Below are 115,343 nucleotides of genomic sequence, written 5' to 3' on the forward strand. Positions count from 1 at the left end.
GCCGAGGAGGTGCTGCGGGAGGTCTACGCGGGTCCGGTGGGCGCGGGTACGCCGTTCGTGGTCGCGGACTATCCGACCGCGGAGCTGGTGAAGACGTCCGCGAACGCGTTCCTGGCCACGAAGATCTCGTTCATCAACGCGATGGCGGAGGTCTGTGAGGCGGCCGGCGGTGATGTGGTGAAGCTGGCCGAGGCCATCGGCTATGACGACCGGATCGGCAGGAAGTTCCTGCGTGCCGGTATCGGCTTCGGAGGTGGCTGTCTGCCCAAGGACATCCGTGCGTTCATGGCCCGTGCCGGGGAGCTGGGCGTGGACCAGGCTTTGACGTTCCTGCGTGAGGTTGACTCGATCAACATGCGCCGCCGCGTGCACATGGTGGAGCTGGCCCGTGAGGCGTGCGGGGACACCTTCCTGGGCCGGCGCATCGGCGTCCTGGGCGCCGCGTTCAAGCCCGACTCCGACGACGTACGCGACTCCCCCGCCCTCAACGTCGCCGGACAGATCCACCTCCAGGGCGGCCAGGTCACCGTCTACGACCCCAAAGGCATGGACAACGCCCGCCGCGTCTTCCCCACCCTGCGCTACGCCGACGACGCCGAGGACGCGGTCCGCGGCGCGGACGTCGTCCTGCATCTCACCGAGTGGAGCGAGTTCCGCGACCTCGACCCACGGCGGCTCGCCCGGGCCGCCGCCACCGCCCACCTCATCGACGGCCGGAACACCCTGGACCCGGCGCCCTGGCGCGCCGCGGGCTGGACCTTCCGCGCCATCGGCCGTCCCGCGCTCTGATCGACTCCACAGGACAGGAATCGCCCCCACCATGAAGAACATCCTCATCCGCTCCGGCAAGAGCCCCTTCCACGTCGCGACGCGGACAGAGGTCGTGCAGCAGGACCTCATCGGCACCAACTCCGGGAACCTGCTGTTCAGCGACGCAGCCCACAAGCTGCTCCTGACCCCGGACACCGAGGTCACGTCCAACGGCATCAGGACGGACTCCTCCAAGGAGCGCGCGGCACAGATAAACGACCAGTACGACGCCTTCGTCGTCCCCCTCGCCAACGCCTTCCGGCCGTCGTTCGAAGCCTCGCTGGCCAGGCTCACCAGGCTCATCGAGCAGCTGTCCATCCCCGTCGTCGTCATGGGTGTCGGCGCCCAGGTCGCCGCGGACTACGACACCGAGCGGCTGAAGTCCATCGAGACGTCGGTCAAGCAGTTCATGAAGGCCGTGCTCAAGCGGTCCGCGTCGGTGGGCGTACGCGGCGAGCTGACCGCCGGCTTCCTGAACGAACTCGGCTTCAAGGACGTCGACATCATCGGCTGCCCGTCGATGTTCCTCTACGGCGACACCTTCCCCGAGATCCGCAAGACCGGCGCTGGCATCACCGACGCCTCCCGGATCGCGATCAACGTCTCGCCGGACGCCTCCCGCGTCGGCCCCATCGCGGCCATCGCACAGCGCGCGTACGAGCGCTTCGACGACCTCGCGTACTACGCGCAGAACCTCACCGACGCCGAGCTGCTGCTCTGGGGCGACACCTCCGCCGAGAAGGGCCTGGCCCCCGAGCTGCCGACCGCCGCCGCACACGGCCTGCTGCGCGACGACAAGACCCGGGTGCCCACCGACCCGTACGGCTGGATGGCCGAGCTGCGCGAGCGCGACTTCGCCTTCGGCACCCGCATCCACGGCAACATCGCCGCGCTGCTCGCCGGCACCCCCGCCGTCGTGCTCGTCCACGACTCGCGCACGCTCGAACTCTGCCGCTACTTCGGCATCCCGCACGAGATGCTGGCCGAGCTGCCGGCCGACGTCGACCCGGCGAAGCTGTACGAGCGGGCCGACTTCACCGGGCTGCACGACGGCCACCAGGAGCGCTGGGACCGCTTCGCCCGCTTCCTCGACCGCAACGGCCTGCAGAACACCTACACCCACGGCGACCGGGGCGCCGCCTTCGAGGAGCGCATGGCCGGCCTCGACCTGCCGCCCTCGATCCGGATGTGGGACGGTTCCGACGACGGCGCGTACGGCTACCGCTTCGCCTGGCTGCACGAGCGGGCCGACATCGCCCGCAAGCGGCTGGACGCCGCGGTGCGCCGCGCCACGGAGCTGAAGGAGCGCAACGAGGAGCTGGCCGGGCAGGTCGAGCGGCTGGAGAAGCGGCTCGCGACGCTGGAGCGGCGCGTCACCGCCATGGACAAGCGGCCGATGGCCCGCCTCGGCGCGGCCCTCAAGGGCCGGGGCGGGCGGGACTGATGCCGCAGCGGCAGGGCGCGCTCCCGCCGGGCACCCGGCTGGTGCACATCGGGCCGCACAAGACCGGCACCACGACGCTGCAGGGGGCGTTCCACCGGGGGCGGCGCGCGCTCGCCGCCCACGGCGTACGGTACGCCGGCCGCTCGCGGCAGCCCGCGCACGCGGCCGCCGCGATCGCCGGCGGCACGCCCGTGCACAGCCTGGAGGCGCCGAGCATGGCGCACTGGGAACAGCTGTGCGCGGAGGTCGCCCGCGCGGGGCGGCGGCGCCGGGTCGTCGTCAGCAGCGAGCGCTTCGCCAACGCCGACGACGACACGGCGCGGGCGGTGGTCGACGGGCTCGGCGGGGAGCGGGTGCACGTCGTCGTCACGCTGCGTCCGCTGCTGAAGATCCTGCCGTCGCAGTGGCAGGAGTACATCAAGACCGGCGCCCACCACGCGTACGACGACTTCCTCGACGGCGTGCTGCGCAGGCCGCCGTACGACAAGCCGACGCCCTCGTTCTGGCGGCGGCACCGGCACGACGCGCTCGTGGCCCGCTGGGTGAAGGCGGCCGGCGCGGAGAACCTGACGGTGGTCGTCGTCGAGCAGGCCGATCCGCTGTGGCAACTGCGGGCCTTCGAGGGCCTGCTGGGGCTGCCGGAGGGGCTGCTGGAGCCCGAGCGGGACGGGTTGACCAACCGGTCGCTCACGGCCGCGGAGGTGGAGGTGCTCCGGCTGGTCAACAAGGAGCTGGCCCGGGGCCGGCGGCCGGCGGTGGAGCGCAAGCTGGTGCGCGAGGCGCTGGTGCGCGAGCTGCGCGGGGCGTACGTGCCGGAGGCGGACGAGGCGCGGATCGCCACGCCGGCGTGGGCGCGGCGGGCGGCGGGCGAGGTGAGCGCCGAGATGGTCGCGGGGATCCGCGAGTCGGGGGTACGGGTGGTGGGGGACCTGGATTCGCTGGTGCCGGCGGCGGGTGCGGAGGAGCCGGGTGCGGAGGAGCCGGTCGGGGGTGCCGCCGCCGAGCCGCGGCTGCCGGTGTCCGCGGCGCACGCGGCGGTGGCGGGGGCGCTGTCCGCGGCGGCCGAGGCTCCGTAGGGCCGGGGCCGTCGGAGCGCACTTCGGTGTCTCGGCGCGCGGAAGGGGCCGGCCGTCGTCAGGCCGGCCCCCTTCCGTCGCGTGCCGTCCCCGCCCGGGTTACCGGGTGTTGTTCGCCAGCGCCAGCAGCCGGGAGCGGCTGCCGTTGAACTTGTCGCGGTCGACGTTGCCGGAGATGCCACTCACCCGGCCTTTGCTCGTGTACTGCCACACGGTCCAGAACGGGAAGCCGCGCGGGATGCTCGGGCGGTTGGCGGACGTCCAGTGCGCGGCCCACAGCGGGCTGCGCGACGACATCCCGCTCCAGTTGCCCGTGCAGGTGTTCCACCAGCTCGGGCTGGTGTAGATGACGACGTCGCGCTTCGTCCTCGACTTGTACGTCTTGTAGAAGTCGAGGATCCAGTTGCGCATCGCGGTCCGCGAGAGCCCGTAGCACGTTGCGCCGGACGGGTTGGACTCGATGTCCAGCACGCCGGGCAGCGTCAGGTTGTCACGGGACCAGGCGCCGCCGTTGGAGGCGAAGAACCTGGCCTGGGCCGCACCGCTGGAGTTGCCCGGCCGGGCGAAGTGGTACGCGCCGCGGATGACGCCGGCACGGTACGCCGCCGGGTAGTTGCGGTTGAACGACGGATCCTTGTAGGTCGTACCCTCCGTCGCCTTCATCCAGGCGAACTGGATGCCGGCGCGGCGCACCGACGACCAGTTGATGCGGCCCTGCCAGTGCGAGACGTCGATTCCCTGCACGCCGCTGGTGTGGCCCCGCGGGCTGTACTCGGGGGACGACTGCTCCTCGTCGACTCCCATGCCCATGTACGCGTAGCCCAGTGGCACGGGGTTCTTCTTCTTGGCGTCGTTGCCGTCCGCCGGTGGGGAGGCGGCCGACGGCGCGGTGAGCCCCGCGACCAGGGCGAGGGATGCGCCGAGGACGACGGCGGCGCCGGCGCGGGTGCGGCCGGCGCGGGCCGAGAAGGGGCGGTGGGTCGGTGATCTGTGCAAGTGCATCGCGGCCTCCTGGCACTCGTGTGCTCTGTGGGGGTGGGGAGAGGCGGTGCTGGGTGATGCTCATACGAACAGACCGGCATTCTGATGCGAACACGACAAATGTGACTGCGTGGGAACGCCTGTCTGAGAAGGGGGGACCGCCACCCTTTATGGCCCAGTCCAGTGACGCGTGCGGTGAGCTGCGGTTACCGGAGAGGGAATCGTCAACTTTCATGGGGTGAAAGCCGCAACGAAGAATAGCATTCCGGTCACGGACAGTGCGGGATCGGACACGCTGTGCATCTAGTCGGTCATCTCCACCCGACCCGACCCCCGACACGGCCGAACACCGGCGGCCGGACTCCTGGGCAGGGCCGGCCGCGCGGGTACGGACGTCAGCCCGTGCTGTCCTCAGCCCGTGCTGTCCTGCCACGCCTGGTGCAGCGCCGCGAATCGGCCGCGGTCGGCGATCAGCGTGGCCGGGGGGCCGTCCTCGACGACGCGGCCCCGCGCCATCACCAGCACCCGGTCCGCTATCTCCACCGTGGACAGGCGGTGCGCGATGACCACCGCCGTACGTCCGCGCAGGACCGTGTGCATCGCCTGCTGCACCGCCTGTTCGCCCGGGATGTCCAGCGACGACGTGGCCTCGTCGAGGATCACCACCGCCGGGTCCGCCAGCAGCGCGCGGGCGAACGCGACCAGCTGGCGCTGGCCCGCCGAGATACGCCCGCCGCGCTTGCGCACGTCGGTGTCGTAGCCGTCCGGGAGCGCCGTGATGAACGCGTGGGCGCCCAGCGCCTTCGCCGCCGCCTCGATCTCCGCGCGGGTCGCGTCCGGGCGGCCGATCGCGATGTTCTCCGCCACCGTGCCCGAGAACAGGAACGCCTCCTGCGTGACCATCACCACCCCGCGCCGCAGCTCCGCGTTCGCGATCTCCCGCAGGTCCACGCCGTCCAGCAGCACCCGGCCCGCGCTCGGGTCGTAGAACCGCGCCAGCAGCTTGGCCAGCGTCGACTTCCCCGCGCCCGTCGAACCGACGACCGCGACCGTCTGCCCGGCCGGGACGGTCAGGTCGAAGCGGGGCAGCACCTCCCCGCCCGTACGGTACGAGAAGCCGACGGCCTCGAAGCGCACCTCACGGCCCGGCAGCCCCTCCGCGCGCGCTGGCAGCGGGGTCGGCTCCGCGGGCTCGGCCACGCCCGGCCGCTGCGCCAGCAGCCCGGCGATCTTCTGCAGCGACGCCGCCGCCGACTGGTAGGAGTTGAGGAACATCCCGAGCCGGTCGATGGGGTCGTACAGCCGCCGCAGATACAGCACCGCCGCGGCCAGCACGCCGAGCGCGAGCCCGCCCTCCGCCACCCGGTACGCGCCCCACAGCACGATCGCCGCCACCACGACGTTCGCCGTCAGCCGGGAGGAGACGACGTAACGGGCCATCTCCAGGATGGAGTCGCCGTTGACGCGCTCGTGCTCCCCGTTGAGCCGGTCGAAGTCCGCGTCGTTCGTGCGCTCCCGGCGGAACGCCTGCACCGGCCGGATGCCGTTCATCGTCTCGACGAACTTCACGATCACCTGAGCGATCGCCGTGGACCGCTTCGTGTAGATCCTGATCGAACGCCGCTGGAAGTTGCGGATCAGCGCGTACAGCGGCACGAACGACAGCAGCGCCGCGCCGCCCAGCCCCAGGTCCAGCCAGAGCAGCAGCGCGGAGATGTACACGACCTGGAGGATGACGACGATCAACTCCTGCAGCCCCTCGCTCAGCAGCTCGCGCAGCGACTCCACGTCGCTGGTGGAGCGGGAGATGAGCCGGCCGGAGGTGTAGCGGTCGTGGAAGTCGACGTCGAGCGCCTGCGCGTGGCGGAAGATACGGCCGCGCAGGTCCAGCAGCACGTCCTGGTTGATCCGCGCGGCGGCGCGCACGAAGGTGTGCTGCAGCAGCCCGGAGGCCAGCGCGCAGACCGCGTACGCGATGCCGACCGCGATCAGCGGGCCGTGGTCGTCGCGGCGCAGCGCGGGCACGGCGTGGTCGATGGCGTACGCGACGAGCAGCGGACCGGCCTGCACCGCGGCCTGCTGCAGCAGGATCAGCGCCGCCGCGGCGGCGACGCGACGGCGGTGCGCGGCGAGCAGCGAGCCCAGCAGCGTGCGGGACGCGCCGTCGGGCGCGGGCAGCAGGTCCTGGTCGAACGGGTCGCCCTGCGGGCGCGGGCGGTCCTCGTCCGGCTCCTCGCCGCCGGGTCTCTCGGTGACCGTCGCCGTCATCGCCGCTCCCCCTCCTCGTCGTTCGCGGTCGCCGCCGCGTCCTCGTCGTCCTCGTCCCACCGCGCGGTCTTCTCCTCCGCCACGCCCGCCATCAGCGCGCGGTACTCCGCGCTGCCGTGCAGCAGTTCGTCGTGCGTACCCACGGCCGCGATCCGGCCGCCGGACAGCAGCGCCACCCGGTCGGCCAGCAGCACCGTCGACGGCCGGTGGGCCACCACCAGCGCGGTGGTCGTCGCCAGCACCCGCCGCAGCGCGGCCTCGACCAGCGCCTCGGTGTGCACGTCGAGCGCCGACAGCGGGTCGTCCAGCACCAGGAACCGCGGCCGGCCCACGATCGCCCGGGCCAGCGCCAGCCGCTGGCGCTGGCCGCCGGAGAGGCTGAGTCCCTGCTCGCCGACCTCCGTGCGGTGGCCGTCCGGCAGCCGGTGGACGAAGTCGGCCTGGGCGATGTCCAGCGCCCGCAGCAGGTCGTGCTCCTCGGCGTCGTACGAGCCCATGAGCACGTTCTCGCCGGCGGTGGCGGAGAAGAGCGTCGGCTCCTCGAACGCCACGGCGACCAGCTCGCGCAGCTCGTCGCGGGGCAGGGCGGTGATGTCCCGGCCGTCGAGGCTGATGCGGCCGGCGGTCGGTTCGTACAGCCGCGGGACGAGCGCGGTGAGCGTGGTCTTGCCGCTGCCGGTGGCGCCGACGAGGGCGAGGGTCTCGCCGGAGCGCACGTGCAGGTCGACGCCGTCGAGTACGGGCGTGGCGGCCCGCCCGGCGTCGGGGTGGCGGAAGACGACCCCGGCGAAGCGGATGCCGTCGGCGGCCCGGGGCGGGGGCCCGGCCTCGGGCCGCGGTTCGGGAGCGGGCCCGGTGCGCTGCGCGGGAACCGGGGCGACGGGGGCGACGGGGGCGACTTCGGCGACCGCGGCGGCCTTGCGGTCCGCCGCGTCGGCCTCCGGTTCGTCCATCACCTCGAAGTAGCGGTCCGCCGCGGTCGCCGCCTCGTTGCACATCGCCAGCAGGAACCCGATCGACTCCACCGGCCAGCGCAGCGCCATCGCCGTGGACAGGAACGCCACCAGCGTCCCCGCCGACAGGTCGCCGTCCGCGACCTGCACCGTCCCCAGCACCAGCGCCGCGCCGATCGCCAGCTCCGGCAGCGTCATGATCAGCGCCCAGATCCCGGCCAGCAGCCGCGCCTTGTGCAGCTCGGTGGCGCGCAGTTCACGGGTCAGCCGGCGGAACGCGTGCGCCTGGCTGCGGTGCCGGCCGAAGCCCTTGACGATACGGATGCCGAGCACCGCCTCCTCGACCACCGTCGTCAGGTCGCCGACCTGGTCCTGCGCCCGGCGCGCGGCGCCGAAGAAGCGCCGCTCGAACGCCGAGCAGAGCGCCACCAGCGGGATCACGGGCGCCAGCAGCACCAGCCCGAGCGTCCACTCCTGGGCGAGCAGGACGGCGCAGCCGACCGCGATGGTCGTGCCGTTGACGACCAGGAACGTCATCGGGAAGGCCAGGAACATCCGGATGAGCTGCAGGTCCGTCGTGCCACGGGAGAGCAGCTGGCCGGAGGCCCAGCGGTCGTGGAAGGACACCGGCAGCCGCTGCAGCCGCCGGTACAGGCTCGCCCGCATCGACGCCTCCACCCCGGCCAGCGGGCGCGCCACCAGCCAGCGGCGGAAGCCGAACAGCGCCGCCTCCGCGACGCCCAGGGCGAGGATCAGCAGCCCGCCGAGCCACACGCCCGCCGGGTCGGAGTCGGCCACCGGGCCGTCCACGAGCCACTTGAGCACGAGCGGGATGACCAGCCCGATACAGGACGCGAGGATCGCCACGCCGGCCGCGGAGAACAGCCGTACCCGCACCGGCCGGACGTACGGCCACAGGCGCAGCAGCGAACGGACCGCGGAGCGGTCCTGGCCGCCGTCCGCCGCCGGCGGTCTTTCGGGGTCGTCGGCGGTGGTGTCGGCGGTGGTCGGGGAGTCGGCGGGGTCGGGCTCTTCGGTGCGTGGGGCGGCGGCAGGCATCGCCTTCGAGCCTACGTAAGGGCAGGCCGGGCGCTCACCCCGATTTCTCGTTTTCCCTTCTCCTGACCGTAGGTCAGGACGGCACCCGTCCGTGGCGGTACGGACAGCGGCCCCGGCAGCGCGGCGGCCGGGGCGCGGGAGAAGCGGAAGTGGAGGTCATCGGGTTGCAGTTGCACCCGGCGCACCCCGGGATGGCACCGGATTATCGTGCCGCGGGCGCCTTTTGCGTGGACGTATCGGGGAAGGATCAGTTGGGACCGAACGGTGACAATCGCGTGGCCTTACTTCCGGGTGGCTGGGGATACCTTGAACGCAAGGGCGCGGTTACCCGCGCGGGGGAATCTGGCTCGGTGCGGCCGAGGGGAGAAAGCGGCGTTGAAGGTGGAGCGGATACGAAGGGGACGTACCCGGAACAGCCTGTCGGCGCTGCTGACCGGCGTCGTGCTCGTCCTGGTGACGGCGTGTGGGGGATCCGACGGCGGGGACGACGACAAGCGCAAGGGCGGCTCGGGTGGTTCGGGCGGCGCGGGCGCCGGTGAGCAGAAGTCGTCGCAGGCGGTCGTCGAGATCACGCCGAAGGACGGTGCCGACGCCGTCGGTACCCAGGGCGAGCTGAAGGTGACCGCGGCCAAGGGCAAGCTCGTCTCGGTGAAGGTGGCGGACGAGAAGGGCGCCGAGGTCGAGGGCGAGATCTCGAAGGACGGCGCCGAGTGGAAGCCGGCCGGGCACCTGCGTACTCAGACCCAGTACAAGGTGCACGCCGTCGCCCAGGACTCCGACGGCCTGGAGGCCGTCAAGGACGCCTCGTTCACCACCGTCGTGCCGGAGAACTCCTTCATCGGCTACTTCACGCCGGAGGACGGCAGCACCGTCGGCGTCGGCATGCCGGTGTCGATCAACTTCAACCAGCCGATCGCGAACATGGCGGAGGTCGAGGAGGCCATCGAGGTCACCGCCGAGCCCGGCGTCGAGATCGAGGGCCACTGGTTCGGCGACCAGCGCCTGGACTTCCGTCCCGAGCAGTACTGGGAGCCCGGCACCGACGTGACGCTCAGCCTGCGCCTCGACGGCGTCGAGGGCGCGGACGGCGTCTACGGCAAGCAGCACAAGGACGTCAGCTTCGAGATCGGCCGGCGCCAGGTGAGCACGGTCGACGCCGACAGCAAGAAGATGAAGGTCGAGCGGGACGGCAGCGTCGTCAAGACCATCCCGGTGACCACCGGCGCGCCGTCCACGCCGACGTGGAACGGCAAGATGGTGATCACCGAGCAGTTCGAGGTCACCAGGATGGACGGCGAGACCGTCGGCTTCGGCGGCGAGTACGACATCAAGGACGTACCGCACGCGCAGCGGCTGTCCACCTCCGGCACGTTCATCCACGGCAACTACTGGGCCGGCCAGTCCACCTTCGGCTCGGCCAACGCCAGCCACGGCTGCATCGGCCTGTACGACGCCCGCGGCGGCGGCGACAAGTCGACACCCGGCTCCTGGTTCTTCCGCAACTCCCTGATCGGCGACGTGGTCGAGGTGAAGAACGCCAAGGACGAGGTCATCGCCCCGGACAACGGCCTCAACGGCTGGAATATGTCCTGGGACGAGTGGATCGCGCCGCAGTAGTCCCGGGCCGCGGTGTGCCGCGGCCCGATCCGGCGAGGTCGTCCCCGCGGGGCCCGGTGTGTGAGCAAGCGCACCGGGCCCCGCGGCGCGGGGGCCTGTGTCGGAAGTCCCGCCTGCGCCGCGACCCCTGGCACGGCACCTCGCTGCGTTGTCGCATCGTCCGAATACGACCCGGTATGCGGACGACGCTCCGCCTTGCGATGCACCGCACCAGACGCCGCGGCGCCCGCCCTCCGGGCGGACGACGGGACTCCCGACACAGGCCCCTGCGAGCGCTAACGTGTGGTGCCATGACTGCATATCTGGAGGTCGCCGAGGGCGTCGGTACGCTGCGCCTGGACCGCCCGCCCATGAACGCCCTGGACATCGCCACCCAGGACCGTGTCCGCGAACTCGCCACCGAGGCCGCCGGCCGTGCCGACGTGCGCGCCCTGGTGGTGTGGGGCGGCGAGAAGGTCTTCGCCGCCGGTGCCGACATCAAGGAGATGCAGGCCATGGACCACGCGGCCATGGTCGCGCGGAGCCGGGGGCTGCAGGAGTCCTTCACGGCGCTGGCGCGGGTGCCCAAGCCCGTCGTCGCCGCGGTCAACGGGTACGCCCTGGGCGGCGGTTGCGAGCTGGCGCTCTGCGCCGACATCCGGATCGCCGGCGAGGGCGCGAAGCTGGGGCAGCCGGAGATCCTGCTCGGGCTGATCCCGGGCGCGGGCGGCACGCAGCGGCTCGCCCGGCTGGTGGGGCCCGCGCGGGCCAAGGACCTGATCTTCACGGGCCGGATGGTCAAGGCCGACGAGGCGCTGACGCTCGGCCTCGTGGACCGGGTGGTGCCGGACGCGGAGGTGTACGAGCAGGCGCACGCCTGGGCCGCGCGGCTGGCCAGGGGGCCCGCGATGGCGCTGCGGGCGGCGAAGGAGTCGGTGGACCACGGGCTGGAGGCGGACCTGGAGACGGGGCTCGCGCTGGAGCGGAGCTGGTTCGCGGGGCTGTTCGCCACCGAGGACCGGGAGATCGGGATGCGCAGCTTCGTGGAGAAGGGGCCGGGCAAGGCGGAGTTCCGCTGAGCCCGCCCGGGCGGGTGTGCGGGGGCGGCCCGGCCGTCCGGCCGCCCGGCCGCGCCCGCGACGCTCCGTGACACTACCCCCGCGCGGGGGTGGTGACCGCCTTAAGCAAGACTTAAGCGTTTCGGGCGATTTGGTGGCGTGTGGGCAGCGATCGGCGGGATGTTCGTGCAGCTCAGGCGGGCGTGGCTACGTCCACGTAGCCCTGGCATATGCCCGTGGACCCTTACGGAACGTAGGCTTCCGCAGGATTTGTTGGCGCGGAAATGCTCCCAAAGCCGTCCGCCCGCGCCATCATGTGGCCATGGCGGGCCTTGAGGAATTCCAGCAACTCCACCGGGATCAGGCGGCGCGTCCGGCCGCCGTCGTACGACGGCCCGGCGGGCCCCTGCCGCTGCCGTCGCCCGCCTACCGGAGCTTCCCCACCACCGCGCCGGCCGGCGGGCCCGCCGGGGACGCGGCCCCCATCGAGCGGTGGGGCAACCCGGCCGTCGACGAGGTGCGGCTGCCCTCCAGGCCCGAGTCCGCCGCGGTCGCCCGCCGGCTCGCCGATGCGGTCGTCGTCGGCCACTGGAGGATGTCGCCGCGGTGCGCCGAGCTGGCCGTGCTGCTGGTCTCGGAGCTGGTCGGCAACGCCGTACGGCACACCGGGGCACGCACGTTCGCGCTGCGCATGTCGTGCCGGCGCCGGCGGATCCGGATCGAGGTGCGCGACCCCTCGCGCGCGCTGCCGTGCCTGATGCCGGTGCGCGAGATGGACACCAGCGGGCGCGGGCTGTTCCTGATCGACCAGGTCGCCGACCGCTGGGGGGTGGACCTGCTGCCGCGCGGCAAGTGCACCTGGGCCGAGCTGCAGCTGCCCGAGAGACCCTAGGAGCGCGGCCCACCAGACATTACCGTTGGGTCACATGACGGACCTCGGGATCGACTTCGCCCAGAAGGTGCTCGACGAGCAGGCGTTCAGCCGGCTGCTCGGCGCCCGGATCACCGCGTTCGCGGACGGCGCCGCGACGCTGGAGGTGGACATCCGCGACGACCTGCGGCAGCAGTCCGGCTACGCGCACGGCGGGCTGCTCGCCTACGCCGCCGACAACGCGCTGACGTTCGCCGCCGGGACGGTCCTGGGCCCGGCCGTCATCACCGGCGGCTTCTCCGTCCAGTACCTGCGGCCGGCGCGGGACGGCACGCTGCGGGCCGAGGCGTACGTGATGCACGCGGGCCGGCGCCAGGCGGTCTGCCGCTGCGACATCTACGTGGTGAACGGAACCGGCGGCGCGGGCGGCGGAGACGGCGGGCGCGCCGGGGACGGTGCGGGCCGCGGTGAGCTGTGCGCGGTGGCGCAGGGCACGATCCTCACGGCCCCGCAGCGCGCCGGCACGTAGACCCGGAGAAGCAACGGGCGCCGGACCGCGGCGCCCCGCCGCTTCAGGCGCGGCGGCCCGTCAGGCCCAGCAGCCGCGTCTGCGCGTCGGCGTTCGCCGGCACCGGCACCGGGTCGGCGAAGAGCCCGCTCGCCGCCAGCATCGAGGTCTGCGGCTCCACCTGCTGCAGCGCGAACTCCGCCAGCTCCGCGGGCAGTACGTCGTCCGCGCCGATGCCCCGGGCCAGGTCCCAGGAGTGCACGACGGCGTCCACGGCCATCTCCGTGCAGTACGCCTCGGCGGGGCTGTCCCCGTAGCTCAGGTGCACCGTACGGGAGAGGGCCACCGGCCCTGAAAAGGCGGCGCGGGCCTCGGCCGCGGCGTCGTCCCAGACGGCCACCGGGTCGTCGCCGAGCTGGTCGCCGTCGAACCGGTCGCCCAGCTCCTCGACCGTGTCCCCGGCGAGCAGCGGCGGCACCCACAGCTGCTCCACGGTCAGGTGGTTGACGAGATCCCGCACGCTCCAGTCCGTGCACGGCGTGGGCCGCGACCACTGGTCGGGCCGTATCCGGTGGACGTACCCGGCGAACAGGTCGAGCGCGGCGGCGTGCAGGGCCAGGGTCTCGTTCTCTGCCATGCGCCCACCGTAAGGCCGGGCACCGACAGTCCGCTCGCCGAGCGGAACCCCGCCCCGTCCCGCGTTCCCGGCCGCTAGCGGTCCGAGGCATCCTCGGGCTCGTCCTCGTCGTCATGCGGGTCGCGCCCGCGCGCCGCGCGCCGCTCCGCGCGCTTGCCGCCCTCCTCGCCCGCCTCGCGCTCCTCGTGCACGTCCGGCAGCAGTACCCCGCCGTGGCCCTCCCGGCCCAGGCCCAGGCCCCGGTCCGGGCCGCCGGCCGGCCTCCCGGGCGCCGCCCGGCCGCGCGGCGCCCGGCGGGCGCTGTTCCTCTCCTCGTCGCGGGCTCGCTCATCGCTCATGGCGTCCACAGTGCGTGAGGCTTTCCGCAGCCTCTCGCCGCGTCGTGCATTCGGGTGACCGGGAACGGCTCCCGGAGCGTGACGACCTGGCTACGGTGGTGCAGGGGGGTGCTGTCTGACCACCCGGGGTCCTGTGGGGGATGCGATGGCGACAAGCGGACACGGAGGCGGGCAGCTGCCCCGGCTCCAGCTCGACCAGCTCCTCGACGAGCTGCAACTGCGCATCGACGAGGTGCGCGGCACCCAGGACCGCGTGCACAGCCTGCTGGAGGCGGTGCTCACGGTCGGCAGGGAGCTGGATCTGGGCCAGGTTCTGCGGCGGATCGTGGAGGCCGCGGTGGTGCTCGTCGACGCCGAGTACGGGGCGCTCGGCGTGATCGAACGCGGCGAGCGGCTGGCGCAGTTCATCCAGGTCGGTATCTCGGTCGAGCAGTACAAGGAGATCGGCCCGCTGCCGCGCGGCCACGGTGTGCTCGGCGAGCTGATCCGGCACCCGGAGGCGCTGCGCATACAGGAACTGCAGGACCACCCGTCCTCGTACGGCTTTCCGGACAACCACCCGCCGATGCACTCCTTCCTGGGCGTGCCCATCCGGGTCCGCGACGAGGTCTTCGGCAACCTCTATCTGACGGAGAAGCGCGGCGCCAAGGAGTTCGACCGCGAGGACGAGGCGGTCCTGCAGACGCTCGCGGTGGCCGCGGGCGTGGCGATCGAGAACGCCCGGCTGTACGAGGAGGCCCGCCGCCGGCAGCGCTGGATAGAGGCCGGCGGCGAGGTGACCAACACCCTGCTCTCCGGCGCTCACGAGGAAGAGGTGCTGGGCCTGATGCTGGACCGGGCCCGCAGCATTCTCAAGGCCCGCCTCGGCACCGTCGCGCTGCCCGCCGAGGGCGCCGACGAGCTGCGTATCGTGCTCGCCCAGGGCACCGCCGCGGACGAGTTGGAAGGGCGCACGCTGCCCATGAAGGGCACGCTGTCCGGCGCGGCGTTCACCAGGGTGGAGCTGGCGATCAGCGACGACCTGACGCAGGACCCGCGGGTACGCGACAGCGTGCTGCCGATGAGCGGCCTCGGCCCGGCGGTCGCCGTGCCGCTCGGCACCAGCGACGGGCTGCGCGGCGTGCTGCTCGTCGCCCGCGAGGCGGGCGGCGAGCGCTTCGGCCCGGAGGAGACCGACGCCCTCGTGGGCTTCGCCGGGCAGGCGGCGGTGGCCATGGAGCTGGCCCAGCGGCGCCGGGACGCCGAGCAGCTCGCGCTCTACGAGGAGCGCGACCGCATCGCCCGGGACCTGCACGACCTGGCCATCCAGCGGCTGTTCGCCACCGGCATGACGCTGCAGAGCGCGGTGCGCTTCGTGACGCATGCGGAGGGCGCGGAGCGGCTGCTGCGCGCCGTGGACGACCTGGACGACACCATCAAGATCATCCGTACCACGATCTTCGGCCTGCGCCGGCACGACGGGCCGAGCGCCCAGGGGCTGCGGCTGCGCGTGCTCAGGCAGGTCAAGGACTCCGTCGCCACCCTGGGCTTCACGCCCGCGTTACGCACCGAGGGGCTGCTCGACACGGACGTGCCGGCGCCGGTCGCCGACCACCTCGTCGCGGTGCTGGGTGAGGCGCTGTCCAACGCCGCCCGGCACGCGGGCGCGTCGGCCGTCGACGTCACGGTGATCGCCGGGCAGGGGCTGGTCGCGCTGACGGTGACCGACGACGGGCGCGGGCTGCCGCGCGGCGGGCGGCGCAGCGGGCTGGCCAACATCGCGGAGCGGGCCCGGGAACTCGGCGGCGAGCTGACCCTGGACCCGCCGGCGGGCGGCGGTACGCGCCTGGTGTGGCGGGTGCCGCTGGACCGCCGGGCAGCGCAGGACCGGGGCGGTGCGGCGGCGGAGCGGGACGGGCGGGAGGACGGAGCGGACGATGCGGACGGGAGCGCTCCGGACCGTGACCGGGGGTGAGCGGCGCCGTACGGAAGCGCCCGCGGGGCGCCACCGGCGGCGCGGCGTCCGGGCGCCGGCCGGTCACGCGTCCGGGGGCCGGCGGGTCTTGCTGGCCAGCACCGCCGCCTGGATGCGGCGTTCGACGCCCAGCTTGGAGAGCAGCCGCGAGATGTGGTTCTTCACGGTCTTCTCCGACAGATAGAGCCGCAGGCCGATCTGCCGGTTGGTCAGACCCTCGCCGATCAGCTCCAGTACGTCGAGCTCACGCGGCGACAGCGCGGCGAGCACGTCGTTCTCCGGCGTCGACGGGGCGTCGTCGCGGCGCAGGCTGGTCATCAGCCGGGCCGTGGTGGCGGGGTCGAGCATGGACTGCCCGGAGGCCACGGTCCGTACCGCGGAGACGAGGTCGCCGCCCTTGATCTGCTTGAGCACGTACCCCGAGGCGCCCGCCATGATGGCGTCCAGCAGCGCGTCGTCGTCGTCGAACGACGTCAGCATCAGGCACGCCAGCTCGGGCATCCGCGAGCGCAGCTCGCGGCAGACCCCGATCCCGTCGCCGTCCGGCAGCCGCACGTCCAGCACGGCGACGTCGGGCCGCAGCGCCGGGCCGCGGGCGAGTGCCTGCTCGAACGTGCCGGCCTCGCCCGCCACTTCGATGCCGGGCTCGGCGTCCAGCAGGTCGCGCAGGCCGCGGCGGACGACTTCGTGGTCGTCGACGAGGAAGACCCTGATGGGGCGGGCCGCAGAGAACTGCCTTTCCACTGACACGTCGGGCACCTTTCAGCTGCTGTGCGGCTGGCTCGATCGTCCTCGGCCGCCGTGGCCGGGGGTAGGGCCGAACGGGCCCATGGTCGGCGCGGCCCGGGCACCCGGATGCTACGGCCGTGGGACCGTCCCCGCCGCGTTCTCGCCGGAACCGGGCCGAAGGTGCGACAGTCGGTAAGAGACCCTTTACTCGGGCGTAAGGGAAGCGGGATTGGGGGTGCCGATGGCCGCGGACGCGGGCATGGGGCGCGAGGGGTACCGCCCGGTGCGCAGGGTGTGGAGTCGCCGCAACCCCTTCAGGCGGCGTACGGACGTGCTGGAGGGCTGGGCCACGTTCGGTGCCTTCGCGGTGTTCGCCATCGGCGGCACCGCGGCCGGCTGGGCCGGGGCGTCCGCCGTACACGAGGAGTTGAGCAGCCGGAGCGCGGAGCGGGAGCGTACGACGGCGGTGCTGCTGCAGGACGCGCCGGCGCCCTCGATGCTGCGGGCCGACGCGTGGTCGGGCGGCAAGACGCTCGCCAAGGTGCGCTGGCGGGACGCGGACGGCCTGCCGCAGACCGGCCGTACCCGGGTGACCGGCGGGCTGCCCAAGGGCGCGCACGCGGAGATCTGGACGGACTCGACGGGTCGGCGCGCCGTGGACCCGCCCCCGCCGCGAGTGGACACCGGCGTGCAGAGCGCCATGGCGGCGGGCGCCGTGGCCGGGGCGGTGGGGTGCCTGGCGTTCGGCTGCCGGACCGTGGTGCGCGTACGGCTGGACCGCAGGCGCGCGGAGGAGTGGGAGCGGGACTGGGCGCGGGTGGAGCCGTACTGGCGGCAGGGGAGCGCGGGGCCGTCCGAGCGGTAGCGGGCGGGCCGTCCGCCTGTGCGTACACGCGCGCGCGTACGTGTACGGGGCGTAGGGGCGGCGCGTACGGGACGGATCGCGGGGCGCGGCGGACGAAGGTGAGCCGGTACGGAGCCGCCGTCGGCACCGTACCGGCCCTCACCCCCCACGCCACGGCTCGCCGAGGCGGAACCAGCATGCCCCGCGGGCCGCGTACCCCCATAGGGCCGAACGGCTCTTCTGTACGGGGCGGTCGGCCCTGCGCGACAATGCGCTCGCCGACCCCACGACGGGAGGATCCGTGAACCCACGTCGCGCTCCGCTCACCCCGCACCCCGCCGCTCCGCGGCTCTACGCGCCGGCGGCGGTGCTCGCCGCCCTGCTCCTCGCCGTGCTCACCGCCCTCGCCCCGCCCGCCGCCGGGGCGCAGGAACAGGCCGTCCGCGGCGGCGACACGCTCTACAGCAGCACCGGCCTGTCCTGCCCGGTCGGCTTCAACGCCGGGCGCGGCACGGAGCGTTACGCCCTCATGCAGGGCCACTGCGTCCGCGACGCGGGCACCGTCTGGTACGCGGACGCGGCCCGGACGGTGGAGGTCGGCCGGACCGACGACGTGCACTTCCCCGGCAGCGACTTCGCCCTGATCCACTACACGAACCCCGACTTCACCTACCCCGGGGAGATCTCCTCCGGATCCGGCCAGGCGATCGGGATCACCGGCGCCGCGGAACCCGGCGTGGGGCAGAAGGTGTGCCACGCCGGCCGCAGCACCGGTCTGCACTGCGGCACGGTCACCTCGATGGACATCACCATCAGCTACCCCGAGGGCACGGTGACGGGCCTGTTCCAGTCCAACGTCTGCGTCGAGCCCGGCGACGGCGGCGGGCCCGCGTTCTCCGGCGGGACGGCGCTCGGCATCATCGTCAGCGCGAACGGCACGTGCAGCGTCGGCGGTGAGACGTTCTACCAGCCGGTGGTCCCCGCGCTTGAGGAGTACGGGCTCACCCTGCCCTGATCCGAACGGCCGCCGGGCTCGGGGGCGTTGTCAGTGGGCTCGGATAGAACTGATGTATGAATGCTTCGGATGCTCGACGACAGCACTACGCCTTCGCCCACGCCGTGCTCCGCGATGTCGCCCTGACCGCACCGGAGCGCCTGCTCGCCGCCGCGCTCGACGGCTCGCTGGACGCCGGGTTGCGCGCGCTGTGGCGGCGGGCGGGGGCGGGCCTGCCCGCCGCGGAGCGGCTCGCCGGCGAGTGGCCGGCGGGCCGGCTCGTCGGCCACGACTCCGTCCTCGTCACGCTGCCGCCCGCGGTGGCGCCGCCCGAGGCGCACTTCGTGCTGGTCACGGCGCCGCTGGGGGCGCCGGTGCGGTATGCCACGCTGGAGGCGTCGCCCGACCCCGCCGGGCGGCCGGCGGCGATGCTGTGCCTGTGGGCGATGACGGCGGACGGCCCGGCCCACGCGAGCACGCTGCAGTTCCTGCCGCCGCGCGAGGACCGGTTCCTGGACGCCGCGATGGAGCTGCCCAGCGTGCCGCCGACGTTCGCCCTGTCCTGACCGCCTCCACCGGTCCGACCGGCTCCGGCGACTCCGACCGGCCCCGGCCAGCCGCCGCACCGGCGGGATTCAGCCGTCCTGCGCCGCCGGGTCGAGCCCGTTCTCGACCACCTCGCGGGCCACGTCGGTCAGCGGCCGGCGGGTGTTGCGGGCGTGCCCGCGCAGCAAGCGGAACGCCTCGTCGACGGCGATGCTCCGGCGCTGGGAGAGCGCGCCCTTGGCCTGCTCGATGACGACGCGCGAGTCGAGGGCGTTCTGCAGCTGTGCCGCGACGGCGGTCTGCTCGGCGACCGCGCGCTGCTGCAGGATGCCCATCGTCGCGACGTCGGCGAGCGCCTGGACCAGGCGCAGCTGTGCGGCGTGCAGGGTGCCGGGCCGGTCGTGGAAGAGGGTGAGCGCGCCGACCGCCGTGCCCCGTACCCGCAGCGGGGCGGCGGAGACGAGGGCGAAGCCCAGCTCCAGCGCCCGGCCGGTGAAGCGGGGCCAGTCGGCCCGCGCCCGCGGGTGCGCGAGCGGGGTGGCCGGCAGCGGCCCGGCGGTGCGGCAGCAGTCGACCGCGGGGCCCTCGCCCCACTTCACGCCCGCTAACTCCAGGGCGCGCGTGCGCTCGTCGGAGGCCGAGGCCGTCGGCGCGGCACCGCCGCCGGCGGCCAGGACGACTCCCGCGGCCGTGACGTCGACGAGCCGGGCGCAGTGCCGCGCAAGCCTGCGCGCGTGCTGCTCGACGTCGAAATCGCTGACGAGGGTGTCGGCCAGCTCGACGAACGCGGCGGCCAGACCTTCCTCTCGCGACTCCTCGGACATGGGTCGTCACCTCGTTTCGCGGCTCCTGTGCCGGCCGGATGTGCGGCCGTACGTGCCGCCGGAGAGCACACGCGACCCGCTGCCCGCAAGCGGGTACGGGGGCTGAACTCGGGAGTGGTTCCCGGTCGAGCGTGAGCGCGCGGCGGGACGTGCTCCCAGCGATGGGCGCTCGCTCGTGCTCCGGCGACGGCCCACCGGGGTCCGGGGTGGTCGTGGCAGACAACCTTAGACGGCTGCGGATCGGGCGGCGAAGCAGCCCCGCGGAGGCGAGCGTTCAGGCGGCGTTCAGGTGGCGTTCGGCGGTCGAACGGATCGCGTCGCGCCACGCGGTGAAGCTGGTCCGTGCTGCGACTCCGCAGGCCGAAGCATTCATCTGTGGAGCGTGCGCCCGCCGGGGGCGCGATTCCCCGCGGGCGGCGGCTTCCTCGCCGCGCCGGCACGGGGGACGGCGTCCGGGCGCGGGACGGCCGCACCGCGGACGCGCGTCCCCCCACCACACCGTGGGACACGACCCTCGCACGCGGCCGGACGCCGGCAGGCGCCAAGGCCGTACGGGTACGACGGCGGCGGACCGGCGCGGAAATCGGTCGCCCGGCGCGGGGGCGCGGTGCGAGTATCGCCGCCATGGTCGACATGTCCCTCCTCGCCGCCTTCATCGGGGCGATCTTCGTGCTCTCCATCACCCCGGGCCCCGACATGATGTTCATCGTGGCGATGGGCGGCCGGGGCGGCTCCGGCATGGGCGTCATGGCCGCGGCGGGCGTGGCCTGCGGCATGCTCGTGCACGCGTGCGCCGCCGCCCTCGGGCTGTCCGCGCTCTTCGGCGCGCTGCCGGTGCTCTACCACGTGCTCCGCTGGCTCGGCGCCGCCTACCTCCTCTACCTCGCGGTCCGCGCCTTCCGGGACCGCTCCGTGCCCGGCGGCGAGGACGACGCGGCCGAGGGCGCCGACGCCCGGCGGACCGGGCCACGGCCGCGGCGGGCGTTCTGGCAGGGCATGATCACCAACCTGCTCAACCCCAAGGTCATCATGTTCAACATCGCGTTCCTGCCGCAGTTCGTGGACCCGGACCGCGGCCATCTGCCGCTGCAGCTGCTCGTCCTCGGCGTCACCGGCGTGGTGGTCGGCTTCTGCGTCGACGGCTCCGTCGGCCTGCTCTCCGGCCGGCTGTCGCGGGCGCTGCGCCGCAGCCGCCGGCTGGCGCGCGGGCTCAACATCTTCAGCGGCACCGTCTTCGCGGGCCTGGCCGTACGGCTGGCGGCCACCCCGCGCTGAGCCGACCGGCACCCGGGCCACGGCCTTCCGGGGACCCGGTCGTCCGGAACCGGCTAGTCCGGGACCGGCTAGTCCGGGGCCCGTTCGTCCGGGGCCCGTTCGCCGGCGGACCGCCGTCACGCCGAGGTGAGCCCCGCCCGCCGGCCGGACTCCGGGGCGAGCAGCGCCCAGGTGCGCTCGTCGCCCCACGCCGAGGCCGGGTCGACGTACGGGCGCAGCAGCTCGTCCAGTTCGGGGTCCGCGAGCCCCGCCAGCGCGTCGGAGGCCCGCTTGCGCGCGATCCCGGCGAGGAAGTCGGCGAGCTGCACCCGCGGATCGGTCTCCGCGTCGATGAAGCGCAGCGTACGCAGCCGCGCGCCGGGCGGCCGGCACACCTCGTACAGCCGCGCCACCCGCTCCTCCGTCAGCGCCGTCTGCCGGTCGTGCACGACGGTCACCGCCGCGCCGTCCCGCCCCCAGTACGCGACCGCCGCGGCGAGCGCCGGCAGCAGCGAGTCCAGCGTGGGCACCGTCCGCGGGTCTTCCAGGAGCGCGGTCCGCAGCTCCGCCACCCGCGCCCCGGCCTGCCCTACGAACCGCAGGATGCGCCCGGCCTCGCCCGGCGCCCCGTCGCGGTGCAGCGCGTCGGCCAGCTGGAAGAAACCGTCGGCCGAAGTATCCGCGCCGCGGCGGGTGTTGACCCACATCAGCTCGTTGAACGAGGCGAGGAACGCCTGCCAGCGCTCCGGGCCGTAGACGAGCGGGCCCTCGCGGTACAGCGCGCCCGCCGGCCCGCGCGCGTGCACGCCGCGCAGCATCGCCGCGGCGTCCGCCGGGTCGGTCCGGGCGACCAGCAGGTCGACGATGCGGGCGACGGCGAAGAACGCCTTCTCGGTCAGGTGCACGCGGGCGCGGCCGGGGAGGGGGCCGGCGGGGCCGAGGAACCACAGCATCGTGCCGCGGTGCTTCTCGCGCTGCAGGTGGTTCGCCTTGTACACGGTCGCGGGGGAGCGGATGCGGTCCCGTAGCTCCCGGATGCACTCGGCCGCGTCCGCGGCCGGGACCGTCACGCCGGCGTGGGCGAAGACGTCGGTGATGCCGCCGACGAGGTTCTCGCCCTCGTAGCCGGACTCGTCACAGAACAGCTCCAGACCGGGGCCGGGGGACGCCGCGGCGGCGGCGCCCGCGGGCACGCCGGGGTGCCGACCGTGCATGAGCCGCCTCCCGCCGTCGCCGAGAGCGCGACCGTACCGCGGCCGGTCCCCGCACACGAGGGGTTTTCCCACGCGCCGCCGCCCACCGGCCGTCCCCTCCGCCAGGGTCTGTCGTTGGATCTCGCTGGGTCGCGTGTCACGCCGCGGCCGGTGCGGGGCCTACTAGCTCCGACAGGACGTCCTCCATGGTGACGAAGCCCAGCACCCGCCCCTGGTCGCCGGTGACGGCGGCCAGGTGGCTGCCGGCGGCGCGCAGCGCGGTGAGTGTGTCGTCGAGCGGGGTGTCGCTGGCCACCCGGGTCATCGGGTGCAGCGCCGTATGCGGGAACGGCGCGTCCCGCTCCGTCACGCCGAGGGTGTCCTTGATGTGCAGGTAGCCCAGCAGCGCCCCGCCGGCGTCGGTGACCGGGAAGCGGGAGAAACCCGCCTCGGCGGCCACCCGCTCCAGCCGGGCCGGGGTGATCGTCTCGTCGACGGCGGTCATGGTGCCCGCGGGCACCAGGATCTCGCCGACCGGCCGGGTGCCCAGCTCCAGCGCGTCCCGCAGCCGCTCGCCGTCGGCCGGCTGCAGCAGCCCGGCCTGGCTGGCGTCGGTGACCATCCGGGCGAGCTGGTCGTCCGTGAAGACGGCGGCCACCTCGTCCTTCGGCTCCACCCGCAGCAGCTTCAGCAGCCCGTTCGCGAAGGCGTTGATGCCGAAGACCACCGGCCGCAGCGTGCGGGTCGCCGCGACCAGCGGCGGGCCGAGGAGCAGCACCGTGGGCACGGGCGCGGCCAGCGCGATGTTCTTCGGGATCATCTCGCCGACCAGCATGTGCAGGTACGTCGCCACCGTCAGCGCGATGACGAACGCGATCGGGTGCACGGCGGCGTGCGGCACGTGCGCCGCCGCGAAGGCGGGCTCCAGCAGGTGAGCGATGGCCGGCTCCGCGACCGCGCCCAGCACCAGCGAGGAGACGGTGATGCCGAGCTGGGCGGTGGCCATCATCGCCGAGAGGTGCTCCAGGCCGTAGAGCGTGATGCGGGCGCGCTTGTGCCCGCGCCGGGCCTGCGGCTCGATCTGGCTGCGCCGTACGGAGATCATCGCGAACTCCGCGCCGACGAAGAAGGCGTTCGTGACCAGCGTCAGGGCGCCGATCCACAGCTGCAGCGCGGTCACCGGCGGACCTCCTCGGCGGCCCGGCGGGGCCCGGGCGCGTTGACCGTGCCCGCCGCGTTGCCTGTGCCGCCTGTGCCGCCTGTGCCGCCTGCGCCGGCTGTGTCGCCGGCGGGAGCCGTGATGCGTACCCGGTCCGCGCGGTGGTGCTCGACGGCCAGGACCTCCAGCCGCCAGCCGCCGTGGTGCACCGCGTCGCCCTTGGCGGGGATGCGGGCCAGCTGCGTGGCGATCAGCCCGGCGACCGTCTCGTACGGCCCCTCCGGGGCGTCCAGGCCCAGCTCCGCGAGCTGGTCCAGGCGGACGCTGCCGTCCGCCTCCCAGCCGGGCCGGCCGTCCGCGCCGACGCCCGCCGGCTGCAGGTCGGGCAGCTCTACCGGGTCGTGCTCGTCGCGTACCTCGCCGACGACCTCCTCCACGATGTCCTCCATCGTGGCCACACCCGCGGTGCCGCCGTACTCGTCGATGACGACGGCCATCGTGCGCCGCTCCCGCAGCCGCTCCAGCAGCCGGTCGGCGGGCAGCGTCTCGGGCACCAGCAGCGGCTCCGTGGCCAGCTCGGTGACGCCCGTCGCGGCCCGGGCGCGGGGTTCGAGGGCGAGCACGTCGCGGATGTGTACCGTGCCGACGACCTCGTCCAGGCTGTGCGCGTAGACGGGGAAGCGGGACAGTCCGGTGGCGTGGGCGAGGTTGGCGGCGTCGGCGGCGGTGGCGCCGGACTCCAGCGCCTTGACGTCGACGCGGGGCGTCATGACGTTCTCCGCGGTCAGCTCGTGCAGGTGCAGCGTACGGACGAACAGCTCGGCGGAGTCCGCCTCCAGCGTGCCGCCCGCGGCGGAGTGCCGGGCCAGCGAGACCAGCTCGTCGGGCGTGCGGGCCGAGGCCAGCTCCTCGGCGGGCTCCAGTCCGGCGCGGCGCACGACGCGGTTCGCGGTGCTGTTCAGATGGCGGATGAACGGGCCGAAGGCGGCGGTGAAGCCGCGCTGCGGGCCGGCCACCGCCTTCGCCACGGCCAGCGGCCGGGCGATCGCCCAGTTCTTCGGCACCAGCTCGCCGATCACCATCAGCACCACCGTGGACAGCGCCACGCCCAGCACGGTCGCCACCGGCGAGGCCGCGCCGCCCAGGCCGAGGGCGGCCAGCGGGCCGCGCAGCAGGGTGGCGAGCGAGGGCTCGGCGAGCATGCCGATGACCAGCGAGGTCACGGTGATGCCGAGCTGGGCGCCGGAGAGCTGGAAGGTGAGCCGGCGGACGGCCTTCAGGGCGCCCTCGGCGCCCCGCGCACCGGCGGCGGCGGCGCGTTCCAGGTCCCCGCGCTCCACGGTGGTCAGGGAGAACTCGGCCGCCACGAAGATCGCGCAGGCCAGGGTCAGCGCCAGGGCGGCGAGCAGCAGGAGGATCTCGGTCACCGTGCCACCCCCGCCCCGTCACTCGGTTTCCGGCGGGCTGTGGCACGGCTGGTACTGGGAGGTTCGCCCATTGCGGGACGCTGCTCCTTCGCGATCGTCGGTGGGGTGTCGGGAGTGTCTCGTATCGAGTGTCTCCGACACCAGGGTAAAGGGATGCTAAACCGGCGTGCACGCCCGCGACCAGGCGCGGGCCGCGGCGTCCCGGCGCGTGGGCGCGCGGGCGGGCGGTCGGCGTCAGGTGAGCGGCAGCGGGTTGTCGTTGCGGTGCAGCCAGCGCAGGTACGTCTCCGTGGACCTGGCCGCCTCGCGGTACGCGTCCTCCAGCGCGGTGTAGACGGCGTGGAACTCGCCGTCGGTGGTCGACGCGGCCCGGGCGGCCGGCAGGCAGCCGAAACCCATCGCGCTAGCGACGAGTAGTCGACAGGCCGGCGATCCGCCCGTTGCGGAAGAGGTCGACGAAGATCTGGTGGTCGACGCGCGCCCGTACGCCGTAGTCGTGCGCGAAGTCCACCAGCATCTCCGTGAACCCGTCGGCGTCCGCCGAGATCGCCCCGTCGATCGCCCGCTCGGTGGAGAACGGCACCAGCGAGTGCCCGCTCTCCGCCACGTCCGCCGCCGCGTGCATGGTGGCGGTGGCCCGGCCCAGGTCGCCCACGACGGCCCTGGCCTGCTCCGGGTCGTCGATGTCCGACCAGTCCAGGTCCACCGCGTACGGCGACACCTCCGCGACCAGCTGCCCCGCCCCGTCCAGCTCGGTCCAGCCCAGCCACGGGTCGGACGCGGCCTGCAGCGCGCGCTGCGAGATCACCGTGCGGTGCCCCTCGTGGCGGAAGTAGCCGCTGATCGCCGGGTCGGTGATGTGCCGTGCGACCGCCGGGGTCTGGCCGCGCTTCATGTAGATGACGATGTCGTTCTCCAGGGCGTCGCTGTGCCCTTCGAGGAGGATGTTGTACGACGGCAGCCCCGCGCTGCCGATGCCGATGCCCCGGCGGCCGACGACGTCCTTCACGCGGTACGCGTCCGGGCGCCGTTCCCGGCCGCCGGCGGGCAGCGTCTCCAGGTACCCCTCGAAGGCGTCGAGCACCCGGGCGCGGGTGGCCGCGTCCAGCTCGATGGACCCGCCGCCGGAGGTGAAGCGCCGCTCGTAGTCCCGTACCTCCGTCATCGACTCCAGCAGGGCGACGCGGGTGTGCGCGCGGGCGGCGCGCAGCGCGCCGAGGAGCGGGCCGGTGGCGGTGTCGAGGGTGAAGGGCGGCACCTCGTCGTCCTTGGCGCCGGAGGCGAGGGCGCGGATGCGCTCGCGGTAGGCGCCGGCGTAGGCGCGGACGAGGCCGGAGATCTGCTCGTCGCTGAGCGCCTTGGTGTAGCCGATGAGCGCGAGGGAGCCGGCCAGCCGCTTGACGTCCCAGGTGAACGGGCCGACGAACGCCTCGTCGAAGTCGTTGACGTTGAAGACGAGCCGGCCGTTGGCGTCCATGTACGTGCCGAAGTTCTCGGCGTGCAGATCGCCGTGGATCCAGACCCGGGCGGTCTGCTCGGTCAGGAACGGGTCGCCGCGCTCACCCGCCGCGTTGGTCTCCAGGTCGTGGTAGTAGAGGCAGGCGGTCCCGCGGTAGAAGGCGAACGCCGAGGCGGCCATCTTGCGGAACTTCAGCCGGAAGGCGGCGGGGTCCGCGGCGAGCAGCTCGCCGAATGCGGAGTCGAAGACGGCGAGTACCTCCTCGCCGCGCTGAGCGTCCTTGGTGTCCGTGACCATGCGGCTCACGATACCGGCGCGGGTAGCGCGTGAGCGGGCGCCGCTACGGGGCCGGGCGGCGCCCGGGGCGCACGACCGTGCCCCGCCGGAGCCCGGCGGGGCATGGACCGTACGGCCGGCGGGCGCGCCTCGGCAGCGCGCCCGCCGGGTGCCTCGGGTGCCTCAGGGGCGCTCGCGGGGGCCGACCGCCAGCGGGACGCCGGTGCGGTTCGACTGGGCCACCGCCGCCGGCGAGTCCTCGCTGCGCGCCGCGTCCTTCGGGATCTCCGGCTCCGCCGGCTCCGTGGGCCGGTCCGGCGGCGGGGTGTAGCCCTCCAGCGCGGCGTTGCCCCAGACGTACGGGTCGGCCTGGGCGCTGCCGTACGGGGACCACGCCAGCCGGGTCTGGCCCGTCTTGTCGTCGGTGTCCGAGTCGTACACGAGGACGTTGAGCGCGAACTTCGCCGGGTCCGCGGCGGCGGGCAGGTCGGCCAGCGCGATCTTCGCCTCGATCGTGTAGCCGTCGTACGGGTCCGAGACCACGGAGACGACCCGCATCCCGGGCGCCGTGGTGGCCGCCGGGCCCTGCCGGTTGTCGCCGTCGCGCTCGGCCGCCGCGCCGCCGCCGTCCGCGGTGAACGGGAAGATGCCCGTCTTGAAGGTGGTCGAGGTGTCGTCGGCCGTGCCGCGCGGGTCGAGGGTGATCTCGACGGAGTCGGTACGCCAGTGGCGCTTGGCGTCGCTCTCCTCCAGCGCCGTGCCTTTGCGCTCGTCGGTGACCTTGACGAACACGTACAGGTCGTCCCCGTGCCGCGACAGCTTCGCCGTCCCCGAGACGTCCGCCGCGCCGGTCTCCTCGCCCTGCCAGAACACCAGCGGCAGTTCGGGGCCCGGGTACTCGCCGGCGCGCTCCACGCCGTCGAGCACAGGGGCGGTGGCGACCTCGGGGATCGTCGTGGCCGGGGCCGCGGGGTAGTCCGGCTGCGCGTCGTTGGCCAGCCACGGCAGGCCGACGCGCCGCGTCCAGTCGCGCCACTCCGCGTACAGCGGGCGCAGCCCGCTCTGCGGGCGCACCTTCGACTTCACCGCCCTGCCGTTCGCCGCCAGCACCGTGTACCAGTCGGAGCCCAGCTCCTCGGGGTCGGTCGGCACCTGCGGCGGCCGCGCGGCCCAGCCCTGCGTGACGTACTTGCGGCCGGCGTCCCGCTCCACCTGCGCCCAGCTCGTGCCGTGCTCCTCGCTGCGCACGCCGGAGAAGACGCCGAAGACCGGCAGCCCGCTGGCGCGGTCCGTCCGCCGCTGCTTCGGGGCGTCCGGGCCGAGGAGGCTGCCGAAGCCGTAGTTCTGCGCGAGCAGCAGCCGCGGCCGGTGCGGTCGGTAGCCCTCCTCGGTGATCTGCGAGCGGAACGCGCGCGAGTCGCCGGCGAGGAAGAACGCCTCGATCGCCAGCCGCGCGGACAGCTGGTGGCCGCCGTGCTGGTTGAAGGGGCGCGGGTCCATGGTCACGACCGTGTCGGGCGTGGTGGCGCGGATCAGCCGGACGATGCGCTCCAGCGTGTCGTCCGTGTCCCAGATCGCGGCCGTCAGCGGGCCGGAGAGCGTGTACCAGAAGTCCGGTTTGTCGAGGTAGTAGATGTTGTCGATGCCGGCGAGGCCGACCGCCTCGCGCTCCTCGTCCTCCCGGATCAGCCCGAGCGGCGGACCCTCCTCCGGGCCGACCGCGTTGCCGCCGCCCTCGCCGCGGGTGACGGTGAGCACGCCGGTGCTCAGCCCGTACTGCTCGCGCCACTGCCCGAAGGTCGAGAGGTTGCCGGCCTCGTCGTCCGGGTGCGCGCCGACGAAGAGCACGTCGTTGTGGGCGGGCCCCTGCTCGCCCGGCGCCCGGCGCGGGCGCGGCACGCTCCACTCCTCCGACCATGCCGACGGCGCCATCGCGCCGAGCGCCGTACCGACGACGCCGGACACCAGCGCCGCCGACACGAACCGCCGGCTCGGCCCTGATCTCTCCGCTTCCCGCGCCGCCGCGGGTTGCGCTCTGCCGCCCCGCGTGCTGTCCCCCTGCGCCGAGTTCGTCACCGCTGGCCTCCCCTTGACATACGTGGTGAGCCCGCTCGATGAGGCTCACGACCTCACCGTTCTATGCCAGACCGGAGGCCGGTGCAAGAGGTTTGTCAGGACATCTTGTCAACTGGACGGGCCGGCCGGTCCGCCGGCCCGGCCGCGATTCGGTCAACTCTCCCGTGGGGGAGGGGTGTACGAGACGCCACCGCACCGCGTATGGCAAGGTCGTTTCATCTGACGGCGTACAGGAGTACATGTGACCACCGAGAACGGCGAGGCGGCCTGGCTGAGCACCGCTGTCGGGACCTCCTGGATCCCGCCCGAGATCGACTTCACGAAGCCGCAGACGGCGCGCATGTACGACTACTACCTCGGCGGCAAGGACCACTACGCGCCGGACCGGCAGACCGCCGAGAAGGTCGTCGGGGCCTGGCCGGGCGTACGCAAGGCCGCCCGCGCCAACCGGCGCTTCATGCACCTGGCCGTCGAGCGCCTGGCCACCCTCGGCGTCCACCAGTTCCTCGACATCGGCACCGGCATCCCCACCTCGCCGAACGTCCACCAGATCGCCCAGGCCGTCCTGCCCGAGGCACGCATCCTCTACACCGACCATGATCCCGTGGTGCTCGCGCACGCCCGTGCGCTGATGAACTCCACCGCCGAGGGCCGCATCGACTACATCCAGGGCGACCTGCGCCGGCCCGAGGGCATCCTCGGCCACCCCTGCATGACCGGCCCCGAACCGGCCCTCGACCTCTCCCGGCCGGTGGCGGTGAACCTCCTGGCGATCATGCACTTCATCACCACCGAGGACGACCCGGAGCGCATCATCTCCGCCCTGATGGCCCCGCTGCCCGCCGGCAGCCACCTCGTCCTCAGCCACGTCACCGCCGAGTTCGCCCCCGCGGAGGTCGAGGCCGCCGTCCAGCTCTACCGCAGCCAGGGCCTGCCCGCGCAGGCCCGCGACGCGCGGGCGCTGCAGGAGCTGGTCGACGCCCTCGGCCTGGAGCTGCTGCCGCCGGGCATCCTGCCGGTCAACCGCTGGTCGCCGGACACCGCCGAGGAACCGGCCGTCCCCCTCTACACCGATGCCGAGGCGTCGTGCCTGGGCCTCATCGCCAGGAAGGCGTGACCCCCTTGCCCGATCGGGTCAGATCGGGAGCCACTGCTTGACGAGGGGTTCGTTGCCGCCGATCCAGCTCTCCACCGCGGCGGATTTGTGCTCCGCGCCGCCGGCGTCCTGGATCGCGGCCTCCAGGCCCTGTAGCTGATCCGGCGTCACCCGGAAGTTCCGCAGCCACTCCAGGGCTTCGTTGTCGCGTCGGCCGTGGAACTCTCGGGAGACGATCGTGTGGAGCTTGTCGGGGTCGCCAAAGGCGTCGGCGGGGTCATCGAGGTAGCGGATGTCGTACTTGGAGAACGCCCAGTGGGGGCGCCACATGCCCACCAGGACGGGGCGCTTCGCGGCGTAGGCGGTGTCCAGGGCCTGCAGCATGGTGCCGGTGTCCTTGGCCTGCTGGCGGTACGTATCGGTCAGTCCATACTCCGGGATCACCGACTTGTCGATGGTCCTGGTCAGACCAGCGGTCGGCTCGATGCCGACGATCGTCCCGTCGAAGAGGTCGGCGTACTCCGGCAGATCGACCAGGGATTCGACCTCGTCCACGTAGTCGGGCACGGCCAGGCCCAGATCGCCGGGCTCGTACCAGGGGCCGAGGTCCACCGTCGAGCCGCCGTACCGCGCCCATTCCTCGGTGTGGACGCTCGGCAGCCAGGCGTCCATGAAGACGTCGAACTGGCCCTCGGCCACCCCGCGGAACAGGTCGGGAACGGCGTCCTTCTGTACGGCCTCGACCCGGTAGCCCTTGGATTCAAGCAGCTGCTTCCACAGCTCGGTGACCGCGATGGCCTCGTCCCAGGCCACATAGCCGATGGTGATGGTCCCCCGGTCCTTCGCCGCGGCCGTCGCCAGGCCCGGTTCCCCGTCGGCACCGCAGGCGGCCAGGGCGGCGGGTGTCAGCGTGCCCGCGGCCAGGGCTCCCAGGAACCTGCGTCGATCCCATGCGTGTGTACGGTCTCCCCCGGTGGACATTCCGTCAGCGTAGTGCCCCGCCGGGATGGAAGCACTAGTGTTCCCAACAGCGGTACTGGGCGGGGAATTTGACGGCAACTGCCGGGCGGCAAGTCGGGCGGCGAGGGGGAGGGCCGGTGTGGTGACACCGACGGGAGCGGGGGCGCGTCCGGACCGGATGCATCCGTGCACGTGTCCGCGCCGATGACGGCGGCCTCGCAGGCTGTTCCGGAACGGCGGCGCGGGAGGATGCGGGTGGCGGCCTCCGCGGTGTGGGGGATCGTCGGTACGGGTTCCCCACCGGCCCGGTTGCGGCTGGCGGGGCTGATCGTGACGCTGGTGACGGTGCTCTTCGGAGCCCTGTTGGCCACGGCGGTGCACGAGCGCCAGACGGCGGCCGGGGACCTGGCCGAGCAGTCCGCGCCGCTGAGCGCGGACGTGGGGGAGATCTACCGCTCGCTGGCGGACGCGGACGCCACGGCGGCGGCGGGCTTCCTGCGGGGCAGCGAGGAGACCCATGCGGACCGCGTCGAGTATCAGGCGAATATCCGCACCGCCTCCCGGCTGCTCTCCAAGGCGGCCCGCACCGGGGACTCCTTCGCCGCGCAGCGGCAGATCGCCATCCTCAACAAGGAACTGCCCGGCTACACCGGCCTGGTGGAGGCGGCACGCTCCGCCAACCGCGAGAACAAGCCGGTCGGCAACTCCTATCTGCGGTACGCCTCGGAGCAGATGCACTCCACCATGCTCCCGGCGGCCGAGGACATGTACCACGCGGAGACCCGGCGGATGGCCGCGATCCGCGCCGACGCCACCGAGCCGCCCTGGGCCGCCTACGGCGCCGGCCTGCTCGTCCTGGCGGTGATCGGCTTCTACTCCTACCGGCTCTACCTGGCCACCAACCGGCGGCTCAACCTGGGTCTGGTGGCGGCGGCCGGGACGGTGCTGGTCTCCCTGGTCTGGCTGACGGCGGGTCATACCATGGCCCGCTCCTCGCTGGCGGACTCCGACACCCACGGCTCGGCCTCGGTGCAGCTGCTGACCCAGTCCCGGATCGCCGGCCTGAAGGCCCGCGCGAACGAGAACATGGCCCTGGTGGCGCGCGGGGAGGGTGCCGCCTATTCCCGGGAGTTCGACTTCTGGGCGAGTGCGATGGACGACACGGACAAGGGGCAGCGGCTGATGCAGCGCTCCGAGCGGCAGGCCGAGGACGAGGTCGGGCAGGACCTGGTGGCGGATGCCTGGGCGGAGCTGAAGGACTGGAAGAAGCTGCACAGCCAGGCCCGGAAGCAGGACGACCTGGGCGACTACGAGGCCGCCCTGGCCCGCACCATCGGCGGGGAGGCCGACGGCAAGGGCGTCGAGGACACCACCGAGCGCAGCTTCGCCGCCACGGACCGCAAGCTGGCCGCGGCGGTGGACCACGAGCAGAAGCAGTTCCAGGAGCAGGTCGAGAGCGGGCGCGGCGCGCTCACCGGACTGCCCGTCGGCGGCTCGGCGCTCTGCCTGCTCGGCGTGGCGGGCGCGGTCCTGGGCGTCGGCCAGCGGCTGGCGGAGTACCGGTGACCGCCGGGTTCCGCCGCGGGATGAGGGAGGAGACGGCAGTGAGGAACGTAGGCGCAGGGTCCGGCGGTCCGGCACGGGGCGCCGCGTCTCCACGCAACCGGCGCCGCGCGGCCGGGGGGCGGGCCGCGGTGTGGCTGGCCGCCGCCGCGCTGGTGGCGGTGCCCACGGTCAGCGGCGCCGCACCGCAGCAGGCGCCGACGGCGGGAGCGCAGTCCGCGGCGCAGACGAGGGTGCCGGAACAGACCCCGCGGCAGGGAACGTCCGCCGAGGAGGACTGCGACACCACCGTGAGCCCGGACCCGGAGAGCGGCAGCCAGAACGGAGCGGCCGTCGAGAAGATCAAGGAGCGGGGCACACTGATCGCCGGGGTGGCGCAGAACAGCTACCTGTGGAGCCACCGCGACGACGAGGGGGAGCTGGCGGGCTTCGACATCGACCTCGTCAAGCAGCTGGCCGATTCCCTGCTCGGCGACCGCGAGGCGGTGGAGTTCCGCACCGTCCCGATCGACCGCCGCCAACAGGCCCTGGCAGACGGCGAGGTGGACGTGCTGGTGCAGGCCATGCCGATCACCTGTCGGGCGCTTCAGGGCACCCCGGAGGAACCGGCCGTGGACTTCTCCAGCCCCTACTTCGAGACCGGGCAGCGAGTGCTGGTCCCCGAGCACTCCGACATCACCGGCTTCAACCGCACCCTGAAGGGCAAGACGGTGTGCACCGCCTACGGCTCCAGCGGCTACGAGCTGCTGAGCGGCGAGGGCCAGGACGAGTACGGCGCATGGATGCGGGCGCGGTCCAACGCCCTGGACTGCCTGATGCTGCTGCAGCTCTCCCGCGTGGACGCGGTCCTGACCGACAGCGGCCTCGCCGCGGGCCTGGCCGCCCAGGAGGACGGCACCCGGCTGGTCGGGCCGCAGGTCGGCGAGGTCTCCTACGGCGTCGCGGTCAAGCACGGGGCGGACGACCTGCTGCGGGTGGTCAACGACACCCTGGAGCAGGCCAGCGAGAGTGCCTGGCAGCAGAGCTACGACGCGTGGCTGAAGGACTGGCTGGGCCCGGCTGAGCCCCCGGCCCCGCAGTACGGCTAGCCGCTGCCTGTCCACGCCGGAGTACGGGTGGCCGGGCGGCCGGAGGTCAGCGCAGGGCCGGTACGCCGTCCGGCTCCGCCCGGGCGACGCCGACGCCGCGCAGGCCCCTGCGCCACTCTTCGGCGATCGCCGCGAGCCGGACGGCGTCGGGCGGGGTGCGGCCGAGGCCGATCGCGTACCGCGCGAACGCCGGCCCGGTCTCGAACGGGCGGGGCCAGGCGTGCGCGTCCGCCGCCCCGGCGTCCGCCAGCGCGGTGAGCAGCGCGCGCAGGCGCCCGCGGACCCGCCCCAGGGTCTCCTCGAACTCCCCGGCACGGTCCGGGTCCACGGTCACGACCGCCCAGGCCGCGTGCCGTCGGTGCAGGGACGGCGGCGACACCAGCTCGGGCCAGGGGTCCGCGCCGGTCTCGGCCGCCCGCTCCAGGATGCTCCAGGCGCGGTACAGCTCGTCGGTCAGCAGGTCCCGGTAGCCGGTGGTGACGTGTCCGGTGCAGTTGCGGACGGGGTCGGTGGAGGTGAGGAGGACCACCGGCGCCTGCGGCCCCGCGGCGGCGGGCGTGAGGCCGACCGGCTGGCGCCAGTCCCAGGCGGCCCAGGTGCCGAAGAAGTGGCGGAGCGGATCCGGATCGGCCGCGTCTCCGGCTTCGGCTACGTCTCCGGCATCGGCCCCGGCTACGTCTCCGGCCTCGGTCTCGGCTGCGTCAGCCTCGCGTACGGTACGGGCCGCGAGCACCGACCAGGCCAGGCCCGGCAACCCGCCGAACGGGGCCGAGTCGAGGCCCCGGGCCCCGGCCCACGCCTTCACCCGGGTCGCGAGCCGGGCGAAGGCGGTGTGACGGTCGCCGACCGCGGCCCGTACGGCCTCCGCGTCACTCACCGCGCTCAGCGCGATCGCCGCGGCCTCGCCCAGCTCGGTGCGCCGGGCCACCGCTTCGCCGGGATCGAGCGTTCCGGTGGCGACGACCACCAGGTCGACGTCCAGACCACCGGTGCGCAGCCGCAGGCCTGGTACGCGAGCGCCGGTCACCTGCCGCATCCGGGTGGCGTCCGGCAGCGCGGCGGCCACCCGTGCCCGGACGCCGGCCGGGTCGACGGTGCCGGGCAGCGCCGCGATCAGGTCCACGTCCGCGCCGGCCGGGGCGCAGCCCATACGCCTCGATCCGGCGAGGTGGACGACTCCGTCCGCGAGTGCCCCGGAGACGCGCCGCACGATCTCCAGCGTGCGGGCGTTCTGCGCCTCGCGCTCCGCGGCGGGCCCGCCGGGCTCGCCTGGCCCGCCTAGGACGCCGGGAGCCGGCGCGGTGCGGGCGGCGGGCGAGGCGCCGTGGCCGTTCCCGGCGGGCTCGGCGGCGCCCGGCCGCAGGTCCGCCGCCACCCCGTAGTGGTCCGAGACGTAGAGCCCGTCCGCCGTCGGCGAGTCGCCCCGCAGGAAGGCCCCGGCCGCGTACAACCGCCCCGGGCGCAGCAGGATCCGGTCCAGCCGGGAGGCCCGGCCGGACCGGGAGGACAGCGCGGCCAGCGGGTTGACGCCCGGGTCGAACGTGGGCGTCCCGTCGCCGGGGCCGTGGACCTCCGTCCAGACGTCCCGCAGCCCGAGCGCGGTGGCGGGCGCGGCACCGCCGTCGTTGAAGTCACCGACCAGCACGAGGTCGCCGTCCACGCCGCCGAGTCCCTCGGCGAGCCGGGCGAGTTGGGCCTGCCGCAGGCCGGCGCCGTTGTCGGAGTGGTCGCTGCTCAGGTGGGTCGCGGCCACCACGAGGGGACCGCTGCCGGTGTCCACGGTGACGGCGGTGACGGCCTTGTGCCGTCCGAGCACGTGCCACCCCGCCTCCCGTACGGGCAGCCGGCTGAGCAGCAGCAGCCCGCTGTCGTCGACGTCCTTTCCGCCCGGATCCGTGCCCAGGGTGTAGCCGGCGCGGACCCAGGGGGCCCGCATGAGCATGGTGAGGAGCCCGGCTTCGACCTCCTGCAGCGCGATGACGTCCGCGTCGGCGTCCTCCAGGGCGGCGAGCAGCAGCGGGCGGCGCCTGGCGGTGTCGATGCGGTCGCCGTCGTACCGGTCCCACAGCGTGTTCCAGGTGAGGACGCGCACATCCGCCGTCGCCGTGCCGGGCACCGGCGCGGGCGGCACAGCGCCCGCGGGGCGCCAGCCGGCGTCCGGTTCCCACCGGAAGGGCGTCCTCGCCGTGAAGAAGGGCGCCCGCAGCAGGCGTGGACTGCGTACCCGGCCGGCGTCCGTCGCGTCGATGCGGTCGACACCGGTGGCGCGGTCCCAGAGCACCTCGCCGTCCGCCTCGACGAACACGATCCGGTGCCACGGGATGTCGCCGCCGGGGACGAAGGAGGACAGCGGGACCCGCTTGGGCGCGGCCCCGCGCTGGTTGATCCCCAGCACGAACCGGGCCGGATCGAACCGCGGGTCCCAGCGGACCCGGTGGTAGACCTCGTCGCTCGTACGCATCACGCCTCCCCGCCGGCCGCGGCCTCGTCCAGGGCGCCGCTCGCGTCGGCGACCGTTCCGCCCGTCCCGACGTACCACGTACGGTGCCCCTCGCCCGGGTAGGGCGGGGCGAACCGGTGCAGCTGCGCGGTGAGCACCCCGGGCGGCACCGGGTGCGACCGCCCCCGGTTGCGCCGCACCAGCTCGTCCTCGCCGACCAGCGCGACCACGTGCGTGACCAGGGCGTCGCGGCGCCGTGCCACCCTGTGCACCGCGGCCCGCTGGTGCCGGCTCAGGGACGTGGCGTCCCACACCACGGTCCCGCCGCCCGCCAGCGCCGCGTCGAGCCGTGCCAGCCCCTCGCGCAGGACCTCGCCGTTGGCCCCCTGGTCGGCCCGCGCGCCCCGGGCCTCGCGCAGGTCGTCCAGGCAGACGTACGCGTCGGTCCCGGCGAGGCCACCGGCGAACGTGCTCTTGCCGCTGCCGGACGGCCCGACGAGATGGACCAGCCGCGGGAACGCCCCGGAGCGCCACCGCCAGCTCACCGCCACCGCCTCCGCGACGGAGGCGATCCGCCCGTCGGCGTACGCCTCCCGCGCCTCGGCCCAGCACCGGTCGGCGGCGTCGGAACCCAGGCCGTCGAGTGCCTCCCGCAGCCCGGCGCGCAGCGGCTCCAGCGGCGACTCGCCGAGCAGCCCGGCGTCCTCGGCGTGCAGCATCGACCACTCCACATGCTCGCGCGCCCCGGCATCCCGCGCGAGCGCCCCCGCGACCGCGTGCAGCACCGCCAGGTCGGCGGCGAGCGAGAGGCGTACGAGACCGGCCCGGCGCTCTCCGTCCGGATAGGGACGCCGCAGGCCGGCGGACAGCCCCACCAGGTCGGCCACGTGACGTGCGCCCCGCATGCCCAGCGGCCCCGCGAGCCGGGGCGCGAGCCACGCCCGGCGCGCCTCGTGCAGCATCGCGGCCAGGACCCCCGCCAGCCGGGCGTCCCCGTACCGGCCGAGCGCGTCCAGCCGGGCGGACACGTCGGCGACGGCGGCCTCGGCGGCGGGCGGATCCTCCGGGGCGACGCCCACCGCGGCCGACAGGGCCGCCACGTCGGCGGCCCCGCCCGAACGCACCGCCCACAGCGCGGCTTTCGGACCCAGACCGTTCGCCACGACGGCGGCGTGCATCCAGTGCGTATCGGTCTGTACGTGTCCGCCGCGCACCCACTTGGCCACCCGCCGCCCGAACTCCCCCGGGCCGAACCCCTCGACGGTGCGCACCACGTACCCCTCCTGGCGCACGGTGTCCAGCGGCAACGCCCGCAGCACCCGCTCGTCGAACACCCCCCGCCACAGCACCGGCGGCACCGGAACGCCCCGCCGCCGCAGGAACCGGACCGTGCGGTCCCAGTCCAGGCAGCGCTCCCCGTCCCAGACGGAGAAGCCGTAGAACCAGCTCTCCAGGTCCTCGTACGCGATCGAGTGCCGCGCGAAGACGTTCTCCCCGCACACCCGCCAACCCGGCGGTATCCCCCCGCCGATCCGCCCCTGCAGGCCCTTCACCCACGCCCGCGAGGGGTGGTGCGCCGAATCCAGCGACCGGGCGTGGAGCCCGTCGGCGTAGAGGGTGGTGTTCTCCCCGTCGAGCTTCTCGGTGACCACGACCTCGCGGCCCAGCAGCCCGGACAGGTCACCGGCCCGTACGTCGTCGGAGGCGGCCCCGGGGGACCACGGGAGATGCGGTGTACGGGGGTAGTGCACGCGCATGAGCCGGCTCCGTGACGATGGTCGGGGTCCGCCACTGTAGAAGCGCCCGCGAGGGCGGTTCCAGCGAATAACGCGCGACCGGACCTCCGCGAACCGGCTCACCGCCGCGGCGGCGGGCCGGCGCCCGCCGCCGCGCCGCCCAAGGTCAGCCGGAGGTGACGTCGAAGTCGTTCGTGGTGAACTCCAGCCCGCCGGCCGCGGAGGTGATCTCGTAGCCGAACTGGACGTCGCCGATGGTCACGTCGCCCCACCAGCCCTCGTCGCTCAGCCAGCGGAGCACGGCCAGGAGGTCCACCTGGCCGGCGGTCGAGTCGCCGTGTCGGAGGAAGGAGAAGACCTCGTTGTTGCCGTTGTTCCCGCGGTAAACGTCCCAGGTGTGGCCGCCGAGCGCGACGGTGGTCTGGAGCTGGCCGAGCGGTCCCACGGGTCCGATCCAGTTCATCCAGAGCATGACCTCGTAGTCGTAGTTGACGTCCCACACGTCGTACGTGGTGTTGTACGCGCCGTTGCTCGGCACGGTGACGTCGTACGAGCTGCTGAGGCTGTCGATCTGGCCGACCGGTTCGTTCACGATCCACTTGGCGTTGGGGTACGACTTGATGCCGCCGGTGTCCGGGTGGTCGGCGTCGACCGTCCAGGTGTGGGCCGACTCCGCGGAGATGCACTGGCTGCCGGCGCCGGAGCCCCAGATGTTGTTGTAGAGGATGTAGCCGTCGGGCGACTCCCAGTTGCCCCACTGCTCGCAGGACTGCCAGGCCTGTGCCAGCGCGGCCTGCGCGGGCACCGCGAGATGGCCGAGGAACCCGAGCGCCGCCAGCAGCGGGGCGGCGATCAGGGTGCGAACGGCTCTGCTCCGGCGGCGGGGGTGTCCGGTGGGGGTGCGCTTGCTGCGGCTCATCGCGCCACTCTCCTTGCTTCGTGTTGTGGGGGGATGCGCGCAGGAGGGGTTGGTTTCCCCCGCGCGCACGAAGTCAGTGGCCGCTGGGCCGTCGAATGGTTGCCGTCGAACCGGCCCGGGCCCGGCGTCCGCCCGGCCGACCGGGCTCAGTGGGCATAGGGCCAGCCGTCGCCGTCCCAGCCGAGCCAGTTGATGCCCAGCAGGGCCGCGCCGTTGTCGGCGTAGTAGTGGTAGACGAGGATGTCGTGGTCGGTGTCGGCGAAGACGTCCTGGTGGCCGGGGCCGTGGATGTTGTCGTGGCCGGCCATGATCTCGGTGCCGCCGCCGGAGGTCATCGCGGTGCCGTTGCGGTCGCGGTAAGGGCCGGCGATGTCCGTGGACCGGCCGACCATGACCCGGTACGTGCTGTCCGCGCCGCGGCAGCACAGGTCGAACGAGACGAAGAGGTAGTAGTAGCCGCCCCGCCGGTAGATCGTGGGCGCCTCGATGGCGCCGCCGCCGCGGCCGGCGATCGAGACCATGCTGTCGTCCAGCCGCCTGCCGGTCGCCGGGTCGATCCGGATGAGCTTGATGCCGGACCAGAACGAGCCGAAGGCCAGCCACCAGCGGCCCTCGGCGTCCACGGCGAGGTGCGGGTCGATGGCGTTGTAGTCGTTCGAGCCGCTGGACTCGATGACCAGGCCCTGGTTCGTCCAACTACCCGAGTCGCCGCTGGAGCTGGTCGCCAGGAAGATCGCCGAACGGTTGGAGCCGAAGGTGGAGGCCGAGTAGTAGAGGTGGTACCGGCCGCCCACGTGGCTCAGGTGCGGAGCCCACAGGTTGCGGCTGCCGCCGGTGTACGAGGTGGTCCACGGCGCGCCGCCGGGGAAGACGCTGCCGGCGTTGCGGAAGTCCGTGCGGTCGGCGGACGTCTTGAGGGCGATGTCGTCGCCGGTGTGGGCGACGAGGTAGCCGCCGGAGGGCCGCTTGACGAACGACGGGTCGTGCACGCCGGTGTCCCCGGTCACGGCGCCGGGGAAGGGGTACGCGGCCGGGGCGGCGCCGGCCGGCGTGGGGCGTAGCCCGGACGCGCCGGCGACGGAGGCGGTCGCCAGGGCGCCGGTCGCCAGCGCGGCGCGGAGCAGCCGGCGCCGGGACGCGCCGGGCGGCGGGACGGCCGGCGGGACGGCCGGCGCGCTCGGCGGCGTGGTGGCGGCGGAGTCGCGGTGGGGGGTTCGGGTCACGGTCGTCTCCTTGGCGTCTGGTGTGGATCGGTCCCGCTCGGTCCGCCGCCGTTCATTCGCCCGAGGGTGCGGGGAGCGCGACTCCGGTTCTGACCGGCGTGCCGAAGTCCGGGGTGCCGTCGGCGTTCCAGGTGAACTTCTGGGCGCGGGTGGAGCGGTTCATGTCGCAGCCGCCGGAGGCCGAGTCGTTGGCGTGGTAGACGATCCAGTCCTCGCTGCCGTCGGGTGATGTGAAGAACCCGTTGTGGCCGGGGGCGTAGACGCCGTGGGAGTCGTTGCGCTGGAAGACGGGGTCGGGCGACTTGGTCCAGTGCGCGCGGTTGAGCGGGTCGCTGCCGGTGAGGGTGAGCAGGCCCAGCTTGTAGTCGGGGCCCCAGCAGGCGCTGGCCGAGTAGACGATCATGGTCCGGCCGTCGTGGTAGAGCGCCTCGGCGCCTTCGTTGACGGCGCCGGTCTGACGCTCCCAGGAGAGCGTCGGCTGGCTGATGGTGCGCCGGGAGCCGCTGGGGGTCCACGGGTTGCTCAGCGGGGTGATGGTCAGGCTCTGCTCGCCGTCGATCGCGCTGCCCAGCAGGTAGATGCGGCCGTTGTGGCGCAGGATGCTCGGGTCGAGTTCCCAGGTGTTCCCCAGGTCGGCCTTGAAGTGGTACGGGCCCATCGGGTCGGTGCCCTCGCTCTCCAGCACGTGCAGGCGCTGGGTGGGGTTGTAGTCGGGCACGTCCTGGCCGGCGACGTAGTACAGGTACCAGCGCGGGCCGTTGGGGCCGTCGATGAAGTGGAACTCCGGTGCCCACATGTTGCAGCAGCCGTCGGGCCGCCCGGCGAGGTCGAACACCGTCGTCTCCGGTGCGCCCGAAAGCCCGGCCAGGGTCGTGGAACGGCGCATGGTGATCGTCGAGTTCCACGTCGTCGTGGCCAGGTAGTAGTACCCGTCGTGGTACTGCAGCCAGGGGTCGGGGCCGTTGCGTTTGACGGGGTTGGTGAACGTGTCGGAGCCCAGCTTGACCAGCTGCCACTGCTGGTTGGCGCCGTCGAGGTCCGGCCACTGGACCACCCGGGCCCCGTCGGCCGTCGAGAAGTCCAGCACGTCGAGGGCCTTGCCGCTGTTCCGGTTGACCAGGACGTACGACGCGTCGGTGTCGATGGCCGGCACGGCCGACGCCTGCTGCGGCGCGAGCGTGGTGCCGCCGCCGAGGAGCAGGGCGAGTACGGCCAGGAGGAGGCCGACGCGCAGTCGCCGGTGGCGTGACGCGGCTGGGGGAGTCATGCCCATGACATCTCCGGTATGGGGGAGCGCTCCCGAGCGCGCAGGCGCGCCACCGTCGAAGGAACCTGTTCAGAATATCGAACTACGTTCACAATGCTGAGCGGAGCGTAGGATCGGCACCCCCCACCGTCAAGCCCGCCGCCGCCACGGGGGGTTGCTCGGTCTCGGGGGCCGACGCGTTGACGTGGTCACTGTTCCGCCAGCCTGTCATCCTCGTGTCATGGCCTGCCGAACTCCTGCCCCCCACCCGTCGCGACACGTCACGGCGTTAGCGGCGACGTGTCCCGTGCACAGGCCGCGACAGGCCACCAGACACGTCCTGAGCTGCGCTGACACGCCGGACAGGGCAAAACCGCGCCCCAGGGTCGGCGACACCCACCTGCGCGTATATCAGGGTGCGCGCCGCCCGCGCGGCGCGCACACCGCGGCGGCGACGACGAGGGGGACGTGATGTTCCGGCAGCAGGACGACCCGTGCGAGGCGATCGCGGGCCCGATGCGCGATCAGTGCGCCAACGGCGGCGGGGGTGGAGGAGGGGGCGGGGGCGGCGACTTGCCCGCCGAGGCCGATCCGCTCGCCCGGTTCGCTCAGTCCGTCGCGGACTCGGCCGCGTGGGTCGCCCGGAAGGTCGGCGACGTCCTCGACGAAGGGCAGCAGACCGTCGACTTCACGAACATGGGGTTCCTGCGGCAGTACGCGGTCGTGTTCGCCGCCTCCGTCATCCTCGTGACCCTGCTGTGGCTCCTGGCCGTCGCCAAGCGCGCGGTGCGCGGTGTGCCGATGACGGAGGCGCTCGGGGAGGCGATCGGGCTGCTGTGGCTGGCCGTGCTCGTCACCGCCTTCAGCCCGCTCATGCTGTACGTCGTCGTCCAAGCCACCGCCGGCGTCTCCCGCGCACTCAGCAAGGGCCTGGGCGCGGACGGCTCGGTCTACACCGAGCTGGCGCGCGTCCTGGAGAAGGGGGAGATGGACGGCGGCCCCATCATCCTCATGCTCGTGTCCCTCGTGACCATCGTCCTGTGCGGCGCCGTGTTGATGCTGATGGTGCTGAGTACCCTCGCCCTCTACGTCGGCGCGCTCTTCGGGATTCCGATCCACGCCGGCCTGGTCGACAAGGACCTGTGGGGCCACACCCGGCGGTGGGCCGCCGTCATGGTCGGACTCATCCTGATCGAACCGCTCTTGGTCGTGGTGATCGGCATGGCGGCGATCGCGCAGGAAGAAGGCGACATCGTGACCGCGCTCGCCACCACCGTGATCGCCCTCGGACTTACCGTCATGGTCATCACGCGCCTGCCCGGATGGGGCGACAGCGTGCGTGTCCTCCAGCAGACCGGCCGCGGCGCCCGTACCGCCGCCGGCGTCGCCGCCGCCCCCGTCACCGCGGCGGCCGGCGTCATCGGGGGCATGGCCGCCCACGACCGCCGAGACCACCGCCCGAACACCGTCAGCGGCCCGTCGAAGAGCACCGGCGGCGACGTCTCCGGAGGCATGGCCGCCCACAGCACCCGTCGCAACAACACCCAGCGCAACGACACGAAGCCGAAGCCCCGGCGCGACGACACCAAGTAAGAACAAGCCCCCCGACATGCCGACGCGCCGCTACACACCAGACCACCTCTACGCGATCGGCGCGATCCTCTCCGCCGACCCAGACACCTCCGGAACCTGCTGGCTCCACGACGACCCGGTGGAGGAACGGGACGACGGCTGGGTGCCGGTGCCGTCCTGAGCGCCGTCACTCCGATCTACCTCACTATTCACCCGCCGAGCCGGATCAGGATGGGTGAGGACCGCTGCCCGTCCGGCGCGGTCACGGAGACGACGGCGTGCCCCCCGGGCACCTCCGTCGCCAAGTCGTCGGCCGGCCACCGCTGCCGCCGCTCCCGACGGGTGCTCACCGCCTGGACCGTGACGTGCTTGCCGGTCGCGAGCCGCCGCAACCCGTACATCATTTTCTGTGTCGGCTCGTCGGCGTGGATCTGCCGGTCGGTCGTCGTCACCTCGTCGACCACCTCAGTGCCCCATGCCTCTGCGAAGTGCGCCGCGTCCCACGGCGCGATGCCGGCGCACACGATCCGGCACCCGGCCACGCTCACCAGCGGCTGACGTAGCGGCTCGGGGACGTCAGACAACGCCCGCAACGTCACCACGACACCGCAGCCTGCCGAGCGGGCACGCTGCAGTGACTCCAGAGACTGCGGGGTGATCGCCCCGGTCGCGTCGTCCAGCACCAGACACGGCCACGGGGCGCCGGTCCTCCGCCGCGCCGTGTCGGCCGCGAACTTCGCGATGATCAGCCGGGTGAGGACCCGGCCCGCTTGGGCGTGCACCCCCTCCGGCAGATCGACCCGCACCCGCACCGGCAGATCGAGCCGGTCCAGCGCCGTGCCGCCCGCCTCCGGCGTGACGATCCCGGCCAGCGCCGGCCGGTCCAGCACCGTCAGCCGGTCGGCCAGCAGCGCCACCACGCCCCCGCCGGCCGCGATCTGCCGCCGCACCGCGGCCAGTTCGCGAAGCTCGGCAGCTTTCCCCTTCTCCTCCAGGACGGCCCACAACTCCTCGAAGTGACCGGCCCCCTCAAGGAGGTCCCGCAAGTCACCCACCCCCGGCCAACGCCCGTACTCGGCGCTGTACGGCCCGATCAGCTGAGCGACGACCGTTGCCGCCGCCCGCAGTTCCCCGCCCGGCAGAGACCCGCTCAGATCCCCCACGAGCGCCTCAGCGGCGAGCGCCCCCGCCTCGTCCGCGTCCGTACGCCCACCGAAGAGATCAAGCATTCCGGCACGGCCTCCCGACGGGCCGGCCGTCGCGTCGATCACCACATCGAACCACGATGCCGGCGCGCACTGATCCCCGCGGTCCGTCACGACCACCACCGCGGCCTGCCTCGTCAACGCCTGCAGACACAACGACTCGATGATCGGCCGCACCACCCGCGCGGTCTTCCCCGAGCCGGTCGGCCCGACCACCAGTAAGCCCGTCGACAGCAGCCCGGGATCCAGCGCCACCCCGGCCGTGCGGTACGGGTACGGGTTCCGCGGCACGTCAGCCGCCGTACCCAACCGCACCTGCCGCACCGTCAGGTCGTGCCGCCCCGTACGCGCCGGCAACTCCCGAGCCCCCGACCCGTGCACGCACGCGCCGGCCCCACGCCGCTGGATCTCCGCAGCCACCGCCGCCCGACGGGCGAGATCAGACCGAGCCTGCCGCCACGCATACACGATCCGCACGTGATCCACGTCCGTGACCGCCCCGGACCGGAGTTCGGTCGTGAGCTGATCCGCCTCCTGCACCGCACCATCCCGCCGGAGATCCCGCCACGACGCCGGATCATCCTCGGGCGCAGGCACGTGGACTCGCGGACGCAAAGTCTCACTAGCCTGCCTCTGCGTATTCGTCCATGCCCGAATACGCCGAATGCACTCACCCCAATTTCCGATTCGACCAAAAAAGCCAAGCAGAACGGCAAGGGCAATCGCGTAATAAAGGTACGAGATAATGACGAATGGCACACCGCTCTGCAGCTCGTCCGGAGTGAGCGCCAAGACCGGCCACAACCAGTAAGTGCCCAGGTACCCATTCCACAACAAGGCTCCGAGCACCCAAGCCGCCACCGCCGACAGCCCCGCCCCTACAGCGAGTTGTGTTGTCGGGATCCGCACCGGCTCTTCCTCCGGGCGGGGCTCGTAGTTGGCCTTCCACACCCCCAGCGGGGCACTCTCCGGCCGCGGTGCGCGCAACCAGTCCACGAGCGGCACCCGTCCCGCATCCGGCGACTCTGCCGGCATCGGCGGCATTGGCGGCGTCGTCGGCGCCGGCGGCTCCCACTCCCCGCGGTCCATCACATCTCCCCTCGTGGGCCTCCCAATCCTCCCATCATCCCCCGTGGTTGAGAGCATGCCCCCATCCGGACCAGCCCCGGCAAGCTGCACCGATGGGTGTGCAGACCGATGCAACGACAGGCGCACGGACCAGGGCGCCGATGGGTGCGCAGACCGGTGCACCCCCTTCCGAAGCGACAGCGAGTTCCCGCAGGTCAACACCCTAATGAAAGCGTGGCGCAGCGCCGGCACCTCTCTCCGTAGCGGAGAGAGGACTCAGCCCTCTCGCCGGCAGCACACAGCAGCGCACGTCTCGGGTGCCAACTGGCGTACGGACCGCCCCTGCCGCAGGGCCGTCGAGTGCGGTGCGCACTGCGGCGCCCCCGCCGCTGCGCCGCCGCCAGCGTTCGTGCTGGTCGGACCAGGGCCTTCAGGGTGGCCGGCCCTCCTCGGCGCGCCCGCTCCGGTCCGGGAGCCGCTGAGCCCGCTCGGGTCATGAGGTGCGGCTAAACTAATACGCCATCTGCGACCAGATTAATATCGGTCTTGCGGCCAAACTATCGGGCACATCCTCCCTCGCCGGGCAACGACCGCGGTCGAGGAGGCGCTGGAAGACACCTGCGTCGTCCTGGTCAACGGTGCGCGGCAGTGCGGCAAGAGCACCTTGGTGGTCGTCGCGATCGACGTCAGGGCGGCCTCGACCGTCAGGGCCGAGGACTTCCGGGGGCTGCGGCATCTCGCCGATCGCCTGGGCGACGACCTGCTGACCGGAATCGTGCTCTACACCGGGCAGCAGACGCTCCCCTTCGGCCCGCGCTTCCGCGCCATCCCGCTGAGCGCCCTGTGGGAGACGTCCTCCACCGGGGACTGACCCCCGCTGCCCAGCGGCAGGGCCACCAACTCAGGCCGGAGACGGTGCGGCCGCGGCGTTGACGATCTCCCAGTACGTGCCCGTCACCGTCGCCGCTCCGGTCTTCTCCACGTGAACGGCGCTCTGCTGCAGGTAGTCGATATCGGCCTGGTCCACTCGCTTGTGCCCGGTGAGGGCTTCGACCTGAGGTGACGTCTCTATCCAGCAGGAAGAGCCGCTGGTGGTCTCTGTTCGCCGGAATTCCGCGCTGACGAGGGCGAAGACACCACCGTCGCGGGTCTGCAGGGCGTAGATCTTGGGATAGCGGGTCTTCTGCGGTTCCAGGTCGGCGTTGGCGCAGGTGAAGTTCTTGTTCCGCTCCTGGTGGGTGGCGAGCATCTGCTGCTTGCTCGGGCTGTCCTTGAGCCCACTGCCGTCGCCGGTGCCGCCGGTGGCGTACAGGTCGGTGATCGCCTCGTCCAGGCGGTCCAAGCGGGTGGAACCGCGACGGGCAGCGGCGTCTACGACGGTGGGCAGGCCGGCGTCGTCCAGGGCTGGCTTCGGCAAGGGCTCGCTGTCCTTGTGGAGATAGACCGCGACCGGCATCTTCCACGAGCCGTCGTCCTGCCGCTCGAATATCAGGACCGCCGGCCGCTTCTCGGTGTCTCCCTTGTCGCGGGCGGAGGCGGAGACCAGGAACCAGTCGCCGCGCGCGGGGATGGAGAACTCCACGTCCTCCCAGACGAACGGGGTGCCGTACCCCTTCCGCTGCTTCTCGCCGAGTTCCGGGAGCATCCGGTACTGCGCCAGGGTCTGCTCCAGCAGCGGACCGGACTGAATGCTCCGCGCTCCTTCAGCGTCCCAGGATGCGTTGGCCTTGTTGTTGATCGTCGTGTGCCTGGCGAGGATCTGCCGAGCCTTCTCCTGGGAGACGAGCGGACGCACCCGCTCGGCGGCCTCCTCCGAGCGCCGAGTGGGCGAGTCCCCGTCTCCCTCACCACCCGAGCACGCAGCCACCGCGAACAGCCCCACCAGGGCAATCGCCCTCAGCCGGGCTGCCGTCTGGCGCCGCCGGCCGCTTACCACGAGTCGGCTGGCATGCGCCGGCGGTCCGAGGGCTCCATGATCAGGCGCATTGGTCTTCTCCTGCCGTGCGTCGGGGGCATCCGTCGGCATCTGCGTGACGCCTTCAGCCGGGGTGCCGGGGTCACGGCACCGACCGGCGACCGGATCTGCGCGAGTATGCAGGCAGGTTCTGCATGCAACCTTGACGGAATCTGGCACGTCGCACCGCCGCGTGGGTCGCGTCCCGCGAGGGTGGTGTCAGCGATCACGAGCTTCGCCCTCAGGTGCCTGGCTCGCGGTGACCTCTCCCTGGGCGCCGCACGCGAAATGGCCTGGCCGGGCGCCAGGAGTGCCCCGGCCGGTCGAAGCACCGGCGTGACCTGCACGTTCCGGTCCATTAACCGGCTACACCATCCGGCGGGACGTCATCGATTCGGGCTGGATCGCCGGGCGTTGCCACGAGTCGCGGCCCGGATTTCAGACGGGGTTTCGTCAGCACTCCACCACGTTGACCGCGAGGCCGCCGCGGGCCGTCTCCTTGTACTTGACCTTCATGTCCGCACCCGTCTCCTTCATCGTCTTGATCGCCTTGTCGAGCGAGACGAAGTGCTGCCCGTCACCGCGCAGCGCCATCCGGGCCGCCGTGATCGCCTTGACCGCCGCCATGCCGTTGCGCTCGATGCACGGGATCTGCACCAGGCCGCCGATCGGGTCGCAGGTCAGGCCCAGGTTGTGCTCGATGCCGATCTCCGCGGCGTTCTCCACCTGTTCCGGGGTGCCGCCCAGGATCTCGGCGAGGCCGCCGGCGGCCATGGAGCAGGCGGAGCCGACCTCGCCCTGGCAGCCGACCTCGGCGCCGGAGATGGAGGCGTTCTCCTTGAAGAGCATGCCGATCGCGCCCGCCGCGAGGAGGAAGCGGACGACGGTGTCGTCGTCGGCGCCCGGTACGAAGTCCGTCGCGTAGTGCAGGACCGCGGGGATGATGCCCGCCGCGCCGTTGGTGGGGGCGGTGACGACGCGGCCGCCGGCGGCGTTCTCCTCGTTGACCGCCATCGCGTGGAGCGTGACCCACTCCATCGCGTGCGCCGCTGACTTTCCATGAGGGGCACCCGCCGCGCGCAGTTGGCGGGCCTCGCCGGCGGCGCGGCGGCGGACCTTCAGGCCGCCGGGGAGGATGCCCTCGCGGGTGGTGCCGCGGGCCACGCAGTCGCGCATCACCTGCCAGATCTCCAGCAGCCCGGCGCGGATCTCCGCCTCCGTGCGCCAGGCCCGCTCGTTCTCCAGCATCAGCGAGGACAGGGACAGGCCCGTCTCGCGGGTGCGGCGCAGCATCTCGTCGGCGGTGCGGAAGGGGTACTTCAGCACGGTGTCGTCGAGCTTGATCCGGTCCTCGCCGACGGCGGTCTCGTCCACGACGAAGCCGCCGCCCACCGAGTAGTACGTCTTCTCCAGCAGCGTCCCGCCGTCCGCGTCGTACGCGGCCAGCGTCATGCCGTTCGCGTGGTACGGCAGCGACCGGCGGCGGTGCAGGACGAGGTCGGCGTCGGCGTCGAAGGCGATCTCGTGGCCGGGCCCTGTCCCGGCGCCCAGGAGGTGCAGCCGTCGAGCGGTGCGGATGCGCTCCACCTCGCCGTCGGCCCGCTCGACGTCGACGGTGCGCGGCGAGTGTCCCTCCAGGCCGAGGAGCACCGCTTTCGGGGTGCCGTGGCCGTGGCCGGTGGCGCCGAGGGAGCCGAAGAGTTCGGCCCGTACGGCGGCGGTGTGGGCCAGCAGGCCCTCGTTCTTCAGCCGGCGGGCGAACAGCCGGGCCGCCCGCATCGGGCCGACCGTGTGCGAACTCGACGGGCCGATGCCGATCGAGAAGAGGTCGAAGACGGAGATGGCCACTCGGGACTCCCTGGTCCTTGCGCGGGGCGTGCGCCCCGGGCCCGTGGCCCCCGCCGCGCCGGGCCGGCGCGGCGGGGGCCACGGGCGGTACGGGCTACAGGCCGGGGTACAGCGGGTGCTTCTCGGCCAGGGCCGTGACCCGGGCGGCGAGGGCGGCCGTCTTGGCCTCGTCGAAGCCCGGCTTGAGGGCCTCGGCGATGACGTCGGCGACCTCCTCGAAGTCCGCGGCGGTGAAGCCGCGGGTGGCCAGCGCCGGGGAGCCGATGCGCAGGCCGGAGGTGACCATGGGCGGGCGGGGGTCGTTCGGGACCGCGTTGCGGTTGACGGTGATGCCGATCTCGTGGAGCCGGTCCTCGGCCTGCTGGCCGTCCAGCTCGGAGTCGCGCAGGTCGACCAGGACCAGGTGGACGTCCGTGCCGCCGGAGAGCACCGAGACGCCGGCCGCGCGCGCGTCGTCGCGCAGCAGCCGCTCCGCCAGGATCCGGGCGCCGTCCAGCGTGCGCCGCTGCCGCTCCTTGAACTCCTCCGACGCCGCGATCTTGAACGACACCGCCTTGGCCGCGATCACGTGCTCCAGCGGCCCGCCCTGCTGGCCGGGGAAGACCGCTGAGTTGATCTTCTTGGCGAGGTCCTGGCGGGACAGGATGACCCCGCCGCGCGGCCCGCCGAGCGTCTTGTGGGTCGTCGTGGTGACGATGTCCGCGTACGGCACGGGGTTGGGGTGCAGGCCCGCGGCCACCAGCCCGGCGAAGTGCGCCATGTCGACCATCAGCAGCGCGCCGGCCTCGTCCGCGATCCGGCGGAAGCCGGCGAAGTCCAGCTGCCGCGGGTACGCCGACCAGCCGGCGATGATCAGCTTCGGCCGCCGCTCCTTGGCCAGCCGCTCGACCTCGGCCATGTCGACCAGCCCGGTCTCGGCGTCGACGTGGTACGCGGCGACGTCGTACAGCTTGCCGGAGAAGTTGATCTTCATGCCGTGGGTCAGGTGGCCGCCGTGGGCCAGGTCCAGGCCCAGGATGGTGTCGCCGGGCTTCAGCACCGCGAACATCGCCGCCGCGTTCGCCGACGCGCCCGAGTGCGGCTGGACGTTCGCGGCCTCGGCGCCGAAGAGCGCCTTGACGCGCTCCCGGGCCAGCTCCTCGGCGACGTCGACGTGCTCGCAGCCGCCGTAGTAGCGGCGGCCGGGGTAGCCCTCGGCGTACTTGTTGGTGAGGACCGAGCCCTGCGCCTGAAGCACGGCGACCGGGGCGAAGTTCTCCGAGGCGATCATTTCGAGGGTGGACTGCTGGCGCTGCAGCTCGGCGTCCACGGCGGCGGCGACCTCGGGGTCGACGTCGTGGAGCGAGCCGTTCAGAAGTGAGCCGTTCAGAAGGGACATGGGACCTTCCGGGGAAGAGGGACGCGGGCGTGACGGCGGAGTTCAGCCCGCGGTGAACTCGGTGTACTCGGCGGCGGACATCAGATCCTCGGCCTCGGCCGCGACGCGCACCTTGAACAGCCAGCCGTCCTCGAACGGCCCGGAGTTCACCAGCGCCGGGTCGTCCACGACGTCCTGGTTGGCCGCGGTGACCTCCCCGGTCACCGGCGCGTAGAGGTCGGAGACGGACTTGGTCGACTCCAGCTCGCCGCAGGACTCGCCCGCGGTGACCGTGTCGCCGACGTCCGGCAGCTGGACGTAGACGACGTCGCCGAGCGCGTTCGCGGCGTGCGCGGTGATGCCGACGGTGGCGACGCCGTCGTCGCCGGCCGCGACCCACTCGTGTTCCTTGCTGTAGCGCAGGTGCTCAGGGTTGCTCATGAGGCGATTCTCCAGGATCGAGACGTGAGTGGCATGAAGAGGCGCAGGTGGAGCGGTCAGGGGCGCTTGTAGAACGGCAGGGCGACGACCTCGTACGGCTCGTGGCTGCCGCGGATGTCGACGCCCACGCCGGTGGCCGCCGACGGCCCCGGCTCGGCGTGCGCGGCGTCGACGTACGCCATGGCGATCGGCTTGCCCAGGGTGGGGGAGGGGGCGCCGGAGGTGACCTCGCCGATCCGCCGGCCGCCGGCCACCACCGCGTACCCCGCCCGCGGCACCCGGCGGCCCTCGGCGACCAGGCCGACCAGCACCCGCGGCGGCTCGGCCGCGGCGCGCTCGGCGGCCTGCGCGAGGGCCTTGCGCCCGACGAAGTCGCCGGGCTTGTCGAGCTTGACGACCCGGCCGAGGCCGGCGTCGAAGGGGGTGAGCGCGGCGGTCAGCTCGTGCCCGTACAGCGGCATGCCGGCCTCCAGGCGGAGGGTGTCGCGGCAGGAGAGCCCGCAGGGCACCAGGCCGTCGTCCTGTCCGGCGGCGGTCAGCGCGGTCCAGACGGCGACCGCGTCCGCGGGGCGTACGAACAGCTCGAAGCCGTCCTCGCCGGTGTAGCCGGTACGGGCGATGAGCGCGCCGGCGCCGGCGACGGTGCCGGGCAGCCCCGCGTAGTACTTCAGGCCGGCCAGGTCCGCGTCGGTGACCCGGCCCAGCACGGCGGCCGACCTCGGGCCCTGCACGGCGATCAGGGCGTACGCGTCCCGGTCGTCCCGTACCACCGCGCCCGGGAAGCCGGCGGCCCGCTCGACGAGGGCGTCCAGGACGACCTGCGCGTTGGCGGCGTTCGCGACGATCATGTACTCCTCGTCGGCGAGCCGGTAGACGATCAGGTCGTCGAGGATGCCGCCGTCCTCGCGGCAGATCATCGTGTACCGGGCGCGGCCGGGGCGCACCGCGGACAGCCGGCCCACCAGGGCGTAGTCGAGCAGCACGGCGGCCCCGGGGCCGGAGACGGTGATCTCGCCCATGTGGGAGAGGTCGAAGAGGCCGGCGCGGGTGCGCACCGCGACGTGCTCCTCGCGCTCGCTGCCGTAGCGCAGCGGCATGTCCCAGCCGGCGAAGCCGGTCATGGTGGCGCCGAGCGCGCGGTGCGTGGCGTCGAGCGCGGTACGGCGCGGTGCAGGGCTCTCAGTGGTCATCGTCAGGCTCCCGGACAGGGGGTGGTCGTGTCCTCCCCATCTGTCATCGGAACCTGAGAGGTTCGCCACGATCCCGCGGGAGCGTGGCTTGCACCTTGGGTGGGGCGGCGCCGGCACACTGCTGTGCTCCAGGACGCCGCCCGCTTTTCAGATCTGCCTCGCCCGCGCGGTGACGGGGCCTGAGAGATTCAAGGGAGGACTTGCTCCTTCGGCGCCCGGTGCGGTGAGGCACCGGGACTCTCCCGCGCGGGTTCGAACGGCCGGTATGGAGTTGGCGGGCCCCATCATTGCACGCGACCGGCGATCGCGGGCCGGCGCGCGGAACTGGGAGAGCGCCTTCCGTTGTGCCATGGCGTCCTTGTCGAGCCCCGCCGCTGTTGCCAGGCTGGTGGAGGGCAGCGGCGGGCAGGGCGTGGGAGGCGGCGTGACGGTGGAGCAGGCGGCCTCCCGGGAGCGGCTTCGATATCCCGAGGGGGACATCGTCGTGATCTCCGGGCTGCCGGGCAGCGGCAAGAGCACGCTCATGCGGCGGACGCGACCGCCGGCGGAGGTGCTGCTGATCGACTCGCAGTACGTACGCGAACACTGGGCGCGCCGGCTGGGGCCGCGGCTGCCGTACGGGATGTACCGGCCGCTGGTGCGCGTCCACCACTACGCCCGGCTGCGCTTCGCGGTCCGCGCCGGCGGCAGCCTCGTCGTGCACGACTGCGGCACGCTGCCGTGGGTGCGGTGGTGGCTGACCCGGCAGGCCCGGCGGTACGGGCGCGGGGTGCACGTGGTGGTGCTGGACGTACCGGCCGACGTGGCGCGGGAGCGGCAGGCGGCGCGCGGGCGCGCGGTGTCGCGCTACGCCTTCGCCCGGCACCGGTGGGCGCACCGGCGGCTGCTGGACTCGGCGCGGGACGGGGAGCTGGCGGCGGTGTGCGCGTCGGTGCTGGTGCTGGACGGGGCGGCGGCGGGGGCGCTGCGCGGGATCAGCTTCGGCTGAGCGCGCGCCCGCCGCCGCCCCGTTCCCGGGCCCGTACGGTCGCAACCCGCCCGACCCCGCCGGCAGCTCCGGCGGCTCCGCCGCGTTCGCCGGAGAAGGTGCTCTCTTTTATCCGAGGTCGGTGGGTGAGAGGGCGCCACCGTGTGCACGTACGGGCTTCGCCCGCGAACGCTCGCAGCCGTTAGGGTGCCGACGTTCACCCCCGACAGTTGGCTGGTTCCGATGAGCTACGACTACCGCTCCCCGCAGCCCCCCGCCACGGGCGGCTTTCCCGGCAACGAGCTGGAGGAGGTGCTCGCCGCCTCCCTCGGCAACCCGCAGGCGGCCCCGCGGCTGCTGGAGGTGCTGGGCCGCAGCAGCCTGTGGGTGCCGCTGCCCGAGGGCGGCGGCCCGGACAGCGCGTCGCTCGACCTGCCGACGACCGACATCGGCGGCGCGCCGTACGTGCCGGTGTTCTCCTCGCAGGAGGAGTTCCTGCGGGTGACCGGCTCGCACATGTCGTTCACCGTCGCGCCCGCCCGCGAGTTCGCCCGCGGGCTGCCGCCGGGGGTCGGCATCGCGGTCAACCCCGGCGGCACCGTCGGCGTGCCGCTGCCGCCGGCCGCGGTGGCTGAGTTGTGCCGCGACCGCCGGGACCGCGGGGCGCCGCGGCTGCCGGGGGAGGCGCGGGGCGGCCGGGTGCGGCTGTTCACGCCGGACTGGCAGGACGACCCGGTGGACTTCCTGGCCGTCGCCCGGGAGGAGTTCGAGCGGATCGGGGTGGTGCGCAGCGCACGCCGGGGGCTCGCGAGCGTGGAGGGGGGTGCCGTACAGCTGTACATCGGGGTCGAGCTGCTGGACACGTACGACGAGAGCCGGCAGGCGACGGTGGAGGCGCTGGGCCGGGCGCTGGGCGCGCAGCCGGTGCCGTGGAAGGTGCAACTGGTGTTCCTCGACGCCGCCGTGGACCCGGTGATCACCTGGATGCGGGCCAAGGTCGAGCCGTTCTACATCCGGGTCGGCTGACGCGGGGAGGCCCTAAGCTGGTTTGATGACCATTCCGGGGGTACACGCGTGCCCGGCGGCGGCGATGGCCGAGACGAAGGGTTGGGGCCGAGGGTGAACGGGGGCGCGAGCGGGAGTGCGGCGCCGGGAGCGGGCGTGGGCCAGCTGGTCCGCCAGGTGGCTCCCGGCAGGTACGACGCCTACGAGGCGCTGCTCGCCGCGCTGGCCGCCGGGCAGGTGTGGATGCTGCTCTGGCAGGGCCGACCGGACTCGCCCGACGCGCAGTACGGCAGCATGCAGGTCGAGGGCCACGCCTACGCGCCCTGCTTCAGCTCCGACCACGAGCTGGCCGCCAGCGGCTGGGCCGGTGCCCACGAGCCCGTCGCCGGTGCGGAGATCGCCGCCGCGCTCTACCCCGACCGCTGGGGCCTGTGGCTCGACCCGCACGCCGCCGGCGGCGGCGTCGGCGTCCCCTGGCTCGACCTGCGCCGGGTGGCCACCGGCCTGGACCGGCTGCCCGCGGGCCCGCTGCGGATCTCCGAGCCCGTCGTGGACGTCGCGCAGTTCTACGCCCTGCTGGGCCAGACCGCCCACCGCACCCCCGCCGTGCGCACGCTCTGCCGCGCCTGGGTGCAGCCGGCGCTCGGCGAGCCGTACCTGGCCATCGGCATCGACCTGTACGACACGGGCCCCCAGTCCGTCGCCGCGGCGCAGGCGATGATGCAGGAGTCCGTGGCCGCCGCGCCCCCGGGCCTGGCGGTCTCCACGGTGGCGCTGGCCGACGACCACGAGCCGGTGGCGATGTGGATGCGGGCCAACTCCCGGCCGTTCTTCGACCGCGGCGCCCACGGCGGCGGCCCGGCCGCCCCGCCCGCCGGCTACGGCTATCCGCCGCCGCACTCGGCGGGCGGCGCCCAGCAGTCCGGTTGGCAGCCGGGGCCCGCCCCGCAGTTCTGAGGCCCCGATCTTTATGTCGGCATACGCCCCGCTATCGGGGCGGTGAAGATCCGCTCAGCGGCGGTGGGATGTCCGGATAACGGTATCCACTGCATCGCATCACGTTTGCGCATCCATTCCCCTCGGGGTCTGGCGAGTGATCCCTAGCGCGTTGAAGACTCCCCCCGCAGGAGGCTGTCGTTCCCCTGTGCGACGGCGGACATTCACGATCACGGACCACGAACCAACGGCACACGGCACCACGGCATGACTTGCACCAGCGAAGCGAATGAGCCGCTACCGCGGCAGACGACGGCGGGACGCCGCCGCTCGGGAGGGGTCCCCACAACATGACGGCACCTATCGAGACCACCGGCGCTGCCGAGGCGACGCCGGAAGCTCTCGTCGAGGGCGTGGACAAGAGCCGGATCGAGGGCCGTTCACTCGGGCGCATCGCGTGGATGCGGCTCAAGCGTGACCGCGTCGCCATGGCGGGCGGCGTCGTCGTGGTGCTGCTCATCCTGATCGCCGCGCTCTCCCGGCCGATCCAGTCGATCTTCGGTCTCGACCCCAACAAGCTGAACCAGGACCTCGTCGACCCCTCCCTGGCCACGCCGTACGGCTCGTTCGGCGGCATCAGCTGGGACCACCCGCTGGGCGTGGAGCCGAAGCTCGGCCGCGACATCGCCACCCGGATCCTGGAGGGCTCCTGGGTCTCGCTGCTGGTGGCCTTCGGCGCCACCATGGTCGCCGTCGTGATCGGCACCGTCCTCGGCGTCATCGCCGGCTACTACGGCAAGTGGGCCGACACGATCATCAGCCGGACCATGGACACGTTCCTGGCCTTCCCGGTGCTGCTCTTCGCCATCTCCATCTCCGCCGCGCTGCAGGGCGGCGCCTTCGGGCTGAAGGGGCTGGAGCTGCACATCGGCGTGCTGATCTTCGTCATCGGCTTCTTCAGCTGGCCGTATATCGGCCGAATCGTCCGAGGACAGACGCTCAGCCTGCGTGAACGCGAGTTCGTCGAAGCGGCCCGGAGCCTGGGCGCGCGCGGCCCCTTCATCCTCTTCCGGGAGCTGCTGCCGAACCTGGTGGGGCCGATCCTCGTCTACTCCACGCTGCTGATCCCGACCAACATCCTCTTCGAGGCGGCGCTGAGCTTCCTCGGCGTGGGCATCCAGCCGCCGCAGGCCTCCTGGGGCGGCATGCTGAGCAGCGCGATCGACTACTACCAGGTCGACCCGATGTTCATGGTCGTGCCGGGTGTGGCGATCTTCCTCTCCGTGCTGGCCTTCAACCTCTTGGGCGACGGGCTCAGGGACGCACTCGATCCCAAGGGCCGCCGATGACACCGATGACACCAGGAAACAGTCTGGGCGCGGCACCCGCCGTTCCCGCTCTCGTCCCATCTCTCCGAACCAGGGGGCAACGCCTCACCATGAAACTCAGGTCGAAATCAGCCGCCATGCTCGCGGTTGCCGTCTCGGTCGCGCTGACCGTCTCCGCCTGCGGCGGTGGCGGCAACGACGACGACGAGGGCGGCGAGGGCGGCGGCGCGCCCGCGAACGCGGCGATCGAGAAGGTCCTCAACCCGTCCGACAAGAAGGGCGGCACCCTCGTCTACGAGTCCGCCGACGTGCCGGACTCGATGGACCCGGGCAACACGTACTACGGCTACGTGTGGAACTTCAGCCGGCTGTACGCCCGCTCCCTCATGACCTACGCCCCCGGCCCGGGCGCACAGGCCGCGGAGCCGGTGCCGGACCTCGCCGAGGGTCCCGGTGAGTCGACGGACGGCGGCAAGACCTGGACGTACAAGATCAAGAAGGGTGTCAAGTACGAGGACGGCACCGAGATTACGTCCGGTGACGTCAAGTACGCCGTCGAGCGGAGCAACTACGCCCGCGACGTGCTCTCCCTCGGCCCGAACTACTTCGCCCAGTACCTGAAGAACCCGGACGACTACCAGGGTCCGTACAAGGACAAGGGCGAAGAGGGCATCTCGTCCATCAAGACCCCGGACGACCACACGATCGTCTTCGAGCTGGCGCAGCCGTTCCAGGAGTTCGACTACCTGGTGGCGATGACGCAGACCGCGCCGGTGCCGCGGGACAAGGACAACGGCTCGGACTACCAGAAGAACATCGTCTCCTCCGGCTCGTACAAGTTCGAGAGCTTCGACCTGGACAAGTCCGCCACCCTGGTCCGCAACGACCAGTGGGACCCGAAGACGGACGAGATCCGCAAGCAGCTGCCGGACAAGATCGAGGTCAAGTTCAAGGTCAACGCCGAGACCATCGACCAGAACATCGAGGCCGGCGAGACCCACGTGATGCTGGACGCCCTCGGCGTCACCGGTCAGACCCAGTCGCAGCTGCTGCGGGACAAGTCGAACATGATCGACAATCCGACCGGCGGCCGCCTGACCTACCTGGCGATGAACACCCAGCTGGCGCCGTTCGACGACGTCAACTGCCGCAAGGCGGTGGAGTACGCCGTCGACAAGGACTCCTCGCTGCGCGCCCTCGGCGGCGAGCCCAAGGGCAGCATCGCCACCACCGCGCTGCCGCCGGACGTCCCGAGCCACGAGGCGTATGACGACCCGTACGCCACCGAGGGCAGCAAGGGCGACGTCGACAAGGCCAAGGCCGCGCTGAAGGAGTGCGGTGAGCCCGACGGGTTCGACACCGTGCTGACCGCGCGCACCGAGCGCCAGGACGAGATCGACAACGCCACGGCGATCCAGGCGGCCCTGAAGAAGGTGGGCATCAACGCCGAGATCCAGAAGTTCCCCGGCGGCAAGTACTTCACCGACTTCGCGGGCTCCAAGAAGTGGACCAAGGACAACAACGCGGGTCTGTACATGATGCAGTGGGGCGCCGACTGGCCCAGCGGCTACGGCTTCCTGCAGCAGATCTTCAACGGCGGTGCCATCGGTGAAGACGGGAACACGAACATCTCGTACCTGGACGACCCGGAGATCAACAAGCTGCTCGACGACTCGATCGCCAACCCGGACAAGGCGGCCCGTGCCAAGGCATACGCCGAGGTGGACGAGAAGGTCCTGGAGACGGCGGCGATCGTGCCCCTCTCCTACTTCAAGGTCCTGCACCAGCGCTCGGACAAGCTCACCAACCTGGTGTCCTCGCAGGCGTTCAGCGGTCAGTACGACTACCTGAACCTCGGCCTGAAGTAGCACCCTCACCGGCTGCGCGGGCGGTGCCCCTCACCGGCACCGCCCGCGCCGCCCGGACCGTGGAAGGCACGCCCTCGTGTTCGCGTATCTCATCCGGCGGCTGCTGGCCGCGGTGGTGCTGCTGTTCGTCGTGAGCGCCATCACCTACGCCATCTTCTTCATCCTGCCGCGGCTCGCCGGCAGCACCGCAGACCAGCTCGCCGCGCAGTACATCGGCAAGAGCCCGGACCCCAAGACCATCGACGCGGTCAAGAAGAACCTCGGCCTCGACGATCCCGTCTACGTCCAGTACTGGGACTTCATCCGCGGCATCTTCGCCGGCCGGGAGTTCAACTTCGGCCCCGACCCGTCGCAGTGCAACGCACCCTGCCTCGGCTACTCCTTCCGCAAGCACGTGGAGGTCTGGCCGGAGATGCTGGACCGGCTGCCGGTCACCGCCTCGCTGGCGGTCGGCGCCGCCGTGCTGTGGCTGGTCTCCGGCGTGACGACGGGCGTGATCTCGGCGCTGCGCCCCGGGTCGTTCTTCGACCGCGCGGCCATGGGCATCGCCCTGGCCGGCGTCTCGCTGCCGATGTTCTTCACCGGCACCGTCGCGCTGGCGCTGTTCGTCTACCAGTGGGAGATCTTCCCGAACGAGTACACGCCGCTCACCGAGAATCCGGTGCGCTGGTTCCAGGGGCTGATGCTGCCCTGGTTCTCCCTGGCGTTCCTCTATTCGGCTCTCTATGCGAGACTCACGCGGGCCGGGATGCTGGAGACCATGGGTGAGGACTACATCCGCACCGCCCGCGCGAAGGGCCTGAAGGAGCCGGTGGTGATCACCCGGCACGGGCTGCGCTCCGCGCTGACCCCCATCGTCACCATCTTCGGCATGGACTTCGCGCTGCTGCTCGGCGGGGCGGTGATCACCGAGACGGTGTTCTCCTTCAACGGGGTCGGCTCCTGGGCGGTGCAGTCCATCAACGAGAACGACCTGCCGCCGATCCTCGGCGTCACGTTGTTCGCCGCCTTCTTCATCGTGATCTGCAATCTGGTGGTCGACTTCGTGTACGCCGCCATCGACCCGAGGGTGAGGGTCTCGTGACCGGCCTGACGAAGACGGGCGCCGTCGGCGAGCCGGTGCCCACCGGCACTGAAGCGTCGGCCTTCCTGGACATCCGGGACCTGAAGGTCCACTTCCCGACCGACGACGGCCTGGTGAAGTCCGTCGACGGGCTCTCCTTCCAGCTGGAGAAGGGCAAGACCCTCGGCATCGTGGGCGAGTCCGGCTCCGGCAAGTCCGTCACCTCGCTGGCGGTGATGGGGCTGCACACCGCCGGGCAGTACGGCAAGCGCCGGCGGGCGCGGCTCTCCGGCGAGATCTGGCTCAACGGCCAGGAGCTGCTGTCCGCGGAGCCCGACACGGTCCGCCGGCTGCGCGGCCGTGAGATGTCGATGATCTTCCAGGACCCGCTGTCCGCGCTGCACCCGTACTACAAGATCGGGTACCAGATCGTGGAGGCGTACCGGGTCCACCACGACGTCGACAAGAAGACCGCGCGCAAGCGGGCGATCGAGATGCTCGACCGGGTCGGCATCCCGCAGCCCGACAAGCGCGTCGACGACTACCCGCACCAGTTCTCCGGCGGCATGCGCCAGCGCGCGATGATCGCGATGGCGCTGGTGAACAACCCCGAACTGCTCATCGCCGACGAGCCGACGACCGCGCTCGACGTCACCGTGCAGGCGCAGATACTCGACCTGATCCGGGATCTGCAGAAGGAGTTCGGCTCCGCGGTCGTCATCATCACCCACGACCTCGGCGTGGTCGCCGAGCTGGCCGACGACATCCTGGTGATGTACGGCGGCCGGTGCGTGGAGAAGGGCTCGGCCGAGCAGATCTTCGACCGGCCGCAGCACCCGTACACCTGGGGCCTGCTCGGCTCCATGCCGCGCATCGACCGGGAGGCCACGGACCGGCTCATCCCGGTCAAGGGCAGCCCGCCGAGCCTCATCAACGTGCCTAGCGGCTGTGCGTTCCACCCCCGCTGCCCCTACGCGGACGTGCCCGCGGACGACGCCAGCCGTACCGTACGGCCCGAGCTGCGCGAAGTGGGCGCCAACCACTTTGCTGCCTGCCACATGCGGCAGGAAGACCGGGAGCGCATCTACACCGAAGAGATTGCGCCGAAGCTGTGAAGGACGAGGCTGTGCCCGAGACGAAGGCCGACCAGGCGACCTCCCCCGCCGGCTACGCCCCCACTGGCGGGGGTACCCCCACTGCGGGGGACGGGAAGGCGACCGGCGCCGCGGGGGCCGGGCCGACCGACCCCGGCGGGACGCAGGCGACCGCGACCATTCCCGGCGCGCGGCTGCGCAAGAAGCCCGTCGCCGGCACCGAGCCGCTGCTCAGGGTCTCGGGGCTGGCCAAGCACTTCCCCATCCGCAAGGGCCTGCTGCAGCGCAAGGTCGGCGCGGTGCAGGCGGTGGACGGTATCGACTTCGAGGTGCTGCCCGGCGAGACCCTGGGCGTGGTCGGCGAGTCCGGCTGCGGCAAGTCCACCATGGGCCGGCTGATCACCCGGCTGCTGGAGCCCACCGGCGGCAGCGTCGAGTTCCAGGGCCGGGACATCACGCACCTGAGCACGGGCCAGATGCGCCCGCTGCGCCGCGACGTGCAGATGATCTTCCAGGACCCGTACTCCTCGCTGAACCCGCGGCACACCGTCGGCACGATCGTCGGCGCCCCGTTCAAGCTGCAGAACGTCACGCCCGAGGGCGGGGTGAAGAAGGAGGTCCAGGCGATCCTGGAGCGGGTCGGCCTGAACCCCGAGCACTACAACCGCTATCCGCACGAGTTCTCCGGCGGCCAGCGGCAGCGCATCGGCATCGCCCGGGCGCTGGCCCTGCAGCCGAAGCTGATCGGCGCGGACGAGCCGGTCTCGGCGCTGGACGTGTCCATCCAGGCGCAGGTGGTCAACCTGCTGGACGACCTGCAGCAGGAGTTCGGGCTCACGTACGTGATCATCGCCCACGACCTGTCCGTCGTCCGGCACGTCTCGGACCGGATCGCGGTCATGTACCTGGGCAAGGTCGTCGAGCTGTCCGACCGCGCCAGCCTGTACCGGGCGCCGCTGCACCCGTACACCAAGGCGCTGATGTCCGCGGTGCCGGTGCCGGACACCAAGCGCAGGCAGCAGCGCGAACGGATCCTGCTCAAGGGCGACGTGCCCTCGCCGATCGCGCCGCCGCCCGGCTGCCGCTTCCACACCCGGTGCTGGAAGGCCACCCAGGTCTGCAAGACCAAGGAGCCGCCGATGCTGGAGCTGAAGCCCGGGCAGCGCACCGCCTGCTGGCACCCGGAGAACGCACCCGACCAGGCACCCGACGACAAGAAGTAGCACGCGGCGGGGTGGCACGGGCCCCGGGAGGATCGGCTCCCGGGGCCGGCGGGCCGGTTCCGGGCGGGAGCCGGGACGGGGGCGGGGCGGGCTTCCGCGCGGCCGGAACGCGGCGTGAGGCGGGGCGGGCGGGCGCCGTAGAATCGGGACCATCATGGACCAGGCTGTCTACCTCGACCACGCCGCCACCACCCCGATGCTCCCCGAGGCGGTGCGGGCCATGACCGACCGGCTCACCGTCACCGGCAACGCCTCGTCGCTGCACGCCGCGGGCCGGCGGGCCCGGCGTACGGTCGAGGAGTCCCGGGAGCGGCTGGCCGCCGCTTTCGGCGCCCGGCCCAGCGAGGTGGTTTTCACCTCCGGCGGCACCGAGGCGGACAACCTGGCGGTCAAGGGCCTGTACTGGGCCCGGCGCGCGGAGGACCCGGCCCGTACCCGGGTGCTCGCCAGCCCGGTGGAGCACCACGCGGTGCTCGACGCCGTGCACTGGCTGCAGAAGCACGAGGGCGCCACCGTCGAGTGGCTCCCCGTCGACGGCCACGGCCGGGTGCACCCCGACGCGCTGCGCGCCGCGCTGGAGCGCGGCCCGGGCGGGGGCGCCGGGGACGTGGCGCTGGTGACGGCGATGTGGGCCAACAACGAGATCGGCACGGTCCTGCCCGTCGCGGAACTCGCCGCCGTGGCACGGGAGTACGGCGTGCCCATGCACGCCGACGCCGTGCAGGCCGCGGGCCAGGCCGAGGTCGACTTCGGCGCCAGCGGGCTGGCCGCGCTGACGCTGACCGGGCACAAGATCGGCGGCCCGTACGGCATCGGGGCCCTGCTCCTCGGCCGGCAGTACGCGCCCGAGCCGCTGCTGCACGGCGGCGGGCAGGAGCGCGAGGTGCGCTCCGGCACGCTCGACGTGCCGGCGGTCGCGGCGTTCGCGGTGGCGGGGGAGCTGGCCGCGGAGCGGCGCGCGGAGTTCGCCGCCGGGGTGGGCGCGCTCCGCGACGACCTGGTGGCCGCGGTGCGCGGGGCCGTGCCCGACGCGGTGCTCAACGGCGACCCGGACCCGGCCGGGCGGCTGCCCGCCAACGCGCACTTCTCCTTCCCCGGCTGCGAGGGCGACTCCCTGCTGCTGCTCCTGGACGCCCAGGGCATCGCCTGCTCCACCGGCTCCGCCTGCACCGCGGGCGTCGCCCAGCCCAGCCACGTGCTGCTCGCCGCGGGGGCGGACGCGGAGCTGGCGCGGGGCACGCTGCGGTTCTCGCTGGGGCACACGTCGACGGCGGCGGACGTGGCGGCGCTGGCGGCGGCGATCGGGCCGGCGGTGGCGCGGGCGCGGGCGGCGGGGCTGACCTGAGCGGCGGCGCGGGGCGGTGCGGTCCGTAGCGGACCGCTCCGGTCGCGCGGGGATCAGGCGCGGGATCCAGGCGCGGGATCAGGAGTCGCGCGCCGGGCGTGCGCTCGCCTTGCGGTCCGCGGCGGCGTGCGCCTCGCGCACCATCCGCATGTAGCGCTGCCAGTCCCAGTGCGGCCCGGGGTCGGTGTGGGTGGCCTCCGGTACCTCGTTGTGGCCGACGATGTGCTCCCGGTCCACGGGTATGTCGTACCGCCGGCAGATGTCCGCGGTCAGCTTCGCCGACGAGCGGTACATGACGTCGGTGAGCGTCTCCGGGCGGTCCACGAAGCCCTCGTGCTCGATGCCGACGCTGCGCTCGTTCCACTCCCGGTTGCCCGCGTGGAACGCGACGTCCAGCTCGCGCACCGTCTGCGCCACGTGCCCGTCCCCGGCGCGGACGACGTAGTGGGAGGCGGCGCCGTGGCCGGGGTCGCGGAAGACCTTGAGCGCCACGGCGTGGCTGCCTTCGGTGACGTGGATGACGACGCGGTCGATGTCGTAGTCCGCGGGGCGGTCGGCCCGGCGCCAGTTCGCCTCCGAGGCGCCGGCCCAGCCGGCGGCGGCGTAGTCCAGCTCGCCGGCCTTGCGCGGTTTGTCGATGCCCGGCACCTGCCACCACAGGCGCTTCAGCTGCTCGTACCCGGCCCAGCCGAGGCCGGCGCCGACGGCGCCCACGCCGAGGGCGGCGAGCACGGCGCGGCGGCTGGAGCGGCGGGGCAGCCCGTCCGGTGCGAGGCGCCCGTCCTGTGCCCGCTGCCCGTCCCGCGCCTCCTGCGCGTCCCGCGCGCCCTGTCCGTCCCGCGTACGCTCCCCGGCCTCCGCGCGCTCTCCGGCGGCCCGGCGGGACCCGTCGGGCGCGCGCTGCGGACCGTCGCCGTCCATCGTCGGCATGCGGTTCTTCCTTCTCGTTCGGTCTCGATCGGCCAACGCCTCCGGCCGCCGGACGGTTCCGCACCGCGGTCTCGTTACCCTGGAGTGGCTATGACACCACCAGCGACACACCCGGCCCGCCCCGCCCGTCTGAAGGTCCTCGCCGCCATGTCCGGCGGCGTGGACTCCGCCGTCGCCGCCGCCCGCGCCGCGGCGGCGGGGCACGACGTCACCGGCGTGCACCTCGCGCTCTCCGCCAACCCGCAGTCCTTCCGCACCGGCGCCCGCGGCTGCTGCACCATCGAGGACTCGCACGACGCCCGCCGCGCCGCCGACGTCATCGGCATCCCGTTCTACGTCTGGGACCTCGCCGAGCGGTTCCGCGAGGACGTCGTGGAGGACTTCGTCAGCGAGTACGCCGCGGGCCGTACGCCCAACCCCTGCCTGCGCTGCAACGAGAAGATCAAGTTCGCGGCGCTGCTGGACAAGGCGCTGGCCCTGGGCTTCGACGCGGTGTGCACCGGCCACTACGCCAAGGTCGTCACCCGCGCCGACGGCGGGCGCGAGCTGCACCGCGCGGCGGACGCGGCCAAGGACCAGTCGTACGTCCTCGGCGTGCTGGACGAGCGGCAGCTCGCGCACGCGATGTTCCCGCTCGGCGACACCGAGACCACGAAGGCCGAGATCCGCGCGGAGGCGGCGGAGCGCGGGCTGTTCGTGGCCGAGAAGCCCGACAGCCACGACATCTGCTTCATCGCCGACGGCGACACCCAGGGCTTCCTCGCCCGCCGCCTCGGCGCCGCCGAGGGCGACGTCGTCGACGAGACCGGCGCCCGGGTCGGCACCCACTCCGGTGCGTACGCCTTCACCGTCGGCCAGCGCAAGGGCCTGTCGCTCGGCCACCCCGCCCCCGACGGCCGCCCGCGCTACGTGCTCGACATCTCACCCGTCGACAACACCGTCACCGTCGGCCCGGCCTCGTCCCTGGACGTCGAGGCGCTGACGGCGGTCTCCCCGCGCTGGTGCGGCACGCCGCCCGCCGGCCCCGGGGCGTACACCGCGCAGCTGCGCGCGCACGGCGGCGAGACGCCGGTGACCGCCGAGGCCGTCGGCGGGGAGCTGCGGGTGAGCTTTGCGGAGCCGGTGCGGGGGGTCGCGCCGGGGCAGGCGGTGGTGCTGTACGACGGCACGCGCGTGGTCGGGTCCGCGACGATCGCGACCACCCGCCGCGCGGGCGCGCCGGTGGCGTAGCGGCGCCGCGTACGGCCCGTACGGCCGCGTACGGCCCGTACGGCCGGTGCCGAACCGGGCTACGCCGTCAGGAACTCCGTGAGCGAGGGAGCCACCGCCTCCGGCGCCACCTCGTGCGTCTGCTCCGGCAGCAGCGCGAACCGGCCGTCGCGCACGGTGTCCGCCACCCGGCGCGCCGCGTACTGGATCCACTCCCAGCTCGCCCCGCCGGCCAGCGCGAGCACCGGCACGGACACCTCCGCCAGCAGCCCGGCCGGCACCCGGCCGTCGCCGAGGACGTCGTAGTCGTACGCGAGGGTGGGCGCCAGCGCCGTGAAGCCGGCCCACATGGGCGTGGCCTTCATCTCCCGGATCGTCTCCGGCGGCGCGCCCACACCGCTGATGAAGTGGGCCACCGCGCCGTCCCGGTCGCCGGCGGCGAGCAGTTCGTGCAGCCGGGCGACGCCCGCGTCGTACTCCTCGTCATCGCTGTCGTCGGCCCGGAACGGCGGCTCGTAGACCGCGAGGCGGGTGATCGGCAGCCCGGCCGCCGCCGCGCGCAGCGCCAGCGCCGCGCCGGAGGACATGCCGTAGACCGAGGCACGTCCGCCGACCGCGTCGATCACCGCGGCCAGGTCCTCGACCTCCCGCTCCGCGACCCCCGTCGGCGGGATCCGGCCCGACGTGGCGTCGCCGCTGCCACCCCGGCCGCGGCGGTCGTACAGCACCGCGGTGCCGTGCCGGGCGAGCAGTTCCGCCAGCGGGGCGTCGACGCCGCGGGTGCACAGGGCGCCCTGGACCAGCACCACGGGCGGGCCGCCGCCCAGCGTCTCGTACGCGAGCGGGGTGCCGTCGGCGGAGTGGGCGGTGAGGTGCGTCATGGATTCTCCTAGTGAGTGGGAGCGGTTGCCGGATATAACGACCGACGGCGCGGCCGGGACTCATCGGTCCGCCGGTGTCGGACCCCGCGCGTACGGTGTCGCGTATGAATATCTGCGTCTTCCTCTCCGCCGCCGACCTCGACGAGCGCTACACGGCGCCCGCCCGCCACTTCGCCGAGCTGCTCGGCAAGCGGGGGCACACGCTGGTGTGGGGCGGGTCGGACGTGGGGCTGATGAAGGTGGTCGCCGACGGGGTGCAGGAGCACGGCGGGCGGCTCGTCGGGGTCTCGGTGACCTTCCTGGCCGACAAGGCGCGCGAGGGCGCCGACGAGATGATCGTCGCCCGGGACCTGGCGGAGCGGAAGGCGGAGCTGCTCGGCCGCTCCGACGCCGTCGTGATCATGGTCGGCGGCACCGGCACGCTGGACGAGGCCACGGAGATCCTGGAGCTGAAGAAGCACGGGCTGCACACGAAGCCGGTGGTCCTGCTCAACACCGCCGGGTACTACGACGGGTTGCACGAGCAGTTCCGACGGATGGAGGCGGAGGGCTTCCTGCCGCTGCCGCTGACGGAGCTGATGTTCTTCGCCGACGACCCGGTGGCCGCCATGACGTACCTGGAGGCCGCTTAAGGCCGCGGCGGCGCGGCGGCGCGGTGACAGGATGGCCGTATGAGCGACACGACCCCTTCCCCCACCCACCTGATCACGGGCGCCGGCTCCGGCATCGGCGCGGCGCTGGCGCGGCGGCTGGCCGCGCGCGGGCCCGCCGCCGGGCTCTGGTTCCTCGTCCGCGGCGAGGCGCGCGCCGCGGAGCTCGCCGAGCGCTTCCCGGGGGCGCGCACCCTCGTGGCGGACCTCGGCGCGCCGGGGCGGCTGGCCGACGCGCTGGCGGAGCAGGAGCTGCCGGCCCGGCTCGACTCGCTGGTGCACGTCGCGGGCGTGGTGGAGCTGGGCCCGGTCGCGGAGACCACCCCGAAGGTCTGGGACGAGACGCTCGCGGTCAACCTGACCGGGCCCGCCGAGCTGACCCGGCTGCTGCTGCCGCGGCTGCGTACGGCGCGCGGGCACGTCGTGTTCGTCAACTCCAGCGCCGGGCTCGGCGCGGCGGCCGGGTGGGGGGCGTACGGCGCGAGCAAGCACGGGCTGAAGGCGCTGGCCGACGCGCTGCGCGCGGAGGAGGCCGGCAGCGGCGTCCGGGTCACCACCGTCTACCCCGGCCGCACGGCCACGCCGATGCAGGCCAAGGTGCACCGCCAGGAGGGCCGGGAGTACGACCCGGGGCGCTGGATCGACCCCGAGTCGGTGGCGACGACCCTGCTGACGGCCCTGGACCTGCCGCGCGACGCCCATCTCACCGACGTCACCGTACGCCCCGGTCCGTAGGAGAGCCGGGCGGTCGGCATACCCTCACCCTCGTGACAGACAAAGCGACGCGCCCGTGGGGTGCCGGTGCCGCCACCGGCGTGGGGTCCATGCCCGGCGGTGACGCGCGGGAGACCGCGCGCACCGTGACCGGTGAGGTCGGCGACTTCCCGTTCCTGCCCGAGCTGCCGGCGCGCGGGCCCGGCGCCGACATGGTCGGCCGCAGCGCCGGGATGCTCGTCGACGTCTACGTCCATCTGCAGCCCAGCGGCTGGCGCGTCGCCGACCGGCCGGGGCTCGACACCCGCAGGGCGCGCTCCTGGCTGGGCGAGGACCTGGACGCGCTGGAGGAGTTCACCCAGGGCTATGCCGGCCCGCTGAAGGTCCAGGCCACCGGGCCGTGGACGCTGGCCGCCGCGCTGGAGCTGAAGGGCGGCGAGGCGGCGCTGCGGGACCCCGGCGCCTGCCGCGACCTGGCCGCCTCGCTCGCCGAGGGGCTGCGCGCGCACCTGGCGGAGGTACGCCGCCGGGTGCCCGGCGCCGAGGTGGTGCTGCAGCTCGACGAGCCGTCGGTCACCGCCGTGCTCACCGGCCGGGTCGCCACCGCCAGCGGCTACCGCACCTACCGGGCCGTGGACCGCGCCGTGGTCGAGGGCACGCTGCGCGACGTGATCGACGCCGCCGGCGCCACCGGCCCGGCCGGCACCCCGGTCGTCGTCCACTCCTGCGCCCCGGACGTGCCCTTCGCGCTGCTGCACCGCGCCGGGGCCGCCGCCGTCTCGTACGACGCGGCGCTGCTGACCGAACGCCAGGACGAGACGGTGGGCGAGGTGGTGGAGGCCGGGCTCGGGCTCTTCGCGGGCGTCGTGCCGGCGACCGCGAACGCGTCGGCGGGCACGCCCGCCGACGCGGGTCGGATGTCAGACCCGGCGGGTAGCGTCGAGGGTGTCAGGACGTTGTGGCGCAGGCTGGGGCTGTCGCCGCAGGCGCTCGCCGGCGGTGTGGTGATCACTCCGGCGTGCGGCCTCGCGGGCGCCGACCCGGAGTACGCCCGCCGGGCCCTCGCCCACTGCGTCCGCGCCGCGGGGTCCCTCGCCCGGGACCCGGAGTGACCACGGGAGGCCGGTGTGAGTACGGACAGCGCAGCGCGTGAGCGGCATCGGCAGCTGGCCGAGCAGATCGAGGAGCACCGCTTCAGGTATTACGTGACGACGCCCGTCGTCAGCGACGCCGACTTCGACACGCTGCTGCGGGAGCTGGAGGCGCTGGAGGAGAAGCACCCCGAGCTGGTCACGCCGGACTCGCCGACCCAGAAGGTCGCCGGGGCGTACGAGACGGAGTTCACCTCCGTCCAGCACCGCGGCCGGATGCTCTCTTTGGACAACGCGTTCACCGACGGGGAACTGGACGCCTGGGCCGACCGGATGGCCAGGGAGCTGGACCCCCAGCCGTACCACCTGCTGTGCGAGCTGAAGGTCGACGGCCTCGCGGTCAACCTGACGTACGAGAACGGGCGGCTGGTCCGCGGCGCCACCCGCGGCGACGGCCGCTCCGGCGAGGACATCACGCCGAACATCCGCACCATCGGCGAGATCCCCCACCGCCTCCGCGGGGAGAACGTCCCCGACCTCGTCGAGATCCGCGGCGAGGTGTACTTCACCCTGACGGAGTTCCAGCAGCTCAACGCCGACCTGGTGGCCGAGGGCAAGCCGCCCTTCGCCAACCCGCGCAACTCCGCGGCGGGTTCGCTGCGCCAGAAGAACCCCCAGGTCAGCGCCTCCCGCCCGCTGCACATGGTGGTCCACGGCATCGGCGAGATCGAAGGCGTCCGCTTCGGCCGCCTCTCCGAGGCGTACGACCTGCTGAAGGAGTGGGGCCTGCCCACGTCTCCGTACACGAAGGTGGTCGACGGCATCGACGGCGTACGGGCCTACGTCGGGCGCTACGGCGACCGTCGGCACGACGTGGCGTACGACTTCGACGGCGTCGTCGTCAAGCTGGACGAGATCGCCCTGCAGGGCCGGCTGGGGTCCACGTCCCGCGCGCCGCGCTGGGCCATCGCGTGGAAGTTCCCCCCGGAGGAGGTCAACACCAAGCTGGTCGACGTCCGGGTCGGCGTCGGGCGCACCGGGCGGGTCACGCCGTACGCCGTGGTCGAGCCGGTGACGGTGGCCGGCTCCGAGGTCGAGTTCGCCACGCTGCACAACCAGGACGTGGTCAAGGCCAAGGGCGTCCTCATCGGCGACACGGTCGCGCTGCGCAAGGCGGGCGACGTCATCCCGGAGATCCTCGGCCCGCTGACGGACCTCAGGGACGGCAGCGAGCGGGAGTTCGTGATGCCCGCGGAGTGCCCCGAGTGCGGCACGGCGCTCAAGCCCATGAAGGAGGGCGACGTCGACCTGCGCTGCCCCAACGCCCGGTCCTGCCCGGCCCAGCTGCGCGAGCGGCTGTTCTACCTCGCCGGCCGCCGCTGCCTGGACATCGAGAACTTCGGGTACGTCGCGGCCACCGCGCTCACCCAGCCGCTGGAGCCGGCGGAGCCGCCGCTGAAGGACGAGGGCGGCCTGTTCGACCTGCGGGTCGAGGACCTGCTGCCCATCAAGTCGTACGTCCTGGACCAGGACACCGGCCTGCCCAAGCGCGACCCGGAGACCGGCGAGGCGAAGGTCGTCACCTTCTTCGCCAACAAGGAGGGGAACCCGAAGAAGAACACCGAGCTGATGCTCGGTCACATCCGGGCCGCCAAGGACCGGCCGCTGGCCCGGGTCATCGCCGGGCTGTCCATCCGGCACGTGGGGCCGGTCGCCGCGGAGGCGCTGGCCCGCGAGTTCCGCTCGGTCGACCGCATCATGGCGGCGAGCGAGGAGGAGCTGGCCGCGGCCGAGGGCGTCGGGCCCACCATCGCCGCCTCGCTGACGCAGTGGTTCGACGAGGACTGGCACCGCGAGATCGTCGAGCGCTGGCGCGCGGCGGGTGTGCGGATGGAGGAGGAGCCGGATGAGTCGGAGGGTTCGCGTCCGCTGGAGGGTCTGACGGTCGTCGTCACGGGAACACTTCAGTCGCACACCCGAGACGGCGCGAAGGAGGCACTGCAGGCCCGCGGGGCGAAGGTGACGGGTTCGGTCTCGAAGAAGACCGGCTTCGTCGTCTCCGGCGACAACCCCGGGTCGAAGTACGACAAAGCCGTGCAGCTGAAGGTCCCGGTCCTCGACGACGCGGGCTTCGCCGTCCTCCTGGAGCAGGGTCCCGACGCCGCCCGCGAGGCCGCCGCGCCGCCGCCCGAGTAGCCGCCGCGGCCCCGCCCGTACGGTCCCCGGCCGAAACCCGGCGAGTCGGGGGCAATCGGGCGACCGCAGCCGATCGCCGCCCCTGACAGCCGTTCGCGGCCTACTGTGGATGGGCGCGCCGACGCGCGCCCCAGGCGGTGAGAGGTACGGGATGCGACCGACGGAGAGCACGGAACCGGCGCCGGTGCTGCGCCGGTTGGTGCTGCCCGCCCTGCCGTGGCTGGTGCAGGCCGCCGGCGCCCTGGTGTTCGCCGTCGGCGTGCTGTACGGGCTGCGGGAGGGCGACGCGCTCTTCCCGCGCGGCACCGAGGGCTGGGGCCTGGTCGTCCTGACGGCCCTCCTCATCGCCCATCTGGTCGCCCCCGGCCGCGACCGCTGGTCGGGCGGGAACGGTTCGGCCGCCGCCCTCACCCTCGCCGTGCTGCTGCTCTACGGCTGGATCCCGGCCGTGATCCTCAGCCTGCTGGTCATCCTCGCCGTCGCCGTCGTCCGCGGCCCGCACCGCCGCCACGCGCCGCTGCACGGCGCCGTCGAGGTCCTCGGCATCCTGTCGGCCGCCGTCGTGCTGTGGACCTGCGGCGAGAGCCCCACGGTCGAGCGGCCCTGGGAGCCCGACGCCTGGGACCTGTACGCGCTGCCCGAGCTGATCGCCGCCGCGCTGGCGTACGTCCTGGTGACCCGCGTGCTCACCTGGTACGCGACCCCCGGCCACCGCGACGGCCCCGGCCTGCTCGCCCGCGCCGCGCTGACCCGCCAGGGGCTGGGCGGCGCCGCGCTGCTCGGCATCGCGCCGCTCATCATCGTCGTGGCCGTCAACACCCCCGTGCTGCTGCCGCTGTTCGCCGTGCCGCTCATCGCGCTCGACTCCAGCCTGTGGATGGCCCGCGCCCGCGCCGAGGAGCAGCTGCGCGACCCGCTGACCGGGCTGCCGAACCGCCAGTGGCTGCTGGAACGCACCCGGCACGCCCTCGGCGAGGCCGAGGGCACCGGCCGCCGCGCCGCCCTCATCCTTATCGACCTCGACCGCTTCCGCGCCGTCAACGACACCCTCGGCCACCGCGCCGGCGACCGGCTGCTGCTCCAACTCGCCGGCCGGCTGCGGCTCGCGCTGCCGCGCGGCGCGGAGGCCGCCCGGCTCGGCGGCGACGAGTTCGCCGTGCTCATCCCGCTGACCGACTCCGCCACCAGCGCCCAGCGGGTGGCCCGTACGCTCGCCGCCGCCCTCGGCTCCCCGCTCGACCTCGACGGACTGAGCCTGGTGCTGGAGGCCAGCGCCGGCGTCGCCGTCTACCCCGAGCACGCCACGGAGACCGAGGGCCTGCTGCAACGCGCCGACGTGGCGATGTACCAGGCCAAGCGAGACCGCAGCGGCGTCGAGGTCTACGAGGCCCGCCGCGACGGCAACACCCCCGACCGGCTCGGCCTGCTGGGCGATCTGCGGCGGGCGCTGCAGGCCCGCGAGGTGGCCCTGCACTACCAGCCGAAGGTCGGCTTCGACGGCCGCGTCGTCGGCCTGGAGGCGCTGGTCCGCTGGGTGCACCCGGAGCGCGGGCACGTCAGCCCCGAGGAGTTCATCGCCATCGCCGAGACCTCGGGTCTGATGCCGGTGCTCACCGAGTACGTGCTGGAGACCGCGCTCGCGCAGGTCGCCGACTGGCGCGCCGCCGGCCTCCAGGTCCCCGTCGCCGTCAACGTCTCGCCGCGCGACGTGCACACGCCCGGGTTCGCCGGCGCCGTCGCCGCGCGCCTCGCCCGGCACGGCGTACCGCCGGGGGCGCTGCAGCTGGAGATAACGGAGCACGTGCTGCTGGAGGACCCGCAGCGGGCGGCCGACACCCTCGCCGGGCTCACCGGGCACGGCGTGAAGATGTCGCTCGACGACTTCGGCACCGGCTACTCGTCGCTGGTCCATCTGCGCCGGCTGCCGGTGAGCGAGTTGAAGATCGACCGCTCGTTCGTGGCCCGGCTCGCCGTCGACCCGGAGGACCTGGAGATCGTCCGCTGCACCGTCGACCTCGCGCACTCCCTGGGCCTGCGGGTCGTCGCCGAGGGCGTCGAGGACGACGAGACCTGGGAGCACCTGCGCGACCTCGGCTGCGACGCCGTGCAGGGCTGGCTCGTCGCCGCCGCCATGCCGCCGCAGGAGACCACGGCGTGGCTGCGCGCCCGCGGGCCGGGCCCCGCCGGGGACCGGGCACTGCCGGCCGCGGCCGGCCCGGCGCCCGGGGCGGCGGCGGACGAGAAGGCGGCGGGCGGGGCGGCGGCCGGCGCGGAGCCGGAGCCGGACGCGGCGGAGGAGCCGGTGAAGCCGGCGAAGTGACCGGCGGGCGGCCGGATGCGCCCCCGCCGGGAAACCCCGCCGGGAAACCCGGTCGGGCGCACCGCCCCGCGCCCCATAGGATTGCCCCGAAACCGTCACACCACCCTGTGAGGATGACCCGCATGCCTGGCATCACGCGCGAGGAGGTCGCCCACCTCGCCCGGCTGGCGCGCCTGGAGTTGAGCGGTGAGGAGCTGGATCACTTCGCCGGCCAGCTCGACGCCATCATCGGCGCGGTCGCCCGCGTCTCCGACGTGGCCGGCGAGGACGTACCGCCGACCTCCCACCCGCTGCCCCTGACGAACGTCATGCGCCCGGACGCCGTCCGGCCGGGCCTGACCGCGCGGCAGGCGCTCTCCGGCGCGCCCGCGCAGGAGCAGCAGCGTTTCAAGGTGCCGCAGATCCTGGGGGAGGAGTGACCGTGGCGGACAGCTCGGGAATCATCAGGCAGACCGCGGCGGAGACCGCCGCGAAGATCGCCGCCGGCGAACTCACCGCCGTCGAGGTCGCCGAGGCGCACCTCGCCCGTATCGACGCCGTGGACGAGAAGGTGCACGCCTTCCTGCACGTCGACCGCGAGGGCGCGCTCGCCCGCGCGCGGGCCGTGGACGCCAAGCGGGAGCGCGGCGAGCGGCTCGGCCCGCTGGCCGGCGTGCCGCTGGCGCTGAAGGACATCTTCACCACCGAGGGCGTGCCCACGACCGCCGGGTCGAAGACGCTCGAAGGCTGGATCCCGCCGTACGACGCGACCGTGACCCGGCGGCTGAAGGAAGCCGACGTCGTCATCCTCGGCAAGACCAACATGGACGAGTTCGCGATGGGCTCCTCCACCGAGAACAGCGCCTACGGCCCCACCGGCAACCCCTGGGACCTCACCCGCATCCCCGGCGGCTCCGGCGGCGGCTCCTCCGCCGCCATCACCGCCCACATGGCGGCGCTGGCCATCGGCACCGACACCGGCGGCTCCATCCGCCAGCCGGCGGCCGTCACCGGCACCGTCGGCGTCAAGCCGACCTACGGCGGCGTCTCCCGGTACGGGATGATCGCGTTCTCCTCCAGCCTCGACCAGGGCGGCCCGTGCGCCCGTACCGTGCTGGACGCGGCGCTGCTGCACGAGGTGCTCGCCGGGCACGACCCGATGGACTCCACCTCGATCGACGCCCCCGTCCCGGCCGTCGTCGAGGCGGCCCGCAACGGCTCGGTGGCCGGGATGCGGGTCGGCGTGGTCAAGGAGTTCCGCGGCGAGGGCTACCAGGCGGGCGTCATCCAGCGCTTCGACGAGGCAGTCGAGCTGCTGCGCGAGCTGGGTGCCGAGGTCGTGGAGGTGTCCTGCCCCGCGTTCGACAAGGCGCTGGCCGCGTACTACCTGATCGCGCCGTCGGAGTGCTCCTCGAACCTCGCCCGCTACGACGGCCTGCGCTACGGCCTGCGCACCGGCGACGACGGCACGCACTCCGCCGAGGAGGTCACCTCGCTGACCCGCGCGGCGGGCTTCGGCCCGGAGGTCAAGCGCCGCATCATGCTCGGCACGTACGCGCTCAGCTCCGGCTACTACGACGCGTACTACGGCTCGGCGCAGAAGGTCCGTACGCTCATCACCCGCGACTTCGAGCGCGCCTACGAGCAGGTCGACGTGCTCGTCTCGCCGACCACCCCGACGACCGCGTTCCCGATCGGCGAGCGGGTCGACGACCCGATGGCGATGTACCTCGCCGACCTGTGCACCATCCCGTCCAACCTGGCGGGCAACGCCGCCATGTCGCTGCCCTGCGGCCTCGCGCCGGAGGACGGGCTCCCGGTGGGGCTGCAGATCATCGCCCCCGCCATGGCCGACGACCGGCTCTACAAGGTCGGTGCCGCGGTGGAGGCCGCGTTCACCGCCCGGTGGGGCCACCCGCTGCTGGAGGAGGCACCCGCCCTATGAGCAAGTTCGCCAAGGCCAAGGACTTCAAGAAGTCCAAGACCGGTCTGTACCTCTCCCTCGCGTCCACGCTCTTCGGCGCGGTCGGCATCGCCAAGCAGCTGAAGCAGGCCCGCCACGACGAGGACCGGCTGCGCCAGCTCGACGCCGCGGTGTCCGCCGCCGCCATGGCCACCGGTGTCGCCCTGCTGCTGCGTGAGCTGCGCCGGAAGAACGACGACGACATCCTCGCCGGCTGAGCGGCCGAGCCGGGGTCGAGAGGCTGGAAGAGAGCTGTGACTGTCACGTACGAGGACGCCCTCGCGACGTACGAGCCGGTGCTGGGCCTGGAGGTCCACGTCGAACTCGGCACCGCGACCAAGATGTTCTGCGGCTGCGCCACCACGCTGGGCGCCGGGCCCAACACCCAGACCTGCCCTGTCTGCCTCGGCCTGCCCGGCGCGCTGCCGGTGGTCAACGAGACGGGCGTGGAGTCCGCGGTCAAGATCGGTCTGGCGCTGAACTGCGAGATCGCCGAGTGGTGCCGCTTCGCCCGGAAGAACTACTTCTATCCGGACATGCCGAAGAACTTCCAGACCTCGCAGTACGACGAGCCCATCGCGTACGACGGCTACCTCGACGTCGACGTCGAGGGCGAGGTCTTCCGGGTCGAGATCGAGCGCGCCCACATGGAGGAGGACACCGGCAAGTCCACGCACGTGGGCGGCGCCACCGGCCGGATCCACGGCGCCTCGCACTCGCTGCTGGACTACAACCGGGCCGGCATCCCGCTGATCGAGATCGTCACCAAGCCGATCACCGGCGCCGGCGCCAAGGCACCCGACGTCGCGAAGGCGTACGTGGCGGAGCTGCGTGAGCTGATCAAGGCCCTCGGCGTCTCCGAGGCCCGGATGGAGCAGGGGCAGATGCGCTGCGACGTGAACCTGTCGCTGATGCCGGCCGGCGCCACCGTCTTCGGCACCCGCAGCGAGACGAAGAACGTCAACTCGCTGCGCAGCGTCGAGCGCGCGGTGCGCTCCGAGGTCGTCCGGCACGCCGGGGTCCTCGACGGCGGCGGCAAGATCGTGCAGGAGACCCGGCACTTCCACGAGGACACCGGCACCACCACCTCGGGCCGGACGAAGGAGGAGGCGGAGGACTACCGCTACTTCCCCGAGCCCGACCTCGTGCCCGTCGCGCCCGCCCGCCAGTGGGTGGAGAAGCTGCGCGCCGGGCTGCCAGAGCTGCCGCGGCTGCGCCGCAACCGGCTGCGCGAGGAGTGGGGCGTCTCGGCGCACGACATGCAGTCCATCCTCAACGCCGGTGCCATCGGCCCGATCGTGGCCACCATCGACGCGGGCGCGGACGCCGCGGCGGCGCGCAAGTGGTGGATGGGCGAGCTGGCGCGCCGGGCCAACGAGGACGGCGTGGAGCTGGCCGCGCTCGCCATCACGCCCGAGCAGGTCGCCCGGGTGGCGGCGCTGGTCGGGGAGGGCAAGCTCAACGACAAGCTGGCCCGCCAGGTCATCACCGGCGTCCTCGACGGCGAGGGTGCTCCCGACGAGGTGGTCGACAAGCGGGGCCTGGCCATCGTCAAGGACGAGGGCGCGCTCGGCGCCGCGGTCGACGAGGCCATCGCCGCCAACCCGGCCGTCGCGGACAAGGTCCGGGGCGGCAAGGTGGCCGCGGCCGGGGCGCTGGTCGGCGCGGTCATGAAGGCCACCCGCGGCCAGGCGGACGCCGCCCGGGCCCGGGAGCTGATCATGGAGAAGCTGGGCGTAGCGGACTGACCGTGTGAAAAAAGCCACTGATCGGACAAACGATCTCGTGCACCTGTAACAGTGGCAGCGCTGGTGCAGGAGTCTTTGAGGGCCGAACTCCCTGAAAGATCATGAATATCTCAGGGAGCCGCCCGTGTCCGGTCTCGCCCGGTGGTGCCTACGCCGCCGCCTGGTCGTCGTGCTGCTCTGGCTCGCCGCCTTCGCCGGCGCCGCCGTCGCGGCGACCGTGCTGGGGACGGCGTACTCGAACGACTACGACGTTCCCGGCACCGAGTCCGGGCGGGCGCAGGTGCTCATGGCCGAGGCGTTCCCGGGCCTCGACGGCGCCGCGGACACCGTCGTCTGGCACGACGACGACGGGGTGCGCGACGCGCAGACGCGGGAGCGGATGGACGCGGCGCTCGCGGACGTCGCCGGGCTGCCGGGGGTCGCGGACGTCGCGGGGCCGTACGGCGGCTCGTACGACGCGGGCGGCGCGGGCGACGGCGGAGGCGCGGCGGCGGCAGCCGGTGCGGGCGGTGCGGGCGGGGCGGTCAGCGAGGGCGGGGCGGTCAGCGCCGACGGGCGTACGGCGTACGCCACCGTCACGTACGACGCCGCCGTGGACGACCTGGCGCCGGGCGACGTCCGCAAGGTCGTCGACGCCGCCGGGGCGGCGGCCGGCAGTGCCGACGGGTTGGAGGTCGCCGTCGGCGGCCCGGGGGCGGGGCTGCTGCAGGCGCCGTCCGTGCACTACGGCGAGGCCGTCGGGGTGGTGGTCGCGGCGGTCGTGCTCTTCGTCGCCTTCGGCTCGCTCGCCGCGATGGCGCTGCCGATCGCGACCGCGCTGGTCGGCGTCGGCACGGCGTACTGGTGCGTCACCCTCCTCGGCCACGCCATGGCCGTGGCCGACTTCGCGCCCATGCTCGGCATGCTCATCGGCCTCGGCGTCGGCATCGACTACGCCCTGTTCATCGTCACCCGGCACCGCCGCGGGCTGCGCGAGGGGCTGCCGGTCGGCGAGGCCGCGCAGCGCGCCGTGGCCACGGCCGGGCGGGCCGTGGTCTTCGCCGGCGTCACCGTGTGCATCGCGCTGCTCGGCATGCTCGTCCTGCGGCTGAACTTCCTCGGCGGCGTCGCCGTCGCCGCCTCGCTGACCGTCGTGCTCACCGTCGCCGCCTCCCTTACGCTGCTGCCGGCGCTGCTCGGCGTCATCGGCATGAAGGCGCTCAGCCGGCGCGAGCGCCGCGCGCTCGTCGAGCACGGCCCGCGGCCCGACGTGCCGCGCGGGCTCGCCGCCCGCTGGGCGGCCTTCGTCCAGCGCCGGCCGCGGCTGCTGGGCGCGCTCGCGCTGGTGCTGATGGGCGTCCTCGCGCTGCCCGTCGCCGCGCTCCACCTGGGCAGCTCCGACCAGGGCAACCACCCCGCGAGCGCCACCACCAGGCAGGCGTACGACCTGATGGCTGGGGGCACCGCCCAGGCCGAAGGCTCTGGGGGAGGCTTCGGCCCGGGCAGCAACGGCCCGCTCACGCTCGTCGCCGGCCTCGACGGCGCCGACGACCGGGTGGCCTTCGACGCGCTGCCCGAGACGCTGCGCGCCACCCCGGGCGTCGCCGACGCCACCACCGCCGTGTACGGGCAGGGCGGCGGCACCGGGATGATCACCGTCACCCCCGCGACCGCACCGCAGGACGAGGCGACGTCGGACCTGGTGGACCGGCTGCGCACGGACGTGCTGCCCGAGGCCGTCGACGGCACGTCGGCGCAGGTGCACGTGGGCGGGCCCACGGCCGCCCAGGACGACTTCGCCGAGGTGATCGTCGGCAAGCTGCCGCTCTTCGGCGGGGTCGTGATCGCGCTGGGCTGCGTGCTGCTGCTGGTGGCGTTCCGCAGCGTCGGCGTACCGCTGAAGGCCGCGCTGATGAACGTGCTGGCAGTGGCCTCGTCCTTCGGGGTGGTGGTCGCGGTCTTCCAGTGGGGCTGGGGGAGCGGGCTGCTGGGGCTGGGCGCCACGGGGCCGGTCGAGCCGTTTCTGCCGGTGATCATGATCTCGGTGCTCTTCGGGCTCTCCATGGACTACCAGGTGTTCCTGGTCAGCCGGATGTACGAGGAGTGGCGGGCCACCCGCGACAACCGGCGGGCCGTGCGGGTCGGGCTCGCCGAGACCGGCCGGGTGATCAACTGTGCGGCGCTCATCATGATCGCGGTCTTCTCGGCGTTCGCGCTGGGCGGGGACCGGATCATCGCGATGTTCGGGGTGGCGCTGGCCACGGCGGTGGCGCTGGACGCCTTCGTGCTGCGCACGCTGCTGGTGCCGGCGCTGATGCACCTGCTGGGCCGCGCCAACTGGTGGCTGCCGGGCTGGCTGGACCGGCGGCTGCCGCGCATCGGCGTCGAAGGGCCCGGGGAGCCCGCGGCGGCCGAGCACATCGGGCTGCCGCAGGAGCCGGCCGTACGTTAATACTTCTCTCAGACGGGCCCCCTACGGTGCCCGGCATGAGTGCACTTTCGAAGACGGACGAGACGGCGGACGCCGCCGGCAACGACGCCGCGGCGGACGCGGCGGAGTCGGCGGAGGCAGCGGAGGCTGCGGACGCTGCTGACACGGCGGAGGCGGCCGGTGCGACGGACACCGCCGGCGACGAGGCCGCGTACGACGAGGCCGCGCACGACGACGCCGCCGAGGCCGGCGCACCCGGCGAGCACGGCGACGGCGACGACGGCCCCGACCCGGGCGACGACGAGCCCGGGGAGCTGCCCCCCGCCGCCCGCGCCCCGTCCGGCACCCCCTCCGGAACGGCGGCCGGTGCCGCGGCCATCGTCGGCGCCGCCCTGGGCCTCGCCTCGCTGACCGGCACCTGGCTGGCCGACCTGGTCTCCGCCCGGCGCGAGCTGACCGGCCAGCTGGAGACCGCGAACGGCACCGCCGCCGAGCAGATCTCCGCCGCGTACGGCACCCCCTGGCACACCATCGCCCTGTTCAACGGCCTCACCGCGGCCGTCGCCCTGATCGTGTCCGCCGCGGTGCTGGTCCGCCCGGCGTTCGGCGACGGCTCCCGGCATCCCGTGGTGTGGGTACGGGCCGTGGCCGTCGCCGGCCTGGTGCTGGGCGCGCTGGGGCTGCTGATCGCGGCGGTCATGCGCTTCGACGTCTTCACCGAGCTGCCCACCGTGCCCGGCCAGTGAGAAAACCGATTCCACGCTGTCAGTGCAGCGTGCGATGCTCGAAAGCGTGCAGAGCCGATCCATCAGCCCGGTGTTCGCAGGCCGTCATGACGAGTTGAAGGCGCTTGACGGTGCGCTCGCGCGCGCCGCGCTCGGCGAGCCCCAGGTGCTGCTCGTCGGCGGCGAGGCCGGCGTCGGCAAGAGCCGGCTGCTGGACGAGTTCCTGGAGGCCGCGCAGGGTGCCGGCGCGGTCACCGCGGTCGGCGGCTGTCTAGAGCTGGGCGCCGACGGCCTGCCGTTCGCGCCGTTCGCCACCGCGCTGCGCATGCTGCACCGCAAGCTCGGCGCCGAGCTGGCGGAGCTGGCCGCCGGCCAGGAGCCGGTGCTCGCCCGGCTGCTGCCCGACCTGGGCCCGGTCGTCGAGGAGCCGCGCGGCCAGGACAGCCGGGCCCGCCTCTTCGAGCTGACCGTCGGCCTGCTGGAGCGGCTGGCCGCGGGCCGTACCGTGGTGCTGGCCCTGGAGGACCTGCACTGGGCGGACCGCTCCACCCGCGAGCTGCTGGGCTATCTCGTACGTTCGGTGCAGGGCGCCCGGCTCGTGGTCCTCATGACGTACCGCACCGACGACGTCCACCGCCGCCATCCGCTGCGCCCCTTCCTCGCCGAGCTGGACCGGCTGCGCTCCGTGCAGCGGCTGGAGCTGGCCCGGCTCAGCGAGGACGAGGTGCGCCGCCAGCTCGCCGGCATCTGCGGCGTGCCCGAGCCCGAGCGCGAGCTGACCGCCGAGGTGTACGCGCGCAGCGAGGGCATCCCGTTCTTCGTCGAGGAGCTGGCCCTCAGCGACGACGCCGGCCGGCTCAGCGACTCCCTGCGCGACCTGCTGCTCGTCCGGGTCGAGGCGCTGCCCGAGGGCGCCCAGCGCGTGGTGCGTCTCGCCGCGCGGAACGCGCGCGTGCCGCACGCCCTGCTCGCCGTCGTCTCCGGCCTCGCCGAGGACGAGCTGATCGAGGGCCTGCGCGCCGCCGTGGGGGCGAACGTGCTGGTGCCCGACGAGGAGGGTGAGGCGTACCGCTTCCGGCACGCCCTGCTCCGCGAGGCCGTCCTCGACGACCTGCTGCCCGGCGAGCGGACCCGGCTCAGCCGGCGCTACGCGGAGGCGCTGGAGGCCGACCCCGCCCTGGTCGCGGCGGAGGAGCGGGCGACCCGGCTGGCGAGCTACTGGTACTACGCCAGGGACGCCGCCAAGGCCCTGCCCGCCGTGCTCGAAGCGGTCCTGGAGACCCGCGCCCGGCACGCCTACGCCGAGCAGCTGAAGCTGCTGGAGCGGGCGTTGGAGCTGTGGGACGAGGTGCCGGCCGAGGAGCGCCGCGGGCTGCCGCCGCAGGGCGGGATGGAGTCGTACCCGCCGTGCGGCTGCGGGGACCGGCCGGAGGAGATCGAGCTGCACCTGGTCGACCTGCTGGCGCACGCCGCCTTCGCGGCCCGGCTGGACGGGCAGTGGGAGCCGGCGCTGAAGTTCGTGAAGAAGGCGCTCATGGTCGTCGACGAGGCGCGGAACCCGCTGCGCGCCGCCTGGTTCTGGCTGGAGCGTTCCAAGCTCACCGCGCTCGCCGGCCGCGGCGACGGCCGCGCGGAGCTGACCCGGGCGCGCGAGCTGGTGCACGACCTGCCGGCCTCGGCCACCCACGCCGACGTCCTGGCGCACGTCGCGATGTGGGAGCTGCTGCACGCCTCCGACCTGGACAGCATGGCGCTCGCCGAGCGCGCCGTGGAGCTGGCCCGGCAGGCCGGCGCCGGGGACGTCGAGCTGGGCGCCCGCATCACGCTGTGCACGCTGCGCTCGCCCGGCGGCGACTCCGACGCCTGGATCGCCGAGCTGTACGAGATACGCGAGCTGGCCGCGCACCGGGGCGCGTTCCGCGAGCTGGGCCGGGCGCACATCAACCTGTGCGACGCGCTGGAGAAGGTCGGCCGGTCCGCGGAGGCGGTCGAAGCCGGCCTCGCCGGCATCGAGGACATGCACAGCCGCGGGCTGTACGACTCCGCCGCCTTCGCCGCGCTCAACGTCGTGGAGTCGCTGACCTCGCTGGGCGAGTGGGACCGGGCCGAGCAGCTGCGCCAGGAGTGGATGCGGTTCGCGGTCGGCTCCCGCACGGCGGCCTCCGTGGCGCTGCGCCGGGCCGAGCTGGCGCTGCTGCGCGGGGAGTTCGGGCTGGTGCCGGAGCTGATCGCCGCGGCCCGCCGCTACCGCGGGCGGAACGACGGCGAGCCGCAGTTCGAACTGCCCTTCGCCGCCGTGGAGATGAGCGCGCTGCGGACGCTGGGCCGGGAGCCGGAAGCGCTCGACGTGCTGGAGCGGCACCTGGCGCTGCTGCCGATGTCCGGCCAGGAGACGTACGTCTGGCAGCTTGTCTGCGCGGGCGCCCGGCTGACGGCGGACGTCGCCGGGGTGCCGGGCGCGCCGGAGGAGCGGCGCGCGGCGATCGTGGCGCGGCTGGCGGACATGGCGGCGGCGCTGCCGGCCGACGGCCCGCTGTGGACGCCGCTGGCCCGCCTCTTCGCCGCCGAGCTGACCCGTGCCCGCGGCGCCGCCGACCCCGGCGCGTGGGCGGCAGCCGCGGCGGCGTACGAGCCGCTGGGCCACCCGCACACGCTGGCGCACATCGCGCACCGCCGCGCGGAGGCGCTGCTCGTCGGCGCCACGAGCGGCGCCACGGGCGGCAGCTCGGGCGGCGCGTCCGGCACGTCTGGCGCGGGCGGCGCGTCCGGCGCGTCCGGCGCGTCCGGCGCGGGCGGCGCGGGCGGCGCCTCCGGCGCGGGGGCGGCTGCCCGCGACGCCGCGGCCCCGTTGCTGGCCGAGGCCCACGCGACGGCGGTCCGCCTCGGCGCGGCCCCGCTCCGCGAGGCCGTGGAGCAACTCGCGGGCCGCGCCCGCGTTCCCCTCGGCCCGGCGCGCCAACCGCCCGCGGACCCGGTGGAGTCGCTGGGCCTGACGGCCCGGGAGACGGACGTGCTGCGGCTGGTCGCGGCCGGGCGGAGCAACCGCGAGATAGCGGAAGTGCTGTTCATCGCGCCGAAGACGGCGAGTGTGCACGTGTCGAACCTGATGGCGAAGCTGGGGGTGTCGAGCCGCGGCGAGGCGGCGGCGGTGGCGCACCGGCTGCGGCTCTTCGAGGACTAGCCAGGGCCTGTCGCGGCGTCCCGGGTCTTCCGGGTTCGGGTCACGCCCGGCGGGCGGGTATTGCCCGGTTCGTACGGTGACGGGGGCGCTTGCCCGGTGCAGGATGGCCTCCCGCGCCGTACCGGCGCGGTCTTCCGCAGAGAGGGCCTACGATCATGCCCGCCCAGCAGTCCGACCCCGGAGACAGACCGGCGCCCGAGGCCGCCGGGGAGCCGCCCGCGTTACTCGGGATGCGGCTGCGCGTGCTCGCCGTCTTCGCCGCCGCCGTCCTGCTCTGGCTGTTCGTCTTCTACGGCACCCCGCTCGGCCACGACTACGACCGCCCCACCCACGTCGCCCGCGCCGTCCTCACCGCCGTCCTCGTCGTCCCCGCGGTCGTCCTCGCCCGACGGCTGCTGGACCGCCGCCCCTGGCCCGGCCTCGGGCTGCCGCTGTCCCGCACCGCGGCGCGCCACTTCCTCCTCGGCGCCGCCTGCTGGCTGCTGCCCGCCGCCGTCGGCTGCACGCTGTGCCTGGCCACCGGCTGGGTGCAGGTCACGCGCCGGGAGCCGGTCGCCGAGGTGGCCGGGTGGCGGCGATGCTGGTGCTGCTCGTCTTCCTGTACGAGGCGCTGCCCGAGGAACTGGTGTTCCGCGGCTACGTCCAGCGCAACCTGCTCACCGCCCTGCCCGCCGGGCAGGCGGTGGTGATCCAGGCCGTGCTGTTCACGCTGTTCGGCTTCCTCGTCGGGGTCGCCCAGTCGCCCTTCCGGCTGTCCCTCTTCCTCACCTTCGGGCTGCTCCTCGGCGCCTTCCGCGTCGCGACCGGCGACATCTGGGCGGGCATCGGCTTCCACGTCGCGTACCAGAGCGTCGCCCAGCTCTTCGTCGGCGAGGGGGCGGCCTTCGAGGTGTCGGGGGAGGGCGTGTTCGGGCTGGTGGCGCTCGGCGGGCTGCCGTTCCTCGCCGCCTGGACGTACGTGTCCTCGCGCCACCAGGACGCCCTCGACTGGTCGGCCACGGCACCGTAGCGCCGCCGCGGGAACGTACGGCCCGGGCCTTCCGGGGGATGCCCCCGGACCCCCGTGCTCCTCCGCGATCTGCCTGTTGCTCCGCGGGCTTACGCGCTTTCGAAGAGGCGCAGGCGGTGGGCCACCGCCGCGGCTTCGCCGCGGTTGGCGACCCCGAGCTTCGCCATCAGGTTCGACACGTGGACACTCGCCGTCTTCGGCGAGATGAACAACTCCTCCGCAATCTGCCTGTTGCTCCGCCCGGCCGCGACCAGCCGCAGCACGTCCGTCTCCCGCGCCGTCAGCCCCAGCGACTCCGCCGGATCCCCCGGCTCCGCCGCCGCGGACGCGACCTCGCCGGCGCCGGTGAGCGTAACCCGCGCCCGCGCCGCCAGCTGCTCCACGCCGTCGCGCAGCGGCGCCGCGCCCAGCGCCTCCGCCGCCGCGTGCGCCTGCGCGAGCAGCTCCGCCGCCCGTTCCCGTACGCGCGTACCCGCGCCGCCCGCGAGCAGCGCCTCGGCCCACCGGTACCGCACCCAGCCCAGCTCGTACGGCCGCTCCAGCGGCTCCAGCGCCGACGCCGCCGCCTCCCAGAGCGCCACCTCCGACCGGCCCCGCGCCCGGCGCAGCTCCGCGGTGAAGTACCGCCGCCACGCCGCCCACACCGGCGTCGGCGTGTCCAACTGCCCCGCCGCGTACTCCAGTCGGTCCAGCAGCTCGTCGCGGCCCTCCGCCGTCCCCGGCAGCCCGCGCACGTCGCCCTCGGCCGCCGCCGCGGAGACCAGGAGCTGCCACAGGTACGACTCGTGCCCCAGCTCCGGCAGTTTCACCAGCCCCTCGGCGAGCACCGCCCGCGCCTGCTCGTACCGCCCACGCTCCATCAGGATGCGGGCCTCGATCTGCACCATGCGAAACGCGCCCTGCGGCTCGGCCTGGCTCGCGCCCGCCGCTGTGCGCGCCTCGGCGAGCAGTTCCCCGGCCCGGTCCACCTCCCCGCGATACAGCGCCAGCCAGGCGGCGGCGAGCGTGGCGAACGCGCGGGTACGGGCCTGGGCGCCGTACGACCGCAGCCCGGCCAGCTCCCGCTCGGCCGGTCCCCAGTCGCCGACGGACATCATCGCGTCGACCATGTTGCAGCCGATGAAGGCGATCGCGTCCCGCAGGCCCTGCTTCCGGGCCGCCGCGAGACCCGCCCGCGCCGCCTCGATGGCCTCGCGCGAGCGGCCGGTCATCTCCAGCACGGACGCCAGGTTGTTGTACGCCCGGCTGATCACCGTCGGTGCGCCGATCCGGTCGGCGGCGTCGCGCAGCTCGTACAGCTCGGCGAGGCCCCGGTCGACGTCCGCGGCGTGCGTACGCAGCGTGGCCAGCGTGATCCGCGCGTGCAGCTCGACCTCCGCGGCGCCGACGAGCCGGGCCTGCTCCACCGCGCTCTCCGCCAGCGGGATGCTCTCCGGGTCCGGGCTGTGCAGCATCTTCCACAGCGCCGCGGTCGCCAGCACGTCCGCCTTCACCGGCGACGGCGGGCGGTCCGCGACCAGCTCCTGCGCCCTGGCCAGCTCCGCCCAGCCGTCGCCGCCGCCGCTGGCCACGACCTGCCACTGCCGCTCCAGCCAGAACCACGCCGCCCGCTCCGGCTCCGCCGTCTCGTCCAGCAGCTCCAGCGCCCGGCGGATCAGTGCACGCGCCTGCTCGTGCGCGTCGTCCAGCCGGGCCGCGAGGGTGGCCTCGGCGAGCATGTCGAGGAAGTGCAGGTGGGGGCGGTCGGCGCAGCGGCACAGCGGATACGACTCGGCGTAGCGCGCGGCCGGCAGCTCGCGCGGCTGCTCCTCCGGCCCCTCGTCCCACAGCTCGATGGCCCGCTCCAGCAGCGCCAGTTGCTCGGCGAACGCGTGCCGCATCCCCGCCTCGTCGGCCGCCCGGAGCGCGGCGGGCAGCGCCCGGGAGGCGTCGCGGGCGTGGTACCAGTGGCTGGCCAGCCGGGCGGCGTGCTCCTCCGGGCGGACCAGCGCGGGGTCGGCCGCCAGCGCCTCGGCGTAGCGGCGGTTGAGCCGGGAGCGCTCGCCGGGCAACAGGTCGTCCGCGGTGGCCTCGCGGAGCAGGGCGTGCCGGAAGCGGTAGCTGTCGGCGCCCGGGCCCTCCGCCGCGGGCATCAGGATGCCGGCGTCGACGGCGGGCCGCAGCGCCTCGATCAGCTCCTCCTCGCCCTGCCCCGACACGGCGAGCAGCAGCCCGAACTCCACGGTCGAGCCGGCCTCCGCCGCCGTCCGCAGCACCCGCTGCGTCGCCTCCGGCAGCGTCTCGACCCGCACGAGCAGCAGGTCGCGCAGCGACTCCGACAGCGCGTCCGGCGAGCCGCCGCAGTCCAGCAGGGCGGTCAGCTCCTCGACGAAGAACGGGTTGCCGTCCGAACGCTGGAAGATCGTGTCCACCAGACGCGGCAGCGGCCCGGCACCCTGGATCGCGGTGATCTGGCCGATCACCTCCTGCCGGGTGAAGCGCGCCAGCTCCACCCGCTCCACGGTGCGCAGCCGCTCCAGCTCGGCGAGGAAGGGGCGCAGCGGGTGGCGGCGGTGGATGTCGTCGGAGCGGTACGTGCCCAGCAGGACGACGCGGGCGCCCTGCACGGACCGGATCAGATAGCCGAGCAGCTCGCGGGTGGAGCGGTCCGACCAGTGCAGGTCCTCCAGCGCCAGCACCACCGTCCGCTCGGCGGCCAGCCGCTCCAGCAGCCGGGCGGCGTGCTCGAAGAGCCGGGCCTTGGCACCGGCGTCGTGCCGGTCCGCGGGCTGGTGCGCGCCGCCGGCCCCGGCCAGCTCGGGCAGCAGCCGGGCCAGCTCGGCCTCGCCGCCGCGGGCGGCCTGCGCCAGCTCGTCGCCGAGCGTGCGGTGCAGCGCGCGCAGCGCGGTGGCGAACGGCGCGAACGGCAGCCCCTCGGCGCCCAGCTCCAGACAGCCGCCGACCGCCACCACGGCGCCGGCGCGCTCGGCGCGGCCGGCGAACTCCTCCAGCAGCCGGGTCTTGCCCACCCCGGCCTCGCCGCCGACCAGCACGGCCTGCGGCACGCCGGTGCCGGCCCGCTCCAGCGCGGCGCCGAGGTCGCGCAGCTCGTCGGACCGGCCGACGAGCACGGGGCTCACGCACGAGATCGTCACGGTTGAGAGCATCGCACAGCGCTACGGCGCGGGGGCAGCCCGGCGGCGCCGCGGACCCGCGGCACGCGGGGGAGCCGGGCGGCGCCGGCGAGGGTGCGGGGGCGCGGGGGAGGGGGCGTAGACGACGAGAGCGCCCGGCCCGCGCTGCGCGGGTGGGCGCTCTGTGGTTCCGGCCCGATGAGGGCCGGGGTTCGGTCGGTGGTGCGTTCCGTTGCTCGTTCTGTTTTCCGGTCTGTTTTCCGGTCCGTCTTCCGGTGGGGGCGGCCGCCGCTCAGTGGGGCAGCGGCCGGCCGCCCGGGGTCCTCAGGTCCAGGGGCGGGGTCTCGCGATCCCGCGGCCTGGGCCGCACGCTGATCCGTCGCAGCGTCCGCCACCTCACGCGGCCTTCGCCCAGCGGGCCAGCGCGCGCGCCCGGCGGGCGTCGCGGCGCTGCTCCCGGCGGGCGGCGGCGGCCTCGCGGGCGAGCCGGTGCTGCGCCGCCTCACGGCGCAGGTCGGCGGAGCGGGTCTCGTGCATCTGGTACGCGAACATCTCGTTCTCCCCGGCGTCTCGGCTGGTCTCCTGCTTTCGTGACTCAAGCTTCGGCGCCAAGGGGGGTCCGCCACATCGGGAGACTTCCGCATCTCTGCCCGCCCGCCGCCTTACCCGGGGCCGCTACGCGCCGGTACACGCCTAAGGCCCCCGGGGATCGGGGGCCTTAGGTGCTTACGCGTCCGTACGGATGCCTAGGCGTCTTCGAAGAGGTGGAGGCGGTGTGCGGTGGCCGCGGCTTCGCCGCGGCCGGAGACGCCGAGCTTGGCCATCAGGTTGGACACGTGCACGCTCGCCGTCTTCGGTGAGATGAACAGCTCCTCCGCGATCTGCCGGTTGCTGCGCCCCGCCGCCACCAGCTTCAGCACCTCCTGCTCCCGCGACGTCAGCCCCAGCGCCCGGACCGGGTCGGCCGGCGCCGGGTCCGGGCCGTCGAGGGGCACGCGGGCGCGGGAGGCGAGGGCGGTGACCGCCGTGCGGAGGGGGGTGGCGCCGAGGGCGGCGGCGGTGGCGTGGGCGTCGGCGAGCATGCTCGCCGCGTGGTTGCGGTCGCCGCCGGCGGTGAGCAGGGCCTCCGCCCACCGGTGCCGTACCCGGGCCAGCTCGTACGGCCGGTCCAGCGGCTCGAACGCCGCCGCCGCGGCGGCCCACGGCAGCGGGTCGGGGTCGCCGTCGGCGCGGGCCAGCTGCGCGTCGAGGAACAGCGCGTGCGCCGCCCACACCGGCGCGGAGCGGGGCAGCCCGGCCGCCGCGGTACGGATCCGCGCCAGCGCCGCCGCGCCGCCCCGCGCGAACGCCGGCACCCGCCGCCCGTCGCCCTCGGCCTCCGCCGCCACCTGCAACAGCAGCCACGCGTACCGGTGTACGCCCGGCGCCAGCCCGGCGTCGATCGTGCGGGCGGCCTCCTCGCGGGCGCCCGTCAGGTCGCCGCGCGCCGCCGCGACCGCGGCCGTCAGCGTGCTCAGCGGGATCGCCATCTGCGGCTGCGTCTGCTGCGGCCCGAGCCGGTCCCGCGCGGCGGCGAGCAGCGCCTCGGCCCGCGCCACGTCGCCGCGGAACAGCGCGAGCCGGGCGCGGGTCTGTGCCAGGTTGCCGTACGTGAGGGCGACGACCGCGTCGCGCTCCGCCTGGTCGGCGATGCGCTCCGCCTCGTCCCAATGACCCATCGCCACCAGGGAGTCCATCTGGTTGCCGAGCGAGAACGCGACCTTGTCGCGCCGCCCCCGGCTCGCCGCCGCCCGCGCCGCGTCCGCGGCGACCTCCGCCGCCTCCCGTGAGCGGCCCAGGTTCTCCAGCGCCGCGGACAGGTTCAGCTCCGCCCGCGCCGCCGCCGTGTAGTCGCCGGTGCGCCGGGCCCGGTCGCGCGCCTCACGCAGGATGTCCAGGCCCTGCTCCTCGCGGCCGGAGTCCTCCAGGTGGATGCCCAGCATCACCCGGGCGTTCAGCTCCAGGTTCTCCTCGCCGGCCGCGGCGGCGGTGCGTACCGCCAGCTCGGCGGCGGCCAGCCCGTCCGGCCGGCCGGGCCGGTGCAGCATCTCCCAGCTCGCCGCGGCCGTCAGCGCCAGCGCCGGCACCCGCGACGGCGGCCGGTCGCGCACCAGCCGCAGCGCGTGGTCCAGTTCGGCGCGGCCGTCGCCGCGCGCCAGGTCCTCGACCAGCCAGTGCCGCTGCACCCAGAACCACGCCGCGCGCAGCGGCTCGGCCGCCTCGTCGAGGTGCTCCAGCGCGCGCCGGGTCAGCGCCAGCGCCCGCTCCCGCTCGTCCGCGAGCCGGGCGGCGACGACGGTCTCGGCGAGCAGGTCCAGCTCGGTGAGCGGCGTGTCCGCCGCGCACTCCTCGTAGTCCTCGATACAGTCCGCGGGCCGCAGCCCCGCGCGGATTTCGGGCGGCACGTCGTCCCACAGCTCCATCGCCCGCTTCAGCAGCTCGTACTGCTCGGCGAACGCGTGCCGGCAGCGCGCCTCCACCGCCGCCGCCAGCACCGCGGGCAGCGCCCGGGCGCTGTCCCGGCCGTGGTGCCAGTGCCGGGCGATGCGGGTGAGCCGCTGCTCGGCGCGGACGAGGGTGGGGTCGGCCTGCAGCACCTCGGCGTAGCGGCGGTTGAGCCGGGAGCGCTCGCCGGGCAGCAGGTCGTCGCGGACCGCCTCGCGCAGCAGGGCGTGCCGGAAGCGGTACGACTCGCCGTCCTCGTCGGGTACGAGCACGTTGTCCGCGACGGCGGCGCGCAGCGACTCCAGCAGCGCGTCCTCGCCCTCGCCGGTGACCGCGGCGAGCAGCGCGTGCTCCGCGTGGCTGCCGGCCTCGGCGGCGACCCGCACCACCCGCTGGGCGGGCTCGGGCAGCCGCTCGACGCGGACGAGCAGCAGGTCGCGCAGGGACTCGCTGATGCTGCAGTCGGGGTTGGCCGACAGCTCCTCGACGAAGAACGGGTTGCCCTCGCTGCGCCGGAAGATGTCGTCGGCGTGCGACAGCGTCGGCACGGCGCCGCCGTGGATGCCGGTGAGCTGGGCGGCGACCTCGTCGCGGCTGAGCGGGGCCAGCTCGATGCGGCGTACGGTGCGCAGCCGGTCCAGCTCGGCGAGGAAGGGGCGCAGCGGGTGGCGGCGGTGGATGTCGTCGGAGCGGTACGTCGCCAGCAGCACGAGCCGGGTGGCCTGCAGGGTGCGGAAGAGGTAGGAGAGCAGCTCGCGGGTGGAGCGGTCGGACCAGTGCAGGTCCTCCAGGGCGAGGACGACGGTGCGGTCGGCGGCCAGCCGCTCCAGGCCCTGCGTGGTCAGCTCGAAGAGCCGGGTGCGCCCGTCGCGCTCGTGCGGCGGGGCGCCACCCAGGGGCGCGTACGAGGCGTCGGGCAGCAGCCGGGACAGCTCCTCCTCGCGGCCGGCGACGGCCGCGGAGATGGCGTCGTCGCCCAGCTCGCGCTGGAGCGCCCGCAGCGCGGTGGTGAACGGGGCGAACGGCAGCCCGTCCGCGCCCAGCTCCACGCAGCCGCCGGCCGCGGTCACCGCGCCCGCCGCGCGGGCGGCGGCGAGGAACTCCTCCACCAGCCGCGTCTTGCCGACGCCGGCCTCGCCGGCCACCACCAACGCCTGCGGCTCGCCCGCGGAGGCGCGGGCGAGCGCGGCGTCGAGAGTCTTCAGTTCTTCCGTGCGGCCTGCGAGAACGGGGCTGAGGCGGACGGCTTCCACGCCGCCGAGGATGTCATGCGCCTCGGCCCCGGCGACAGGTGCCGGCGGGGCTGTCATCGTCAGGCCGCCTTCGCCCAGCTCCCGCGGTGGGCGGCGGCACCGCCCGCGTCGGTGTCCCGGCGCCGGCGCGCCCGGCGGGCGGCGGTGGCGCCGCGCGCCATCCGGTACGCGGCGGCGCTGCGGCGCAGCTCGGCGGCACGGGCCCGGTGGATCTCGTAGTCGTACATCGTCGCTCCCCTGTGAGTCGGCTTCGGTGCCGTTTCTGTGCCGTGCTTCCCTGTGCCTCAAGACTCGTCTCCCAGGGGGGTGCGGCACATCGGGCGACTTCCTCATCTCCGGGTACGAGGTGCCTTAGATGCCGCCTCAGCCGGGCCCCGCCCGCCTAAGGCCCCTCTTACGGCCTCTTACGGCCTCTTGCCGCGCGCCTTACCGCGCGCCCGCGACCGCCCGGACGGGGCGGTCGCGGGCATCTCCACGGGCCCGGGCCCGCCCGGGCGCGTGGCGTGCGATGCTCGGGCGCGTGGAGTCCCCTCAGCCCGTCCGACCGTCCGGCGCCGGCGCCGCCGGAACCCGCGCCGGCGCCCGGGTCTTCGTCGGCCGCGCCGCGGAGCTGGGTGCGCTGACGGAGGCGTACGAACGGGCCGCCGGCGCCGGCGAGCCATGCGCCGTGCTCGTCGGCGGCGAGGCGGGCGTGGGCAAGTCCCGGCTGGTGGAGGAGTTCCTGGCGCGCGCCGAGGCCGCGGGCGCGGTGACCGCCGTCGGCAACTGCATCGAGTCCGGCGCCGACGGCCTGCCCTTCGCGCCCTTCTCCACCGCGCTGCGCGCCCTGCGCCGCCGCCTCGGCGACCGGCTGGACGAGGCCGTCGCCGGGCAGCAGGGCGAGCTGGCCCGGCTGCTGCCCGAGCTGGGGCCCGTGTCCGACCTGCCGGCGGCCGCGCAGGGCGAGGCCGGGCGGGCGCGGCTGTACGAGCTGGCCGCCCGGATGCTGGAGAAGCTGGCCGGCGAGCAGGTGCTCGTGCTGGTCGTCGAGGACCTGCACTGGGCCGACCACTCCACCCGCGAGCTGCTCGGCTACCTGCTGCGCTCCGTCCAGGCCGCCCGGCTGCTGGTCGTCGCCACCTACCGCTCCGACGACCTGCACCGCCGCCACCCGCTGCGCCCCGCCCTCGCCGAGCTGGACCGGCTGCGCACCGTACGCCGCTTCGAGCTGGCCCGCTTCAGCCGCGATGAGGTACGCAGCCAGCTCGCCGGGCTGCGCGGCGGGCCGCCGCCGGAGGAGCTGGTGGCGGAGGTGTACGGACGCTCGGACGGCAACGCCTTCTTCGTCGAGGAGCTGGCCGCGGACCTCGGTGCGGGGGCGGGCGGTGGGGCCGGCGGCCGGCCGGCGGGCGAGATCGGCGGGGTCGGCGGGATCGGTGAGTCGCTGCGCGACCTGCTGCTCGTACGTACGGAGGCGCTGCCAGACCCCGCCCGCCGGGTGGTCGCGCTGGCCGCGGTCGGCGGCGACCGCGTCGACACCGCGCTGCTCGCCGCCGTCTCCGGGCTGGGCGAGGACGAGCTGTTCGACGCGCTGCGCACGGCCATCGGCGCCGGCGTGCTGCTCCCCGCCGACGAGCGGGTGGACGCGTACCGCTTCCGGCACGCCCTGATGCGCGAGGCCGTCTCCGACGACCTGCTGCCCGGCGAGCGCGCCCGCCTCAGCCGCCGCTTCGCCGAGGTGCTGGAGGCCGACCCCGGCCTCGTACGGGCCGACGAGCGTCCCGCCCGGCTGGCCGGCTACTGGTACCAGGCGGGCGACACCGCCCGGGCCCTGCCCGCCGTCCTCGCCGCCGCCGCGGACGCCCGCGCCCGGCACGCCTTCGCCGACCAGCTCGGGCTGCTGGAGCGGGCCGTCGCGCTGTGGGACGACGCGCCGCCCGAGGCCCGTACCGTGCCGCGGTCCGGCGGCGCCTATCCGCGGGCCGACCGGCCGGAGTTCGCCGACCTGCTGGCCGAGACGGTCTTCGCGGCCCGGCTCGCGTCCGCGTTCGGCAGGGCGCTCACGCTCGGCGACCGGGCGCTGCGGCTGCTCGGCACCGGCTCCCCGCTGCGCGCCGCGTGGTTCCGCGTCGAGCGCGCCCGCTGCATGCAGGGCCTCGGCCGTGGCGACGGCTGGGCGGACCTGGACCGGGCGCAGGAGCTGGTCCGCGGGCTGCCGCCGTCGCCGGTGCACGCGCTGGTGCTCGCCGAGGTCGCCAACTGGCAGGCGGTGCACACCCCGGGCGCCGCCGCCATCGAGGCCGCGGAGCGCGCCGTGCAGCTGGCCCGGCTGGTCGGGGCGGAGGAGACCGAGCTGACCGTGCGCATCCCGCGGGCCTGGATGATGGTCGACTCCGGCGACGTCGAGGGCGGCATCGCCGAGTTCCACGCGGTACGGGAGCGGGCGGTGGCCGACGGCCTGGCGGTGGCAACCGCCCGGGCGTACGCGAACCTGCCCTCGGCCCTCGAAGGAGTCGGCAGGTCCGCGGAGTCGGTGGCCGCGGCCGAGGAGGCGGTCGAGGTGCTGGCCGACTCCGGGCTGGCCATGTACCTCTCGCTCAGCCACGGCAACCGCGCCGGCGCGCTGCTGTCGCTGGGCCGCTGGGCGGAGGCGGAGGAGGCCTGGGCCGCGGAGTTCCGCACCGCACGCAGCACACAGTCGCGCGGCGGTGCGCTGCTGGGCCGGGCGCTGCTGGCGCTGGTACGCGGGGACCATGCCGGGGCGCGTACGGAACTCGCCGCGGCCCGGGAGGAATTCGGCGACGACCGGCAGCCGCAGTACGAGCTGCCGCTGGCCGGGATGACGATCGAGCTGGCCGCCGCGGAGGGGCGGGTCGCCGACGTGCGCGCCGCGTTCGCGCAGGCGGTCGGCGACGGGCTACGGCTGGGCATGCAGCGCCACGCCTGGCCGCTGCTGTACGCCACGGCCGCCGCCGAGGCCCGGCTGCGCGCGCTGCCGGCGGCCGAGGCGGGGCGGGCGGCGGCGCTGGCGCGGATCCGCGCGGCGATGCGCAACCTGCCGCGGTTCGCGCCGCCGTGGGAGGCGCAGGCGCTGATGACGGAGGCGGAGCTGTACACGGCGGAGGGCCGGGACGCGACGGCGCGCTGGGCGGAGGCGGAGGCGGCGTGGGCGGACCTGGAGTGGCCCTACCAGCAGGCGCTGACGCGGTACCGGTGGGCGGAGTCGGTGCTCGCGGGCGGTCGGCGGCCGGCCGCGAACACGAACACGGGCACGGCCGCGGACGCCGGCACGGCGCGGGACGGTGCGGAGGCGGCGCTGCTGCGGGCGTACGAAGCGGCGACGGCCCTCGGCGCGGCGGGGCTCGCTCGCGACGCCGAGGCGCTGGCGGCCCGCGCGCGGATCGCGCTGACGCCGGACGCCGCCCCGGCGCAGCCGCGGGACCCGGCGGAGGAGCTGGGGCTGACGGCCCGGGAGGCGGACGTGCTGCGGCTGGTGGCCGCGGGGCGGAGCAACCGGCAGATCGCCGAAGAGCTGTTCATCTCGCCGAAGACGGCGAGCGTGCACGTGTCGAACCTGATGGCCAAGCTCGGGGTGTCAAGTCGCGGCGAGGCGGCGGCGGTGGCGCACCGGCTGCGGTTGTTCGAGGGCGGGTGAGTGCGGGTTGCGGGTGCTCGGGCGCGTCATCTGACGTGCTGCGGCTGGTGGCGGCGGGGCGGGGCGACCGGCCGATCGCCGAGGAACCCGGGGGTCCGGGGGTGTCCCCCGGGAGAGCGCGGGCCGCATGGGCCCCGGTGCGAGCCGTGGCGGGCCGCAGCCGGGGTACGCGCCCCGCCCTGCACGCCGACGTACGCCGCCTAGCTCACCTCCAGCCGCAGGATGCGGTCGTCGCCCTTCTCCGGAGTGCCGCGCAGGTCCGTCTCATTGGTGATCAGCAGCAGATCCCCGTCCGACGCCCGTTGCACCGTCCGCAGCCGCCCGTACTCGCCGTCGAAGAACGCCTCCGGATCCGCCGACTCCCTCGTACCGTCCAGCGGGATCCGCCACAGCCGCTCGCCGCGCAGCGACGCCATCCAGATCGACCCGTCCGCGTACGCGATCCCGCTCGGCGAGGCGTCCGGGGTGGCCCACTGCACCACGGGATCGACCATGCCCTCCCGGTTCTCCTGGCCCTCCGCCTCCGGCCAGCCGTAGTTCCCACCCGGCTCGATCAGGTTCAGCTCGTCCCACTCCTGGTCGCCGAACTCCGCCGCCCACAGCCGCTTGTCGTCGTCCCAGGCCAGCCCCTGCACGTTGCGGTGGCCGTACGAGTACACCACCGACCCCGCGTCCGGGTTGCCGCGCGCCGGCTCGCCGTCCGGCGTCATCCGCAGGATCTTGCCGCCCAGCGACTCCTCGTCCTGCGCCAGCGCCGGGTCGCCGGCCTCGCCGGTGCCGACGTAGAGCATCTTGTCCGGGCCGAACGCGATCCGGCCGCCGTTGTGCCGGCCGCCCTTGGGGATGCCGCGGAAGACGGTGTCCGGCGCGCCCAGCCGGTTGCCCTCGGGCTCGTCCGCGTCGTACGTCATGCGCACGATGCGGTTGTCGCTGTCGGAGGTGAAGTACGCGTAGACCATCTCGTCCGCGCCCAGCGCGAGCCCCAGCAGCCCGCCCTCGTTGCCCGGTTGGGTCTGCACGCCGGGCACCTGGCCGGCCTCGGTGACCTTCCCGCCGTCCGCGGCGACGTGGTGGACGACGCCGGTGTCGCGGGAGGAGACCAGCAGGTCCCCGCCGGGCAGTTCGGCCAGGCCCCACGGGGTTTCCAGCCCCTCGGCGACGGTGCCGGCGACCTTCGCGCTGCCCTTGTCCGGGGGCGGCTCCGCCGACGAGGGCCCGCCGGCGGAGCCGCCGTCGGCGGTCCCGGCGGCGGAGGACGACGGGGACCGCTCCGACCCGCCGGAGTCGTCGTCTCCCGACGAGCAGCCGGCGGCGAGCACGAGTGCGGCGGCGGCTGCCAGCCGAAAGGCGACGACGGCGCGGGCTCTCACGGGACGGTCCTCCTCAGGGGGCGGCGGCCGGACGTTCCCAGCACATCACAACCGGGCGTACACCGCGCGCGCATGGAGCGTTCCCGCCCGTGCGGGCCCGGGCCGGGCGCCTTTCGTACGGGCCCGCGCGCCCGCTGCCGTACGAACCGGCGCCTGCCGCCCCGCCGACCCACCGCCGACCCACCGCCGGCCACCGCCCACGCCGCCCTGCTCCCGCCCCTACTCCCACGACCCCTGCGCCGCCGGCAGCGCCGCGATCTCCGCCAGGTCCGCCGGCGCCAGCCGCAGCCCCGCCGCCGCGGCGTTCTCCACCGCCCACCGCGCCTGCTTCGCCCCCGGCACCGGCACCACGTGGGCGCCCTGCGCCAGCACCCACGCCAGCGCCGCCTGCGCCGGCGTCGCGCCGTGCCGCTCGGCGACCCGCCGCAGCCCGGCGACCACCGGCTGGTTCGCCGCCATCATCTCGGCGGTGAACCGCGGGTGCCGGGCCCGTATGTCGTCCGGCTCGAAGCCCTGCCCGGGCGTGAGCGTGCCGGTGAGGAACCCGTGCCCCAGCGGCATCGCCGCGAGGAACCCGACCCGGCGGGCCTCGCACCACGGCAGCAGACCCGTCAGCGCCTCCGGCGACCACACCGACAGCTCCGCCTGCACGCTGCTGACCGGGAACACCTGCTGCACGCGGCGCAGGCGGCGGATCGTCGCGTCGTACATGCCGGCGCCCGCCCGACGGTCCGCCCGCGCGCCGACCGCGCAGAACCCCAGCGCGCGCACCTTCCCCGCCGCCACCAGCTCCGCCATCGCCCCCCAGGTCTCCTCGACCGGCACCTCGGGGTCCTCGCGGTGCAGTTGGTACAGGTCGATGACGTCGGTCTGCAGCCGGCGCAGCGAGGCGTCGCAGGCGCGCCGGACGTACGAGGGGCGGCCGTCGGCGACGACGTGCTGGTCGCCGACGAGGAGGCCGACCTTGGTGGACACGAACGCGTCCGCACGCCGCTCCCTGAGCACCCGGCCGACCAGCAGCTCGTTGGTGAACGGCCCGTACATGTCGGCGGTGTCGAGCAGGCTCACGCCGGCGTCGAGCGCCGCGCAGACGGCCCGTACGGACTCCTCGCCCCGCTGCCGCGACGAGCTGTACGCCCAGTGCATCGGCATGCAGCCGAGGCCGACCGCGCCCACCTCCAGGGCGCCCGCCCCTATCGTCCTGCGCTCCACGCAAGGCACACTAAACCCTGCCGCCGACACGGCATCCCACGGCCGCGGGGCCGCACCGCTGACTCGTCACCCCCCCGCCCGCCCGCGTTCCCGCGCCGATCACCTAGCCTCGGGTAAATGAGCGATGGACAGGTGTGGCTGCCGATTCCGCCGGACGAGATCGCCGATCTGCCGGCGGAACTCGACTACGTCCACTGGGACGCCGAGCCCGAGTTCCCCGCCGACCCGGCGGACTGCGTGTTCCTCGTGGCGCCGTACATGCGCCGGATCACGAACGACCCGGTGCCGCGGATGCGCGCGCTCAAGGTGCTGCAGACCCTCACCGCCGGCGTCGACGCCTATCTGTCCGCCCTGTCCGCGCTGCCGCCGGGGGCCAGGCTGTGCAACGCCCGCGGCGTGCACGAGGCGTCCACCGCCGAACTCGCGCTCGCGCTGACCCTCGCGTCGCTGCGCGGCATCCCGGACTTCGTACGCCGCCAGGACGCGGAGGAGTGGCAGACCGGCTTCCACCCCTCGCTCGCCGACAAGACCGTGCTGATCCTCGGCTACGGCGCCATCGGAAGCGCCGTGGAGGACCGGCTCGCCGGCTTCGAGTGCGAGCGGGTCGTGCGCATCGCGCGCTCCCCCCGCACCACACCGCGCGGGCCCGTGCACGCCCTCGCCGACGTACGGGAATTGGTGCCCGCGGCCGACGTGGTGATCGTGACGACCCCGCTGACCGACGACACCCGCGGCCTGGTCGACGCCGGGTTCCTGGCCCGGATGAAGGACGGTGCGCTGCTCGTGAACGTCGCCCGCGGCGCCGTCGTCGACACGAAATCCCTGCTGGACGAGGTGGAGTCGGGCCGGCTGCGGGCCGCGCTCGACGTCACGGACCCCGAGCCGCTGCCGCCGGGCCACCCCTTGTGGCACGCCCCCGGCGTGCTGGTCAGCCCGCACACCGGCGGCCCCACGTCCGCGTTCCGGCCGCGCGCCGAGCGTCTTCTCCGCTCCCAGCTGCGGAAGTTCGCGGCCGGCGAGCCGGTGGAGCACGTGGTCGCCGTCGCTTGACGGACAACCGCTCTATCACTCTACGTAGTTGACACGCAACTCTCGGTTTCAGTCACGCTCCGTAGAGGAAGTATGTCCCTGCGTGACGAACCTGGTGTATCGTCCGCAGCGGGGATTGCTCCCGACGTCAACGTGGCCGGCCAGCCGCCGGCCGTGCAACCGGTATCGAGGGGGGCGATGGGCACATGCACGGCAAGTGGAAATCCTTTCCGGTACGCGGGCAGCGAGGTAGTCCCGCGCGCCTCCCGGCCTTGAGAGCCGGCGCCGCGGCGGGGCCGCAGGCGCGACCGGCTCCCGGCAGCCGGGGGGCGCGGTGACCGCGTCGATCGGGGCGGTGGTGCACAGGCCGCCGTTGCCCGCAGGGCTCGTACCCCGGCTGGTGCTCGCGTCGCTCTGCGCGGGATACGCCACCGGTGCCGCCCTGGGCTGGGGCTCTGACCGAGTCGCCCTGATCATGGGGGACTTCGGCTTGAGCGCGGCGGCGTTCGCGGCCGCCTTCTCGTGTCTGTACTACGCGCGTATCCGCCGGGGCCGCTTCCGGCCGGCCTGGGTCATGTTCGGCGTCTCGTCCGCCATGGCGGGCGTCGGCAACGGCATATGGGGCTGGTACGAGGTCGTGCTCCAGCGCCCGCTGCCCGAGACGTCCATGGCGGACTTCTTCTTCCTGCTCTTCGCGCCGCCGGCGGTCATCGGCCTGCTGGTGCTCGCCCGGCGGCCGGTGAGCAGAGCGGGCTGGATCTGTCTGGGCCTGGACACCTGGCTCATCGGCGGCTCCCTGCTCACGATCTCCTGGACGCTCGCCCTCGCGCACGCCACGGGGGACGGCGAGTCGGTGTCCCGGATGGCGCTGACGCTGGCGTACCCGCTGCTGGACATCGTGCTGGTGAGCATGGTGCTGGCGCTGCACTTCCGGCGCACCGCGGCGGGCCGCTCCGCGATCAACACCGCGATCGGCGCGCTGGTGCTCACGGTGCTGTGCGACGCGCTGTTCACCTCGCCGCTGCTGCAGGAGCAGTACCGCTCGGGGCAGATCCTGGACGCCGGCTGGTTCACCGGCTCGATCCTGCTCGCGTACGCCCCCTGGGTCGGCCGGGCCGAGGAGGCCGAGGAGCGCGGCCGGGAGGAGTGCCCCCGGCCCATCGCCGGGCACATCGGAGCGCTCGCGCCGTATCTCGCGGCGGGCGTGTGCACGCTGGGGATCCTGTACAACCTGCTGGACGGCCGCAGCGTGGACCGCGTGGTGCTGATGACGGCGTGCACGGTCGTGCTGGCGCTCGTCGTCCGCCAGGCGATCATGCTGCTGGACAACATCAGCCTCACTCAGGAACTCGCCCAGCAGGAGAACCACTTCCGCTCGCTCGTGCAGGGTTCGAGCGACGTCATCATGATCGCGGCGCCGTCCGGGGTGCTCCGCTACGTCAGCCCCGCGGCCCTCGGCGTCTACGGCACGGATCCGGAGGAGCTGGAGGGCTGCGAGCTGGCCGGGCTCATCCACCCCGAGGACCTGGGGCGGGTGCTGCACGAGGTGCGCCGGTTCCTGTCCGCGCCGCCCGCCGGAGCGCGCTCGATCCGCATCGAGTGCCGCTTCCGGGCCGGGCGGGGCCGCCGCGGCGGCGAGGGCGGGTACGGCAAGGACGGCTGGCTGAACGTCGAGTCGACGGTCAACCGGCACCACAACGGCCTGATCTTCAACTCCCGGGACGTCACCGAGCGCGTGCGGCTCCAGGCGCAACTGCAGCACAGCGCCTCCCACGACGCGCTCACCGACCTGCCGAACCGGGCGCTGTTCACCGAGCGCGTCGGGCACGCCCTCGGCGGCCGGCGGGCCGGCGACGCGAACGCGGCCGTGCTCTTCATCGACCTCGACGGCTTCAAGGCGGTCAACGACACCGTCGGCCACGCCGCCGGCGACGAGCTGCTCATCCAGGCCGGCCGCCGGCTGCAGGAGTCGATCCGCTCCGGGGACTCGGCGGCCCGGCTCGGCGGCGACGAGTTCGCCGTGCTGCTCGTCGGCGGCGCGGCGGGCGAGAGCCGCTCGGACGGCGCCGGGCGGGAGCGGCGCACCCGGGAGGTCGCCGACCGGCTGCGGGTGCGGCTCTCCGAGCCGTACACCGCGGGCGGCGTCGAGGTGCGGGTCGCGGCCAGCATCGGCGTGGCCTTCGCCGAACCCGGCAGCACGCCCGCGGAGCTGATGCGCAACGCCGACCTGGCGATGTACCGCGCCAAGCAGGCCGGCAAGGCGCGCGTCGAGCTGTACGCGCCACAGATGCAGGCCGAGGTGGTACGGCGCATAGAGCTGGCGAACCGGCTGCGCTCCGCGCTGGACGACGGGCAGTTCACGCTGGTGCACCAGCCGGTGGTGGAGCTGTCCAGCGGGCGCCTCGCGGCGCTCTCGGCGCAGCCACGCTGGCGCTCGGCGCAGGGCATCGTGCACACGCCCGCCGAGTTCATGCAGGGCCCCCCGGACACCGGCGGGCGCGGCGGCGGGCAGGACCGGGCCCGGGCGGCGGAGCTGGCGCGCTGGCTGCTGGAGGCGACGGTCGAGCAGGCCGCCGAGCGGTACGAGGCGGGCATGGGCATCCCCGTCACCGTACGGATGTCGGCCGCCCGGCTCACCGACCGGAGCATGTCCCCGCAGCTGGTGGAGGCCCTGCTGGTACGGCACGGGCTGCCGCCCGGCGCACTGACCATCGAGGTCACCGACAGCGACGCTCGGGCCGGCATGGACGAGCTGGAGCGGCGGCTGGTGGCGCTGCGCCGCCTCGGCGTACGCGTCGCGCTCGACGGCTTCGGCAGCGGGCACGCCGCCATCGCCGCGCTGCGCCGGCTGCCGGTGGACGTGCTCAAGCTGGACCGGGGCCTGGTCGACGGCCTGGCCGAGTCGCCCCGGCTGCGCGCCATCGTGGCCGGGATGATCGGCATCGCCGGCGAGCTGGGCCTGGACTCGGCGGCCGAGGGGGTCGACCTGCCCGAGCAGGCCGAGGTGCTGCGTGCGCTGGGCTGCCGGCACGCGCAGGGCATGGCCTACTGCGAACCACTGGAGGAGGAGCGGGTACGGGACGCACTGGCCCTGGGAGCGTTCGCGCTGCCGGAGGAGGACGCATCCGCCATTGCGCTCACATAGTGAGACCCGGGTCCCACGAACTTGACACTTCCGGCGGCCCGGGGGCAAGGTCAGGTCCATGCGCACCCGAATTCTCGTACTTGGACAGCGCGTCGGCTGAAGCGGACCCCGACTCCCGGACCGCGCCGACGCGCTCCCCTCGCTTGCCATCCGGCACGAGGGGTTTTTTGTTGCTCGAACCCGCTCTCCACCCCCAACCCTCGCACCACTCGAAGACGAGAAGAGAAACCGATGACCGAGCAGGCTCCCCCGCGGAGTGAGCCCCACCCGCAACCGCCGCGGGCCCGCAGCGGGGGACAGTCCCGCGTCCCGGGGCACACACCGGCAGACAAGACAGTGACGGGCGCGCAGTCCCTCATCTACGCCCTTGAGGCCATGGGTGCGGACACGGTATTCGGCATTCCGGGCGGGACCATCCTCCCCGCGTACGACCCGCTCATGGACTCCACCAAGGTCCGGCACGTCCTCGTCCGCCACGAGCAGGGCGCGGGGCACGCCGCCACCGGGTATGCGCAGGCCACCGGTAAGGTGGGTGTCTGCATGGCCACCTCGGGGCCGGGCGCGACCAACCTCGTCACGCCCATCGCCGACGCGCACATGGACTCCGTCCCGCTGGTGGCGATCACCGGCCAGGTGGTGGTCAAGTCGATCGGCACGGACGCCTTCCAGGAGGCGGACATCTGCGGCATCACCATGCCGATCACGAAGCACAACTTCCTGGTCACGGACCCCGCGGACATCCCGCGGGTGATCTCCGAGGCGTTCCACATCGCCTCGACCGGCCGCCCCGGCCCGGTGCTGGTCGACATCGCGAAGGACACGCTCCAGGCCCGTACGGTCTTCAGCTGGCCGCCGCGCCACGAGCTGCCCGGCTACCGCCCCGTGACCAAGCCGCACGCCAAGCAGATCCGCGAGGCCGCCCGGCTGGTCGGCACCGCCCGGCGCCCGGTGCTGTACGTCGGCGGCGGCGTGCTCAAGGCCCGCGCCACCGCCGAGCTGAAGGTGCTCGCGGAGCTGACCGGCGCGCCGGTCGTCACCACCCTGATGGGCCTCGGCGCCTTCCCCGACACCCACCCGCAGCACCTGGGCATGCCGGGCATGCACGGCACGGTGGCCGCCGTCACCTCGCTGCAGAAGGCCGACCTGATCGTGGCGCTCGGCGCCCGGTTCGACGACCGGGTGACCGGCAGGCTGGACACGTTCGCGCCGTACGCCAAGATCGTGCACGCCGACATCGACCCGGCGGAGATCGGCAAGAACCGCGAGGCGGACGTGCCGATCGTCGGCGACGCCCGCGAGGTCATCGCCGACCTGATCGTGGCGGTGCAGGGCGAGCAGGAGCAGGGCGAGCCGGCCGCGGCCGGCACGGCGCGGTACGCGGAGTGGTGGCAGCAGCTGAACCGCTGGCGCGAGACGTACCCGCTGGGCTACGACCAGCCCTCCGACGGCACGCTGTCGCCCCAGCAGGTGATCCAGCGCATCGGCGAGCTGGCCCCGGAGAACACGGTCTACGCCGCGGGCGTCGGCCAGCACCAGATGTGGGCGGCGCACTACATCGACTACGACAAGCCCCGCACCTGGCTCAACTCCGGCGGCGCCGGCACCATGGGCTACGCCGTCCCGGCCGCCATGGGCGCCAAGGCCGGCGCGCCGGACGCCACGGTCTGGGCCATCGACGGCGACGGCTGCTTCCAGATGACCAACCAGGAACTGGTCACCTGTGCGCTGAACGACATCCCGATCAAGGTCGCGATCATCAACAACGGCGCGCTCGGCATGGTCCGCCAGTGGCAGACCCTCTTCTACAACCGCCGCTACTCCAACACCGTGCTGGACTCCGGCCCCAACGGCAACGGCAACGGACACGCCGCCGGCGCCGAGGACCAGGCCCGCCAGTCCGCCGGCACCCGCTGCCCGGACTTCGTCAAGCTGGCCGAGGCCATGGGCTGCGTCGGCATCCGCTGCGACGACCCCGAGCAGCTCGACGCCGTCATCGAGAAGGCCAACGCCATCAACGACCGCCCCGTCGTCGTGGACTTCATCGTCCACCAGGACGCGATGGTCTGGCCGATGGTCGCGGCCGGCACCTCCAACGACGAGATCATGGCCGCGCGCGACGTCCGCCCGGACTTCGGCGACGGCGAGGACGACTGAGGCCGGGAAGCCAGAGAAGAGACGAAGACATGTCCAAGCACACGCTCTCGGTCCTGGTGGAGAACAAGCCGGGCACCCTGGCCAGGATCTCCGCGATGTTCTTCCGCCGCGGCTTCAACATCGACTCCCTCGCCGTCGGCACCACCGAGCACCCGGACATCTCCCGGATGACGATCGTGGTGAACGTCGAGGACCAGCCGCTGGAGCAGGTCACCAAGCAGCTCAACAAGCTGGTCAACGTGCTGAAGATCGTCGAGCTGGAGCCGGGTTCCGCGGTGCAGCGCGAACTCGTCCTGGTGAAGGTGCGCGCCGACAACGAGACCCGCTCCCAGGTCGTCGAGATCGTCCAGCTGTTCCGCGCCAAGACCGTGGACGTCTCCCCGGACGCCGTCACGATCGAGGCCACCGGCAGCGGCGAGAAGCTGGAGGCGATGCTGAAGATGCTGGAGCCGTACGGCATCAAGGAGCTGGTCCAGTCCGGCACGATCGCCATCGGCCGCGGCGCCCGCTCCATCACGGACCGCTCGCTGCGCGCCCTGGACCGGACGGCGTAACGGCCGCGGGGCCACGGGGCACAGTGCGGCGGGCCGGTCGTCGCGGCCACGGCCGCGCGACCGGCCCGCGGCGGAGACCGGCTCCCGTCCGCTCCGTGTCCCCGCTCCGTCAACCCCCGTTAACAATCCCCGACAGACCCCCACCGCGCCAGGCGTACGGTGGGCACATCCGCAAGACCGAGGAGAGACTTCAGTGGCCGAGCTGTTCTACGACGACGACGCCGACCTGTCCATCATCCAGGGCCGCAAGGTCGCGGTCCTCGGCTACGGCAGCCAGGGCCACGCCCACGCGCTGTCGCTGCGCGACTCCGGCGTGGACGTCCGCGTCGGGCTGCACGAGGGCTCCAAGTCGCGGGCGAAGGCCGAGGAGCAGGGTCTGCGCGTCGTCACCCCCGCCGAGGCCGCCGCCGAGGCGGACGTGATCATGATGCTGGTACCGGACCCGGTCCAGGGCCAGGTCTACGAGGAGTCCGTGAAGGACAACCTCAAGGACGGCGACGCCCTGTTCTTCGGCCACGGCCTCAACATCCGCTACGGGTTCGTCAAGCCGCCCGCCAACGTGGACGTCTGCATGGTCGCCCCGAAGGGCCCGGGCCACCTGGTCCGCCGCCAGTTCGAGGAGGGCCGCGGCGTGCCGTGTATCGCGGCCGTGGAGCAGGACGCCGGTGGCAACGCGTTCGCGCTGGCCCTGTCGTACGCGAAGGCCATCGGCGGCACCCGCGCCGGCGTCATCAAGACCACCTTCACCGAGGAGACCGAGACCGACCTCTTCGGCGAGCAGGCCGTGCTCTGCGGCGGCACCTCGGCGCTGGTGAAGGCGGGCTTCGAGACCCTGGTCGAGGCCGGCTACCAGCCGGAGATCGCGTACTTCGAGTGCCTGCACGAGCTGAAGCTCATCGTGGACCTCATGTACGAGGGCGGCCTTTCGAAGATGCGCTGGTCGGTCTCCGAGACCGCCGAGTGGGGCGACTACGTCTCCGGCCCGCGGATCATCAACGACAACACCAAGGCCGAGATGAAGAAGATTCTCGGCGAGATCCAGGACGGCTCGTTCGCCAAGGACTGGATGGCCGAGTACCACAACGGCCTCCCGCGCTACAACGAGTACAAGAAGCAGGACGGCGACCACCTCGTCGAGACCACCGGCAAGGAGCTGCGGAAGCTCATGAGCTGGGTCGACGACAAGGACTGAGCGAACCGGTCCCTCGAACGGGCGGTGGCGGGGCGCAGCGGGCCCGGCCACCGCCCGGCGCCACTACACTCTGGTACATCGCGCGTCAGGCTCACAGCGTCGTGTGTCCTTCAAACGCGGCAGCACGCGTCTGTCCGGCGGACCGGCGTTGCACCCCTCCACCTGCGGCCGTCGGGACGGCCGTCCCGCACAGGAATCCAGTGAGGACCACGTGAGCACTGCCCCAGCATCCGGCGCCACCGCCCCCGGGAAGCCGGCCGTACTGATCGCCGAGGAGCTCTCGCCGGCCACCGTCGACGCCCTCGGTCCCGACTTCGACATCCGCCACTGCAACGGCGCCGACCGGGCCGAGCTGCTCGCGGCCATCGCCGCCGTGGACGCGATCCTGATCCGCAGCGCCACCAAGGTCGACGCCGAGGCCGTCGCCGCCGCGCGGAAGCTGAAGGTCGTCGCCCGCGCGGGCGTCGGCCTCGACAACGTCGACGTACCCGCCGCCACCAAGGCCGGCGTGATGGTCGTCAACGCGCCGACCTCCAACATCGTCACCGCCGCCGAACTGGCCTGCGGCCTGATCATCGCCAGCGCCCGCAACATCCCGCAGGCCAACGCCGCGCTGAAGGCCGGTGAGTGGAAGCGCTCGAAGTACACCGGCGTGGAGCTGAACGAGAAGGTGCTCGGCGTCGTCGGCCTCGGCCGTATCGGCGTGCTCGTCGCCCAGCGCATGGCGGCGTTCGGCATGAGCGTCGTGGCGTACGACCCGTACGTGCAGGCGGCGCGCGCCGCGCAGATGGGCGTCCGGCTCGTCTCGCTGGACGAGCTGCTGGAGACCTCCGACTTCATCACCGTCCACCTGCCGAAGACCCCGGAGACCCTGGGCCTCATCGGCGACGAGGCGCTGCAGAAGGTCAAGCCGTCCGTCCGTATCGTCAACGCCGCCCGCGGCGGCATCGTCGACGAGGAGGCGCTGACCGCCGCGCTGAAGGAGGGCCGGGTCGCGGGCGCGGGCCTCGACGTCTACGCCACCGAGCCCTGTACGGACTCGCCGCTGTTCCAGTTCGACAGCGTCGTCGCCACCCCGCACCTCGGCGCCTCCACCGGCGAGGCGCAGGAGAAGGCGGGCATCTCGGTGGCCCGCTCGGTGCGCCTCGCGCTCGCCGGGGAGCTGGTGCCGGACGCGGTCAACGTCCAGGGTGGCGTCATCGCCGAGGACGTACGTCCCGGGCTGCCGCTGGCGGAGAAGCTGGGCCGGATCTTCACGGCGCTCGCCGGCGAGGTCGCGGTCCGCCTCGACGTGGAGGTGTGCGGCGAGATCACCCAGCACGACGTGAAGGTGCTGGAGCTGTCCGCGCTCAAGGGCGTCTTCGAGGACATCGTCGCCGAGACCGTGAGCTACGTGAACGCGCCGCTGTTCGCGCAGGAGCGCGGCGTCGAGGTGCGGCTGACCACCAGCTCGGAGTCGAACGAGCACCGTAACGTGGTGACCGTGCGCGGCACGCTGGCGAGCGGCGAGGAGGTGTCGGTCTCCGGCACTCTCTCCGGGCCGAAGCACCAGCAGAAGATCGTCGCCGTCGGCGAGCACGACGTGGACCTGGCGCTCGCCGATCACATGGCGTTCTTCAGCTACGCCGACCGCCCCGGCGTCGTCGGCACCATGGGCCGGATCCTGGGCGAGGCGGGCATCAACATCGCCGGCATGCAGGTGTCCCGGGCCAAGGCCGGCGGCGAGGCGCTGGTCGCGCTGACGGTGGACGACACGATCCCGCCGGCCGTCGTGCAGGAGATCGCCGGCGAGATCGGCGCGGCCTCGGCGCGCGCGGTGAACCTCACCGAGTAGCGAACAGGTCCTCACCTCCTCACCCACGGGCACCGGGCCCGGGCGGGCGGCAGCGATGCCGCCGGTCCGGGCCCGTTCGCGTGTGCCCACCCGCCGCCCGGGGCGGGATGCGGAGGATCTTCGCGCGGCCCTCTATCACTTCCCCTCAGATGGATGAAATCTCTCCGGTGCCCTCCTACGGTGCGGGTAAGTGGAGAATTTCCCTTCGGTTGAGGAGCGGCCATGCGGACCCGGATGCGAGCGGACGCCCGACGGAACCGCGAGCTGATCCTGAAGGCGGCCGGCCAGGTCTTCGTGGGCGAGGGCCCCGACGCGCCGCTGGACGAGGTCGCCCGCCGGGCCGGCGTCGGCATCGCCACGCTCTACCGCAACTTCGCCAGCCGTGAGGCGCTGATCCGCGGCGTCGCCGCCGCCACGCTCACCGCGCTGAGCGGCGCCGCCCGGGAGGCGCTGGCGAGCGACGAGGAGCCGTTCGAGGCGCTGCGCCGGTTCGCCCACGCGGCGCTCAGGCTGCGCATCGGCGCGGTGCTGCCCGCGCTCTCCGGCCGGATCCGGATCGACGAGGAGCTGGCGGAGCTGCGCGCGGCGACGTTGCGGTCGGTGCAGGAGCTGATCGTACGGGCGCAGCGGGCCGGCCAGGTCCGCGAGGACGTCGTTCTGGGCGACGTTCCGTTCATGGTCATGCGGCTCACGCTGCTGCTGCCCGGCGGCGGGCTGCCCGAGGACGAGGCGCTCGCGCACCGCCATCTGGAGGTCTACCTCGACGGGCTGCGCCCCGAGGCCGCCCGCGCCCGCGGCACCGCGCTGCCCGGCCCCGCCATCACCGCGGAGCGCTTCATGCGAGTCACGGACCGCATCGTCGGCGGGGAGCCCCGCTAGCGCCCGTACCGCCCGAGAGACACGCCGCCACCCGAAACCGAAAGCACGCACGAGAAAGGCAATGACATGGACACTACAAAGAACACCGCGGAGGCCAACCCGCGGCGTTGGCTTGCGCTGGCCTTCATCGGGCTGGCGCAGTTGATGATCGTGCTGGATGTCACGATCGTGAACATCGCGCTGCCGTCCGCGCAGGCGGATCTGGAGATCTCCGACGGGGACCGGCAATGGGTGATCACCGCGTACACCCTGGCCTTCGGCGGCCTGCTGCTGCTGGGCGGCCGGATCGCCGACTACGCCGGCCGCCGCCGCGCGTTCCTGACCGGGCTGGTCGGCTTCGCCGCCGCCTCCGCCGTCGGCGGCGCGGCACCGAACTTCGCCGCCCTCCTCAGCGCCCGCGCCGCGCAGGGCGCCTTCGCCGCCCTCCTCGCCCCGGCGGCGCTGTCGCTGCTGACGACCAGCTTCACCGAGCAGCGGGAACGCGCCCGCGCGTTCGGGATCTTCGGCGCGATCGCCGCCGGCGGCGGCGCCATCGGCCTGGTCACCGGCGGCGCGCTGACCGAGTACCTGGACTGGCGGTGGTGCCTGTACGTGAACGTGCCCATCGCCGTCGCCGCCGCGGCCGGCTGGTGGGTGCTGCCCGCCGACACCCGCTCCGACGTCCGCCGGAAGATCGACGTCCCCGGCGCCATCCTCGCCGTCACCGGCCTCGTCACCCTCGTCTACGGCTGCAGCGAGGCGGAGTCCGAGGGCTGGGACTCGGCGCTCGTGCTCGGTCTGCTGTTCCTGGGCGTGGCGCTGCTGACGGGGTTCGTGCTGTACGAGCGGAACGCCAAGGAGCCGCTGCTGCCGCTGCGGGTGGTGCTGAGCCGGGCCCGGGGGAGTGCCTTCCTGGGCATCGCGCTGGCGGCGGTCGGCATGTTCGCGATGTTCCTGTTCCTCACGTACTACATGCAGGTCGTCATGGGCTACTCCGCCCTGAAGACCGGCGTGGCGTTCCTGCCGCTCACCGCCGGGGTGCTGGCCGGCGCCGGCGGCCTGGCCACCCGGCTGCTGCCCAAGGTGCCGCCACGGGCACTGATCGCGCCCGGGCTGCTGTTCGCCGCGGCCGGCTCCGGCTGGCTGGCGACGCTGGACATCGACACCTCGTACGCGGCCGGAGTGCTGCCCGCCGAGCTGATCATGGGCTTCGGCATGGGCATGGTGATGGCCCCGGCCATCAACTACGCCACCCACGGCGTCCGCGAGGAGGAGGCCGGCGTCGCCTCGGCGACGGTCAACACCTCCCAGCAGATCGGCGGTTCGATCGGCACCGCGCTGCTCAACACGGTGGCCACCACTACCACCGCCGACTACCTCGCCGAGCGCGTGCCGGACGCGGGGGCCGCGGAGGAGCGGCGCGCGGCGGGCGGGGCGGTGCCGCCGGTGGTCAAGGAGGGCCTGGTCGAGGGCTTCGCGTCCGCGTACACGATGGCGTCGGTCATCTTGCTCGCCGCGGCGGTGGTCGTGGCGGTGCTGATGAACACCCCCCGCCCCGACCGCACCAGCCCGGCAACCGCCACCCCGGCGGCCCACCTGGGCTGAGCCCCGCACCGGCCGCCCGGCGGCGGCCCCGGCGGGTGCGCGTGCCGGCGTGCCGGAGCCGGGGTCCCGTACGGCGGCGATGGCGGGTCCCCGTGTCCGAAGCCGGCGACCGCCCCTGTGCCCGGCCGCCCGGCGGCGGGCGCGGCGGGAGGGGATCGCGTGCGGTGCCGGTGGGCTGTGTCCGCGTCCGCGTACGGGCCGCGGTCACAGGCGGGCGGACTTGAGGGACATGTGCAGGAGCAGGCGGTCCTCGCCCGCGGTGAGGTCGAGGCCGGTCAGCTCCTCCACCCGGGACAGCCGGTAGTACAGCGTCTGGCGGTGGATGCCCAGCGCGGCGGCCGTGCGGGCGGCCTGGCCGGCGTGGTCGAGGTAGACCTCGGCGGTGCGGGCCAGCCCGGCGTGGGCCGGCTCCAGCAGCCGCGCAACCGCCGGGTCGACGCCGCCGGGCAGGGCGGTGAGCAGCCGGTACGGGCCGATGTCCGGCCACCGCGCCACCGGCCCCAGGTGCGGCGCGGCCCGCGCCGCCCGGGCGGCGGCCAGCGCCTCACGCCAGGTGCCGGGCAGCCCGTCGAGCCCGGCCCGCCCGGCGCCGACGCCGGCGACGACGTCCGCGGCGCCCGACGCGGTCGCCGCCCCGGCGGCCCCGCCGGGGCGGGTACGGGCCCCGCCCGCCGCTCCGCGCCGTACCTCCGCCGGCACCTCACCCGGCGCGCTCGTCCCCGCGCCGCTCCACGCCGCCCCCGGCGCCCCGCCCCCTCCGGCGTGCCGCAGCCGCTCCGCCGCCGTCACCGCCGGTTCCACCGCACTCGCGGACGGCAGGAGCACCAGCGCCGCCAGCGCCCGTACCGGCGCCGCCCGGTCCCCGGCTCCCTCCTCCGCGCCGGTTCGCGCCTCGCCGCCGGCTGCCCGTATCCCCGCGCCCGTCCGTGCCCCGGCGCCCGTACCCCCGGCGCCCGTACCCGCCGCGCCCCAGCCGCCGGCGCCGCCCCGTACCCGCACCACCGCAGTCGCCGCCGTCCGCGGCAGACCCGGGCCCGGCGCCGCCGGGTCCGCCGGCCGCCACGGCAGCACCGCCACCGCCGCCACCGGCCCCGCCGCACCGCCCGGCAGCGCGTCCCGCAGCTCCGCCAGCGCCGCGTCCCGCCCCGCCGCCGGACCCGCCAGCACGTCGTGCAGCAGCATCCCCGCCGCCGCCCCCGCCCGGGTCTCCGCCGCCAGCAGCGCCCCGATCCGCTCCGCCGTCCGCATGGCCCGCGCGATCCGCGGATCCGGCGCCCGGCCCGGCCCGCCCAGCTCGACGTCGGCCAGGTGCCCGTCGTCGAGCAGCCAGACGTACCCCTGCACCACCCCGTCGTGCCGCGCCGGCAGACAGATCCGCCCGGTGAGCACCCCCGCGGAGGGATCCGGCGGGATCCGCATCGGGCCGGTCGCGCGGGCGATCCCGTACGCCTCGAACCACGCCCGCACCGCCGCCGTCGAGCGCCGGTGCAGGATGGACTTCGTACGGACCGGGTCCATGAGCGAGGAGACGCCGCCCGACGAGCCGTCGCCGGTGTCGTGGACGCCGAATGCGATCAACCCGAAGTCCCGGTCCTCCAGGGTGGCGGGGGCGCCGAGCGCCGCCGAGACCTCGTCCACCAACTGCTGGTAGTCGCCGCGCATGAGAGCAGCGTCTCATACATCTGTATGAGAGCGGGCTCCCGGATGCGTGACAGCTGTCGATGGCCCAGGATCGGAGCGATCCTTAGATTTCAGGGAGGAGTTACCTGCGCCCCGACCGTGGAGGTGCCCCGTGCTGGGTCCCGTGCTTCTCGCCGCCGCGCGCAGCGACGGAATCCGTCGCGTCGTCTCGGCCGCACCGGTCAGCCGCCGGGTGGTCACGCGCTTCGTCGCCGGCGAGGAGCTGGCCGACGCCGTCGCCACCGTCCGCGACCTGGCCGGCCGCGGGCTGTCGAGCACCCTCGACCACCTCGGGGAGGACGTCACCGACCCCCGCGAGGCGCTGCGCGCCCGGGACGCGTACCTCCGGCTGACCGAGGCGCTCCACGACGAGGGGCTCGGCGACCGCGCCGAGATGTCCGTGAAGCTCTCCGCCTTCGGCCAGGCGCTGCCCGGCGGCCACGACCTCGCGCTCGCCCACGTCACTCCGGTGGTCGAAGCCGCCGCCGCGGCCGGCACCACGGTCACCCTCGACATGGAGGACCACACCACCGTCGACTCCACCCTCGCCGTCCTGCGCACCCTGCGCGAGCGCTTCCCGCAGACCGGCGCCGTGCTGCAGTCGTACCTCTTCCGCACCGAGGAGGACAGCCGGGCCCTCGCCGGCGAGGGCTCCCGGGTGCGGCTGGTGAAGGGCGCGTACAAGGAGCCGGCCGTCGTCGCCTTCCAGAACCCGCTGGAGGTGGACCGGTCGTACGTACGCTGCCTGAAGATCCTCATGACCGGGCGCGGCTACCCCATGATCGGCACGCACGACCCCCGGATGATCGCCATCACCCAGGACCTGGCGCGCCGCCACGGCCGCAAACCGGACGAGTACGAGTTCCAGATGCTCTACGGAATCCGCCCGCAGGAGCAGCTCCGCCTGGTGGCCGAGGGCCACCGGGTGCGCGTCTACACCCCGTACGGCACCGACTGGTACGGCTACTTCATGCGCCGGCTCGCCGAACGCCCGGCGAACACGGCCTTCTTCCTGCGTGCACTCGCGAGCCGCCGCTGAAGACCACCGCCGACGACCCCCGCAAGACCCTCCGCACCTCGAAGGAGATCGGCAACGATGGACGCTGTGACCCAGGTCCCCGCCCCGTACAACGAGCCGGTGCACACCTACGCCCCCGGCACGCCGGAGCGCGCGCGGCTGGAGGCCAAGCTCAAGGAGCTGGCCGAGAGCCCCATGGAGCTGCCGATGACCATCGGCGGCGTGCGCCGCATGGGCGGCGGCGCGCGCGTCGACGTCGTGCAGCCGCACAAGCACAAGGCCGTCCTCGGCACGTACGGCACCGCCACCCGCGCCGACGCGCAGGACGCGATCGACGCCGCCCTGGCCGCCGCCCCCGGCTGGCGCGCGCTGTCCTTCGACGACCGGGCCGCGATCCTGCTCAAGGCCGCCGACCTGCTGGCCGGCCCGTGGCGCGAGACGATCGCCGCCTCCACCATGCTCGGCCAGTCGAAGACCGCGCAGCAGGCGGAGATCGACGCGCCCTGCGAGCTGGTCGACTTCTGGCGCTTCAACGTCCACTTCGCCCGGCAGATCATGGACGAGCAGCCGCCGATCCAGCCGCCCGGCGTGTGGAACCGGCTCGACCACCGCCCGCTAGAGGGCTTCGTCTACGCGATCACGCCCTTCAACTTCACCGCGATCGCCGGCAACCTGCCGACCGCGCCCGCCCTCATGGGCAACGTCGTCGTCTGGAAGCCCTCGCCGACCCAGACCCACGCCGCGGTGCTGCTCATGCGGCTGCTGGAGGAGGCCGGGCTGCCGCCCGGCGTCATCAACCTCGTCACCGGCGACGGCAAGGACGTCTCCGAGGTCGCGCTGCCGCACCCGGACCTGGCCGGCATCCACTTCACCGGCTCCACCCGCACGTTCCAGCACCTGTGGGGCGAGGTCGGCAGGAACCTGCCCGGCTACAAGGCGTACCCCCGGATCGTCGGCGAGACGGGCGGCAAGGACTTCATCGTCGCCCACCCGAGCGCGGACCCGGCGAAGCTGAAGACCGCGATCACCCGCGGCGCCTTCGAATACCAGGGCCAGAAGTGCTCGGCCGCCTCCCGCGCGTACGTCCCGCGCTCCCTGTGGGACGGGGGCCTGAAGGACTCGCTCGTCACGGAGACCGAGGGCCTCGCCATGGGCGACGTGACGGACCTGGCGAACTTCGTCGGCGCCGTCATCGACGACCGGGCGTTCGCCAAGAACAAGGCCGCGATCGACCGCGCGAAGGCCGACCCGGCGTGCGACATCGTCGCGGGCGGCACGTACGACGACTCCGTCGGCTACTTCGTCCGCCCGACCGTCGTCGTCTGCTCCGACCCGGAGAACGAGGTGTTCACCGAGGAGTACTTCGGCCCGATCATCGCGGTGCACGTGTACGAGGACGACTTGTACGACGCGATGCTGGAGCAGATGGAGTCCGTCGCCGCGTACGCCCTGACCGGCGCGGTCCTCGCGCAGGACCGCACGGTCATCGCCGAGACGACGCGCAGGCTGCGCTTCGCGGCCGGCAACTTCTACGTCAACGACCGGCCCACCGGCTCGATCGTCGGCCAGCAGCCCTTCGGTGGTGCCCGCGCCTCCGGCACCAACGACAAGGCGGGCTCGAAGTTCAACCTGCTGCGCTGGTCCTCGCCGCGCGTCATCAAGGAGACGATGGACGCCCCGACCGACTACCGCTACCCCCACATGGGCTGACGCCCGCCGGGCCGCCCCCGGGCGGCCCCTCCCGAACGCCGCCCCCGGTCGCCACCCCCGTCGGCCGGGGGCGGCCGGCGTGCGCGGACTGGGCGGCGGCCGACCCGGACCGTTACCGTCGTGACATGCGGATCCTCGCCGTGGTCTGGGACATCGACGACACGATCTTCGACCACTCGGGCGCCGAGCGGCGCGCCGCCCTGGAGCACCTGACCGCCCGCGGGCTGCTGGGCCGGTACGCCTCCCCGGACGAGGCCGCCGCGCACTGGCACGCGGTCTCCGAGGAGTACGTGGAGCGCTACCTGGCCGGCGAGTTCACCTTCCTGGCCCAGCGCCGCGAGCGGGCCCGGGTGCTGGCGGACCGGCCGCTGACCGACGCCGAGGCCGACGCCTGGATGGCCGGCTACCTGGCCGCGTACCGGCGGTACTGGCGGGTCTTCCCGGACGTCGTACCGGCGCTCGACGGCCTCGCCCCGCGCCGGCGGCACGGCCTGCTGTCCAACAACAGCGCCCCGCACCAGGAGGAGAAGCTCCGCGCCATCGGCGTGCACGACCGCTTCGAGGCGCTGGTGTGCTCCGAGGAACTGGGCATCGCCAAGCCCGCCCCCGGCGCCTTCCACGCCGCCTGCGCCGCGCTCGGGCTGCCGCCGGGGCGCGTCGCGTACGTCGGCGACCGGCCGGACACCGACGCGGCGGCGGCGGACGCGGCGGGGCTGACGGGGATCTGGCTGGACCGGTCCGCCGCCGAGGCACCCGCGCGGGCATCCGGGCAGGCATCCGCGCGCCGCCTCGCGCAGGCGCCCGCGGGTGTGCGCCGCATCACCTCGCCCGCACAGCTGGCGGCGCTGCTCGACACCCTCGACTCGTGACGATCACCGCAGGTCGTTGGGGGTGCCGTCTCAGATAGTAGGAAGCCCGAGTAAATGGCGAGACAAGAACGCTTTGACGTCCTACTTTTATAGGAGCCGAACGCTCGCGGAACAGCGACGGTGGTCGAGGCTTGGCGCCTCTCAGGCAGGCGACCCCTGCGGCGCCGCTCCCGCCCCAGCGGCGTCCCCACGTATCTCCAGCACCCTTCAGGAGCTGCCCCATGGCTGCCACCACCACGGTCCGCCGCGCCCGCCACTCCGCCCGCACCGGGCAGAGCGAGGAGCGCACACGTGACAACGCCGTCGCCCGCAAGAACGCCGCCGCCGCGCTGCAGCGGGCGTTCGACCGCCGCGACAACGGCGGCGCGACCGGTCACTGAGCCCGCTCAGCGGCCCCGTACCAGCTCGAAGTGGTCGATCCGCGTGCCGTCGTCGGCGTACGCGGCGACCCGTAGCGCGGGCGAGGCGCCCGGCAGGGACTCGACCGCGAGGAACGAGTAGCCCGTGTAGCGCACCCGTGACCACTCGACGCCCTCCGGCGCCTTCGCACCCGACCGGGTCCAGCGGAACGTCTGCACCACGTCCCGGTCGCGGCGCCGGCCCTCGTAGGTGTCCGGCGCGCTGAAGTCGTACAGCTTGCGCCCGCCGCCGCCCGCGGTGACGTAGACCGCACCGTGGCGCTCGGTGTCCACGGACCCGCCGACGGGCAGCGGGCGGGTCAGGGCCCCCGCGCGGAGCGCGTCGGTGCGCTCGTAGACGTGGTTGTGGCCGTTGACCACGAGGTCCACCCGGTGCTTGTCGAGCAGCGGCGTGAAGTGCTCCCGCACCCCGCCGTCCGAGGCGTGCGTGCTGGTGGAGTAGGCGCAGTGGTGGAAGAAGACCACGACGAAGTCGACGTCCGCGGCCGTACGCAGCTCCGCAAGGCGCCGGTCCAGCCAGCGCACCTGGGCGCCGTCGGTGAAGCCGAGGTTGGCCGGGATCTCGTACGACACGTCGTTGGCGTCCAGCGCCACGACGGCGACGTTGCCGTAGACGAAGGAGTACGCACTCGGCGCCTCGCGCGGGTCGAAGCCGTTGTCCGGCAGCGTCCAGCGCGCCCGCTGGCCGCCGTAGCCGTTGGGGGAGTACCACGCCTCCATGTCGTGGTTGCCCATCGCCGGCATCCACGGGACCCGGGAGGCCACCGGGTCGATCTGCCGCAGGAAGCGGTCCCACACCCGGGCGTCGTAGCGGCCGGTCTCCAGGCCGAGTCCGGAGTCCTCGGCGTAGCAGATGTCGCCGGCGTGCAGGTGGAATGCCGGAGGGCCGCCGGGCAGGGCGGCGATGCCCCGGGTGATCGCGCGGGCGGCGCGGCCGGTGCCCTGGTCGCCGAAGGCGGTGAAGACGAAGCGCTCCGGCCGGGCGGGCGCGGTGGTGAACCCGGCGAGGTGCTCGGCGGCGCCGTGGGCAGCCGCGCGGGGCGGGATGGCGGGGTCGAACTCGTCGTGGCCGAGGCCGTAGACGTACGCCGTGCCTGGCTCCAGGCCGTCGAGCGCGGCGTGCACGTAGTGCTGC

Annotated in this window: 90 protein-coding genes and 1 riboswitch (1 of these 91 running past the window's edge); of the genes, 55 read left to right on the forward strand and 35 right to left on the reverse strand. The window is 73.8% G+C overall.

The window, feature by feature from the left end; all coding sequences use genetic code 11:
• From T328_RS28890 to T328_RS28900, 3 genes are all read left to right on the forward strand, one after another.
• A partial coding sequence (locus T328_RS28890; protein ID WP_496499147.1) for a UDP-glucose dehydrogenase family protein occupies positions 1–789 on the forward strand: 789 nt, incomplete at its 5' end.
• A 31-nt stretch (positions 790–820) separates the two neighbouring features.
• Positions 821–2,254 carry a polysaccharide pyruvyl transferase family protein gene (locus T328_RS28895; protein ID WP_496499148.1) on the forward strand — a complete coding sequence of 478 codons (1,434 nt, stop codon included), beginning with the start codon at positions 821–823 and terminating at the stop codon, positions 2,252–2,254.
• Positions 2,254–3,330: a hypothetical protein gene (locus T328_RS28900; RefSeq protein WP_496499149.1), complete on the forward strand. Its 1,077-nt coding sequence runs from the start codon at positions 2,254–2,256 to the stop codon at positions 3,328–3,330. The genes T328_RS28895 and T328_RS28900 overlap by 1 nt, the downstream gene beginning before the upstream one ends.
• A 99-nt stretch (positions 3,331–3,429) precedes the next feature.
• Here T328_RS28900 and T328_RS28905 read toward each other — a convergent pair whose 3' ends face one another.
• The 3 genes from T328_RS28905 to T328_RS28915 form a co-directional block, all read right to left on the reverse strand.
• Positions 3,430–4,332 carry a GH25 family lysozyme gene (locus tag T328_RS28905; protein ID WP_496499150.1) on the reverse strand — a complete coding sequence of 301 codons (903 nt, stop codon included), beginning with the start codon at positions 4,330–4,332 and terminating at the stop codon, positions 3,430–3,432.
• Between the two features lie 390 nt (positions 4,333–4,722).
• Positions 4,723–6,579: an ABC transporter ATP-binding protein gene (locus T328_RS28910; protein ID WP_496499151.1), complete on the reverse strand. Its 1,857-nt coding sequence runs from the start codon at positions 6,577–6,579 to the stop codon at positions 4,723–4,725.
• Positions 6,576–8,591, reverse strand: a complete 2,016-nt coding sequence (locus T328_RS28915) for an ABC transporter ATP-binding protein (RefSeq protein ID WP_496499152.1) — start codon at positions 8,589–8,591, stop codon at positions 6,576–6,578. The genes T328_RS28910 and T328_RS28915 overlap by 4 nt, the downstream gene beginning before the upstream one ends.
• A gap of 375 nt (positions 8,592–8,966) precedes the next feature.
• Here T328_RS28915 and T328_RS28920 point away from each other — a divergent pair, with 375 nt between their 5' ends.
• The 4 genes from T328_RS28920 (at position 8,967) to T328_RS28935 (ending at position 12,645) form a co-directional block, all read left to right on the forward strand.
• Positions 8,967–10,208 (forward strand): L,D-transpeptidase, encoded by a 1,242-nt coding sequence (locus T328_RS28920; protein ID WP_496499153.1) that lies wholly within the window; start codon positions 8,967–8,969, stop codon positions 10,206–10,208.
• Between the two features lie 290 nt (positions 10,209–10,498).
• Entirely contained in the window at positions 10,499–11,266 is a 768-nt protein-coding gene (locus T328_RS28925; protein WP_496499154.1) for an enoyl-CoA hydratase/isomerase family protein, read from the forward strand.
• 301 nt (positions 11,267–11,567) lie between these two features.
• A complete protein-coding gene (locus tag T328_RS28930; RefSeq protein ID WP_496499155.1) occupies positions 11,568–12,137 on the forward strand; it encodes an ATP-binding protein in 570 nt (189 codons plus the stop codon).
• A gap of 34 nt (positions 12,138–12,171) precedes the next feature.
• Entirely contained in the window at positions 12,172–12,645 is a 474-nt protein-coding gene (locus T328_RS28935) for a PaaI family thioesterase (protein ID WP_496499156.1), read from the forward strand.
• A 43-nt stretch (positions 12,646–12,688) separates the two neighbouring features.
• Here T328_RS28935 and T328_RS28940 read toward each other — a convergent pair whose 3' ends face one another.
• Both T328_RS28940 and T328_RS28945 read right to left on the reverse strand, forming a co-directional pair.
• Positions 12,689–13,261 (reverse strand): TIGR03086 family metal-binding protein, encoded by a 573-nt coding sequence (locus tag T328_RS28940; protein ID WP_496499157.1) that lies wholly within the window; start codon positions 13,259–13,261, stop codon positions 12,689–12,691.
• A 74-nt stretch (positions 13,262–13,335) separates the two neighbouring features.
• Entirely contained in the window at positions 13,336–13,599 is a 264-nt protein-coding gene (locus T328_RS28945) for a hypothetical protein (RefSeq protein WP_496499158.1), read from the reverse strand.
• A 145-nt stretch (positions 13,600–13,744) separates the two neighbouring features.
• Here T328_RS28945 and T328_RS28950 point away from each other — a divergent pair, with 145 nt between their 5' ends.
• Positions 13,745–15,553 carry a sensor histidine kinase gene (locus T328_RS28950; RefSeq protein ID WP_496499159.1) on the forward strand — a complete coding sequence of 603 codons (1,809 nt, stop codon included), beginning with the start codon at positions 13,745–13,747 and terminating at the stop codon, positions 15,551–15,553.
• A gap of 63 nt (positions 15,554–15,616) precedes the next feature.
• On the opposite strand, the gene T328_RS28955 is transcribed toward T328_RS28950, so the two are convergent.
• Complete coding sequence (locus T328_RS28955) at positions 15,617–16,312, reverse strand: response regulator (RefSeq protein WP_496499160.1); 696 nt, start codon at positions 16,310–16,312, stop codon at positions 15,617–15,619.
• Positions 16,313–16,517: 205 nt separating this feature from the next.
• On the opposite strand from T328_RS28955, the gene T328_RS28960 reads away from it, so the two are divergent.
• The 3 genes from T328_RS28960 to T328_RS28970 all read left to right on the forward strand — a co-directional run bounded on the left by T328_RS28960 (position 16,518) and on the right by T328_RS28970 (position 18,686).
• On the forward strand, positions 16,518–17,147 hold the full coding sequence (locus T328_RS28960; protein ID WP_496499245.1) for an Rv1733c family protein: 630 nt from the start codon (positions 16,518–16,520) through the stop codon (positions 17,145–17,147).
• Between the two features lie 280 nt (positions 17,148–17,427).
• Complete coding sequence (locus tag T328_RS28965) at positions 17,428–18,141, forward strand: S1 family peptidase (RefSeq protein WP_496499161.1); 714 nt, start codon at positions 17,428–17,430, stop codon at positions 18,139–18,141.
• A 56-nt stretch (positions 18,142–18,197) separates the two neighbouring features.
• On the forward strand, positions 18,198–18,686 hold the full coding sequence (locus T328_RS28970; RefSeq protein WP_496499162.1) for a hypothetical protein: 489 nt from the start codon (positions 18,198–18,200) through the stop codon (positions 18,684–18,686).
• Between the two features lie 69 nt (positions 18,687–18,755).
• Here T328_RS28970 and T328_RS28975 read toward each other — a convergent pair whose 3' ends face one another.
• The gene (locus tag T328_RS28975) at positions 18,756–19,490 is read right to left on the reverse strand and encodes an ANTAR domain-containing response regulator (RefSeq protein WP_496499163.1); all 735 of its coding nucleotides are present in this window, start codon (positions 19,488–19,490) and stop codon (positions 18,756–18,758) included.
• Positions 19,491–20,114: 624 nt separating this feature from the next.
• On the opposite strand from T328_RS28975, the gene T328_RS28980 reads away from it, so the two are divergent.
• A complete protein-coding gene (locus tag T328_RS28980) occupies positions 20,115–20,765 on the forward strand; it encodes a LysE family translocator (protein ID WP_496499164.1) in 651 nt (216 codons plus the stop codon).
• Positions 20,766–20,881: 116 nt separating this feature from the next.
• Here T328_RS28980 and T328_RS28985 read toward each other — a convergent pair whose 3' ends face one another.
• The 6 genes from T328_RS28985 to T328_RS29010 all read right to left on the reverse strand — a co-directional run bounded on the left by T328_RS28985 (position 20,882) and on the right by T328_RS29010 (position 28,334).
• Positions 20,882–21,958, reverse strand: coding sequence for a hypothetical protein (locus T328_RS28985; protein ID WP_496499165.1), 1,077 nt, complete (start codon positions 21,956–21,958; stop codon positions 20,882–20,884).
• 136 nt (positions 21,959–22,094) lie between these two features.
• Positions 22,095–23,117: a hemolysin family protein gene (locus T328_RS28990; RefSeq protein ID WP_496499166.1), complete on the reverse strand. Its 1,023-nt coding sequence runs from the start codon at positions 23,115–23,117 to the stop codon at positions 22,095–22,097.
• Complete coding sequence (locus T328_RS28995; RefSeq protein WP_496499167.1) at positions 23,114–24,523, reverse strand: hemolysin family protein; 1,410 nt, start codon at positions 24,521–24,523, stop codon at positions 23,114–23,116. The genes T328_RS28990 and T328_RS28995 overlap by 4 nt, the downstream gene beginning before the upstream one ends.
• 234 nt (positions 24,524–24,757) lie before the next feature.
• On the reverse strand, positions 24,758–24,922 hold the full coding sequence (locus T328_RS29000) for a hypothetical protein (protein ID WP_496499168.1): 165 nt from the start codon (positions 24,920–24,922) through the stop codon (positions 24,758–24,760).
• Between the two features lie 4 nt (positions 24,923–24,926).
• On the reverse strand, positions 24,927–26,279 hold the full coding sequence (locus tag T328_RS29005) for a DUF2252 domain-containing protein (RefSeq protein ID WP_496499169.1): 1,353 nt from the start codon (positions 26,277–26,279) through the stop codon (positions 24,927–24,929).
• A gap of 162 nt (positions 26,280–26,441) precedes the next feature.
• Positions 26,442–28,334 carry a sugar-binding protein gene (locus T328_RS29010; RefSeq protein WP_496499170.1) on the reverse strand — a complete coding sequence of 631 codons (1,893 nt, stop codon included), beginning with the start codon at positions 28,332–28,334 and terminating at the stop codon, positions 26,442–26,444.
• Positions 28,335–28,575: 241 nt separating this feature from the next.
• Between T328_RS29010 and T328_RS29015 the strand changes: the two genes are divergently transcribed.
• Positions 28,576–29,451 carry an SAM-dependent methyltransferase gene (locus T328_RS29015; RefSeq protein ID WP_496499171.1) on the forward strand — a complete coding sequence of 292 codons (876 nt, stop codon included), beginning with the start codon at positions 28,576–28,578 and terminating at the stop codon, positions 29,449–29,451.
• A gap of 18 nt (positions 29,452–29,469) precedes the next feature.
• Here T328_RS29015 and T328_RS29020 read toward each other — a convergent pair whose 3' ends face one another.
• Positions 29,470–30,411: a glycine betaine ABC transporter substrate-binding protein gene (locus tag T328_RS29020; RefSeq protein WP_496499172.1), complete on the reverse strand. Its 942-nt coding sequence runs from the start codon at positions 30,409–30,411 to the stop codon at positions 29,470–29,472.
• A 234-nt stretch (positions 30,412–30,645) separates the two neighbouring features.
• Here T328_RS29020 and T328_RS29025 point away from each other — a divergent pair, with 234 nt between their 5' ends.
• Entirely contained in the window at positions 30,646–31,956 is a 1,311-nt protein-coding gene (locus T328_RS29025) for a GlnX family signal transduction membrane protein (protein ID WP_496499173.1), read from the forward strand.
• 38 nt (positions 31,957–31,994) lie between these two features.
• Complete coding sequence (locus tag T328_RS29030; protein ID WP_496499174.1) at positions 31,995–33,041, forward strand: transporter substrate-binding domain-containing protein; 1,047 nt, start codon at positions 31,995–31,997, stop codon at positions 33,039–33,041.
• Positions 33,042–33,087: 46 nt separating this feature from the next.
• On the opposite strand, the gene T328_RS29035 is transcribed toward T328_RS29030, so the two are convergent.
• The 5 genes from T328_RS29035 to T328_RS29055 form a co-directional block, all read right to left on the reverse strand.
• Positions 33,088–35,502, reverse strand: a complete 2,415-nt coding sequence (locus T328_RS29035; RefSeq protein WP_496499175.1) for an RNA repair domain-containing protein — start codon at positions 35,500–35,502, stop codon at positions 33,088–33,090.
• Positions 35,502–37,238, reverse strand: a complete 1,737-nt coding sequence (locus tag T328_RS29040) for an RNA ligase family protein (RefSeq protein ID WP_496499176.1) — start codon at positions 37,236–37,238, stop codon at positions 35,502–35,504. The genes T328_RS29035 and T328_RS29040 overlap by 1 nt, the downstream gene beginning before the upstream one ends.
• Before the next feature lie 145 nt (positions 37,239–37,383).
• Entirely contained in the window at positions 37,384–38,136 is a 753-nt protein-coding gene (locus T328_RS29045; protein WP_496499177.1) for a GH12 family glycosyl hydrolase domain-containing protein, read from the reverse strand.
• A 146-nt stretch (positions 38,137–38,282) separates the two neighbouring features.
• Positions 38,283–39,359, reverse strand: coding sequence for an arabinan endo-1,5-alpha-L-arabinosidase (locus T328_RS29050; RefSeq protein ID WP_496499178.1), 1,077 nt, complete (start codon positions 39,357–39,359; stop codon positions 38,283–38,285).
• A 52-nt stretch (positions 39,360–39,411) separates the two neighbouring features.
• Complete coding sequence (locus tag T328_RS29055; RefSeq protein ID WP_496499179.1) at positions 39,412–40,626, reverse strand: glycoside hydrolase family 43 protein; 1,215 nt, start codon at positions 40,624–40,626, stop codon at positions 39,412–39,414.
• A gap of 450 nt (positions 40,627–41,076) precedes the next feature.
• On the opposite strand from T328_RS29055, the gene T328_RS29060 reads away from it, so the two are divergent.
• Together T328_RS29060 and T328_RS29065 are read left to right on the forward strand one after the other, a co-directional pair.
• Positions 41,077–42,198, forward strand: a complete 1,122-nt coding sequence (locus T328_RS29060) for a hypothetical protein (protein WP_496499180.1) — start codon at positions 41,077–41,079, stop codon at positions 42,196–42,198.
• Between the two features lie 16 nt (positions 42,199–42,214).
• Positions 42,215–42,358 (forward strand): hypothetical protein, encoded by a 144-nt coding sequence (locus tag T328_RS29065; protein ID WP_496499181.1) that lies wholly within the window; start codon positions 42,215–42,217, stop codon positions 42,356–42,358.
• Between the two features lie 28 nt (positions 42,359–42,386).
• Here T328_RS29065 and T328_RS29070 read toward each other — a convergent pair whose 3' ends face one another.
• Positions 42,387–44,471 (reverse strand): type IV secretory system conjugative DNA transfer family protein, encoded by a 2,085-nt coding sequence (locus T328_RS29070; protein ID WP_496499182.1) that lies wholly within the window; start codon positions 44,469–44,471, stop codon positions 42,387–42,389.
• A 646-nt stretch (positions 44,472–45,117) separates the two neighbouring features.
• Here T328_RS29070 and T328_RS29075 point away from each other — a divergent pair.
• Positions 45,118–45,321 carry a DUF4143 domain-containing protein gene (locus T328_RS29075; protein ID WP_496499183.1) on the forward strand — a complete coding sequence of 68 codons (204 nt, stop codon included), beginning with the start codon at positions 45,118–45,120 and terminating at the stop codon, positions 45,319–45,321.
• Positions 45,322–45,351: 30 nt separating this feature from the next.
• Here the strand turns inward: T328_RS29075 and T328_RS29080 are convergent, their stop codons facing one another.
• From T328_RS29080 to gcvT, 5 genes are all read right to left on the reverse strand, one after another.
• Entirely contained in the window at positions 45,352–46,245 is an 894-nt protein-coding gene (locus T328_RS29080; protein ID WP_496499184.1) for a DUF8094 domain-containing protein, read from the reverse strand.
• 612 nt (positions 46,246–46,857) lie between these two features.
• Positions 46,858–48,252: an L-serine ammonia-lyase gene (locus T328_RS29085; protein WP_496499185.1), complete on the reverse strand. Its 1,395-nt coding sequence runs from the start codon at positions 48,250–48,252 to the stop codon at positions 46,858–46,860.
• A gap of 94 nt (positions 48,253–48,346) precedes the next feature.
• On the reverse strand, positions 48,347–49,630 hold the full coding sequence (gene glyA / locus T328_RS29090) for a serine hydroxymethyltransferase (protein ID WP_496499186.1): 1,284 nt from the start codon (positions 49,628–49,630) through the stop codon (positions 48,347–48,349).
• A gap of 42 nt (positions 49,631–49,672) precedes the next feature.
• The gene (gcvH, locus tag T328_RS29095; protein WP_496499187.1) at positions 49,673–50,050 is read right to left on the reverse strand and encodes a glycine cleavage system protein GcvH; all 378 of its coding nucleotides are present in this window, start codon (positions 50,048–50,050) and stop codon (positions 49,673–49,675) included.
• A gap of 56 nt (positions 50,051–50,106) precedes the next feature.
• The gene (gene gcvT / locus T328_RS29100) at positions 50,107–51,240 is read right to left on the reverse strand and encodes a glycine cleavage system aminomethyltransferase GcvT (protein ID WP_496499188.1); all 1,134 of its coding nucleotides are present in this window, start codon (positions 51,238–51,240) and stop codon (positions 50,107–50,109) included.
• Between the two features lie 157 nt (positions 51,241–51,397).
• A riboswitch (glycine riboswitch) is annotated at positions 51,398–51,495 on the reverse strand.
• Between the two features lie 94 nt (positions 51,496–51,589).
• Between gcvT and T328_RS29105 the strand changes: the two genes are divergently transcribed.
• From T328_RS29105 to T328_RS29145, 9 genes are all read left to right on the forward strand, one after another.
• Positions 51,590–52,228 carry an AAA family ATPase gene (locus T328_RS29105; RefSeq protein ID WP_496499189.1) on the forward strand — a complete coding sequence of 213 codons (639 nt, stop codon included), beginning with the start codon at positions 51,590–51,592 and terminating at the stop codon, positions 52,226–52,228.
• Between the two features lie 222 nt (positions 52,229–52,450).
• Positions 52,451–53,233: an enhanced serine sensitivity protein SseB gene (locus T328_RS29110; protein ID WP_496499190.1), complete on the forward strand. Its 783-nt coding sequence runs from the start codon at positions 52,451–52,453 to the stop codon at positions 53,231–53,233.
• A gap of 135 nt (positions 53,234–53,368) precedes the next feature.
• Positions 53,369–54,169 (forward strand): enhanced serine sensitivity protein SseB C-terminal domain-containing protein, encoded by an 801-nt coding sequence (locus T328_RS29115; RefSeq protein WP_496499191.1) that lies wholly within the window; start codon positions 53,369–53,371, stop codon positions 54,167–54,169.
• A 329-nt stretch (positions 54,170–54,498) separates the two neighbouring features.
• The gene (locus T328_RS29120; protein WP_496499192.1) at positions 54,499–55,497 is read left to right on the forward strand and encodes an ABC transporter permease; all 999 of its coding nucleotides are present in this window, start codon (positions 54,499–54,501) and stop codon (positions 55,495–55,497) included.
• Positions 55,498–55,586: 89 nt separating this feature from the next.
• Entirely contained in the window at positions 55,587–57,344 is a 1,758-nt protein-coding gene (locus T328_RS29125; protein WP_496499193.1) for an ABC transporter substrate-binding protein, read from the forward strand.
• 76 nt (positions 57,345–57,420) lie between these two features.
• Positions 57,421–58,428: an ABC transporter permease gene (locus T328_RS29130; RefSeq protein WP_496499194.1), complete on the forward strand. Its 1,008-nt coding sequence runs from the start codon at positions 57,421–57,423 to the stop codon at positions 58,426–58,428.
• Positions 58,425–59,522 (forward strand): ABC transporter ATP-binding protein, encoded by a 1,098-nt coding sequence (locus T328_RS29135; RefSeq protein WP_496499195.1) that lies wholly within the window; start codon positions 58,425–58,427, stop codon positions 59,520–59,522. Before T328_RS29130 ends, T328_RS29135 begins: the two co-directional genes overlap by 4 nt.
• Positions 59,519–60,724: an ABC transporter ATP-binding protein gene (locus T328_RS29140; protein ID WP_496499196.1), complete on the forward strand. Its 1,206-nt coding sequence runs from the start codon at positions 59,519–59,521 to the stop codon at positions 60,722–60,724. The genes T328_RS29135 and T328_RS29140 overlap by 4 nt, the downstream gene beginning before the upstream one ends.
• Positions 60,725–60,878: 154 nt before the next feature.
• Positions 60,879–62,069, forward strand: coding sequence for a cysteine desulfurase family protein (locus tag T328_RS29145; protein WP_496499197.1), 1,191 nt, complete (start codon positions 60,879–60,881; stop codon positions 62,067–62,069).
• A 78-nt stretch (positions 62,070–62,147) separates the two neighbouring features.
• Here the strand turns inward: T328_RS29145 and T328_RS29150 are convergent, their stop codons facing one another.
• Complete coding sequence (locus tag T328_RS29150; RefSeq protein ID WP_496499198.1) at positions 62,148–62,999, reverse strand: N-acetylmuramoyl-L-alanine amidase; 852 nt, start codon at positions 62,997–62,999, stop codon at positions 62,148–62,150.
• A 90-nt stretch (positions 63,000–63,089) separates the two neighbouring features.
• Between T328_RS29150 and mnmA the strand changes: the two genes are divergently transcribed.
• Positions 63,090–64,229, forward strand: coding sequence for a tRNA 2-thiouridine(34) synthase MnmA (gene mnmA / locus T328_RS29155; protein WP_496499199.1), 1,140 nt, complete (start codon positions 63,090–63,092; stop codon positions 64,227–64,229).
• Between the two features lie 59 nt (positions 64,230–64,288).
• On the opposite strand, the gene T328_RS29160 is transcribed toward mnmA, so the two are convergent.
• On the reverse strand, positions 64,289–65,089 hold the full coding sequence (locus T328_RS29160) for an alpha/beta fold hydrolase (RefSeq protein WP_496499200.1): 801 nt from the start codon (positions 65,087–65,089) through the stop codon (positions 64,289–64,291).
• 104 nt (positions 65,090–65,193) lie between these two features.
• Between T328_RS29160 and T328_RS29165 the strand changes: the two genes are divergently transcribed.
• The 14 genes from T328_RS29165 to T328_RS29230 all read left to right on the forward strand — a co-directional run bounded on the left by T328_RS29165 (position 65,194) and on the right by T328_RS29230 (position 83,075).
• A complete protein-coding gene (locus T328_RS29165) occupies positions 65,194–65,721 on the forward strand; it encodes an LOG family protein (RefSeq protein ID WP_496499201.1) in 528 nt (175 codons plus the stop codon).
• Positions 65,722–65,760: 39 nt separating this feature from the next.
• Positions 65,761–66,474 carry an SDR family oxidoreductase gene (locus T328_RS29170; RefSeq protein ID WP_496499202.1) on the forward strand — a complete coding sequence of 238 codons (714 nt, stop codon included), beginning with the start codon at positions 65,761–65,763 and terminating at the stop codon, positions 66,472–66,474.
• A gap of 32 nt (positions 66,475–66,506) precedes the next feature.
• A complete protein-coding gene (locus tag T328_RS29175; protein WP_496499203.1) occupies positions 66,507–67,565 on the forward strand; it encodes a methionine synthase in 1,059 nt (352 codons plus the stop codon).
• Positions 67,566–67,580: 15 nt separating this feature from the next.
• On the forward strand, positions 67,581–69,740 hold the full coding sequence (gene ligA, locus T328_RS29180; RefSeq protein WP_496499204.1) for an NAD-dependent DNA ligase LigA: 2,160 nt from the start codon (positions 67,581–67,583) through the stop codon (positions 69,738–69,740).
• 151 nt (positions 69,741–69,891) lie between these two features.
• Entirely contained in the window at positions 69,892–72,060 is a 2,169-nt protein-coding gene (locus T328_RS29185; RefSeq protein ID WP_496499205.1) for a putative bifunctional diguanylate cyclase/phosphodiesterase, read from the forward strand.
• A 122-nt stretch (positions 72,061–72,182) separates the two neighbouring features.
• The gene (gene gatC, locus T328_RS29190; RefSeq protein WP_496499246.1) at positions 72,183–72,479 is read left to right on the forward strand and encodes an Asp-tRNA(Asn)/Glu-tRNA(Gln) amidotransferase subunit GatC; all 297 of its coding nucleotides are present in this window, start codon (positions 72,183–72,185) and stop codon (positions 72,477–72,479) included.
• Positions 72,476–73,984, forward strand: a complete 1,509-nt coding sequence (gene gatA, locus T328_RS29195) for an Asp-tRNA(Asn)/Glu-tRNA(Gln) amidotransferase subunit GatA (protein WP_496499206.1) — start codon at positions 72,476–72,478, stop codon at positions 73,982–73,984. Before gatC ends, gatA begins: the two co-directional genes overlap by 4 nt.
• The gene (locus T328_RS29200; RefSeq protein ID WP_496499207.1) at positions 73,981–74,220 is read left to right on the forward strand and encodes a hypothetical protein; all 240 of its coding nucleotides are present in this window, start codon (positions 73,981–73,983) and stop codon (positions 74,218–74,220) included. The genes gatA and T328_RS29200 overlap by 4 nt, the downstream gene beginning before the upstream one ends.
• 36 nt (positions 74,221–74,256) lie before the next feature.
• Positions 74,257–75,750: an Asp-tRNA(Asn)/Glu-tRNA(Gln) amidotransferase subunit GatB gene (gene gatB / locus T328_RS29205; RefSeq protein ID WP_496499208.1), complete on the forward strand. Its 1,494-nt coding sequence runs from the start codon at positions 74,257–74,259 to the stop codon at positions 75,748–75,750.
• Between the two features lie 124 nt (positions 75,751–75,874).
• Positions 75,875–78,181: an MMPL family transporter gene (locus T328_RS29210; RefSeq protein ID WP_496499209.1), complete on the forward strand. Its 2,307-nt coding sequence runs from the start codon at positions 75,875–75,877 to the stop codon at positions 78,179–78,181.
• Between the two features lie 35 nt (positions 78,182–78,216).
• Positions 78,217–78,906 (forward strand): hypothetical protein, encoded by a 690-nt coding sequence (locus T328_RS29215; protein WP_496499210.1) that lies wholly within the window; start codon positions 78,217–78,219, stop codon positions 78,904–78,906.
• Between the two features lie 34 nt (positions 78,907–78,940).
• Positions 78,941–82,066: a helix-turn-helix transcriptional regulator gene (locus tag T328_RS29220; RefSeq protein ID WP_496499211.1), complete on the forward strand. Its 3,126-nt coding sequence runs from the start codon at positions 78,941–78,943 to the stop codon at positions 82,064–82,066.
• Between the two features lie 155 nt (positions 82,067–82,221).
• Positions 82,222–82,755, forward strand: a complete 534-nt coding sequence (locus T328_RS29225) for a hypothetical protein (protein WP_496499212.1) — start codon at positions 82,222–82,224, stop codon at positions 82,753–82,755.
• The gene (locus T328_RS29230) at positions 82,644–83,075 is read left to right on the forward strand and encodes a CPBP family intramembrane glutamic endopeptidase (protein ID WP_496499213.1); all 432 of its coding nucleotides are present in this window, start codon (positions 82,644–82,646) and stop codon (positions 83,073–83,075) included. Before T328_RS29225 ends, T328_RS29230 begins: the two co-directional genes overlap by 112 nt.
• A gap of 89 nt (positions 83,076–83,164) precedes the next feature.
• On the opposite strand, the gene T328_RS29235 is transcribed toward T328_RS29230, so the two are convergent.
• From T328_RS29235 to T328_RS29250, 4 genes are all read right to left on the reverse strand, one after another.
• Positions 83,165–86,185: a helix-turn-helix transcriptional regulator gene (locus T328_RS29235; protein ID WP_496499247.1), complete on the reverse strand. Its 3,021-nt coding sequence runs from the start codon at positions 86,183–86,185 to the stop codon at positions 83,165–83,167.
• 399 nt (positions 86,186–86,584) lie between these two features.
• Positions 86,585–86,800 carry a hypothetical protein gene (locus T328_RS29240; protein ID WP_496499214.1) on the reverse strand — a complete coding sequence of 72 codons (216 nt, stop codon included), beginning with the start codon at positions 86,798–86,800 and terminating at the stop codon, positions 86,585–86,587.
• 134 nt (positions 86,801–86,934) lie between these two features.
• A complete protein-coding gene (locus T328_RS29245; RefSeq protein ID WP_496499215.1) occupies positions 86,935–89,982 on the reverse strand; it encodes a helix-turn-helix transcriptional regulator in 3,048 nt (1,015 codons plus the stop codon).
• Positions 89,983–89,984: 2 nt separating this feature from the next.
• Positions 89,985–90,152: a hypothetical protein gene (locus T328_RS29250; RefSeq protein ID WP_496499216.1), complete on the reverse strand. Its 168-nt coding sequence runs from the start codon at positions 90,150–90,152 to the stop codon at positions 89,985–89,987.
• Positions 90,153–90,433: 281 nt separating this feature from the next.
• Between T328_RS29250 and T328_RS29255 the strand changes: the two genes are divergently transcribed.
• The gene (locus T328_RS29255) at positions 90,434–93,559 is read left to right on the forward strand and encodes a helix-turn-helix transcriptional regulator (RefSeq protein ID WP_496499217.1); all 3,126 of its coding nucleotides are present in this window, start codon (positions 90,434–90,436) and stop codon (positions 93,557–93,559) included.
• 200 nt (positions 93,560–93,759) lie between these two features.
• Here the strand turns inward: T328_RS29255 and T328_RS29260 are convergent, their stop codons facing one another.
• Positions 93,760–94,929, reverse strand: a complete 1,170-nt coding sequence (locus tag T328_RS29260; RefSeq protein WP_496499218.1) for a PQQ-dependent sugar dehydrogenase — start codon at positions 94,927–94,929, stop codon at positions 93,760–93,762.
• 219 nt (positions 94,930–95,148) lie between these two features.
• Positions 95,149–96,141 carry an aldo/keto reductase gene (locus T328_RS29265; protein WP_496499219.1) on the reverse strand — a complete coding sequence of 331 codons (993 nt, stop codon included), beginning with the start codon at positions 96,139–96,141 and terminating at the stop codon, positions 95,149–95,151.
• A 132-nt stretch (positions 96,142–96,273) separates the two neighbouring features.
• Here T328_RS29265 and T328_RS29270 point away from each other — a divergent pair, with 132 nt between their 5' ends.
• The 8 genes from T328_RS29270 (at position 96,274) to T328_RS29305 (ending at position 108,512) form a co-directional block, all read left to right on the forward strand.
• Positions 96,274–97,191, forward strand: a complete 918-nt coding sequence (locus T328_RS29270; protein ID WP_496499248.1) for a 2-hydroxyacid dehydrogenase — start codon at positions 96,274–96,276, stop codon at positions 97,189–97,191.
• 313 nt (positions 97,192–97,504) lie between these two features.
• Positions 97,505–100,315: a putative bifunctional diguanylate cyclase/phosphodiesterase gene (locus tag T328_RS29275; RefSeq protein ID WP_496499220.1), complete on the forward strand. Its 2,811-nt coding sequence runs from the start codon at positions 97,505–97,507 to the stop codon at positions 100,313–100,315.
• Positions 100,316–100,546: 231 nt separating this feature from the next.
• Complete coding sequence (locus T328_RS29280) at positions 100,547–102,469, forward strand: acetolactate synthase large subunit (RefSeq protein WP_496499221.1); 1,923 nt, start codon at positions 100,547–100,549, stop codon at positions 102,467–102,469.
• A gap of 29 nt (positions 102,470–102,498) precedes the next feature.
• Entirely contained in the window at positions 102,499–103,023 is a 525-nt protein-coding gene (gene ilvN, locus T328_RS29285) for an acetolactate synthase small subunit (RefSeq protein ID WP_496499222.1), read from the forward strand.
• Between the two features lie 193 nt (positions 103,024–103,216).
• Positions 103,217–104,215, forward strand: a complete 999-nt coding sequence (ilvC, locus tag T328_RS29290; protein ID WP_496499223.1) for a ketol-acid reductoisomerase — start codon at positions 103,217–103,219, stop codon at positions 104,213–104,215.
• A gap of 211 nt (positions 104,216–104,426) precedes the next feature.
• Positions 104,427–106,049 carry a phosphoglycerate dehydrogenase gene (gene serA, locus T328_RS29295; protein ID WP_496499224.1) on the forward strand — a complete coding sequence of 541 codons (1,623 nt, stop codon included), beginning with the start codon at positions 104,427–104,429 and terminating at the stop codon, positions 106,047–106,049.
• 222 nt (positions 106,050–106,271) lie between these two features.
• On the forward strand, positions 106,272–106,928 hold the full coding sequence (locus T328_RS29300) for a TetR/AcrR family transcriptional regulator (protein WP_496499225.1): 657 nt from the start codon (positions 106,272–106,274) through the stop codon (positions 106,926–106,928).
• A 66-nt stretch (positions 106,929–106,994) separates the two neighbouring features.
• Positions 106,995–108,512: an MFS transporter gene (locus T328_RS29305; RefSeq protein WP_496499226.1), complete on the forward strand. Its 1,518-nt coding sequence runs from the start codon at positions 106,995–106,997 to the stop codon at positions 108,510–108,512.
• Between the two features lie 204 nt (positions 108,513–108,716).
• On the opposite strand, the gene T328_RS29310 is transcribed toward T328_RS29305, so the two are convergent.
• Complete coding sequence (locus T328_RS29310; RefSeq protein ID WP_496499227.1) at positions 108,717–110,174, reverse strand: PucR family transcriptional regulator; 1,458 nt, start codon at positions 110,172–110,174, stop codon at positions 108,717–108,719.
• A gap of 130 nt (positions 110,175–110,304) precedes the next feature.
• Between T328_RS29310 and T328_RS29315 the strand changes: the two genes are divergently transcribed.
• From T328_RS29315 to T328_RS29330, 4 genes are all read left to right on the forward strand, one after another.
• Entirely contained in the window at positions 110,305–111,231 is a 927-nt protein-coding gene (locus T328_RS29315) for a proline dehydrogenase family protein (protein WP_496499228.1), read from the forward strand.
• A 57-nt stretch (positions 111,232–111,288) separates the two neighbouring features.
• Positions 111,289–112,920, forward strand: a complete 1,632-nt coding sequence (gene pruA / locus T328_RS29320) for an L-glutamate gamma-semialdehyde dehydrogenase (RefSeq protein WP_496499229.1) — start codon at positions 111,289–111,291, stop codon at positions 112,918–112,920.
• Between the two features lie 125 nt (positions 112,921–113,045).
• Positions 113,046–113,789 carry an HAD family hydrolase gene (locus T328_RS29325; RefSeq protein ID WP_496499230.1) on the forward strand — a complete coding sequence of 248 codons (744 nt, stop codon included), beginning with the start codon at positions 113,046–113,048 and terminating at the stop codon, positions 113,787–113,789.
• A 221-nt stretch (positions 113,790–114,010) separates the two neighbouring features.
• Entirely contained in the window at positions 114,011–114,169 is a 159-nt protein-coding gene (locus tag T328_RS29330) for a hypothetical protein (protein WP_496499231.1), read from the forward strand.
• A 6-nt stretch (positions 114,170–114,175) separates the two neighbouring features.
• Here T328_RS29330 and T328_RS29335 read toward each other — a convergent pair whose 3' ends face one another.
• Positions 114,176–115,343: the 3' portion of a purple acid phosphatase family protein gene (locus tag T328_RS29335; protein ID WP_496499232.1), read on the reverse strand. It continues 440 nt past the right edge of the window; the window shows 1,168 of its 1,608 coding nt (coding positions 441–1,608); its start codon lies beyond the right edge, outside the window; its stop codon occupies positions 114,176–114,178.

The sequence above is a fragment of the Streptomyces sp. CNX435 genome (assembly GCF_059570575.1).

Coding starts and splice junctions, on each gene's coding strand:
- T328_RS28910 (WP_496499151.1), bottom strand. CDS start 6,579: ATGACGGCGACGGTCACCGAGAGACCCGGCGGCGAGGAGCCGGACGAG.
- T328_RS29000 (WP_496499168.1), bottom strand. CDS start 24,922: ATGGGTTTCGGCTGCCTGCCGGCCGCCCGGGCCGCGTCGACCACCGAC.
- T328_RS28945 (WP_496499158.1), bottom strand. CDS start 13,599: ATGAGCGATGAGCGAGCCCGCGACGAGGAGAGGAACAGCGCCCGCCGG.
- T328_RS28980 (WP_496499164.1), top strand. CDS start 20,115: ATGGTCGACATGTCCCTCCTCGCCGCCTTCATCGGGGCGATCTTCGTG.
- T328_RS29330 (WP_496499231.1), top strand. CDS start 114,011: ATGGCTGCCACCACCACGGTCCGCCGCGCCCGCCACTCCGCCCGCACC.
- T328_RS29065 (WP_496499181.1), top strand. CDS start 42,215: ATGCCGACGCGCCGCTACACACCAGACCACCTCTACGCGATCGGCGCG.
- T328_RS28985 (WP_496499165.1), bottom strand. CDS start 21,958: ATGCACGGTCGGCACCCCGGCGTGCCCGCGGGCGCCGCCGCCGCGGCG.
- T328_RS29020 (WP_496499172.1), bottom strand. CDS start 30,411: ATGTCCACCGGGGGAGACCGTACACACGCATGGGATCGACGCAGGTTC.
- T328_RS28930 (WP_496499155.1), top strand. CDS start 11,568: ATGGCGGGCCTTGAGGAATTCCAGCAACTCCACCGGGATCAGGCGGCG.
- T328_RS29070 (WP_496499182.1), bottom strand. CDS start 44,471: ATGGACCGCGGGGAGTGGGAGCCGCCGGCGCCGACGACGCCGCCAATG.
- T328_RS29160 (WP_496499200.1), bottom strand. CDS start 65,089: ATGACGCACCTCACCGCCCACTCCGCCGACGGCACCCCGCTCGCGTAC.
- T328_RS28940 (WP_496499157.1), bottom strand. CDS start 13,261: ATGGCAGAGAACGAGACCCTGGCCCTGCACGCCGCCGCGCTCGACCTG.
- T328_RS29040 (WP_496499176.1), bottom strand. CDS start 37,238: ATGCGCGTGCACTACCCCCGTACACCGCATCTCCCGTGGTCCCCCGGG.
- gcvT (WP_496499188.1), bottom strand. CDS start 51,240: ATGACCACTGAGAGCCCTGCACCGCGCCGTACCGCGCTCGACGCCACG.
- T328_RS28935 (WP_496499156.1), top strand. CDS start 12,172: ATGACGGACCTCGGGATCGACTTCGCCCAGAAGGTGCTCGACGAGCAG.
- T328_RS29325 (WP_496499230.1), top strand. CDS start 113,046: ATGCGGATCCTCGCCGTGGTCTGGGACATCGACGACACGATCTTCGAC.
- T328_RS29250 (WP_496499216.1), bottom strand. CDS start 90,152: ATGTACGACTACGAGATCCACCGGGCCCGTGCCGCCGAGCTGCGCCGC.
- T328_RS29170 (WP_496499202.1), top strand. CDS start 65,761: ATGAGCGACACGACCCCTTCCCCCACCCACCTGATCACGGGCGCCGGC.
- mnmA (WP_496499199.1), top strand. CDS start 63,090: ATGACACCACCAGCGACACACCCGGCCCGCCCCGCCCGTCTGAAGGTC.
- T328_RS29255 (WP_496499217.1), top strand. CDS start 90,434: ATGCTCGGGCGCGTGGAGTCCCCTCAGCCCGTCCGACCGTCCGGCGCC.
- T328_RS29230 (WP_496499213.1), top strand. CDS start 82,644: ATGCTGGTGCTGCTCGTCTTCCTGTACGAGGCGCTGCCCGAGGAACTG.
- T328_RS29145 (WP_496499197.1), top strand. CDS start 60,879: ATGGACCAGGCTGTCTACCTCGACCACGCCGCCACCACCCCGATGCTC.
- T328_RS28970 (WP_496499162.1), top strand. CDS start 18,198: ATGAATGCTTCGGATGCTCGACGACAGCACTACGCCTTCGCCCACGCC.
- T328_RS29035 (WP_496499175.1), bottom strand. CDS start 35,502: ATGCGTACGAGCGACGAGGTCTACCACCGGGTCCGCTGGGACCCGCGG.
- gcvH (WP_496499187.1), bottom strand. CDS start 50,050: ATGAGCAACCCTGAGCACCTGCGCTACAGCAAGGAACACGAGTGGGTC.
- T328_RS29305 (WP_496499226.1), top strand. CDS start 106,995: ATGGACACTACAAAGAACACCGCGGAGGCCAACCCGCGGCGTTGGCTT.
- T328_RS29105 (WP_496499189.1), top strand. CDS start 51,590: ATGGCGTCCTTGTCGAGCCCCGCCGCTGTTGCCAGGCTGGTGGAGGGC.
- T328_RS29165 (WP_496499201.1), top strand. CDS start 65,194: ATGAATATCTGCGTCTTCCTCTCCGCCGCCGACCTCGACGAGCGCTAC.
- T328_RS29220 (WP_496499211.1), top strand. CDS start 78,941: ATGCTCGAAAGCGTGCAGAGCCGATCCATCAGCCCGGTGTTCGCAGGC.
- T328_RS28950 (WP_496499159.1), top strand. CDS start 13,745: ATGGCGACAAGCGGACACGGAGGCGGGCAGCTGCCCCGGCTCCAGCTC.
- glyA (WP_496499186.1), bottom strand. CDS start 49,630: ATGTCCCTTCTGAACGGCTCACTTCTGAACGGCTCGCTCCACGACGTC.
- T328_RS29310 (WP_496499227.1), bottom strand. CDS start 110,174: ATGCGCGGCGACTACCAGCAGTTGGTGGACGAGGTCTCGGCGGCGCTC.
- T328_RS29005 (WP_496499169.1), bottom strand. CDS start 26,279: ATGGTCACGGACACCAAGGACGCTCAGCGCGGCGAGGAGGTACTCGCC.
- gatC (WP_496499246.1), top strand. CDS start 72,183: ATGCCTGGCATCACGCGCGAGGAGGTCGCCCACCTCGCCCGGCTGGCG.
- T328_RS28975 (WP_496499163.1), bottom strand. CDS start 19,490: ATGTCCGAGGAGTCGCGAGAGGAAGGTCTGGCCGCCGCGTTCGTCGAG.
- T328_RS29300 (WP_496499225.1), top strand. CDS start 106,272: ATGCGGACCCGGATGCGAGCGGACGCCCGACGGAACCGCGAGCTGATC.
- T328_RS28915 (WP_496499152.1), bottom strand. CDS start 8,591: ATGCCTGCCGCCGCCCCACGCACCGAAGAGCCCGACCCCGCCGACTCC.
- T328_RS29185 (WP_496499205.1), top strand. CDS start 69,892: ATGCGACCGACGGAGAGCACGGAACCGGCGCCGGTGCTGCGCCGGTTG.
- T328_RS29225 (WP_496499212.1), top strand. CDS start 82,222: ATGCCCGCCCAGCAGTCCGACCCCGGAGACAGACCGGCGCCCGAGGCC.
- T328_RS29110 (WP_496499190.1), top strand. CDS start 52,451: ATGAGCTACGACTACCGCTCCCCGCAGCCCCCCGCCACGGGCGGCTTT.
- T328_RS28895 (WP_496499148.1), top strand. CDS start 821: ATGAAGAACATCCTCATCCGCTCCGGCAAGAGCCCCTTCCACGTCGCG.
- ilvN (WP_496499222.1), top strand. CDS start 102,499: ATGTCCAAGCACACGCTCTCGGTCCTGGTGGAGAACAAGCCGGGCACC.
- T328_RS29060 (WP_496499180.1), top strand. CDS start 41,077: ATGTTCCGGCAGCAGGACGACCCGTGCGAGGCGATCGCGGGCCCGATG.
- T328_RS29280 (WP_496499221.1), top strand. CDS start 100,547: ATGACCGAGCAGGCTCCCCCGCGGAGTGAGCCCCACCCGCAACCGCCG.
- pruA (WP_496499229.1), top strand. CDS start 111,289: ATGGACGCTGTGACCCAGGTCCCCGCCCCGTACAACGAGCCGGTGCAC.
- T328_RS29120 (WP_496499192.1), top strand. CDS start 54,499: ATGACGGCACCTATCGAGACCACCGGCGCTGCCGAGGCGACGCCGGAA.
- T328_RS29200 (WP_496499207.1), top strand. CDS start 73,981: ATGAGCAAGTTCGCCAAGGCCAAGGACTTCAAGAAGTCCAAGACCGGT.
- T328_RS29150 (WP_496499198.1), bottom strand. CDS start 62,999: ATGCCGACGATGGACGGCGACGGTCCGCAGCGCGCGCCCGACGGGTCC.
- T328_RS28925 (WP_496499154.1), top strand. CDS start 10,499: ATGACTGCATATCTGGAGGTCGCCGAGGGCGTCGGTACGCTGCGCCTG.
- T328_RS29125 (WP_496499193.1), top strand. CDS start 55,587: ATGAAACTCAGGTCGAAATCAGCCGCCATGCTCGCGGTTGCCGTCTCG.
- T328_RS28900 (WP_496499149.1), top strand. CDS start 2,254: ATGCCGCAGCGGCAGGGCGCGCTCCCGCCGGGCACCCGGCTGGTGCAC.
- T328_RS29055 (WP_496499179.1), bottom strand. CDS start 40,626: ATGACTCCCCCAGCCGCGTCACGCCACCGGCGACTGCGCGTCGGCCTC.
- T328_RS29245 (WP_496499215.1), bottom strand. CDS start 89,982: ATGACAGCCCCGCCGGCACCTGTCGCCGGGGCCGAGGCGCATGACATC.
- T328_RS28905 (WP_496499150.1), bottom strand. CDS start 4,332: ATGCACTTGCACAGATCACCGACCCACCGCCCCTTCTCGGCCCGCGCC.
- T328_RS29045 (WP_496499177.1), bottom strand. CDS start 38,136: ATGAGCCGCAGCAAGCGCACCCCCACCGGACACCCCCGCCGCCGGAGC.
- T328_RS29215 (WP_496499210.1), top strand. CDS start 78,217: ATGAGTGCACTTTCGAAGACGGACGAGACGGCGGACGCCGCCGGCAAC.